112 protein-coding genes, 1 tRNA gene and 1 pseudogene (2 of these 114 only partly in view) are annotated in these 113,060 nt (G+C 57.9%); 48 read left to right on the forward strand and 66 right to left on the reverse strand.

Features of this window, described 5'->3' with window-relative positions; all coding sequences use genetic code 11:
- Positions 1-131: the start of a DUF3422 domain-containing protein gene (locus tag HUO12_RS08815; RefSeq protein ID WP_176273206.1), read on the reverse strand. 1,144 nt of this gene lie to the left of the window's left edge; the window shows 131 of its 1,275 coding nt (coding positions 1-131); the start codon lies at positions 129-131; its stop codon lies off the left edge, out of view.
- Positions 132-295: 164 nt separating this feature from the next.
- On the opposite strand from HUO12_RS08815, the gene HUO12_RS08820 reads away from it, so the two are divergent.
- Positions 296-832: a flavin reductase family protein gene (locus HUO12_RS08820; RefSeq protein ID WP_176273207.1), complete on the forward strand. Its 537-nt coding sequence runs from the start codon at positions 296-298 to the stop codon at positions 830-832.
- 62 nt (positions 833-894) lie between these two features.
- On the opposite strand, the gene HUO12_RS08825 is transcribed toward HUO12_RS08820, so the two are convergent.
- The 5 genes from HUO12_RS08825 to HUO12_RS08845 form a co-directional block, all read right to left on the reverse strand.
- Positions 895-1,986 carry an acyl-CoA dehydrogenase family protein gene (locus HUO12_RS08825; protein WP_176273208.1) on the reverse strand — a complete coding sequence of 364 codons (1,092 nt, stop codon included), beginning with the start codon at positions 1,984-1,986 and terminating at the stop codon, positions 895-897.
- A gap of 28 nt (positions 1,987-2,014) precedes the next feature.
- A complete protein-coding gene (locus tag HUO12_RS08830) occupies positions 2,015-3,208 on the reverse strand; it encodes an acyl-CoA dehydrogenase family protein (protein WP_176273209.1) in 1,194 nt (397 codons plus the stop codon).
- Between the two features lie 151 nt (positions 3,209-3,359).
- Positions 3,360-4,217, reverse strand: a complete 858-nt coding sequence (locus tag HUO12_RS08835) for an acyl-CoA dehydrogenase family protein (protein ID WP_232367352.1) — start codon at positions 4,215-4,217, stop codon at positions 3,360-3,362.
- The gene (locus tag HUO12_RS08840) at positions 4,214-5,365 is read right to left on the reverse strand and encodes an acyl-CoA dehydrogenase family protein (protein WP_176273210.1); all 1,152 of its coding nucleotides are present in this window, start codon (positions 5,363-5,365) and stop codon (positions 4,214-4,216) included. Before HUO12_RS08840 ends, HUO12_RS08835 begins: the two co-directional genes overlap by 4 nt.
- 7 nt (positions 5,366-5,372) lie before the next feature.
- The gene (locus HUO12_RS08845; RefSeq protein WP_176274377.1) at positions 5,373-6,530 is read right to left on the reverse strand and encodes an acyl-CoA dehydrogenase family protein; all 1,158 of its coding nucleotides are present in this window, start codon (positions 6,528-6,530) and stop codon (positions 5,373-5,375) included.
- Positions 6,531-6,663: 133 nt separating this feature from the next.
- Between HUO12_RS08845 and HUO12_RS08850 the strand changes: the two genes are divergently transcribed.
- The 3 genes from HUO12_RS08850 to HUO12_RS08860 are packed head-to-tail and all read left to right on the forward strand — an operon-like array spanning position 6,664 to position 9,323.
- The gene (locus HUO12_RS08850; RefSeq protein WP_176273211.1) at positions 6,664-7,449 is read left to right on the forward strand and encodes an enoyl-CoA hydratase-related protein; all 786 of its coding nucleotides are present in this window, start codon (positions 6,664-6,666) and stop codon (positions 7,447-7,449) included.
- 33 nt (positions 7,450-7,482) lie between these two features.
- Positions 7,483-8,673, forward strand: a complete 1,191-nt coding sequence (locus tag HUO12_RS08855) for an FAD-dependent oxidoreductase (RefSeq protein WP_176273212.1) — start codon at positions 7,483-7,485, stop codon at positions 8,671-8,673.
- Positions 8,670-9,323, forward strand: coding sequence for a maleate cis-trans isomerase family protein (locus HUO12_RS08860; RefSeq protein ID WP_176273213.1), 654 nt, complete (start codon positions 8,670-8,672; stop codon positions 9,321-9,323). The genes HUO12_RS08855 and HUO12_RS08860 overlap by 4 nt, the downstream gene beginning before the upstream one ends.
- On the opposite strand, the gene HUO12_RS08865 is transcribed toward HUO12_RS08860, so the two are convergent.
- The 4 genes from HUO12_RS08865 to HUO12_RS08880 all read right to left on the reverse strand — a co-directional run bounded on the left by HUO12_RS08865 (position 9,320) and on the right by HUO12_RS08880 (position 13,965).
- The gene (locus HUO12_RS08865) at positions 9,320-10,123 is read right to left on the reverse strand and encodes an alpha/beta fold hydrolase (protein ID WP_176273214.1); all 804 of its coding nucleotides are present in this window, start codon (positions 10,121-10,123) and stop codon (positions 9,320-9,322) included. The genes HUO12_RS08860 and HUO12_RS08865 overlap by 4 nt on opposite strands.
- Positions 10,120-10,740 carry a hypothetical protein gene (locus HUO12_RS08870; RefSeq protein WP_176273215.1) on the reverse strand — a complete coding sequence of 207 codons (621 nt, stop codon included), beginning with the start codon at positions 10,738-10,740 and terminating at the stop codon, positions 10,120-10,122. Before HUO12_RS08870 ends, HUO12_RS08865 begins: the two co-directional genes overlap by 4 nt.
- Positions 10,741-10,837: 97 nt before the next feature.
- Positions 10,838-11,869, reverse strand: a complete 1,032-nt coding sequence (locus tag HUO12_RS08875) for an ACP S-malonyltransferase (protein ID WP_217905183.1) — start codon at positions 11,867-11,869, stop codon at positions 10,838-10,840.
- Positions 11,866-13,965, reverse strand: a complete 2,100-nt coding sequence (locus HUO12_RS08880; protein WP_232367353.1) for a thiamine pyrophosphate-dependent enzyme — start codon at positions 13,963-13,965, stop codon at positions 11,866-11,868. Before HUO12_RS08880 ends, HUO12_RS08875 begins: the two co-directional genes overlap by 4 nt.
- 315 nt (positions 13,966-14,280) lie before the next feature.
- Between HUO12_RS08880 and HUO12_RS08885 the strand changes: the two genes are divergently transcribed.
- Positions 14,281-14,787 (forward strand): c-type cytochrome, encoded by a 507-nt coding sequence (locus HUO12_RS08885; protein ID WP_176273217.1) that lies wholly within the window; start codon positions 14,281-14,283, stop codon positions 14,785-14,787.
- Between the two features lie 33 nt (positions 14,788-14,820).
- The gene (locus tag HUO12_RS08890) at positions 14,821-15,483 is read left to right on the forward strand and encodes a cytochrome b/b6 domain-containing protein (protein ID WP_176273218.1); all 663 of its coding nucleotides are present in this window, start codon (positions 14,821-14,823) and stop codon (positions 15,481-15,483) included.
- On the opposite strand, the gene HUO12_RS14670 is transcribed toward HUO12_RS08890, so the two are convergent.
- The gene (locus HUO12_RS14670) at positions 15,459-16,343 is read right to left on the reverse strand and encodes an XdhC family protein (protein WP_176273219.1); all 885 of its coding nucleotides are present in this window, start codon (positions 16,341-16,343) and stop codon (positions 15,459-15,461) included. The two genes, HUO12_RS08890 and HUO12_RS14670, sit on opposite strands and share 25 nt — an antisense overlap.
- A 12-nt stretch (positions 16,344-16,355) precedes the next feature.
- Here HUO12_RS14670 and HUO12_RS08900 point away from each other — a divergent pair, with 12 nt between their 5' ends.
- On the forward strand, positions 16,356-17,084 hold the full coding sequence (locus HUO12_RS08900) for a nucleotidyltransferase family protein (protein ID WP_176273220.1): 729 nt from the start codon (positions 16,356-16,358) through the stop codon (positions 17,082-17,084).
- Between the two features lie 30 nt (positions 17,085-17,114).
- On the opposite strand, the gene HUO12_RS08905 is transcribed toward HUO12_RS08900, so the two are convergent.
- Positions 17,115-17,201, reverse strand: a tRNA-Leu gene (locus HUO12_RS08905).
- A 182-nt stretch (positions 17,202-17,383) separates the two neighbouring features.
- Between HUO12_RS08905 and HUO12_RS08910 the strand changes: the two genes are divergently transcribed.
- Complete coding sequence (locus tag HUO12_RS08910) at positions 17,384-18,337, forward strand: complex I NDUFA9 subunit family protein (RefSeq protein ID WP_176273221.1); 954 nt, start codon at positions 17,384-17,386, stop codon at positions 18,335-18,337.
- Positions 18,338-18,346: 9 nt separating this feature from the next.
- On the opposite strand, the gene HUO12_RS08915 is transcribed toward HUO12_RS08910, so the two are convergent.
- The 3 genes from HUO12_RS08915 to HUO12_RS08925 form a co-directional block, all read right to left on the reverse strand.
- Positions 18,347-18,871, reverse strand: a complete 525-nt coding sequence (locus HUO12_RS08915; protein ID WP_176273222.1) for an NfeD family protein — start codon at positions 18,869-18,871, stop codon at positions 18,347-18,349.
- Positions 18,871-19,866: an SPFH domain-containing protein gene (locus tag HUO12_RS08920; protein ID WP_176273223.1), complete on the reverse strand. Its 996-nt coding sequence runs from the start codon at positions 19,864-19,866 to the stop codon at positions 18,871-18,873. The genes HUO12_RS08915 and HUO12_RS08920 overlap by 1 nt, the downstream gene beginning before the upstream one ends.
- A gap of 280 nt (positions 19,867-20,146) precedes the next feature.
- Entirely contained in the window at positions 20,147-21,073 is a 927-nt protein-coding gene (locus tag HUO12_RS08925; protein ID WP_232367354.1) for a dienelactone hydrolase family protein, read from the reverse strand.
- A 55-nt stretch (positions 21,074-21,128) separates the two neighbouring features.
- Between HUO12_RS08925 and HUO12_RS08930 the strand changes: the two genes are divergently transcribed.
- Positions 21,129-23,255 carry a PQQ-dependent dehydrogenase, methanol/ethanol family gene (locus HUO12_RS08930; RefSeq protein WP_408609456.1) on the forward strand — a complete coding sequence of 709 codons (2,127 nt, stop codon included), beginning with the start codon at positions 21,129-21,131 and terminating at the stop codon, positions 23,253-23,255.
- An 18-nt stretch (positions 23,256-23,273) separates the two neighbouring features.
- On the opposite strand, the gene purU is transcribed toward HUO12_RS08930, so the two are convergent.
- From purU to HUO12_RS08950, 4 genes are all read right to left on the reverse strand, one after another.
- Positions 23,274-24,128, reverse strand: coding sequence for a formyltetrahydrofolate deformylase (gene purU, locus HUO12_RS08935; protein ID WP_176273224.1), 855 nt, complete (start codon positions 24,126-24,128; stop codon positions 23,274-23,276).
- Positions 24,128-25,138, reverse strand: coding sequence for an NAD(P)H-dependent flavin oxidoreductase (locus HUO12_RS08940; protein ID WP_176273225.1), 1,011 nt, complete (start codon positions 25,136-25,138; stop codon positions 24,128-24,130). Before HUO12_RS08940 ends, purU begins: the two co-directional genes overlap by 1 nt.
- 61 nt (positions 25,139-25,199) lie before the next feature.
- Positions 25,200-26,126, reverse strand: a complete 927-nt coding sequence (locus HUO12_RS08945) for a GGDEF domain-containing protein (protein ID WP_176273226.1) — start codon at positions 26,124-26,126, stop codon at positions 25,200-25,202.
- A gap of 299 nt (positions 26,127-26,425) precedes the next feature.
- A complete protein-coding gene (locus HUO12_RS08950; protein WP_176273227.1) occupies positions 26,426-27,088 on the reverse strand; it encodes a helix-turn-helix domain-containing protein in 663 nt (220 codons plus the stop codon).
- A gap of 238 nt (positions 27,089-27,326) precedes the next feature.
- Here HUO12_RS08950 and HUO12_RS08955 point away from each other — a divergent pair, with 238 nt between their 5' ends.
- Positions 27,327-27,920, forward strand: coding sequence for a peroxiredoxin family protein (locus HUO12_RS08955; protein WP_176273228.1), 594 nt, complete (start codon positions 27,327-27,329; stop codon positions 27,918-27,920).
- A 25-nt stretch (positions 27,921-27,945) separates the two neighbouring features.
- On the opposite strand, the gene HUO12_RS08960 is transcribed toward HUO12_RS08955, so the two are convergent.
- Positions 27,946-29,226 carry an aspartate kinase gene (locus tag HUO12_RS08960; RefSeq protein WP_232367355.1) on the reverse strand — a complete coding sequence of 427 codons (1,281 nt, stop codon included), beginning with the start codon at positions 29,224-29,226 and terminating at the stop codon, positions 27,946-27,948.
- Positions 29,227-29,279: 53 nt separating this feature from the next.
- Here HUO12_RS08960 and ubiG point away from each other — a divergent pair, with 53 nt between their 5' ends.
- The gene (ubiG, locus tag HUO12_RS08965; protein ID WP_176273229.1) at positions 29,280-30,017 is read left to right on the forward strand and encodes a bifunctional 2-polyprenyl-6-hydroxyphenol methylase/3-demethylubiquinol 3-O-methyltransferase UbiG; all 738 of its coding nucleotides are present in this window, start codon (positions 29,280-29,282) and stop codon (positions 30,015-30,017) included.
- Positions 30,018-30,101: 84 nt separating this feature from the next.
- Entirely contained in the window at positions 30,102-31,421 is a 1,320-nt protein-coding gene (locus HUO12_RS08970; protein WP_176273230.1) for an MFS transporter, read from the forward strand.
- Positions 31,422-31,431: 10 nt separating this feature from the next.
- Here HUO12_RS08970 and HUO12_RS08975 read toward each other — a convergent pair whose 3' ends face one another.
- Positions 31,432-32,412, reverse strand: a complete 981-nt coding sequence (locus HUO12_RS08975) for a glycerophosphodiester phosphodiesterase family protein (protein ID WP_408609457.1) — start codon at positions 32,410-32,412, stop codon at positions 31,432-31,434.
- 97 nt (positions 32,413-32,509) lie between these two features.
- Here HUO12_RS08975 and HUO12_RS08980 point away from each other — a divergent pair, with 97 nt between their 5' ends.
- Positions 32,510-32,674, forward strand: a complete 165-nt coding sequence (locus tag HUO12_RS08980; RefSeq protein ID WP_176273231.1) for a hypothetical protein — start codon at positions 32,510-32,512, stop codon at positions 32,672-32,674.
- 38 nt (positions 32,675-32,712) lie between these two features.
- Here HUO12_RS08980 and HUO12_RS08985 read toward each other — a convergent pair whose 3' ends face one another.
- The 4 genes from HUO12_RS08985 to HUO12_RS09000 form a co-directional block, all read right to left on the reverse strand.
- On the reverse strand, positions 32,713-33,057 hold the full coding sequence (locus HUO12_RS08985; RefSeq protein ID WP_176273232.1) for an ArsC family reductase: 345 nt from the start codon (positions 33,055-33,057) through the stop codon (positions 32,713-32,715).
- An 86-nt stretch (positions 33,058-33,143) separates the two neighbouring features.
- Positions 33,144-33,617 carry a hypothetical protein gene (locus HUO12_RS08990; protein WP_176273233.1) on the reverse strand — a complete coding sequence of 158 codons (474 nt, stop codon included), beginning with the start codon at positions 33,615-33,617 and terminating at the stop codon, positions 33,144-33,146.
- 104 nt (positions 33,618-33,721) lie between these two features.
- Positions 33,722-34,189, reverse strand: coding sequence for a crossover junction endodeoxyribonuclease RuvC (gene ruvC, locus HUO12_RS08995; RefSeq protein WP_176273234.1), 468 nt, complete (start codon positions 34,187-34,189; stop codon positions 33,722-33,724).
- 92 nt (positions 34,190-34,281) lie between these two features.
- The gene (locus tag HUO12_RS09000) at positions 34,282-35,028 is read right to left on the reverse strand and encodes a YebC/PmpR family DNA-binding transcriptional regulator (protein WP_176273235.1); all 747 of its coding nucleotides are present in this window, start codon (positions 35,026-35,028) and stop codon (positions 34,282-34,284) included.
- A gap of 61 nt (positions 35,029-35,089) precedes the next feature.
- Between HUO12_RS09000 and HUO12_RS09005 the strand changes: the two genes are divergently transcribed.
- On the forward strand, positions 35,090-35,833 hold the full coding sequence (locus HUO12_RS09005) for a CPBP family glutamic-type intramembrane protease (protein WP_176273236.1): 744 nt from the start codon (positions 35,090-35,092) through the stop codon (positions 35,831-35,833).
- Positions 35,834-35,838: 5 nt separating this feature from the next.
- Here the strand turns inward: HUO12_RS09005 and HUO12_RS09010 are convergent, their stop codons facing one another.
- The 4 genes from HUO12_RS09010 to HUO12_RS09025 form a co-directional block, all read right to left on the reverse strand.
- Complete coding sequence (locus HUO12_RS09010; protein WP_332310428.1) at positions 35,839-36,156, reverse strand: heavy metal-binding domain-containing protein; 318 nt, start codon at positions 36,154-36,156, stop codon at positions 35,839-35,841.
- 113 nt (positions 36,157-36,269) lie between these two features.
- Entirely contained in the window at positions 36,270-36,764 is a 495-nt protein-coding gene (locus tag HUO12_RS09015) for a GNAT family N-acetyltransferase (RefSeq protein WP_176273238.1), read from the reverse strand.
- Between the two features lie 18 nt (positions 36,765-36,782).
- On the reverse strand, positions 36,783-37,019 hold the full coding sequence (locus HUO12_RS09020; RefSeq protein ID WP_067601806.1) for a DUF2312 domain-containing protein: 237 nt from the start codon (positions 37,017-37,019) through the stop codon (positions 36,783-36,785).
- A gap of 82 nt (positions 37,020-37,101) precedes the next feature.
- Positions 37,102-37,437 (reverse strand): DUF1244 domain-containing protein, encoded by a 336-nt coding sequence (locus HUO12_RS09025; protein WP_176273239.1) that lies wholly within the window; start codon positions 37,435-37,437, stop codon positions 37,102-37,104.
- A gap of 48 nt (positions 37,438-37,485) precedes the next feature.
- On the opposite strand from HUO12_RS09025, the gene pyk reads away from it, so the two are divergent.
- Together pyk and HUO12_RS09035 are read left to right on the forward strand one after the other, a co-directional pair.
- On the forward strand, positions 37,486-38,970 hold the full coding sequence (gene pyk, locus HUO12_RS09030; protein WP_176273240.1) for a pyruvate kinase: 1,485 nt from the start codon (positions 37,486-37,488) through the stop codon (positions 38,968-38,970).
- Between the two features lie 61 nt (positions 38,971-39,031).
- A complete protein-coding gene (locus tag HUO12_RS09035) occupies positions 39,032-40,165 on the forward strand; it encodes a glycosyl hydrolase 53 family protein (protein ID WP_176273241.1) in 1,134 nt (377 codons plus the stop codon).
- Between the two features lie 16 nt (positions 40,166-40,181).
- Here HUO12_RS09035 and HUO12_RS09040 read toward each other — a convergent pair whose 3' ends face one another.
- The 7 genes and pseudogenes from HUO12_RS09040 to rpoB all read right to left on the reverse strand — a co-directional run bounded on the left by HUO12_RS09040 (position 40,182) and on the right by rpoB (position 51,921).
- On the reverse strand, positions 40,182-40,469 hold the full coding sequence (locus HUO12_RS09040; RefSeq protein WP_176273242.1) for a PilZ domain-containing protein: 288 nt from the start codon (positions 40,467-40,469) through the stop codon (positions 40,182-40,184).
- A gap of 169 nt (positions 40,470-40,638) precedes the next feature.
- Positions 40,639-40,974, reverse strand: coding sequence for a hypothetical protein (locus HUO12_RS09045; RefSeq protein WP_176273243.1), 336 nt, complete (start codon positions 40,972-40,974; stop codon positions 40,639-40,641).
- Between the two features lies 1 nt (position 40,975).
- The gene (gene gltX, locus HUO12_RS09050) at positions 40,976-42,304 is read right to left on the reverse strand and encodes a glutamate--tRNA ligase (protein ID WP_176273244.1); all 1,329 of its coding nucleotides are present in this window, start codon (positions 42,302-42,304) and stop codon (positions 40,976-40,978) included.
- Between the two features lie 74 nt (positions 42,305-42,378).
- Positions 42,379-42,702, reverse strand: coding sequence for a DNA-directed RNA polymerase subunit beta' (locus HUO12_RS09055; RefSeq protein WP_176273245.1), 324 nt, complete (start codon positions 42,700-42,702; stop codon positions 42,379-42,381).
- Positions 42,703-43,113: 411 nt separating this feature from the next.
- Positions 43,114-47,272 (reverse strand): annotated as a pseudogene (gene rpoC, locus HUO12_RS09060) (DNA-directed RNA polymerase subunit beta'); the annotation flags it as partial.
- Between the two features lie 69 nt (positions 47,273-47,341).
- Positions 47,342-47,737: a hypothetical protein gene (locus tag HUO12_RS09065; RefSeq protein ID WP_176273247.1), complete on the reverse strand. Its 396-nt coding sequence runs from the start codon at positions 47,735-47,737 to the stop codon at positions 47,342-47,344.
- Complete coding sequence (rpoB, locus tag HUO12_RS09070) at positions 47,734-51,921, reverse strand: DNA-directed RNA polymerase subunit beta (RefSeq protein ID WP_176273248.1); 4,188 nt, start codon at positions 51,919-51,921, stop codon at positions 47,734-47,736. The genes HUO12_RS09065 and rpoB overlap by 4 nt, the downstream gene beginning before the upstream one ends.
- 396 nt (positions 51,922-52,317) lie before the next feature.
- Here rpoB and HUO12_RS09075 point away from each other — a divergent pair, with 396 nt between their 5' ends.
- The 7 genes from HUO12_RS09075 (at position 52,318) to rplL (ending at position 56,459) form a co-directional block, all read left to right on the forward strand.
- A complete protein-coding gene (locus tag HUO12_RS09075) occupies positions 52,318-53,355 on the forward strand; it encodes a 50S ribosomal protein L11 methyltransferase (protein ID WP_176273249.1) in 1,038 nt (345 codons plus the stop codon).
- 246 nt (positions 53,356-53,601) lie between these two features.
- The gene (locus HUO12_RS14610) at positions 53,602-53,736 is read left to right on the forward strand and encodes a hypothetical protein (RefSeq protein WP_269748042.1); all 135 of its coding nucleotides are present in this window, start codon (positions 53,602-53,604) and stop codon (positions 53,734-53,736) included.
- A 20-nt stretch (positions 53,737-53,756) separates the two neighbouring features.
- Positions 53,757-54,293, forward strand: coding sequence for a DUF2975 domain-containing protein (locus HUO12_RS09080; RefSeq protein WP_176273250.1), 537 nt, complete (start codon positions 53,757-53,759; stop codon positions 54,291-54,293).
- Positions 54,293-54,526: a helix-turn-helix domain-containing protein gene (locus HUO12_RS09085; protein ID WP_176273251.1), complete on the forward strand. Its 234-nt coding sequence runs from the start codon at positions 54,293-54,295 to the stop codon at positions 54,524-54,526. The genes HUO12_RS09080 and HUO12_RS09085 overlap by 1 nt, the downstream gene beginning before the upstream one ends.
- A gap of 4 nt (positions 54,527-54,530) precedes the next feature.
- The gene (locus tag HUO12_RS09090) at positions 54,531-55,151 is read left to right on the forward strand and encodes a CPBP family intramembrane glutamic endopeptidase (RefSeq protein WP_176273252.1); all 621 of its coding nucleotides are present in this window, start codon (positions 54,531-54,533) and stop codon (positions 55,149-55,151) included.
- A 308-nt stretch (positions 55,152-55,459) separates the two neighbouring features.
- Positions 55,460-55,975, forward strand: coding sequence for a 50S ribosomal protein L10 (rplJ, locus tag HUO12_RS09095; RefSeq protein ID WP_176273253.1), 516 nt, complete (start codon positions 55,460-55,462; stop codon positions 55,973-55,975).
- 103 nt (positions 55,976-56,078) lie between these two features.
- Complete coding sequence (gene rplL, locus HUO12_RS09100; protein ID WP_176273254.1) at positions 56,079-56,459, forward strand: 50S ribosomal protein L7/L12; 381 nt, start codon at positions 56,079-56,081, stop codon at positions 56,457-56,459.
- A 144-nt stretch (positions 56,460-56,603) separates the two neighbouring features.
- Here rplL and HUO12_RS09105 read toward each other — a convergent pair whose 3' ends face one another.
- The gene (locus HUO12_RS09105) at positions 56,604-57,143 is read right to left on the reverse strand and encodes an acyloxyacyl hydrolase (RefSeq protein ID WP_176273255.1); all 540 of its coding nucleotides are present in this window, start codon (positions 57,141-57,143) and stop codon (positions 56,604-56,606) included.
- A 148-nt stretch (positions 57,144-57,291) separates the two neighbouring features.
- On the opposite strand from HUO12_RS09105, the gene HUO12_RS09110 reads away from it, so the two are divergent.
- From HUO12_RS09110 to HUO12_RS09130, 5 genes are all read left to right on the forward strand, one after another.
- Entirely contained in the window at positions 57,292-59,574 is a 2,283-nt protein-coding gene (locus HUO12_RS09110; protein ID WP_176273256.1) for a DUF305 domain-containing protein, read from the forward strand.
- Positions 59,575-59,724: 150 nt separating this feature from the next.
- Complete coding sequence (locus tag HUO12_RS09115; RefSeq protein ID WP_176273257.1) at positions 59,725-61,128, forward strand: MATE family efflux transporter; 1,404 nt, start codon at positions 59,725-59,727, stop codon at positions 61,126-61,128.
- Between the two features lie 141 nt (positions 61,129-61,269).
- Complete coding sequence (gene groES, locus HUO12_RS09120; RefSeq protein WP_176273258.1) at positions 61,270-61,557, forward strand: co-chaperone GroES; 288 nt, start codon at positions 61,270-61,272, stop codon at positions 61,555-61,557.
- Positions 61,558-61,612: 55 nt separating this feature from the next.
- Positions 61,613-63,265, forward strand: coding sequence for a chaperonin GroEL (gene groL / locus HUO12_RS09125; protein ID WP_176273259.1), 1,653 nt, complete (start codon positions 61,613-61,615; stop codon positions 63,263-63,265).
- Between the two features lie 317 nt (positions 63,266-63,582).
- On the forward strand, positions 63,583-64,611 hold the full coding sequence (locus HUO12_RS09130) for a serine hydrolase (RefSeq protein WP_176273260.1): 1,029 nt from the start codon (positions 63,583-63,585) through the stop codon (positions 64,609-64,611).
- Between the two features lie 103 nt (positions 64,612-64,714).
- Here the strand turns inward: HUO12_RS09130 and HUO12_RS09135 are convergent, their stop codons facing one another.
- The gene (locus HUO12_RS09135) at positions 64,715-64,966 is read right to left on the reverse strand and encodes a hypothetical protein (protein ID WP_176273261.1); all 252 of its coding nucleotides are present in this window, start codon (positions 64,964-64,966) and stop codon (positions 64,715-64,717) included.
- A 296-nt stretch (positions 64,967-65,262) separates the two neighbouring features.
- On the opposite strand from HUO12_RS09135, the gene polA reads away from it, so the two are divergent.
- Together polA and HUO12_RS09145 are read left to right on the forward strand one after the other, a co-directional pair.
- Positions 65,263-68,112, forward strand: a complete 2,850-nt coding sequence (gene polA, locus HUO12_RS09140) for a DNA polymerase I (RefSeq protein ID WP_176273262.1) — start codon at positions 65,263-65,265, stop codon at positions 68,110-68,112.
- 81 nt (positions 68,113-68,193) lie between these two features.
- A complete protein-coding gene (locus tag HUO12_RS09145; protein WP_176273263.1) occupies positions 68,194-69,279 on the forward strand; it encodes a mechanosensitive ion channel family protein in 1,086 nt (361 codons plus the stop codon).
- A gap of 10 nt (positions 69,280-69,289) precedes the next feature.
- On the opposite strand, the gene HUO12_RS09150 is transcribed toward HUO12_RS09145, so the two are convergent.
- Both HUO12_RS09150 and HUO12_RS09155 read right to left on the reverse strand, forming a co-directional pair.
- A complete protein-coding gene (locus tag HUO12_RS09150) occupies positions 69,290-71,602 on the reverse strand; it encodes a CDC48 family AAA ATPase (RefSeq protein WP_176273264.1) in 2,313 nt (770 codons plus the stop codon).
- A 280-nt stretch (positions 71,603-71,882) separates the two neighbouring features.
- A complete protein-coding gene (locus HUO12_RS09155) occupies positions 71,883-72,623 on the reverse strand; it encodes a methyltransferase domain-containing protein (RefSeq protein WP_176273265.1) in 741 nt (246 codons plus the stop codon).
- Positions 72,624-72,822: 199 nt separating this feature from the next.
- On the opposite strand from HUO12_RS09155, the gene HUO12_RS09160 reads away from it, so the two are divergent.
- The 5 genes from HUO12_RS09160 to HUO12_RS09180 all read left to right on the forward strand — a co-directional run bounded on the left by HUO12_RS09160 (position 72,823) and on the right by HUO12_RS09180 (position 75,849).
- Positions 72,823-73,545: a CoA transferase subunit A gene (locus tag HUO12_RS09160; RefSeq protein WP_176274383.1), complete on the forward strand. Its 723-nt coding sequence runs from the start codon at positions 72,823-72,825 to the stop codon at positions 73,543-73,545.
- The gene (locus HUO12_RS09165) at positions 73,545-74,201 is read left to right on the forward strand and encodes a CoA transferase subunit B (RefSeq protein ID WP_176273266.1); all 657 of its coding nucleotides are present in this window, start codon (positions 73,545-73,547) and stop codon (positions 74,199-74,201) included. Before HUO12_RS09160 ends, HUO12_RS09165 begins: the two co-directional genes overlap by 1 nt.
- Before the next feature lie 120 nt (positions 74,202-74,321).
- Complete coding sequence (locus tag HUO12_RS09170; RefSeq protein ID WP_176273267.1) at positions 74,322-74,867, forward strand: GbsR/MarR family transcriptional regulator; 546 nt, start codon at positions 74,322-74,324, stop codon at positions 74,865-74,867.
- A gap of 25 nt (positions 74,868-74,892) precedes the next feature.
- Positions 74,893-75,423: a hypothetical protein gene (locus HUO12_RS09175; protein WP_176273268.1), complete on the forward strand. Its 531-nt coding sequence runs from the start codon at positions 74,893-74,895 to the stop codon at positions 75,421-75,423.
- Between the two features lie 27 nt (positions 75,424-75,450).
- Positions 75,451-75,849, forward strand: a complete 399-nt coding sequence (locus HUO12_RS09180) for a hypothetical protein (RefSeq protein WP_176273269.1) — start codon at positions 75,451-75,453, stop codon at positions 75,847-75,849.
- A 98-nt stretch (positions 75,850-75,947) separates the two neighbouring features.
- On the opposite strand, the gene metK is transcribed toward HUO12_RS09180, so the two are convergent.
- The 6 genes from metK to hisS all read right to left on the reverse strand — a co-directional run bounded on the left by metK (position 75,948) and on the right by hisS (position 83,087).
- A complete protein-coding gene (gene metK / locus HUO12_RS09185) occupies positions 75,948-77,189 on the reverse strand; it encodes a methionine adenosyltransferase (protein WP_176273270.1) in 1,242 nt (413 codons plus the stop codon).
- 73 nt (positions 77,190-77,262) lie between these two features.
- The gene (gene lnt, locus HUO12_RS09190; RefSeq protein WP_332310395.1) at positions 77,263-78,879 is read right to left on the reverse strand and encodes an apolipoprotein N-acyltransferase; all 1,617 of its coding nucleotides are present in this window, start codon (positions 78,877-78,879) and stop codon (positions 77,263-77,265) included.
- Between the two features lie 79 nt (positions 78,880-78,958).
- Positions 78,959-79,609: a DUF4167 domain-containing protein gene (locus HUO12_RS09195; RefSeq protein ID WP_176273271.1), complete on the reverse strand. Its 651-nt coding sequence runs from the start codon at positions 79,607-79,609 to the stop codon at positions 78,959-78,961.
- A gap of 267 nt (positions 79,610-79,876) precedes the next feature.
- Positions 79,877-80,704 (reverse strand): peptide chain release factor N(5)-glutamine methyltransferase, encoded by an 828-nt coding sequence (prmC, locus tag HUO12_RS09200; protein ID WP_176273272.1) that lies wholly within the window; start codon positions 80,702-80,704, stop codon positions 79,877-79,879.
- Positions 80,701-81,768 carry a peptide chain release factor 1 gene (prfA, locus tag HUO12_RS09205; protein WP_176273273.1) on the reverse strand — a complete coding sequence of 356 codons (1,068 nt, stop codon included), beginning with the start codon at positions 81,766-81,768 and terminating at the stop codon, positions 80,701-80,703. The genes prmC and prfA overlap by 4 nt, the downstream gene beginning before the upstream one ends.
- Positions 81,768-83,087 carry a histidine--tRNA ligase gene (hisS, locus tag HUO12_RS09210; RefSeq protein WP_176273274.1) on the reverse strand — a complete coding sequence of 440 codons (1,320 nt, stop codon included), beginning with the start codon at positions 83,085-83,087 and terminating at the stop codon, positions 81,768-81,770. Before hisS ends, prfA begins: the two co-directional genes overlap by 1 nt.
- Positions 83,088-83,210: 123 nt before the next feature.
- On the opposite strand from hisS, the gene ppa reads away from it, so the two are divergent.
- Positions 83,211-83,738 (forward strand): inorganic diphosphatase, encoded by a 528-nt coding sequence (gene ppa, locus HUO12_RS09215; protein ID WP_176273275.1) that lies wholly within the window; start codon positions 83,211-83,213, stop codon positions 83,736-83,738.
- Positions 83,739-83,741: 3 nt separating this feature from the next.
- Here the strand turns inward: ppa and HUO12_RS09220 are convergent, their stop codons facing one another.
- Both HUO12_RS09220 and HUO12_RS09225 read right to left on the reverse strand, forming a co-directional pair.
- Positions 83,742-85,085, reverse strand: a complete 1,344-nt coding sequence (locus HUO12_RS09220; RefSeq protein WP_176273276.1) for a mechanosensitive ion channel family protein — start codon at positions 85,083-85,085, stop codon at positions 83,742-83,744.
- Between the two features lie 153 nt (positions 85,086-85,238).
- Positions 85,239-85,625: a hypothetical protein gene (locus tag HUO12_RS09225; protein WP_332310396.1), complete on the reverse strand. Its 387-nt coding sequence runs from the start codon at positions 85,623-85,625 to the stop codon at positions 85,239-85,241.
- A gap of 178 nt (positions 85,626-85,803) precedes the next feature.
- Here HUO12_RS09225 and lptB point away from each other — a divergent pair, with 178 nt between their 5' ends.
- From lptB to HUO12_RS09245, 4 genes are all read left to right on the forward strand, one after another.
- A complete protein-coding gene (lptB, locus tag HUO12_RS09230; RefSeq protein WP_176274386.1) occupies positions 85,804-86,583 on the forward strand; it encodes an LPS export ABC transporter ATP-binding protein in 780 nt (259 codons plus the stop codon).
- A gap of 11 nt (positions 86,584-86,594) precedes the next feature.
- The gene (gene rpoN / locus HUO12_RS09235; protein WP_176273277.1) at positions 86,595-88,103 is read left to right on the forward strand and encodes an RNA polymerase factor sigma-54; all 1,509 of its coding nucleotides are present in this window, start codon (positions 86,595-86,597) and stop codon (positions 88,101-88,103) included.
- 179 nt (positions 88,104-88,282) lie between these two features.
- Entirely contained in the window at positions 88,283-88,978 is a 696-nt protein-coding gene (ctrA, locus tag HUO12_RS09240) for a response regulator transcription factor CtrA (RefSeq protein ID WP_176273278.1), read from the forward strand.
- 144 nt (positions 88,979-89,122) lie between these two features.
- On the forward strand, positions 89,123-89,956 hold the full coding sequence (locus HUO12_RS09245) for a class I SAM-dependent methyltransferase (RefSeq protein WP_176273279.1): 834 nt from the start codon (positions 89,123-89,125) through the stop codon (positions 89,954-89,956).
- Positions 89,957-89,977: 21 nt separating this feature from the next.
- On the opposite strand, the gene HUO12_RS09250 is transcribed toward HUO12_RS09245, so the two are convergent.
- Positions 89,978-91,189 carry a mechanosensitive ion channel family protein gene (locus tag HUO12_RS09250; RefSeq protein WP_176273280.1) on the reverse strand — a complete coding sequence of 404 codons (1,212 nt, stop codon included), beginning with the start codon at positions 91,187-91,189 and terminating at the stop codon, positions 89,978-89,980.
- Between the two features lie 130 nt (positions 91,190-91,319).
- On the opposite strand from HUO12_RS09250, the gene trmB reads away from it, so the two are divergent.
- The gene (gene trmB, locus HUO12_RS09255) at positions 91,320-92,021 is read left to right on the forward strand and encodes a tRNA (guanine(46)-N(7))-methyltransferase TrmB (protein ID WP_176273281.1); all 702 of its coding nucleotides are present in this window, start codon (positions 91,320-91,322) and stop codon (positions 92,019-92,021) included.
- Positions 92,022-92,050: 29 nt separating this feature from the next.
- The gene (locus tag HUO12_RS09260) at positions 92,051-92,761 is read left to right on the forward strand and encodes a DUF3592 domain-containing protein (RefSeq protein WP_176273282.1); all 711 of its coding nucleotides are present in this window, start codon (positions 92,051-92,053) and stop codon (positions 92,759-92,761) included.
- A gap of 12 nt (positions 92,762-92,773) precedes the next feature.
- Here HUO12_RS09260 and HUO12_RS09265 read toward each other — a convergent pair whose 3' ends face one another.
- The 5 genes from HUO12_RS09265 to HUO12_RS09285 form a co-directional block, all read right to left on the reverse strand.
- Complete coding sequence (locus HUO12_RS09265; RefSeq protein WP_176273283.1) at positions 92,774-93,787, reverse strand: zinc-binding alcohol dehydrogenase family protein; 1,014 nt, start codon at positions 93,785-93,787, stop codon at positions 92,774-92,776.
- A 105-nt stretch (positions 93,788-93,892) separates the two neighbouring features.
- Positions 93,893-95,005 carry a DUF1501 domain-containing protein gene (locus tag HUO12_RS09270; protein WP_176273284.1) on the reverse strand — a complete coding sequence of 371 codons (1,113 nt, stop codon included), beginning with the start codon at positions 95,003-95,005 and terminating at the stop codon, positions 93,893-93,895.
- Positions 95,006-95,009: 4 nt separating this feature from the next.
- Entirely contained in the window at positions 95,010-96,497 is a 1,488-nt protein-coding gene (locus HUO12_RS09275) for a DUF1800 domain-containing protein (RefSeq protein ID WP_176273285.1), read from the reverse strand.
- Positions 96,498-96,627: 130 nt separating this feature from the next.
- Positions 96,628-97,155, reverse strand: a complete 528-nt coding sequence (locus HUO12_RS09280; protein ID WP_176273286.1) for a glycine cleavage system protein R — start codon at positions 97,153-97,155, stop codon at positions 96,628-96,630.
- Between the two features lie 3 nt (positions 97,156-97,158).
- A complete protein-coding gene (locus HUO12_RS09285) occupies positions 97,159-99,429 on the reverse strand; it encodes an NADP-dependent malic enzyme (RefSeq protein WP_232367356.1) in 2,271 nt (756 codons plus the stop codon).
- Positions 99,430-99,544: 115 nt separating this feature from the next.
- Between HUO12_RS09285 and mutS the strand changes: the two genes are divergently transcribed.
- Genes mutS through HUO12_RS09300 form a run of 3 tightly spaced genes read left to right on the forward strand, consistent with a single transcriptional unit; the run spans position 99,545 to position 103,019 of the window.
- Positions 99,545-102,190, forward strand: coding sequence for a DNA mismatch repair protein MutS (mutS, locus tag HUO12_RS09290; protein ID WP_456298149.1), 2,646 nt, complete (start codon positions 99,545-99,547; stop codon positions 102,188-102,190).
- Between the two features lie 24 nt (positions 102,191-102,214).
- Complete coding sequence (locus HUO12_RS09295) at positions 102,215-102,640, forward strand: hypothetical protein (protein ID WP_176273288.1); 426 nt, start codon at positions 102,215-102,217, stop codon at positions 102,638-102,640.
- Positions 102,618-103,019, forward strand: a complete 402-nt coding sequence (locus HUO12_RS09300; RefSeq protein ID WP_176273289.1) for a YidH family protein — start codon at positions 102,618-102,620, stop codon at positions 103,017-103,019. Before HUO12_RS09295 ends, HUO12_RS09300 begins: the two co-directional genes overlap by 23 nt.
- A gap of 9 nt (positions 103,020-103,028) precedes the next feature.
- On the opposite strand, the gene HUO12_RS09305 is transcribed toward HUO12_RS09300, so the two are convergent.
- From HUO12_RS09305 to gluQRS, 4 genes are all read right to left on the reverse strand, one after another.
- Positions 103,029-103,898, reverse strand: a complete 870-nt coding sequence (locus HUO12_RS09305) for a 3-hydroxyacyl-CoA dehydrogenase NAD-binding domain-containing protein (protein WP_176273290.1) — start codon at positions 103,896-103,898, stop codon at positions 103,029-103,031.
- Between the two features lie 99 nt (positions 103,899-103,997).
- Positions 103,998-104,573, reverse strand: a complete 576-nt coding sequence (locus tag HUO12_RS09310) for a cob(I)yrinic acid a,c-diamide adenosyltransferase (RefSeq protein ID WP_176273291.1) — start codon at positions 104,571-104,573, stop codon at positions 103,998-104,000.
- A gap of 17 nt (positions 104,574-104,590) precedes the next feature.
- Positions 104,591-104,821 (reverse strand): HIG1 domain-containing protein, encoded by a 231-nt coding sequence (locus tag HUO12_RS09315; RefSeq protein ID WP_176273292.1) that lies wholly within the window; start codon positions 104,819-104,821, stop codon positions 104,591-104,593.
- A 9-nt stretch (positions 104,822-104,830) separates the two neighbouring features.
- On the reverse strand, positions 104,831-105,661 hold the full coding sequence (gene gluQRS, locus HUO12_RS09320; protein ID WP_176274388.1) for a tRNA glutamyl-Q(34) synthetase GluQRS: 831 nt from the start codon (positions 105,659-105,661) through the stop codon (positions 104,831-104,833).
- 139 nt (positions 105,662-105,800) lie between these two features.
- Between gluQRS and HUO12_RS09325 the strand changes: the two genes are divergently transcribed.
- Both HUO12_RS09325 and HUO12_RS09330 read left to right on the forward strand, forming a co-directional pair.
- Entirely contained in the window at positions 105,801-106,409 is a 609-nt protein-coding gene (locus HUO12_RS09325) for an HNH endonuclease (RefSeq protein ID WP_176273293.1), read from the forward strand.
- 103 nt (positions 106,410-106,512) lie between these two features.
- The gene (locus HUO12_RS09330; protein WP_176273294.1) at positions 106,513-106,974 is read left to right on the forward strand and encodes a hemerythrin domain-containing protein; all 462 of its coding nucleotides are present in this window, start codon (positions 106,513-106,515) and stop codon (positions 106,972-106,974) included.
- An 11-nt stretch (positions 106,975-106,985) separates the two neighbouring features.
- On the opposite strand, the gene HUO12_RS09335 is transcribed toward HUO12_RS09330, so the two are convergent.
- From HUO12_RS09335 to dksA, 4 genes are all read right to left on the reverse strand, one after another.
- Positions 106,986-107,393, reverse strand: coding sequence for a DUF4112 domain-containing protein (locus HUO12_RS09335; RefSeq protein ID WP_176274389.1), 408 nt, complete (start codon positions 107,391-107,393; stop codon positions 106,986-106,988).
- A gap of 27 nt (positions 107,394-107,420) precedes the next feature.
- On the reverse strand, positions 107,421-108,905 hold the full coding sequence (locus tag HUO12_RS09340; protein ID WP_176273295.1) for an ABC transporter substrate-binding protein: 1,485 nt from the start codon (positions 108,903-108,905) through the stop codon (positions 107,421-107,423).
- A gap of 94 nt (positions 108,906-108,999) precedes the next feature.
- Positions 109,000-109,362 carry a PilZ domain-containing protein gene (locus tag HUO12_RS09345; protein ID WP_176273296.1) on the reverse strand — a complete coding sequence of 121 codons (363 nt, stop codon included), beginning with the start codon at positions 109,360-109,362 and terminating at the stop codon, positions 109,000-109,002.
- 136 nt (positions 109,363-109,498) lie between these two features.
- A complete protein-coding gene (dksA, locus tag HUO12_RS09350) occupies positions 109,499-109,954 on the reverse strand; it encodes an RNA polymerase-binding protein DksA (RefSeq protein ID WP_176273297.1) in 456 nt (151 codons plus the stop codon).
- Between the two features lie 311 nt (positions 109,955-110,265).
- Here dksA and HUO12_RS09355 point away from each other — a divergent pair, with 311 nt between their 5' ends.
- Entirely contained in the window at positions 110,266-110,589 is a 324-nt protein-coding gene (locus HUO12_RS09355) for a sel1 repeat family protein (protein WP_176273298.1), read from the forward strand.
- A 36-nt stretch (positions 110,590-110,625) separates the two neighbouring features.
- Here the strand turns inward: HUO12_RS09355 and HUO12_RS09360 are convergent, their stop codons facing one another.
- The 4 genes in view from HUO12_RS09360 to HUO12_RS09375 are tightly spaced (at most 6 nt apart) and all read right to left on the reverse strand, a layout consistent with a single transcriptional unit that may run on beyond the window.
- Complete coding sequence (locus tag HUO12_RS09360; RefSeq protein ID WP_176273299.1) at positions 110,626-111,777, reverse strand: GNAT family N-acetyltransferase; 1,152 nt, start codon at positions 111,775-111,777, stop codon at positions 110,626-110,628.
- Positions 111,774-112,517: a glycerophosphodiester phosphodiesterase family protein gene (locus HUO12_RS09365; RefSeq protein WP_176273300.1), complete on the reverse strand. Its 744-nt coding sequence runs from the start codon at positions 112,515-112,517 to the stop codon at positions 111,774-111,776. The genes HUO12_RS09360 and HUO12_RS09365 overlap by 4 nt, the downstream gene beginning before the upstream one ends.
- A gap of 6 nt (positions 112,518-112,523) precedes the next feature.
- Entirely contained in the window at positions 112,524-112,985 is a 462-nt protein-coding gene (locus HUO12_RS09370) for a RidA family protein (RefSeq protein ID WP_176273301.1), read from the reverse strand.
- On the reverse strand, positions 112,982-113,060 hold the end of the coding sequence (locus HUO12_RS09375; protein WP_176273302.1) for an HAD family hydrolase. 551 nt of this gene lie beyond the right edge of the window; 79 of the gene's 630 nt are visible here — the last part of the coding sequence; its start codon lies off the right edge, out of view; it ends in the stop codon at positions 112,982-112,984. Before HUO12_RS09375 ends, HUO12_RS09370 begins: the two co-directional genes overlap by 4 nt.

A 113,060-nucleotide genomic window follows, 5' to 3' on the forward strand; every position in this document is an offset into this window, starting at 1 on the left:
AGCTCTTCTTCGCGCTCGCTATCCTCGACTTTCAGCACCCATTGAATGACCTGCGAGGGGACGCGCAGACGTGGCCAACGACGCAAATGCATCTCGCCGACAGCCTGTCGTCTTTGCTCGTAATCGCGCATGCCGTTTCCCCTGTTTCAGAGCGGTCAAGCAAGCGACTTCTCGCCCACCAGACAGCGCTGGGTTGCTCAATCAATGCCTCAACGCCTGATTGGTTGCCGCGCGCCTGTGACACCTGCAACGCAGCGATTGAGTTGGCAGGCGTTTGCCCCTACGAGGCTCGGCAATGAGTAAGAGTTTGAACGCGCGGGCCTTCAGAGAGGCTTTGGGGGGCTTTGCCACAGGTGTCACCATCATCACAACGCGCGATGAGGCAGGCGATCCGATTGGCGTAACCGCCAGCAGTTTTAACTCTGTCAGCCTCGATCCGCCGCTGGTCCTATGGTCGCTAGCCAAGGACAGCAGGTCGCTCCCAGCGTTCCGCGCAAAAGGCGAATTTGCGGTCCATGTGCTCGCCAACGGGCAAGAACATCTCGCTGACACTTTCGCGCGTTCAGGCGAAGACAAGTTCAAAGGTCAAGAATGGCATGAGAGCGCCACTGGCGTCCCCTTGTTCGAGCTATTTGTCGCGCGTTTTGAATGCCGTACCGCGCACGAATATGATGGCGGCGACCATGTCATTCTCGTCGGTGAAGTAACCGAATTTGAAGCGCAGGACCTGCCGCCGCTGATCTATCAAGGCGGCGCCTACGGCCAATATCGCAGGCTCGAAACCAAAGCTGAAGACTTGGGCGAGCCCCCACTCACCGGCCCTAACAGCTGAGCGCCCATACAAAAGGAGCGGCACAATGGCCGCTCCTTCTTCCTTATCAGTTCAACCTGAAATCAGGCCGCTTGGCTAAGCGCGATATAGCGCGCCAGATGCTCGTCTTCATCGCCCAGCACCTGACCCAGCATGGTAAGCCGCTTGGCAAAGTGTGAAAGCGGCAGCTCCCAGGTCATGCCGATCCCGCCATGCATCTGGATCGCTTCTTCCGCAGTCAACCGGCCAACATTGCCACATGTATATTTTGCAGCAGCGCCAAACCGGTCGCGCGTTGTTGCATCCTCGTCAAAGCGCGCCGCTGCATTGATTGCAGCAGAACGCGCCTGCTCGATTTCTAGCGCGACTGTCGCCATCCGGTGCTGGAGCGCCTGGAACTTCCCGATAGGAATGCCGAACTGCTTGCGAGTGCGCAGATAATCGAGCGTCGTGTCTTTCAGTACATCCATCACGGCCACCGCTTCCCAGCACGTGCCGACAACACCGAAAGCGCGCGCCTTGTCGATCGCGTCTTCGTTGATCCGATCGAGCCGCTTGGCTTCAGCGCTTTCCAGGACGAGCTCTCCTGCAGCGCCGCCATCGACGAGCGAATAATCGCGAACTTCGACGCCGCCCATCTTGGTATCCAGCAGGAACGCCGCTTCGCCTTCAGCTACCTTCGCCGTCACGACCACAAGGTCTGCAACGCCGAGATATTCGACCACGCCTTTGCTGCCGGTGAGCAACCAGTCATCGCCTGCTTTGGCCGCCTGCATGGCAGGCGCAGGATTGCCATCGGCTTGAACCGCTGGATTGTCCGCAAAAGTGAGGATCGCTTCGCCGCCGATGACGCTCGCAAGCATGTCTTCATCGCCTGCCGCTTCCAGCACTTTGCCTGCCATCAAAGTGCCGAGAAACGGCCCTAAGGCCAGCCCGCGGCCGACTTCGGCGAGCACAACACCTGCATCAAAGGCAGAGCCGCCAAAGCCGCCCACTTCTTCGCCGAACAGCGCGCCAAGCACGCCCAGCTCCGCAAGGCCTGCCCATACGTCGCGGTCAAAGCCTTCATCGCTTGCGAGTGCTTTCTCGCGCACATCCCATGGGAACTTGTCTGCGAGATAACGCGACAATGTATCGACCAGCATTTGCCGGTCTTCGCCGATAGAGAAATCCATCTGTCCTAACCTTTTTCCTCTGCAGCGATCAGAGCTGCAGAATTGCTTTCGTGATGATCTCGCGCTGCACTTCGTTAGAGCCGCCGAAGATCGAAAGTTTGCGATTGTTGAAATATTGCGAGGCGACTGGGCCTGCCCATTCGGGCCCCACCGGCTCACCGTTGAAGCCTTCTTCCAGCGATTCCGACACGAATGGCTGCGCATAGCGGCCAGCCGCACGAACCATCAGATCGTTGATTTCCTGCCGGATTTCCGTGCCGCGAATTTTCAACATGGAGCTTTCCGCTGTCGGAACGCCGCGACCTGCCGCATCGAGCACACGAAGATTGGTCGTCTTCATGTTCTCCATGTCAATCTCGAGCTTGGCGAGACGCGCTGCAAAGAATGGGTCTTCGCCGATCGGCTTGCCATTGCGCTGCGCAGTCTTGGCAACTTGCTTCAACCGCTCAAGCGCAGCCATCGACATGCCGACACCTGCAATACCTGTACGCTCATATGTCAGGAGGTATTTCGCGTAGGTCCAGCCCTTGTTCTCCTCACCAACGAGATTGCTCACCGGAACTTTCACGTCCGTGAAGAACACTTCGTTCACTTCATGATCGCCATCAAGCAGCTTGATCGGGCGCACTTCGATGCCCGGCGTCTTCATGTCGATCAGCAGGAAGGATATGCCTTCCTGACGCTTGCCTTCATTGCTGGTGCGCACGAGACAGAAAATCCAATCCGCGTGCTGACCGAGCGTCGTCCAGGTCTTCTGACCGTTGACGATATAGTAATCGCCTTCGCGCACAGCCTGTGTCTTGAGGCTCGCCAAGTCCGATCCGGCGCCGGGCTCGGAATAGCCCTGACACCACCAGTCCGTGCCATCGAGAATGCGCGGGAGGTAATGCTCGCATTGCTCTTTCGAGCCATACTTGATGAGTACCGGCGCGAGCATGGAGGTCCCGAAAGGAACAACACGCGGGGCATGGGCCAGCGCGGTTTCCGTCTCGAAGATGAACTTCTGCATGACCGTCCAGTTGGTCCCGCCATATTCGACCGGCCAGTGCGGTGCGAGCCAGCCGCGTTCATTGAGGATCGCGTGCCACTCTTCCATATCTGCTTTGGTCAGGCGCTGGCCCTTGCGGACTTTGTCCGACAAACGCGCGGGCAGTTTCTCAGCGAGAAATGTGCGGACTTCCTCGCGGAAGGCCTCTTCTTCAGGGGTAAAATCGAGATTCATTGTGTCCTCTCTTTGGCCAGGTCGCTGATGGTGATTCGCAAGTGACCTTGCGGAATCCTTGTGTTTTGCGACCTTCGGTCTCTTCTCCGGTTCTCACCATATCAAAGAATCGGCAGAATTGTGCGGGTTTGCGGCAAAATTTTTGCACGCTTCAGCTGTGCAGATTGAATCGCATCCAATCGAGCGCGCTTGCCTGGTTTGCCAAGACTGCGCGGCCGATTTGTTCGTCCCAATGCGCCTCCGCGCCTTGAGCGAGCCGCCAGGCCTGAAGCCGCTTCGTGTAGAGCTGCAAATCATATTCCGCGCTGATGCCGATCGCGCCATGCACTGCGTGTGCAATGGCAGCGATGCTGGCAGCGTATCGGCTCGCGATGGTTTTGGCGGACGCGGCGCTGAGAAAGTCCGGAGCTGACCCGCCTCCTACCGCATTCTCGACAGCCAAACGGACAGCCACTGCCTCTTCCGCCATGACCGCCAGCTGTTGCTGAACGGCTTGCTGGCGACCGATAGGCTTCCCGAACTGCTCACGCTCATTGGCATAAGCGACACTCATATCGAGCACGCGGCTCGCAGCACCGGCAATCTGCGCGGCGTACAGAAATGCGAGCTGAGCGGTGATATCCTCGCCTTCGCATGAGACCGGCGTGCCCGGCGCGCCGGAGTTGCGATGCGCGGCAAGCGAACCAGAAGGAGCCTCTGCGATCAACGGTCCATCAGGACAGGTCTTATTGGCGTCTTGTAAATATGCCCGCAGCACCATGGTCTCGCCAATCGGGAGTGGTTTCGCCGCTCGACCCAGAGCCTGGAACAGCGCTGAGGCTGTCTTCCAATCCAGGCCGAAACCCTCTTGGCTTTCAGGCGCCAGCGCATCGAGAAAACCGGAAGCTTCGACCTTGGTCCATGCTGATTGCCAATCGCCGCCCGCTTCGATCGCGCGGATTATTTCCGAAGTGAAGGCCTCTGCAAGCATTCGCTCGAACGGTTCAAGGATTTCGCTATGCGCCATCATCTGAGCCCCAGCCCGCGCGCGATAATGCCGCGCAGGATTTCACGAGTCCCGCCGCGCAAGGAAAAGCTTGGCGCGATATGCGCAGTGTAAGTCAGCGTGCGGAAAAGCTCTTCGGAAACCGGCTCGTCCGGATGCGCTGCGAGATCATCACCGACGAGGCGCGGGACATCCTGTTCGAATGCCGTACCCAGGTCTTTGACAAGGCTCGCTTCGACCACCGGACTTTCGCCTGCCGCGAGCTGCGCTGTGCAAGCAATCGACATCGCTCTGAGCGCGCTCATTCTAGCGACCATCTCGCCAATCAGTGCGCATGTCTGCGCATCATCTCGCTTCATCTCGCGCACATGAGAGAGCCATGCCTCGAGCAAAACCATGCTGGAATAAATTCGCTCCGGTCCGCTGCGTTCGAAGGCAAGTTCGGCGGTGCATTGCTCCCAGCCCAGCCCTTCCGCACCGATCAAAGCCTCGTCTGGCAGCTCGACATTGTCAAAGAAAACCTCGGCAAAATGCGCATCACCGGAGAGGTCTTCGATCGGTTTGACGGTTACACCGGGGGAACTCAAGTCTATGATAAGTTGTGACAATCCGCGATGACGATCCTCGCTTGTGCCAGATGTGCGCACCAGCGCGATCATATAGTCGGAATGCGCTGCACCGCTGGTCCAGATCTTCTGCCCATTAACGCGCCAGCCGTTGTCCGTCTTGTCCGCTCTTGTCCGAACACTCGCCAAATCGCTGCCTGAACCCGACTCGCTCATCCCGATGCAAAACAGCATTTCTCCGCGACAAATCGCGGGAATGTGTGTTGAGCGCTGCGCCTCGTTCCCATAGTTCAGAATGAGGGGCGCGCTCTGCCGATCAGCAATCCAATGCGCCGCCACAGGGGCACCGGCGGCAAGCATCTCCTCGACCACGACAAAGCGAGCGAACGGTCCGCGGCCCTGACCGCCAAGCTCTTTCGGGATCGTCAGACCGAGTAGCCCTGCCTCACCCATTTTCCGGCTGAACTCAGGATCATAGCCTTGCCAACTGCGCGCGCGCTGATCGAGCGTCATGCTCGCGACCGCCTCTTGAGCTAGCGCACGCGCGGTCTCGCGCAGAGCCTCATCCTCTTGCGGGATCTGAGCGAGCTGGAGGCTTTCAAACATGGCCGCGTCAGAAGCTCTTCGGCATGCCCAGCGCATGCGTCGCGACATGGCTGAGGATCAAGTTCGTGCTGATGGGCGCGACTTGATAGAGTCGCGTCTCGCGAAACTTGCGCTCGATGTCATATTCCTCCGCAAAGCCAAAGCCGCCATGCGTCTGGATGCACATGTCAGCGGCCGCCCAGCTCGCTTCGGAAGCGAGCATCTTCGCCATATTGGCCTCAGTCCCGCCGGGGTGCCCTTCGTCGAAAAGGCGTGCGGCCTTGTCGACCATTTCGGAAGCTGCCGCGACTTGCACATAGGCACGCGCGATCGGGAATTGCACGCCCTGGTTTTCGCCAATCGCACGGCCAAAGACATTGCGCTCTCTCGCATAGTCGCTCGCTTTGTCGATGAAGAACCGGCCATCGCCAATACATTCGGCTGCGATCAAAACGCGCTCGGCATTCATTCCTGACAGTATGTATTTGAAGCCCTTGCCCTCTTCGCCGATTAGGTTCTCCGCTGGCACATTGAGTTCGTCAAAGAACAGCTCGGTGGTCGCGTGATTGAGCATGGTGCGGATCGGGCGGATGGTGAGGCCATTACCGACTGCTTCACGCATATCAACTAGCAGCACGCTCATACCGTCTGATGGCTTGGCCGCATCCTCGCGCTTGGTCGTACGGCAGAGCAGCACCATGAGATCGGAATGTTCGGCCCGGCTGATCCAGATTTTCTGGCCGGAGACGACATAATGATCGCCCTCGTGCCGCGCGAAAGTACTGATGCGGGTTGTGTCTGTGCCCGCCCCCGGCTCGGTCACTCCAAAGGCCTGAAGTCGCAGCTCCCCGCTGGCGATGGCTGGCAGATAGCGCTGCTTCTGTTCGTCCGAGCCGTGCTTCAAGAGGGTGCCCATCGTGTACATTTGCGCATGACACGCGCCGCCATTGCAGCCAGAGCGATGGATCTCTTCGAGCACTGCACAGGCCGCCTGAAGGCCCAGGCCCGACCCGCCGAACTCTTCAGGAATCAGGACGGAGAGGAAGCCAGCCTCGGTCAGCGCTTTCACGAACTCGGTTGGATAAGCGCGCTCGCGATCAAGCTTTTGCCAATATTCGCCCGGAAAATCCGCGCACAAACGACGCACGGATTCGCGAATTTCGGGAAAGGATTCCTGGACTTCCATTGGTGCAAAAACGCCTGTTGATTTCTTCTCTCTCATGGACCTTTCTAAAAAGGCGGTTGCAAAACACAACCGATTGCTTGCAGGAGAGTGCGCGAAACACAGATAATGCCGCGCAAGGCACAAGGGAGAGACCATGAGCGCATTCGAGACCATTACGCTGGACGTGGCTGATGAAGTCGCAACGTTGACGCTAAACCGCCCCGAGCGATTGAATGCCTGCCCGCCGCAAATGGCAGACGAAGTCTTCTCGGCGACCCGTCAATTGGGCGATGCGCGCGCGCTGCTCATAAAAGGCGAAGGCCGCGCGTTTTGCTCTGGCGCAGATTTGGCCGCTAGCAGTGAAAGCGCGATTACCGGAGGCGACCGCTCCTATCTCTCGCTTTCGAAGAATTACAATCCGATGATCAAGGCGATCGCGACGCTGCCGATGCCGGTGGTCTCCGCAGTCAATGGCCCGGCGGCAGGCGTCGGCTGCTCGCTCGCGCTGGCTGCAGACTTCGTTATTGCAGGGAAGGGCGGCTATTTCCTCCAGGCCTTCGTCAATATCGGCCTTGTGCCCGACGGCGGCTCTAGCTGGATGCTGCCGCGACTTGTTGGCCTCGCTCACGCCAATCGCATGATGATGCTGGGCGAACGTATCTATGGCGAGGAAGCCGAGCGGATCGGCCTCATCTACAAATGCGTTGAAGACGAGGAAGTCATGACAGAAGCTAGCGCGCTTGCGACCAAGCTAGCCAAGGGGCCGACCGTCGCGCTGGGCCGGATGAAACACAATATCCGTGCCGGGCTGGACTCCGATTTCAGCACGACCTTGCATATCGAAGCGGAAGGGCAGAAGATTGCTGGGGACAGTGCAGACGCCCATGAAGGGATGAGCGCATTTCTCGAAAAGCGCACCGCCGCTTTCAAAGGGCAGTAGCAGCCCGCACACCCAAAGGAGGGCTCAGCCCGCATGCCAAACTCCGACACAGCAGTAGCAATTGTCGGAGCAGGGCCGGTTGGGTTGAGCGCTGCATTGCGCTTGGCCGAACGCGGCATTGAAAGTGTCATTCTGGAAGCGCAGGAAGATCGCGCTCGCGATCTGCGCGCCTCCACATTCCATCCTCCTACGCTGGAAATGCTGGACACGCTTGAGTTGGCTCAGCCACTTTTCGAGCACGGTCTCGTCACGCCGCATTGGCAAATCCGGATGCATGAGACAGGCGAGCGCGCATTATTCGACCTTCAGCATATTGCGCAGGACACAGCCTTTCCTTTTCGCTTGCAATGCGAACAGACCGTGCTTTGCGAGCTGGCCGAAGCGCTGGTCCATTCACACGCGCTCATCGAGATCAAGCGCGGCTGGAAACTCGCAAAGATCGTTCAGCACGAGGATGAAGTCGAGCTAGAGAACGAATCCGCTGAGAGACTGCGTGCACGTTATGTGATTGGCGCAGACGGCGCGCGCAGCACGGTGCGCGAAGCGTGTAACTTCACCTTTGAAGGATTCACATACCCTGAGACCACCATCCTCGCCACAACCACCTTCCCCTTTCATGAGCATCTGGAAGGGCTGTCCAACGTCAATTATTGCTGGTCAGAACACGGGACCTTCAGCCTGCTTCGTCTGCCTGACGTATGGCGCTGCAGCCTCTATTCCGATGCTGACGAGAGCCTGGGCGATGCGCTTGATCCGCAATCGATCGAGACCAAGCTGCAACGCATTTTCCCGCGCGATGACCCCTATCCGGTCACAGAGATCAGGCCCTATCGCATCCATCAGCGGATCGTGGAGCATTATCGCAAGGGGCGCATCGCGCTCGCAGGCGACGCAGCGCATTTGAACTCGCCCTCTGGGGGCATGGGCATGAATGGCGGCATCCATGACGCGTTCGCTTTAGCCGATACGCTCGCAGAAATCCTCCGCGGCGCAGACGAAACCTTGCTCGATCGCTATTCGCAGCGGCGCAAAGCTGTCGCCGAAGAGCAAATCCTAAAGCAAGCACACCGCAACCGGACGCGGATGCAGGAACGCGATGATGCGAAACGGCGCGAGGAGCTCACGCGGCTGCAAGCCATCGCGGACAATCCTGAAAAAGCACGCGAACATTTGCTCGCAACATCGATGATCGCCGGCTTGCGCCAAGCGGAGACGATGGAATGAACGCGCCCATCGCAGTCCTTACGCCGATGGCGAATCCGACTGTGGAGCGGGAGTTTCGCGCGCTACTGCCACCACAATGCGACTATGTGGTGGGCCGCCTGGTTAGCCAGCACAAGGACAGTGAGGCGCGGCTTCGAGCCTATGCTGAAGAATTGCCGCATATGCTCGAGCAGTTCGGCGGGCTTGCGCTTTCAGGTGTGGCTTTCGCCTGCACAGCCTCGAGCTATCTTTTGGGAAGAGCGCGCGAGGACGCGATTGCCCGCGAACTCGACCTGCCTTTGCTGTGGGCTGCCGGAGCGGTTCGCGAGACTCTGGAAGGGCTTTCGGCAAGGAAGATCGCGGTCATCTCTCCATATCCTGAAAGTATTCATGCAGCAGGCCTCGAATACTGGCGCGATTCGGGCATCAAAGTGGCTTTTGAGGCGCGGCTGGAGATCGGATCCGACGATACGCGCGCGATCTACAACCTCGACGGTAGCGAATCGAAGGGCGCAATCAGCAAGGCACGCGAATGTCAGCCGGACGCAATCCTGTTGTCCGGCACGGGCATGCCGACGCTCGCCAATATCGACCCAAGCGGTGCGCCGCCCATCATTTCGTCCAATTTGTGTCTTGCGGGAGCAATGCTTGGATTGACAGAACAGGGCTAGGCTTTGTCGAGAAATGCGAGCACTTCGCTTGCCGTCTCAGCAGCAGCCTCATCAAGCACGGAGCGCGTGATATCGAGCCGTTCCACCAATTCCGATTCCGATAGAGCAGCGGCCGCGCGGCGGGTCGCGTCAAGCAACATGGACTGTGTCGCGATCACACGGCTCGGCATGTGGAACCCTCTAAACCGCGCTTCCCATGGATAGGAAAACGCTGCGGCAAAGGCTGCATTGGCTTTGCGTCCAGCGCGCAGTCGCTCAGCAAACATGGCAAGCGATTGGTCTGCGCTTTGCGAAGCCAGCCGCTTTACGAAGGTGCTGTTCCAGACCGGTTCTAGCGACGCGATGTCTTCGTTCAACACCACATCCTCTTGGTGGTCGTCAGCAAGCTTCGCAGCAGTTTCAGCTTCCATCGCAGGCACATCGATCAGGCAAGCCTTGCGAACAGGCACTTCTTGTCGAAGCGCCATTTCCACCGCGACAAAGCACCCCGAGTGGAAGCCCAGCAGATCAATCGGATGATCGCCTGTCAGCTCTTTGACCAAGGACGCTATGCTCGCCGTATAATCTGCAATTGTCGGCCATTCAGCTGCAAGCGGATCCGACCCGCCATAGCCGGGATAGTCAGGCGCAATGACGCGCCCATCCTGAGCCAGCAGGGGTGCAATATTGGCGAAGGCTAACCCGCTGAAAGGAGCGGGATGAAGGCAATAGAGATCAGGCGCGCTCGGTTCATCAGGCGACCACATGCGCCAGTGAATCTGGCCGCCCTCGAACGCGCTGTAGCCCTTCTGAGCGATCACTGCGTTTGCGCAGCCCCGGCGTCCTCAAACTTCGCCGCGAGCGCTTCGACCTGGCCGCGCGATGCTTCAACAGTGATCGTTTGCTGCGCGAGCTGCATCGCTCTTTCGAGCTCGGCCCGCTCGGGCGCGTCTTTGCAAGGCTGAAACGTGCCATCGAGCGATGCGCTGACGAGGTAATAGCCTGACCATGGGTGATCCAAGGCAACGCCGCGACGGATACGCGCCAAGCCCTTGCAGGCATCGGAGACCGGGCTTGCGCCGGTTATGTCGATGAAGCCGAGGACGAAGATCGCTTGGCGATAGCCCACTTGCTCAGCCTGCAGCAGATACGGCACCGCTTCAGCCGCTTTGCCTTGATAGAAGAGCACGCGGCCCAGCTGGTAAGCGCTGCGGGCATGGTCGGGGCGTTCAGCGAGGACTTGCTGGCAGGCCGCAACCGCTGCTTCCAGATCAATGGCTTCACGCGCAAGGCCCGTGGTGACGCGATCGGGATCAGCCGGGTGAGCTGCAGCCATGTCGCACGCTGTTGGCGCAGGCGTTGCAGCCAGGGTCGGTGTGCTGATGGAAAAAAGTGCTGCTGAAATCGCTGCCAATAGGAAGGCTCTGGCGTGCTTCATCGATCTGTCTCCGCTTGTGTGCGAGGCCCCGTCCGATGCGTTTGTCCGGACAAGTTGCCGCTGCGTCAAGCACAATCAGTTAGGTGCAGCCTGCTGCTCAGGTGACCATGCCGCGTTGAGCCTCAAGCCCCATGGAGGCAAGGATGGGCTCCGCGCTCTCTTGCCGCTCTACAAAAGCAGCTTTGCTTTCGAGCCCGGTCCAGTCCGCCATGATGAGCGATTGCGCCACCGCGCCGCCCAGCGTGTTGCCGGGTCCTGCTACGATGAACAGGTCTGGCGCAAACTCGCGCGCGGCGATCCGCACGGCATGCGTGAAATCATACGTCTCGATGACTTGCGTGCGCAGCGTGTAGTCGCGCAGCTCTTCCATTGCGCAGGCATGCGGCCACCAGATGTGTCCGCGCCCGTCGATCATCGGAAGCGACGGATTCTGGAACAGGCTGGTTGGCAACGCTTCAAGACCAAGTTCGGAGACATGCTCGACCAGCGGCGTATGAAACGCAGCATGATTGCCAAGCCGCATCGGAAAGCGATCCTGAACTGGCTCAACCGCTTGCTCAAAAGCTTTGAGGCCTGCCCCATCACCAGCGAGGACCAACATCCCCCCGAGCTCGATGGATGTCATCAATTGCGCGTAAGGTCGCGCATTGATCTCGTGAATTAGAGCGTCGATCTCAGCCCGTCTCGCGTCATCTACCAGCCAATTCTCATCGATAAACGGATAAACTGTCTGTCCGCCGGTCAAATTGTCCTGCATCAGCGTGCCCATGGTGTTGGCAATGCGGAAGCCGTCTGCAGCGCTCGTCGCGCCTGCACAAGCGAGCGTTGTGTACCAGCCCATCGAATTGCCGGTAACGGCGACGATCTCGACTTTCTCATTGTTCATGCTGAGAAAATCACCGAGCGATGATGCAAAAATCAAAGCCGAGGCATTGTCGCCGCGCGTGTGTTTCGCGAGCGAAAATCGCTCTGTACTATCAAGCGCGCTAACGGTTTCCTGGCCCATTGCTTCCCGCTGTGCATCAAAGCCGCTCAGCATTTGACCGTCCGGGAAGTGCCGCGCCAGATATCCCAGCTCCGCCTTGTTGTACGTCCCGCGTCCGGGGCAAATGACAACCGCGCGCTTCACGATTTCTGTCCTGATATCAGGTCTTTGGCAGCCTCAAAAATGCTCTCCGCAGACGGCATTGTCGCGCCATAGGCAGGGCCAGTTGCGATGAAGCTATCCTCCGCGGTCAAACGAGCGATCGAGCGCATTCCATCCTCTGCGAGCAACGCCATCAGCGCTTCTGCAAGCCCGCCGGTTCTGCGGGTCTCATCAACCACGAGGACATTCGAACAATCAGAAACTGCATCGATGATAGCTTGTTCAGGTAGCGGCGACAGCCAGCGCAAATCGATGATGCGTGTCGCAATTCCGTTCTCTTCCAGTCGCTTATGGGCCTGCCGCGACAGGTAAGTACCATTGCCGAAAGTGAGGATCGCCAACTCCTTACCTGTCCCGTGCACACCGACTTCGCCAAAGCAAATTCGCTCCGACACATCAGGATAAGTGTGCATCCAGAGCCCGTCGCCTGCCTCGTGCAGATCGCGCATGGGGTAGAGAGCAATAGGCTCCAGAAAGACCACAAGCCGCTGCTCTTCGCGCGCGAGCCGCACGCATTCACGCAGCATCCTGACAGCGTCAGCGCCATTGGAAGGACACGCAAGGATCAGTCCCGGGATGTCGCGCAGCACGGCAACGGAATTGTCATTGTGAAAGTGACCTCCGAAGCCCTTCTGATAACCAAGCCCAGCAATTCGAACGACCATGGGATTGGTGAATTGTCCGTTGGAGAAAAATGGCAGGGTCGCCGCTTCCCCGCGCAGCTGGTCTTCCGCATTGTGCAGATAGGCAAGGAACTGAATCTCCGGCATCGGCAAAAAGCCGTTTTGCGCGAGGCCTATGCCCAGCCCCAGGATCGACTGCTCGTCCAGCAGAGTGTCGATCACGCGCGCGCGGCCAAAGCGTTTGGAGAGCTTCTGCGTGACGCCGTAGACCCCGCCCTTGCGCCCGACATCTTCTCCCATCAGCACGATTTCTTCATGCTCAAGCATCAGATCAGCGAGCGCAAAGTTGATCAGCCGCGACATGATTTGCGGGCTTTCCATCGCTTTCACGTCGTCAGCGAACAACGCTTTGCGCGCATTCCCATCGGGACCATTGCTCGGCGCGCATTCCCGCTTGGGCGGAATGATCGACTGCATCACTTGCGCTGCAGTTTCCAATCTCGCGCGCCTCTCGGCCTCAGCCGCAACACGCTCCACTCGTGCTTCAGTCTCGCGGTAGATTTGCAACGCTTCGAGAGGTTCAAGCGTGCCGGCCTCATCAAGCAGTCGTACCATATGCAGCAGCGGGTCATTTGCTTCCTCTGCCTCGACTTCCGCGCGAGGCAAGTAGCTTGTCGCCAAGTCAGCGCCAGCATGGCCATAAAGGCGAACCATGCTGAGATGCAAAAATGCAGGCTTACGCCTTTTTCGGACATAATCCGCTGCCTCGATAGCCGCACGGAAGGTGCCGTAGATGTCGAGCCCGTTGGCGGAAAAGTATTTAAGACCCGGACGATTTTCAAAATTTGCTGCAATCCAGCCCGGCGGGGTCTTGGTCGAAATTCCGATACCATTGTCTTCGCACACGAACAGCAGCGGCAAAGGGGACGACTGATAGGAAGTCCAGCCAGCTGTGTTGAACGCGCCTTGTGCAGTCGAATGGTTAGCTGATGCATCGCCGAAACTGCACATCACAATCGCATCATCTTCGAGCGCGCAATGCTCTGGCCGGTGCCGTTTTGCGAGGCCAAGCGAATAGGCAACACCCACAGCTTTCGGCAGATGACTTGCAATAGTCGAGGTCTGAGGCGGAATGTTCAGCGCTTTCGAGCCCAGAACCTTGTGCCTTCCGCCAGAAATCGGGTCGTCGCTTGAGCAGGCAAAGCTCAACAGCATATCCCAAGTGATCGATTGCCCGGGCACCTGGCGGGATCGCTCAATCTGAAACGCGGCATCGCGGTAATGCAGGAATGCCATGTCCTTGGGCGAGAGCGCAGCAGCAACGGCCGCCATCGCTTCATGGCCTGAGGATCCAATCGTGTAATAGCCAGTTCCACGCGACTGCATCGCCCGGCTCACCCGGTCGAGCGCTCGCGAAAGACAGGCAGAACGGTAGATTGACACCGCTTGCGCCATGCTCAGCGGTTCACGAGGAGCCTCTCCCTGCGGAAAGTCCCCGGCCTCAACGCGTCTCAGGAAATTCTCATGGACGATCGATACCCGGTCCATCTGTACCCCACTCTGCCGTCCTAGACGCGCCTCTTATCGCTTCGTTACAATTGAAACAACCTTGTGCGCAGTGGACGAAGCAAGACAAACGCCATATCATCCGTAGTGTTCTTCGGAACAAGTCACGTCTGTGCGCGCTCTTTTGAGCAAGGCATGGTCTTCTCGAGGCTGTGGCGGGTCGCGCAAAATGTCCACCCCTGCTCGGTGAAAGGAAGCAAGCCGATGAAACGTAAGCCGATTATCACAGGTCTTGTAAGTGCCACTCTCGTCCTTGGCTTGGCCGCGTGCGGCGATAGCGAAGAACCTACGGCTCCCACCGAAGAAACGAGCGGCGAGGCAAGCCCGGACAATGTAATCGAGCTGCGTCAGGCCAATTTTGAAGCCATGGGCGACGCCTTCAAAGCCATTCGAGGCCAGCTTGAAGGCGATGCGCCCGACTTCGCGGTTATCGAAGAAAGCGCGCAAGCCATTGGCGCTCGCATCACAGCGAACAAGGACCTGTTTCCTGAAGGCACTGGTATCGATTCAGGTGCTGAGACCGAAGCGCTCGAAGTGATCTGGGAGAAGCCCGACGATTTCGTTGCGTCGGCTGACAAGCTTATCACCGCGAGCGAGGCGCTGGCAGCAGCGGCGGCTTCGCAGGATCTTGGCCAGGTGCAGGAAGCAGTGAAGAACCTGGGTGGGTCATGCAAGGCATGCCATGATGTTTTCCGTCTGGACACTGACTGAGCGATCCGCGCCAGTTACCTTTAGCAGGCCAACGTGACTGAAAGCGCGATCCGCGTGTGGGACTGGCCCGTGCGGCTCTGCCATTGGAGCATGGCACTGGCGATCCTCGCACTTTGGTGGACAGCAGAGAATGGCGAGATGGGCTGGCACATGCGGGTCGGCGTGTTCCTGCTTTTCGTGCTGGCCTTTCGCATCGTGTGGGGCCTTCTGGGTACACGCACCGCGCGCTTCGCAAGCTTCGTCAAGGGACCGATCGGTATCTGGCGCTATGTCACTGGCCGAACGGGTCATGATGGCGTCGGACACAATCCGCTGGGCGCGCTCAGTGTCATTGCGTTGCTCGGAATCTTATTGACCCAAGTCACGCTGGGCCTGTTTGCAGGCGATCCCTTTGACGGCGCAACCGGGCCACTCAATGACAAAGTTGGCGTGATGACTGCGGACTGGATGACCGACTGGCATGAGACGCTGTTCGACGGGATCCAGGCTCTTGTCACGCTGCACATCGCAGCCATCGCCTATTTTTGGATCGCAAAACGCAACAACCTCGTGTCCCCGATGCTGACAGGAAATCGAGAGTTGCCCAACGAGCAAGCGGAGGGGATTGAAAGCGCCTCGCTGCTAAATCTGGTCATATGTCTAGGGCTGGCGTGCGGGCTTGCAACTTGGGTTCAGCTCGGCGCTCCGCTGCCCTGAGCAACAAGGGCATTATACCTCTCGACCACTTGAGCGAAGATCGAAATTGCAAGCGTTTCCGGATCGCGCGATGAAGGAATGGAGCCAATCGGCGCTGCGATTCTCGCGATCGCAGTCGCAGACACACCGCGTTTTACAAGCGCTTCACACCTGGCATTATGTGTCTTTAGGCTGCCCATCGCACCGACATAGAACGACGGTGCGCTCAACGCCTGCTCGATGAGCTCAGTTTCCCAGTCATGGTCATGGAACAGGAAGGTGCACGCAGTATGACTGTCTGGCTCAACAGGCAATGGATCGGACAAACGCTCCAGCAAGAATGGCAGCGCGCTTGGAGCATTTGACAAGCGCCGCACGATGTCCTGATCCGGCGTTGCAACCTCGCAATAGACATCCATTGCACCAGCAAGTCGCACCAGCGCTTCGACAGAGGCTCCATGGCCTGCGATCATGAGTTTGAGCGGCGGGGCGTGCCTCACGACGTAGTCATCACCCTGCCAACCAGGGGACCTTGTGTCGGTCACTTCGATTGGGCCTTCATCGCTTGGCAGAGAAAGCGACCACGGCTTACGCTTCGTCGCAAGTTCCATCATCTGAGCAACAAGCCGTTCGTCGTTGATCGGATTCAGCAGCAGATCGACCCGCCCACCGCATGGCAAGCGGATATCGATGAAAGGACTGCCAGCGCCATAGGCCACCTGACGGGGACGATCGTCTTCAATCGCTTGCAGCGCCTCTTGAACAACCGCTTTTTCGATACAACCGCCAGAGAGCGAACCCGTGAAATCGCCATTCAAGCTTACCGCCATATGCGCGCCGGGGTTACGAACCGATGCTCCGGTGACCTTAGTTACTGTCACGAGGCATCCCTTTTGTCTGGCAGCAAGGCTGTCGGCAAGGCTGTCGGCAAGGAACTGAAAGATGCGGTGAGTATCGAACACTACAATTCGTCCGATAATCCCGATGACAGCTTTGCGCCAGAGGGACGGGTATCGCGTCCTCTTCCATCGCGCTCCGCAGCGTGGCAGGAGACAGCCATGATTGCACTCGAAGACACCGCCTGCATTCTGCTCGCTGCGGGGCAATCGCGGCGCTTTGGAGCCGCAAACAAACTGCGCGCTGAGCTTCACGGCAAGCCGCTCGCGTCGCATGCCGCTGATACACTTGGCGCGATGCCGTTCGGAGAGCATATTGCCGTGGTAAGCTCGGAAACGTCAGATTTGTTCGATTTGCCGTTCAAGACAGTGCTCAACACTGCTCAAGAGCAAGGGATGTCTCACTCCATTGCTCTTGGAATTGAGGCAATCAACGAGGGCGAAGTGAAAGCTGTATTGATCGCTCTCGCTGATATGCCTTTCGTACCGACCGGCCATTACAAAGCACTTCTTGAAGCGGTCGAAGAGACAGGAGAGCCGCAAATTGCAGCCACGCAGAATAGTGGCCGCGCGCAAGTACCGGCGGTGTTCTCTCTCCGAAAGGCGCATACTCTACTCACGCTTGAAGGCGATCAGGGCGCTCGCGATCTTCTGCAATCAGCGAAGACTGTGGCTTGCGATTCCCGACTGCTGACTGACTTCGACCGCGCAGAAGACTTCATCTAACGAATGTAGAGGGAGTAGGAAACTCAGCTTTGGTGCCCAGAAGAGGACTCGAACCTCCACGGGGTTGCCCCCACCGCCACCTGAAGACGGCGCGTCTACCAATTCCGCCATCTGGGCACAGGATGCTGCGGCGACATGCCCTGCAGCAAACAAGCGAGGCGCGCGGTTAGCCCCCTCACCCGCTATTTGTCAAACACAATGTGCAGCGCCGCGCCTTCGCCCTCGCGACACGCTTGCAGTGCGTGCGCGCATGCGGCAAGGCGCGTCCACAAAGTCCATTCGATCAAGGCCAGAGAATCATGTCGATCCCGTCCCCGCTCAACGAGAAGCTCGTCACTGTCTTCGGCGGCAGCGGCTTCCTTGGCACCTATGTCGCGCAAGCGCTGCTGGAGCGTGGAGCGCGGCTGCGGATCGCAAGCCGCAATCCAGAGAAGAGCTTTAGCCTGAAGCCGCTTGCAAACCTTGGTCAGCTCCAGTTTGCGCGCTGCGATATCACGAACGAAACCAGCCTTGCGGCCGCCATTGACGGCGCGGATGTGGTCATCAATCTCGTCGGCGCATTCGATGGCAATCTCAAGCGCGTAATGGGCGAAGCGCCGGGTCAGATGGCTGCACTTGCCAAGAGCCAAGGGGCGAGCGCGTTTGTGCATGTCAGCGCCATCGGAGCGGACGCCAGCTCTCCGACCGCGTACGCCAGCAGCAAAGCGCTCGGCGAAGAGAAAGTCAGCGAGGCCTTCCCCAAGGCGACGATCATCCGCCCTTCGATCGTATTCGGCAAGGACGATAACTTCCTCAACATGTTCGGCCAGATGATTTCCATGGCACCTGCTCTGCCGGTGTTCGGGCCGGATGCCGAGTTGCAACTGGTCTATGTCGACGACGTCGCCGAAGCGATCGTTCGCGCCGCTGAAGACCCTAAGAAGCACGGCGGCAAAACGTTTGAACTCGGCGGGCCGGAAGTCCTCACCATGATGGATATCAATGAGCGCATCGCCGAAGCGCAAGGTCGCAAGCGCGCCTTCATTGCCATGCCGGATACAGCAACCTCGATCTTTGCAGCCTTGCCGCTTACTCCGATGAGCACCGACCAGTGGACCCTGCTTAAAGCAGGCAGCGTTGCCTCACCTGACATGCCCGGCTTCAAGCAGTTGGGGATCGAGCCCAAGCCGCTCGGCCTGTTCCTCGACAAATGGATGGTTCGCTATCGCAAGCAAGGCCGTTTTGGCGCAATGGACGAGAAGATGAAGCGCTAAGAGCGTTGGTCAGGCGGTCTCGCTTCCTGACCCCTCACCCTCGCTCGCCTGTGTCTTGGGCGCTGCCTCTTTCGCGGTGCCTTCGATCAGATTCACCGGCTCCACCACCAGCACAGCCCCTTCGCTGCCCGTAATCCGTACCCGCGTACCAACATCGAGATCGGGTCCGCGCGCCAGCCACTCGCTATCGCCATGACGGATGCGCCCGCTGCCATTGTCAAACGCCTGCGCCACCACCGCTGTCTGCCCGATCATCCGGCCACCGCGCTGGTTGAGCAGCGGGTCAGAGCTTTCAATCGGAGAATCGCGCAGGAACCGCTTGGCGCTGAACGCGGCGATCAGCGAAAGCGAGACAAACACCACGATCTGCATCGGCAGACCGAGCCCAATCCCCAGCGTCAGCAGCCCTGTCGCAATCGCAGCAAGCGCGAGCCAGATCAGGTAGACACCCGGCACGATCATCTCAAGCGTCCCGAGCACGAGCCCGAGCGTAATCCAGATCCAATGCGCTTCGAAGCCGCCGAATGAATCCATCAGCTATCTCCGGAACGCGGAACGCTCGTGCGTGCACGGCTCTGCGGCAAAGGCTGGCCTGAACGGCCGCCCGTTGTCACATCGCCAGCGGTCGGCTGGATCGCATCGCGCACCAGCTCGCCAATGCCGCCCAACGAACCGATTAGATTGGTCGCTTCGACAGGGAACAGGATTGTCTTCGCATTCGGGCTATCCGCAAACTTCGCAACGGCTTTAGTGTATTCCTGCGCAACGAAGTAGTTGATTGCCTGACTGCCCGAGGCTGCAATCGCGTCAGACACCATCTGCGTGGCCTTCGCTTCTGCCTCTGCCGCACGTTCACGCGCTTCTGCATCGCGGAACGCCGCTTCGCGCTTACCTTCAGCTTCGAGAATGGCAGACTGCTTGGAGCCTTCTGAACGCAGGATAGCGCTGGTCTTATCGCCTTCTGCTTCGAGGATTTCAGCACGCTTCAGACGCTCTGCTTTCATCTGACGGGCCATCGCTTCAGAAATGTCATGCGGCGGCCGGATGTCCTTGATCTCAACCCGGGTGATCTTCACACCCCACGGCGAGGTGGCATGGTCGACCACGGCGAGCAGGCGCGCATTGATTTCATCGCGCTTGGACAGTGTCTCATCCAAGTCCATCGAACCCATCACGGTCCTCAGGTTGGTGGTCGTCAGCGCCATGATCGCTGCGTAGAGGTTTGCCACTTCATACGCCGCTTTGCCCGCATCGAGCACCTGGAAGAAAACCACCGCATCCACGCCGACCATGGCGTTATCCTTGGTAATGATTTCCTGGCCCGGAATGTCGAGCACTTGCTCCATCATATTCACCTTCTGACCGATCCGGTCGATGAACGGAGTAATGATGTGCAAGCCGGGATCAGCAGCCTTCGTGAACTTTCCGAAGCGTTCAATCGTGTAGACGAAGCCCTGCTTCACCACGCGCACCGCCATCAGCAGGAACACAATCAGCAAAAACACCAACGCGATCAGTACGAATTCCATGAGCCAAAGCTCCCCTAAAAGACCATTGGGAACAAGCTTACCGCGTGGCGCGCCGCGTTCCAAGCGAAACCGGATTCGCAGCGATTGGCGCCCCATGTTGGATACACATGTTACACAGTCCAGGGAGAAAAACTCCCGCAACGGTTTCCGTGTGTAAATATCTGTAGAATCGAGGGAATTCGGGAGAAACGCGCGCATTCCCCCGGCTTAGGTCTGGAACGGGCTGTAGGAAATAGTCCGGACTGTGCTTCCGGCCTCACCCGATCCGGATTCAAGGCTGCTAAAGCCCCGTCCGGTAGAGCTTGAGCTTCTCCGCGTAAGCGCGTTCTGCCTCTTCTTTCGCATAAGCCGGACTGTCCAGAACCGTCCAACCGTGATCGCCTGCGAAGACGTCAATCACAGCAGGCCTTCCAGCTCCGTCTGCCGCTTCACGAAACGCGGTCTTGTCGTCAGGCGCCTTCGCATCGTCGTCCTGCGCAATCGCAATGAGATAGTGCGCATTGGTGTCTGCAATCAGCTTGTGCGGGCTTTCTTCATCGTCGCGAACCAGGCCCCCGCCATGGAAGCTCGCAGCTGCGGTGACGCGGCCAGGCATTTCTGCGGCTGAGTAAACGGTAAACGGCCCGCCCATGCAGTATCCCTCTGCACCGATCCCTCGATCCGTATCGAGTTGAGGTTGCGCATCGAGCCAGCCGACAATTGCGCGCGCATCGCGGCGGACCGCAAAAGATGAGAGGTTCGCGCGATACTGACTGGCTGTGTCCCAGCCGCCATCGGCGAAATCGGCAAAGCTCTCCCAGATCTGGCCTGCCACATCGCGGTAGTAGGGATTGACGAGCAGCACAGCGAAGCCCTCTGCCGCTGTCCGACGCGCCATCTCTATATGGGCCGGCCGGATGCCGGCAATGTCCGGCCAGTGGATCACGCCGGGATGCTCGCCTTCTTCGGGATGGATGAAGATCGCATCCATCGTCCCGTCTTCCGTCACAAAGCTGACTTCGCTTTGAACGAGGCCGGGCGCAAGAGCCTCCCCTTTAGAACCCGAAGCCTCACCGCCTGTGCAAGCCGTCAGTGCAGCAGCCCCGCCCATCACGCCGAATTCCCGCCGCGACAATTCGCCTTTGGCCCAGCGTTTCAGATTGGCTTGATCGCACATGCAGTCTTTCTCCTTCAATGATCCGAATCTCAACGTAGCTGCAATCGCCATATGGACAAGCGCGGTTTCTCACGGCACGATGCGCGCAAAGGGGAGATAAGAGACCATGAAGAACATGGGATGGGTGCTGGCTGCAGCACTTGCTGTTAGCGCATGCGGCGAACAAGCGTCGGAAAACGCGATCACATCTGGGCGCTTGCTTGCAGCGGGCGGGGATGACGCGAACTGGATCACCCATGGGCGGACTTATTCAGAGCAGCGCTTCAGCCCGCTCGATAAAGTCAACGCGAGCAATGTCGGCGAGCTTGGCCTTGCCTGGTTTGCGGACATGGACACAGCGCGCGGTCAGGAAGCAACGCCGCTGGTGATGGATGGCAAGCTCTACCTCACGACCGCATGGAGCAAGGTGAAGGCCTTCGATGCGGCGACTGGCGAACCCTTGTGGGAATATGACCCTGAAGTACCGGGAGAGACTGCAGTCAAGGCGTGCTGCGATGTCGTCAATCGCGGTCTTGCGACATGGGGCGACAGCCTGTTCCTTGGCACGCTTGATGGCCGATTGGTCGCGCTCGACCGCGACACCGGCGCAGTCCAATGGGAAAAGGTCACGGTCGACCAAGACCAAAGCTACACAATCACCGGTGCGCCGCGCGTGATCGATGGCAAAGTCATCATCGGCAATGGCGGGGCCGAGTTCGGCGTTCGCGGCTATATCGCAGCGTATGACGCGGCTGACGGGGACGAGCTTTGGCGCTTCTACACCGTGCCGGAAGGAACCGAGGACGATAGCTCTCCGGAATATCTCCAAGCAGCGGCGGAAACCTGGAACACCGAGGTGCTGGCAAGCTCCGATGCGATCGGCGGCGGCGGCACCGTGTGGGACTCCATGGCTTACGACCCTGAGCTTGATTTGCTCTATTTCGGGGTCGGTAACGGATCGCCCTGGAACCGCGCCTACCGCTCGCCTGGCGAAGACGGCAAAGGCGAAGGCGATAACCTTTATCTCTCCAGCATTGTTGCGGTGAAGCCCGATACCGGCGAATATGTCTGGCACTATCAGACAACGCCGGGCGAGACTTGGGACTACACTGCAACCCAGCACATCGTGCTCGCTGACATGGAAGTCGATGGCGAGACGCGCCGGGTGCTGATGCAAGCGCCGAAGAACGGGTTTTTCTATGTGATTGACCGCGCGACCGGCGAACTGATCTCTGCTGAGCCTTATGTCGGCGTCAATTGGGCGGAGGGTATCGATGAGAACGGCCGTCCGATCGAGAACCCGGAAACGCGGATCGATCAGACAGGCAAGCCTGCGATTGTCCTGCCCGGCCCGCTTGGCGGGCATAACTGGCACCCGATGGCTTACCATCCGAGCGAGAACTTGGTGTACATTCCTGCCTTCGAAGCAGCGATGATCTATGAGCCGGAAGCGGACTGGAAGCCGGACCGTGCGCGTGGCTTCAATGTCGGCTTCAACCTTGGTGCAGGCGATTTGCCGGCTGACATGGGCTTCCGCCGCCAGGTCTACGAGACGGTCAAAGGCAAGCTTATCGCATGGGATCCCGTAGCGCAGGAAGCGCGCTGGACTGTTGAACATCCCGGCCCGTGGAATGGCGGCTTGCTCGCAACCGGCGGAGGTCTCGTTTTCCAAGGCAATTCCGGCAGCGAGTTCAGCGCCTATGATGCGGCCTCCGGTGACAAGCTGTGGACCTTCCCGGCCCAGACAGGCATCGTTGCCCCGCCAGTCACATACACTGTCGATGGCGAACAATATGTCGCGGTCCTCGCCGGTTGGGGCGGCGCCTATGCGATCACCGCCGATGGCGACCTCGTGAACAGCCAGGCCCCGGTCCAGAACATCAGCCGATTGTTGGTGTTCAAGCTGGGCGCTGATGGCGCGCTGCCCGACATGCCGGAACTGGCCGCCTTGCCGCTTGATCCACCAGCCAGCCGCGCGAGCGCGGACACAATCAAGCTCGGCGGTGAAAAATACGCGCGCTATTGCGCAGTATGCCATGGCCCGGGCGCCGTCGGATCAACCGTGCTGCCTGACCTGCGCCGCTCAGCCACGCTCGGCGACAAGCGAACATGGCTCGCCGTGGTCAATGAAGGGATCCTCAAGGACCAGGGCATGGTGAGCTTTGCGAATTCGCTTTCCGAAGAGGAAATGGACGCGGTGCGAGCTTACGTCATCCACCGCGCGAATGAGGATAAGGCTGGCGGAGTGAATTAGCGGGCTCAGCCTCGGGGACTAACCCCTGAACACAACCGTACGCGCGCCGTTCAGCAGAACGCGCTCTTCCAGATGCAAGCGTACCGCTTCAGCGAGCACGCGGCGCTCGATATCGCGTCCCTTGCGCACCAGCTCCTCCGGCAAATCGGCGTGAGTGATCGGCTCGACATCCTGGTGGATGATCGGTCCTTCATCCAGATCAGTCGTCACATAATGCGCGGTTGCACCGATCATTTTCACCCCGCGCGCATGCGCCTGATGATAGGGCTTGGCGCCTTTGAAACCGGGCAGGAAACTGTGATGAATGTTGATACAGCGCCCCGCGAAATAGGCTGCCTGCTCGTCTGACAGGATCTGCATGTAGCGCGCGAGCACGACAAGCTCTGCTCGGGTTTCCTCTGCAATGGCGCGAACCTGCGCTTCTTGATCGGGCTTGGTCTCTTTCGTGACCGGTAAGTGATGGAAAGGAATGCCAGCGAAATCCAGATGCGCGTAAGTCTCGCACGGATGGTTGGAAATGACCGCCACCGGCTCCATCGGCAATTCGCCAATTCGCCAGCGATAGAGAAGATCCGCAAGGCAATGATCGAACTTGCTCACCATCAGGATGACACGGCGCGGCCGGTCACGTGAAGCGAGCTTGAAATCCATGGCGAATTCGTTGGCGAGACTGCCAAAGCGTGTCCGCAATACCTGCCGAGATGCGGCATCCGCGTCGAATTCCACCCGCATAAAGAAGCGGTCAGTGTCCCGGTCATTGAACTGCTGCGCTTCGAGCACATTGCCGCCGTTCTCGTACAGGAAGCTCGTCACGCGCGCGGTAATGCCCGGCCTGTCAGGACATGACAGCGTAAGGATCAGCGGATCAGGCATCAGCGCTTGGTGAGCGCCGCTTCGCTCTCTGCCATCAGAGTCGCAATGATATCCGCGACCGGCTCTTCTTCCTTGACCATGCCAACCGACTGCCCCGCCATGAGAGAGCCGCCTTCGACATCACCATCAATCACTGCGCGGCGCAATGCGCCTGCCCAGAAATGCTCGATCTGGAGCTGCGCTTCGCCCATATCGACTTCATCGCGGTCGAGCATGCCGGCAACTTCAATCTGCTTGCGAGTGAATTCTTCCGTGCCTTTGTTCTTCAAGGCGCGGACTGGAATCACCGGCAATCGCGGATCGACTTGCACACTGGTTTCCGCATCGCGGGCCTTCGCGCGGAAGAAGGCTTTTTTGAAGTCGGGATGCGCAATGCTTTCGCTAGCGCAGGCAAAGCGTGTGCCCAGCTGGACCCCACTCGCGCCCATTTCGAGATAGCCTGCAATCGCTTCGCCGCGGCCAATCCCGCCAGCAACGAACACGACATGATCCTCCGCCAATTCAGGCAAGAATTCCTGCGCGAGTACGCTGGTTGAGACGGGTCCGATATGACCGCCAGCTTCCATGCCTTCGATAACGAGCGCATCGCCGCCAGAGCGCAGCAGCTTCTTCGCAAGCGCAAGCGTGGGTGCGAACACAATGACTTTCGCGCCGAATTTCTTAATCGCTTCCACGCTGCCCTTGGGCGGAATGCCGCCTGCGAGCACGACATGGCTAATACCATGTTTGCCGCAAACGCCGATCAAATCGAACAGCTGCGGGTGCATGGTGATGAGATTCACGCCAAAGGGCTTGTCTGTGCGCGCCTTTGTTTCAGCGATTTCGGTATCGAGCAACTCCGGCGTCATCGCTCCGCAAGCGATCACGCCAAACCCGCCAGCATTGGAGATAGCCGAGACGAGGTTGCGCTCGGACACCCAGCTCATTGCACCGCACAGTATAGCATGGTCACAGCCGAGAAACTCAGCGCCGCGCTGCATCAAGGCAGCCGTTTTGGGATACGCAGTCATAGAAAATCGCGTTAGTGCGCTGCGCCAGGCAGAGCAAGAGCGTCTCGATGATCGTGCTGCGTTACGCGGTCTTGCGTGACCGCCAGCTATCGCGGATTGCATCGCCGCATTCGACACGGAATCCGCCTGCGGATCGCGCCAGCGTTAGGGCGACTTCGCCGCGCATCAGGGTTTCATCCAGGCATTCGCCAAGCTGGCAAACGGACGCGCTCGCAGTGAGGCGCATCTCTTCGAGCTCTGCATCGCGGGAGATCTCTGCGAAGGTCGAAACGATCTCGCTTGCACAATCAATCGCTTCGCGCTGATCCACACCGGGAAGCATGACTGCGAACCGGTTGTCTTCAATCCGCGCAAGGATGTGAGTCTCATCGAGCATATTGGCAAGGAATCCGGCAAAGGCTTCGATCACGCTGTCGCTCGCTTGCTGGCCAAAGCGCAATCCAATCGCGCGGAAACGGTCAATCTCAAATAGAGCGACTGCCCCGCTTTGCCCCATGAGCATCAATCGGTTGACGTTAGCGAAAAAGGCATGGCGATTGGCAATGCCTGTAAGTGGGTCGGTTTTGGCGCTTGCGAACAGGCGCGATTGCAAAGCACGCTCTTGTTCCACGCACCGCATCACTGCGATAGCTCCAACCGGGCCACCTTCTTTTTCCGCATGAGCGGGAAGCGGCCGCAGGGTGAGCGCATACCACTGCGGCTCTAGGCCTTCTGCACACAAAGGTATCTCGATAGCTTGCGGTGCTTCACCTGTTTGCATAGCGAGCTCATAGGTCTCGCGCACGAGACCCGCATGCAAGGCGTCCGTCAGGTCTGCCAGATGTGGTGCAATGAGTTGCTGAGACAGGTCGAAACCCGCTTCACTCAAGCCATGAGAGGCCTGCTCGATAAATCCAAAGCGGTCACTCTTGATGACGATGTCACCCCCAAGATCCGCTAATATTCCGTACAAGACTCCCCCGTCCTGCACATCCAATCCAGTAGTCATGGCCGATTTGCCCCCGGCGTTGACGCGTTACCCCTTTGCCAAGTCCAAGACAGCCTAGAATAAAAGTAAACTAAACAATTTGGCGACCTAAGCGTTGTTTTTGTTTTATCCGACTTAGGAACCAGTAAACTGCGTTAGTTGCGTAATATTACTTGACTAACTTTCGAATCGGCTACTGATTCCGTTTACCATAATATCAGCACGTGTCACCGCTTCTACCTAGGGATTGCCCCTAGGTAGGCACCTGTAATTGTGGTTTTTGAGTAACGGTTAGGTGATGCTCAATGAAGGTCGCAGACCTATAGTTCGATCATCACGCGGATCTTGTCGGATGTAACTCCAAACGCATCTGCGATCATTGCACGCGCTTCTTCCAAGGCTTCCTGACCGCCGCTCGGGCTGGCCATGCCCAGCAGTTCGTCCTGCTCGATACCGAGGACGCGCGCCAGGGCCGGGAAACGATCCTCAATCGGCTTTGCCTTGCCTTTTTCCCACGCCCATACGGTGGGCTTCGAAACCCCGAGGCGTTCAGCCACATCGGACAAAGTCATGCTGCGCGCTTTACGCAGTTGCTCCAGCCGCTTGCCGAACGCAACGCCGCCTAGCTTCGATTGCGTGGCGCCAAGACCGAGTGGAGCCAGCGGATCACCGCGCAATTGCGAGGCTGCCAATGATCCAGCGGAAATGGCTTGCGCAAATTTGCAGCCGAACAGACGGTCGCTGGACCAAACGACCTCAGCACTCACTTCGCCGGCTTCAGGCAAATGCACCAGCAGTTGTTCGCCAACGCGCAGTTCCTCGGCAGTTTCGATCAGCATTCCCGAAGTCGAGATATTGTGCACGCTGAGATTGGCTTGAACGCCGCTTTCCAGCTTTCCACGCGCCTCCAATTGCAGTTCGCGGCGCTCGGCACCGCGTGCGTCCATCGGACCACGATTCTCAAGATGACCTTTAGCCGGCATCGCTGCATTCCTTCTCAGCCCTGCAGCAGAGGGGGCGCTGCTGCTGAACTGAAGGTTCGGATAGCGAAGTTAAGGATTGGTTAGTTTCCGGCTCAACTCATCCCGAAAACCCGCGAATTCTGCAAGAGAACGCTATCAAATGACCGCAGATGTAACCTTAGCGGAGCGGCTTACGAACCGGATTGCTGGGATGCTGCCGGAAGGCTAGGCAGCACATATAGCGAATTCGGAGAGAATAATGCTGAAGAAGCTGGGTTTGGGTGTTGGCGCGATTCTAGTGCTGTTGTTAGTCGCAGCCGCATGGTTCTTGGGGCCAGCGCTGTTCCCGCCAACGAACATGCAAGCGGGCGAGACGCTGGGCGAACGTGTGCCGGTCGATATGGAACTGCGTAATGAAAACGGAAATGTCGCTTCCATCAGCGATGTAGCAGGCGAGAATGGTACAGTCCTTGTCATGGTTCGCTCGGCTGACTGGTGCCCGTTTTGCGTCGCGCAGCTAAAGGACCACGCGGCGATTGCGGAAGACATCGCTTCGCAAGGCTATCGTCTGGTCGGCCTGTCCTATGATGAGCCGGAGCTGCTGGCAGATTTCGCTACCGAGCAAGAGATACCCTACGCGCTCCTCAGTGATACAGAGAGCCGCTTTATCGACGCTGTGGGCCTACGCGATCCGCAATATGGCGAAGGCCATATGGCTGAAGGCGTGCCGCGCGCTAGCGTGCTGGTGATTGCGCCGGACGGTACGCTAAAGGCAAAATTCGTCAGCGAAGACTACCGCCAGCGCCCCAGCAACGAGCAAGTGCTCGAACTGATCGCCAGCGCGACCAGCTAAGTCGCCCGGTCAGGCCGCCGCCCGGTCAGGCAGCTTCCTCTTTCGCATCGAGCCCATAAGCAGTGTGCAGCACTCGCACTGCCAACTCGGTCTCGTCTTCATCAATCAGCACGCTGACCTTGATTTCCGAAGTCGAGATCGCCTGGATATTGATCCCGCGATCGGACAGCGCGCGGAACATATTGCTTGCAACGCCGGCATGGCTCTTCATTCCTACGCCCACGACACTGATCTTCGCGATCTTGCTGTCCGTGATTATCCGGTTGAAGCCGATATCTTCGCGTTTGTCTTCAAGCAGTGCTTGCGCGCGTGCGAGGTCAGCTTGCGGCACTGTGAAAGTCACATCGGTCTCGCCTTTGTCGCGGCCAACGTTCTGAATGATCATGTCTACATTTATCGAAGCATCAGCGAGCGGTTCGAAGATATGCGCCACCGCGCCCGGCTTGTCCGGCACCCGCGTGAGGATGATCTTCGCTTCGTTTTTGTCGTGCGCAATGCCGGTTACAAGCTGGCGTTCCATATCGCCGTTCTCCACTAAAGCATTCATTTCTTCATCCGATACGATCATCGTGCCGGGCAGTTCATCTGCAGGGATGGCGTCATCGCCAAGGAAGCTGGAAAGCACTTGCAAGCGCACGCCCTCTTTCATGGCGAGGCCGACAGAGCGGGTTTGCAAGACCTTTGCACCGACCGAGGCTAGCTCCAGCATTTCCTCGTAAGTGACGGCTTTCTGCTTTTTCGCTTTCGCAACGATGCGCGGGTCGGTCGTGTAGACCCCGTCCACATCGGTGTAGATGTCGCAACGATCCGCCTTGATCGCCGCTGCGACCGCTACAGCAGAGGTATCAGAACCGCCGCGGCCCATGGTGGTAATCCGCCCGTCTTCGCTCACGCCTTGGAAGCCCGGGATAACTGCGATCTCTCCGCGCGCGAGGCTTTCCAGAAGCTCTGGCGAGTCAATGGTTTCAACGCGCGCTTTCGAGTGCGCTTCAACTGTCTTCACCGGCAATTGCCATCCAAGCCAGCTGCGCGCCTTGCATCCGAGTGACTGCAAGGTCAGCGCCAGCAAGCCGCTGGTGACTTGTTCACCGCTGGCCACTACCACATCATACTCTGCCGGATCATACAGCGCATTGGCTTCGCGGCAGAAATTGACCAAGCGATCAGTTTCGCCTGCCATGGCTGAAACAACCACTGCGACTTCATGACCCGCAGCCTGCTGTTTGCGCACAATCTGCGCCACACGCCGGATGCGTTCCGTCCCCGCCATGGAGGTACCGCCAAATTTCATAACGATGCGGGCCAATTTCGTGCTCGCTCCTGCTGGTTTCGTCGCCTGCGCGCTGTTAGGGATGCATTATGGATAAGGCAAATGTCTCAAATGTAACTATCCGGCCAGAGGAAGCCGCTCACTTTTCGTCGCTTGCGCGTGAGTGGTGGAATCCCAAAGGGCCGATGGCGTCGCTCCACCAGGTGAACCCTGTGCGTCTGCGCTTCATAAGGGAAGCAATCGACACGCATTGGGGCGGCGATATTCGTTCAGCGAAACCGTTGGACGGCAAGACGGCGCTTGATGTCGGATGCGGTGCAGGCCTGGTGTGCGAGCCGCTCTCCCGGCTAGGCGCGCAGGTCACCGGCGTTGATGCTTCATCCGAGAATGTGGGCGTTGCAAGCGCGCATGCCGATGCAGCAGGGCTCGACATCCGTTACATGACTGGCGAGCTCGCCAGCCTCGATATCGGACAGTTTGATCTCGTCACATGTCTTGAAGTGATCGAGCATGTCGCAGACAAACCGGCCTTCCTGCGCGATCTCGCAGCCCGTCTAGCGCCGGGCGGTTTGATGGTGCTTTCGACACCCAATCGTACCGTTGCAAGCCGCACGCTGCTGGTCGGCGCGGCTGAAGCAGTTGGCTATGTCCCGCGCGGCACGCATGACTGGAATGACTTTGTGACGCCGGATGAGCTGCAAGACCTGCTGGCTGAAGCAGGCCTCGCCATGGGAACCCCTCGCGGCATCACCTGGCGTCCGGGCAAAGGCATGCATTTGAGCAATGACCTTTCATTGAACTACATTGTCGAAACGCGACAATTGTAAGCTTCTCTCCCATTTCAGGTGGCATTCAGGGCCAATCGCACTAACGTGCGTGCTTTGAGGGACTGACCACATGGGGGAATTCAATTGACGCAAGCTGGCGCGGAGCGCGGTCTTATTCTGTCTGAGAACAAGATCGTCAGGCTGTTTTCGTTTTTCTTCCTCTATTTTGGCCAGGGTCTGCCGGTTGGGATAACCGTTATCGCCTTGCCTGCATGGCTGGCTGCGAATGGAGCGCCGGATGCTGACGTCGCGGCGGTTGTTGCGATGGCTTACTTGCCGTGGAGCTTCAAATGGATCCCGGCTGCGATCTTTGACCGCTATGCTTATCTTGCGATGGGACGACGGCGCGCTTGGCTGATCTTCTCGCAAGGCCTCATGATCGCAGGGTTCGTCATTGCAGCGGTGCTCGCGCCTGGTGTCGATGATATCGATACAATCCTGGTGGCGACATTTCTCATCATGGGAGGCGCGGCATCACAGGACGTGGCTGTAGACGGCCTTGCCGTCGACATCCTTCCAGAGAAGGACCAAGGCACAGCCAGCTCTTTCATGTTTGGCGGCCAGACTGTGGCGCGTGCTGTAGCTGGGGCTGCATCCGGTTTCGGGCTGCAATATTATGGGAGCCAAGCGACCTTCCTCGCCTTCATTCCGGTCATTCTCATTATCACCGCCTATGCATGCCTGATCAAAGAGCGGCCGGGTGAAAAGCGTTTCCCGTGGAACGATGGCGAAGCGCATCCGGTCAACCTTCAGCGCAATGTCGGGGCATGGTGGCCCATCTTCAAAGTGACTGTCTTGTCGCTGCTGAAGCGCGACAGCCTCGTCCTTATCACCGCTTCCAGCCTTGGACGGACGGCAGGGGGCATGCTCATTCCCCTTGTTCCCATTCTGGCCGTGAATTATGCAGGTTACGATACTGCGAGCTATTCCGGCATGATCTCGACCGTCGATCTTGCGATGGCGATCGTAGCGATCGGAGTAGGCAGCTTCCTTACGATCCGTTTTGGTCCGAAGTTCTCTTATGCGGGTGTCGAACTACTGCTAGGCGCGGCGGCGATCTATATCCTGGTCGCACAGGGCCTTTGGGTGACACCAATTGGCTTCATCGCGCTGGCCTGCGTCTATTCGCTATTGGTCACACTTTCCAGCATCACGTCCAACCCGCTACGTATGCAACTGTCGGATGAGCGTGTCGCGGCAACGCAGTTCACGATCTACAATTCGCTTTCCAATCTGCCGGTCTCGCTAGGCGCGACGATCTTTGCATGGCTTGGCGGCGCAGACGAGCTGGCGATGGTGCTGGGGACGACTGCTGCACTGTATGCAGCTGCGGTCGTGTTCATTCTGCTACTGCGGGTCGGAGGACGACCTGTGGAAGCCGAACCCGAACCTGTGATGAACTAAGTTCGCAGGCTCAGTCCGCGCGCGCTTTCACACCCAGTGCGGGCGCATCGTGGAAGATGCCGTCAACGCCAGCCGCTTCGAGCATGTCGATCAGTGCCATGGCATTGCCATGCGCTGCATCGCCGCCGATTGCACGCAAAGGTTCTGGCAGGAAGGCATTTTCCGGCCGCAACGTCCAGGCGTGGACCACCAGCCCCTCGGCTTTAGCATCCGCGACCAGCGCAGTAGGCGAGCCGTCGGTGTTAAGGATTTTCGAGAAATGCGCGCCCAGCCCATCGGCATAAGTCGCGATATCCGCCAAGCCTGATGGCGAAGTCATCTCGTCATAGCGGATCGATGGCTCGTCAGCGGGGCCGCCTTCGGGTTTCACCAGCTGCACCAGTTTGAAGTCGCTGCGCTGATTCAAGCGCTGCAATGCGCCGATCTCGAAGCTTTGCAGAATAACTTTGTCGCTGGCTTCCAGGCCTTGCTCGCGCAGTTCTTTCAGTACGAGATCGACCATGTCGATGCCGGCTTCCTCCAGCATGAAGGTTGGGTGCTTGAGCTCGGGATAGAGGCCGATTTTGCGGCCTGTCTCGGCTTCCTTTGCGCGCACCAGTTTCACGACATCGGCAAAGGTCGGAACCTGATAAAGCCCATTGAAGCGCGTGTTGGCAGGCCGCACGGCAGGCAGGCGTTCCTTTGCACGCAGAGTGCGGATTTCCTCCAGTGTAAAGTCTTCAGCGAACCAGCCTGCAACGCGCTGCCCATCAATCGTTTTCTCGCGCCGGCGGCTTTCAAACTCCTCGCGATTTGCAACGTCTGTCGTATCCGACAGCTCGTTCTCATGGCGGGAGATCAGCACCAGATCTTTCGTCACCACCAGATCGGGTTCGATATAGTCCGCGCCCTGATCGATCGCGCGTTCATAGGCCGCAAGCGTGTGTTCCGGCCGCTCTGCACTTGCGCCGCGATGCGCGATAACCAGCATGTCGTCTCCTGTTGCTGCCAACACTGAAACGGGCGTCACACAGCCTACAATTGTAAGGAATCCGGCCAAAAACAGGCTTAACCCTTTATTGGCCCAGCCTCGGGTAAAATGCGCAGCTATGATCAAGAAGCTTCTCCTGTTGACCGTTGTCGCTGTGTTCGGCCTATGGCTTGCGGGTTACGATATGGCGACGATCAGTGCGATGATTTCCGGCGCGGCGGACAGCTCTGCCGGACAGATGAGCGGTCGCAACACGCTGGAAGATGGCGGCTGGGGCGGTTGAGCCCAAGTTGCATGGATATGCGCTGAATAAAGCCACGGTCATCCGAGCGCCGCGCCCCATTCCTCGGATTTGAACCCGACCAGCAATCCGCCTGAGTGTTCGACGACAGGGCGTTTGATCATGCTTGGATTTTCGCTCATCAATCGCACCGCTTTCGCCTGATCAATGTCGGCTTTGTCTTCGTCAGCCAGCTTGCGAAACGTTGTGCCGCGCTTGTTCAAAAGCACTTCCCAACCGACCTCATCCGCCCACGCGCTGAGTTTTGCCGGATCAGCGCCTTCCTTTTTGTAATCGTGAAAGGTGTAATCGCGGCCCTGCTCAGCGAGCCACGTCCGCGCCTTCTTGACGGTGTCGCAATTGGGGATGCCGTAGAAATGGATCACTGAAAACTCCGCAAGCTGGATCAAAAAACGGTCGCCGATCCATGACCGACGACCGCTCTTTTGTCACGCGGAGTTAGGCTGGCGCGTCAGTTTGTGTACCATTGCCCGGTGCCTGTCGCACTGGTGTCGCTGTACCAATACATCGTCGCGCTACCGTTTACATAGGCGCCTTCGTCATCCTTGCCCTGGATGCCAGCAACGCAGCCTAGCGGCGTTTCAGGGCCGGGCTCGCCCACATAATTACAGCCATAGGCGATCTGCGCCGTCCCGCCGTCCGATGCTGTGGCCGTGCAGGCGATATGAATAGCGAAGATGCCGCCATCGGGTTGGCCTGTGCCCGCGCACTTCATGGTGCCGGTCGATGTTGAGCCGTCTGCAAAGGTGGTCACGTATGTTCCGTCGACCGAGCCCCCGCGATATTGCATTCCGTCAGGGCCCATCAGCCCCCCATACGATTCAACCGGTTCCCAAGTAACTTCGTAAGTGAAGCTTTGCGCATGCGCGGTTCCACTCGCCAACGCCAATGCGCCGGCTACGATTGTTAGTCCAAGCTTTTTCAAGGTGTCGTCTCCCCATGTTAGGCGACCCAACATGCCTGCGACGCATGCGTTAGCTTACAACACGCCCTAGGGCGGCTTGATTGGACGGAATCGACGGGAGCGCTTCAGCTCAGATGCGCGTCAGCAATCGCAACAGCGAGCGCATCTGCCGCATCTGCCCCAGTGAATTGCGCGCTGGGCAGCAAGATCTTGAGCATCGCCTGGACTTGGCTCTTGTCTGCGCCGCCTGTTCCGACAACGGACTTCTTGACCAGCCGCGCCGCGTGCTCGTTTACGTGAAGGCCACCAGCTGCGCAGGCTGCAAGCACAACCCCGCGCGCTTGTGCAAGCTTCAGCGTTGATTGCGGGTTTTTGTTGACGAAGATTTCCTCTGCCGCCGCGCGATCTGGCTGATGCGTCTCGACAATTGCGCGGATGGCATCGTGCAAGTGGTGCAACCGCTCTGCCATCGGCGCTTTCGCATCGGTCTTGACCTGCCCATTCGCGATATGGCTGAGCTTCGAGCCTTCGCTGCGGATCACGCCCCAGCCGGTGCAACTGAGCGAAGGGTCAAGGCCGAGGATAATGGGCATCGTCTAAAGTCCAATTCGCCAGCCCAATCGCCACGCAGTTGCGATCAGGAATGCGAGGCCAAGAACCAACGCAAGTGCCCATTCGTAAGGCTTCACGCGTCGAGCTTAGACATCACTTCGTCGGAGATCTCGTAATTCCCCCAAACGGTTTGCACATCGTCATCGTCGTCCAGGACATCGATCAGCTTCAAGAGCGTGCTCGCGCCTTTCTCGTCCATCTCAACAGTGATGTTGGGCTTCCAGGCGAGCTTGACTTCTTTCGCTTCACCCAAAGCCTTCTCCAGGCTGCTTGCGACTTCATGAAGGTCTTCCGCAGCGGTCCAGATCTCATGGGTTTCATCGGATGACTGGATGTCTTCTGCGCCTGCTTCAAGTGCGGCTTCCAGCACAGTCTCTTCATCTCCCGCTTCGATGCCATATTCGATATAGCCCACGCGCTCGAAACCATGCGCGACCGAGCCTTCTGTGCCGAGATTGCCGCCATTCTTGGAAAACGCTGTGCGCACAGCCGTAGCCGTGCGGTTACGGTTATCCGTCAGCGCTTCGACAATGATCGCGCTGCCGCCCGGGCCATAGCCTTCGTAGCGGACCTCTTCGTAATTCTCGCCATCCGCTGCGTTCGCCTTGTCGATTGCGCGCTGGATGTTGTCCTTCGGCATGGACTGCGCTTTGGCGGTATTGACCGCAAGCCGCAGACGCGGGTTCATGTCGGGATCGGGCGTCCCCATCTTGGCCGCCACGGTAATCTCGCGGCTAAGCTTGGAAAAGAGGTTGGAGCGCTTCTTGTCCTGTGCACCCTTGCGGTGCATGATGTTCTTGAATTTGGAATGGCCTGCCATGGTGTGTCCTTGGGGAACTCTTTGTGAATCTTCTACCTGATGTGCGAAGCCCAATAGCCGCATGACCAGCACTACCACAAGCCTTGCGCATGCAAGTTCGATCACAGGCGAATGGCGGAATTTTGGCGGCTTTATCCGGCACCCATCCCTCCCCAACAAAGCAACCGGCTTTAGCGTGGAAGCCCTGGTCGCGGTTCTTCGGCTTTACGCGCTCGATCTGGCTTTGATGGGAGCACTCATTGGGGCGCTCCTGATCGCGATGGCAATGGGTTTCGAGATGCCCGCCAACTCGCTGAACGATCTGGAGCTTACGCTTTACTGGGTCGCAATCATCGTGCTGGGCGCACCGCTATTGGAAGAAATCGCATTCCGCAGCTGGCTGTCAGGCAGGCCGGGGCATATCCTCTCCGGACTTCTGGCCGCCGGCGCTGTGCTCACTATCCCGTTCATGAGGGATGCCGGCAGCAACGGGATCATCATGGGCGCAGCAGGTCTGTTCGCGCTGGTCGGGTTGATCGGAGCGATCAATCATGCCGGGCGCAATCGCGGGCCCTTCGGCTGGTTCAACTGGGCGTTTCCCGGCATTTTCTGGGTGATCACGCTTGGCTTCGGCGCGGTGCATCTTTCGAATTACGAAGAAGGCACTGGCCTCACCATGTTACCGCTCGTGCTGCCACAAGTGATTGCTGGAGCCTTGTTCGGTTTTGCTCGAGTGCGCTACGGATTATGGGCAGCGATCCTGCTGCACGCACTTCATAACGCTACCTTTCTCGGCGTTTTTGCGATCGGGAAAAGCGTCGGCTGAGACTGCTAGATTTTGACTGCGGTGCCGCTCGCAGAGACCATCAGCATGGAGCCGGTGTCACCGATCACTTCATAGTCGAGATCGATCCCGACGACAGCGTTTCCACCGCGTGCGGCGCATTCGGCTTGAAGCTCTGATATCGCCTGCTCGCGTGCATCAGCAAGAATACGTTCGTAGCTGCCCGAGCGGCCGCCCACGATGTCGCGGATATTGGCAAACAGATCACGAAACAGGTTTGCGCCAACGATCACCTCGCCCGTCACAATACCGAGATATTCCTGGATCGGACGCCCTTCGATCGTGGGTGTTGTGGTTACGATAATACCGCGCGCATCTTTCCAGGGACTGGCCATGTGTGCTCCTCAATTTGCTGTATTATCAACATAATACAGAATGAGAAAAATTCAAGGCTGTTTCAAAGCTACGCGCGGAGCGATCACAGCAGCTTCTGCCACCAGCAAACGTCCCGCCATCCGCCCAATTTCCATCCGACTTCGCGGTATACCCCGATCGAAGTGAAACCCATCGCTTCGTGCAAGCCGATGCTCGCGTCATTCGGCAGCGCGATTCCCGCAAACGCGCTGTGATATCTGCCTGACAGGTCTGCCAGCAGTGCCGCGTAGAGCTTCCTGCCAATGCCCCGGCGGGCATATTGCGGGTCGACATAGATCGCGACATCGCAGGAGGATGCATAGGCGGGCCGGGTGCGATGCTGGCTGCCATAGGCATAGCCCGCGACCTCCCCCGCAGTCTCCGCTACGTACCAGGCATGACTTGCGCTGCAATCCGTAATGCGCTGCTGCATCTCGAGCTCGTCTGGTGCGTCTAATTCGAAACTGGTCCAGCTTTCCTCGACGAAGGGACGATAAATCGCGGCGCAGCGAAGTGCGTCGGCTCTTGCATCCGCCCTACGAACAAGGACTTCGCGCATGACCCCTCCAATCGCCGGTCACCCCAGCCCAAGCGCTGCCTTGTAGGTTTCCAGCACGGTTTCCATTTCCGCGCGGTCGTCGGGCTTCATCTTACGCAGGCGGACGATCTGGCGCATGATCTTGGTGTCATACCCGACCGCTTTCGCCTCGGCATAAACATCGCGAATGTCGTCGGCGATGCCTTTCTTCTCTTCTTCCAGGCGCTCAATGCGCTCGATCAACAGGCGCAGGCGGTCATCGGTGGCTTCAGCCATCTGTGTGTCTCCAAAGATTATATGTGAATCAGTTGAGCTCTCGATAGCCAGCTGAAAGCTCCGATTGAACCCAGACAGCGAATTATTCCTGTTGGTTTTTCGCAACGCTCGCTTGCATAGCTTCGATCTGCTCTGCGGTGGCTTCGCTTTGGCGGGTCGCTTTCCATTCTTCCATCGGCATGCCGTGGATGATTTCGCGTGCGGCGGCCTTGTCTCCGTCAAAGCCTGCATCCCGAATCCAGTCCGCCAGGCAATTACGGCAAAAGCCCGCCAGCCCCATCAATTCGATGTTCTGCGCATCGTGGCGATGCTGCAAATGCCGCGCGAGCCGGCGGAAGGCCGCAGCAGCCACTGCATCATCAAGACTGTCGAGAGCATCCGCCGCATCGAATTGAGGGCTTGGCGCATTCGTATCCATTGATACAATTCCTTGAGTTGCCACAAAGAGCTGCCATAGCACAATTCCATGACAAAGCCCGCTTTGAACCATTCCGGGGATCTCAAGTTCGATCCGCGTGGCCGCAAGGTCAAGATTCTTGCGACCGTTGGCCCGGCGAGCTCCTCGCCCGATATGCTGCGGCGGCTCTTCAAGGCGGGCGCGGATGCGTTCCGCGTCAATATGAGCCATGGCGAGCACGACGTGCACGCCAAAACGATTCTGGCGATCCGCGCGCTGGAGAAAGAATTTCACCGGCCCATCGCTATTCTCGCTGACCTGCAAGGCCCCAAGCTGCGCGTGGGCACGTTCAAGAACGGGCAGGCGGTGATCCGCCATTCGGGCCATTTCACGCTCGATCAAAATTCTGAGCCCGGCGACGAGACGCGCGTGCAATTGCCGCATCCCGAACTGTTCGGCCTGCTGGAAAAAGGCCAGCGGCTGCTGATCAATGACGGCAAGATCAAGCTGAAAGTTATCAAGGCTGAAGCCGACAGCATATTGTGCTCAGCCGAGGTTGGCGGCGTTATCTCCGATCGTAAGGGCGTGAATGTGCCCGATGCTGAAGTCCCCATCCCTGCGCTCACAGAAAAAGACCGCAAGGATCTTGCTTTTGCGGTTCAGCAGGGCGTGGACTGGATCGGCCTCAGCTTTGTGCAGCGACCGGAAGATTTGGCTGAAGCGCGCAAGCTGATGGGCGGGTACGGCGCGCTGTGCGCGAAGATCGAAAAGCCCATGGCAGTGCGCCGCTTGGACGAGATCATGGAAGCAGCCGACGGCATCATGGTCGCGCGCGGTGATCTGGGCGTGGAACTGGAACCGCAAGAAGTGCCGCCGCTCCAGAAGAAGATCGTCAATGCCGCGCGCACTGCGGGCAAGCCGGTGATCGTCGCTACGCAAATGCTCGAAAGCATGATCGAAAGCCCGACACCGACGCGAGCAGAGGTCTCTGACGTCGCCAATGCGGTCTATGACGGCGCGGATGCGGTCATGCTCTCGGCCGAGAGCGCGGCGGGTGACTGGCCGGAAGAATCGGTCACCATGATGGACAAGATCGCAAGCCAGGTGGAGCGTGACGAAGGCTATCGCGCGCGGGTGCGGTTTCTCGATACGCCGCCGGATGCGACAACTTCCGACGCGCTTGCCCATGCGTGCATGACCATCGCTGACACAGTCCCGATCAGCGCGATCACCGTTTTCACCTCGTCGGGCTCAACCGCGCGACGTGTCGCACGCGAGCGGCCGGACACGCCTATGCTGGTATTGACGCCCAGCATGCGCACTGCGCGGCGGGTAGCGCTGCTGTGGGGCGCGCATGCCGTCGCCACCAAGGACATTGGCAGCTTTGAGGAGATGATCGCCAAAGGCAAGCGCATGGCGCTCAGGCATGGCATGGGCAAAGCCGGCAGCAAGCTGATCGCGCTGGCCGGTGTCCCTTTCGGAACGCCTGGCGCCACTAACCTGCTGCACGTCGTTACGCTCACCGGAGATGAACTGGAGCGACACAAAAGTTAAGCGCCCCTTCAGGTGATGAAGCGCTGTTTGCTGCATCTCACGTGCTTGATGGAGGCGCACCGTGCGGAAAATCAGTCAGCTATGCGTGGCAGCACTCGCTGCTCTGGCGCTCACCGCTTGCGATGAAGATGACAGACCGTCCCAGCCGCTCCCGGTCGCAGCGCCTGACACGCATCAAACCGCCATGGGTTTCACCCCCTGGCCCGCTGATCTCACGGCAGACGGAGTGGATCGAGCCTACGAATTTCTAAGCCAGAATGGCAATCTCATCGCGCACCACTTCGATGGTGGAATCCCGTGGGATGAAGCACTTACGGGCGATCCGTTCCCGCAGCATTTGCGTAATGATTGGCAGAACCGCCAAACCCGCACACCCAATGGCTTCAAGACTCTGGTCGCGATCACGCCGCTCAATTTTGACCGCGATAATCTCGCATCCGCGTGGACCAATAAAGGCGAAAACCAGACCTTGCCGCGACGCTGGGCATCGCGCTCACTGGATGATGCATCGGTCAAGAAGGCCTATCTCAATTATGCTGAGCGCGTAGTGGAAGTCTTCGATCCGGATTTCTTCGCAATCGGGATCGAAGCGAACATCATGATCTCGAAATCGCCTGAAAAATGGCAGGAGTATCTCGCTTTGAACGCCCATGTCTATCGCGGCATCAAGCGGAAATACCCTGATCTTCCGGTGTTCACGAGCGTGCAGTACGAGCACCTGCGCGGGATTGAAGACGAAGCGAAGCCGAACCTCGCTAAGCAAGCCCCGGCGGTTCGCGAGCTCATGCGGCATAGCGATCTGATGGCGCTTAGCACTTATCGATTTGGCGATTTGCACCCGAACCCCATGACAGCGGACTATTTTGATGTTGCAGAAAGCTTCGGCAAGCCGATTGCGATCGCGGAATCAGGCGCAATGTCCAAGCCAGTCAGAATATTCGGGATCAGGCTTCCGGCGAATGAGCGCGGGCAGGCCGCGTTTGTTGGCGGCCTTCTCGATCACGCCGCAGAGAAGGACTTTCCGTTTGTCGTCAATTGGGTGGCTGTCGATTTCGACCCGATGATCCCCAAACTGCCTTCGCCGCTGGACGAAATAGCCAAGGCTTGGGTTCACACAGGGCTTCAAAACGCTGACGGCGATGACAAACAAGCGCTCAGCGTGTGGCGCAGCTATCTCGACGAGTATGAGGATTAAGTGAGGCTAGGGCCGCTTAAGCAGCCAGACGGCTCAAATGCTCCAGCGTCGGCTCGTAGAGCGGTTCTTCAAACGCGATCCCTGCGCGCTCGTCCTCATTCCAGACAACTTCAGCAGGCTGATAATTGAGACCGGGAAGCTTGATCGAAATCGTCTCGCCGGGGCGGATCGACCATGCTCGCGCATCGACCATGCAGCCACCAAGGCTGATATCGAGCACCGGCAATTGCAGTTTGCGACCGGAATGATAGCGCACTTCAGCATCGTAGGCTGCGGTGAACCGGTCGTCTTTTCTGCGCTCCATTCTCTTCGCTCCTGAATCGTTCACGCTTACTGCAGGTGCGAGAGTGGTCGAACCGTGCTTGCTGTGAAGTAACGCATTAGGCTTGCCAGACCTGTTACGAGCATGGCGAGCAAATGGTTTGCGAACGTGGTTTCGCGCTGGTTAAAGCGAGGCTCCGGTTTGAGATTGTTCAGTTACCGAGTGCGATAATCGTGGCATATGCGAGTAGGCTCCAAGGCGATGATACTTCCCCTAATCCGCCAAGATAATCGCTAATCTCCGGATCTGAGAGATATTTAGCCAGCCTTTTTATGTATTGTGTCGCTTCCACATCGGGACCGATCTCGAAGTGCAAAGCTCGCTCTGTATTGTCTGCAAGGAATGACAAGAGTTCCGTGTAGTCTTCGAATGACTGTACATCCAAGCATAGCTCGTCCGGCAGATGGTGCGTATGGTGATCGAAGCCCTCTGCCCACGGAAGCCCAGCCAAATGCTCGTCGAGTTTCGTTCGGAACTGGCTTTTCATTTCATGAAGCCGCCGCTTTTTCCAGCCGCTTGCGAGCCTCGTCTTCGCCAATCAGCGGAAGCAGCTCGCCCATGTCGGGACCGTGATTCATGCCCGTAAGCGCCTGGCGCAGCGGCAGGAACAGCTGCTTACCTTTGCGACCAGTGCTCTCTTTCAAAGCGGAGGTCAGCGCGCCCCACGGATCATCGCTCCATACGAGCGTTGACGCAGCTTCGCTCAGATAAGCGCGGTCTTCATGCTCAAATGCAGGTTGCTCGATTGGGCCAGTGACCAGTCGCCACCATTCGCTCACTTCGCCAATGGTCGAGATATTCGGCCGAACGGCATGCCAGCCTGCTTCGTCCATACCCTCAGGTAAGCGGCCAGCAACATCGGTAAATTCTGTTTGATGGACAATCGCGGTGTTCACGCGCTCCAACTCCGCATCGTCAAACTTTGCAGGCGCACGGCCGAAGGTTGAAAGGTCGAAGGTCTCAAGCAGAGCGTGGATGTCTGCTATCGGCTCAACGGGAAGCGAGGTTCCAAGCCGCGCAAGCAGCGCGATAATCGCTTCTGGCTCAACGCCTTTATCCCGGAAAGCATCGCAGCCGAGTGAGCCCAAGCGCTTGGAGAGCTTACCTTCGCGCCCAACCAGCAGAGCTTCATGCGCAAAACTGGGCGGCGCGCTGCCCAGCGCTTCGAACATCTGGATCTGGACTGCGGTGTTGGAGACATGGTCTTCACCGCGCAGCACGCTTGTCACGCCCATCTCTATATCATCGACCGCGCTCGGCAGCATATAGAGCCAGCTGCCGTCAGCGCGACGGATCACCGGATCGGAAAGCTGTGCCGGATCGAATTTCTGCGCGCCCCGCACACCGTCTTCCCATGTAATCGGCGCGTCATGGTCAAGCTTGAAGCGCCAGTGCGGCTGGACGCCTTCCGCTTCTTTCGCCGCACGTTCTTCATCGGCCAGCTGCAACGCCCCGCGATCATAAATCGGCGGAAGCCCGCGCCCGAGCAGGACCTTGCGTTTGAGCTCGAGTTCCTGCGCAGTTTCATAAGCGGGATAGACTCGCCCTGCGGCTTTCAGTTTTTCAAACGCCGCATCATACAACGCAAGCCGCTGCGACTGGCGCTCCTCAGCGTCTGGCGTGATGCCCAGCCAGCTCAAATCCTCGCGGATCGCATGGACATATTCTTCCTTGCTGCGCTCCGCATCAGTGTCGTCAATACGCAGGAGAAAGCGTCCGTCCGCCTTCTTTGCGAGCATCCAGTTGTGGAGCGCAGTGCGGATATTGCCGACATGCAAATGGCCTGTGGGTGAAGGAGCAAAACGAGTGGTTGTCATAGTGCGCGCGGATAGCGGCGCTTTGTGACGGCGGCAAGCAGAACGGCCCGCCAGAACGATTTCGGCAAGGCCAGCTAACCCGCCGCGAACTCAGCAGCGACGAAGGTCATCGCTTGCTCCCATAGCAGATCAACGCGGCCAGCTTTCATGAGACCGTCGAGTTGGTGAACAAAGGCTTCGCGGTCGCGGGCTGATACCGCTTGAACGGCCCGCCCCATCGTGGCTTCATCCAGAGTAAGGGCGCGACAACACGCTCGCCCCACCTGGATCGGTTCAGGCCAAACCGACGTAAGCGTTTCAACCAGATCGAGCGCTGCAATAGCTGATGTAACATTGCCCAGTCTCGCCGCAAGCTCCGGCACAGGATCGCGTTTGGCACGCCGATGGATTGCAATCAATCGAAGCGAGAAAACGAACCTGACCGCAAGAGTATCGAGCTCATCGACGTGAGGTCGCTCCTGCAATTTTTCGATCCATGAAGCGGCGCTTGTCGGTTCGGATTGTCGCACAAAAGCACTCCCACGATTCTGAAACCTGCAAGCGGAGTATCTTAAATGCGAACGCTTCGCAATATCATTTAGGCTGCGTGACGTCATCTCGACGCAGTCTTTGCACAGAAAACCCCGCCGAAGCGTCAGCTCCAGCGGGGTCTTGTGTGCGTTTGAGCGCGTGAGTGCTTAGCGATTATTCAGCAGCGTCTCCGCCACCGCCCATAGCAGCTTTCATCGCGTCTTCAGAAGGAACTGCGTCCGCTTCCGGTTCTGGCTCACTTTCGTTAGCCACTGCCAAAGCTTCCTGCTGCTTCTTCCACTGCGCACGAAGCGCGGCGTCACGGCTCGATGCTGTCACACGCATGCGGTTCATGCCAGCGCCCGTGCCTGCCGGGATCAAGCGGCCCACGATCACGTTCTCTTTCAGACCGATCAGTGTGTCCTGCTTGCCTTCAACCGCGGCCTGCGTGAGCACGCGCGTGGTTTCCTGGAACGAAGCAGCCGAGATGAACGAACGCGTCTGCAGCGAGGCCTTTGTGATGCCGAGCAGGATCGGCGTGCCTTCAGCAGGCTTCTTGCTCTTCGTCAGCTTGGCATTCACTTCGAGCATTTCAGCGAGGTCAATCTGTTCACCCGGCAGCAGCGTGGTGTCTCCGCCATCGGTGATTTCGACCTTCTGCAGCATCTGGCGAACAATCACTTCGATGTGCTTGTCGTTGATCTTCACGCCCTGCAATCGGTAGACTTCCTGGATCTCGTTGACGAGGTACTCAGCCAAAGCTTCAATCCCCAAAACTTCCAGGATGTCATGCGGGTTGGGCGAGCCGGAAATCAACGTGTCGCCCTTCTTCACGAAGTCGCCTTCCTGAACGTCGATGACCTTGGTCTTCGGGATCAGATACTCGACGCGATCTCCCTCCTCCGGAACGATGGCGATCTTGCGCTTCGCCTTGTATTCACGGACGAACTCGATCTTGCCCGAGATTTTCGCGATCACCGACACATCCTTCGGCATGCGGGCTTCGAACAGCTCCGCAACACGCGGCAGACCGCCGGTGATGTCGCGCGTTTTTGCCGCTTCACGCGAAGCACGGGCAAGAATGTCACCCGCCTGTACCTCCTGACCATCGTCGACCGAGAGCGTCGTACCCGGAGCCAGCATGTAACGCTGCGCTTCGGTTTCTTCGCCTTTCTTACCAGTCGACTCTTCGCCCATCAGCGTAAGCCGCGGACGCAAATCATCGTTCTTCTTGCGGCCTGTTGCACGGTTTTCCGTGACAACGCGCTGCGCAATACCGGTCGCTTCGTCCGAACGCTCTTCCAGCGTCGTGCCTTCGACGAGGTCTTGATACTTCACAACGCCCGATTGCTCGGTAATGATCGGCAAAGTGAACGGATCCCACTCAGCAAGACGGTCGCCTTCCTTCACTTTCGCGCCATCCTTGAACATTAGCACGGTACCGTAAGGCACCTTGTGCATTTCACGCTCGCGGCCTTCCTTGTCGATCACAGCGATCTCGCCGTTACGAGCAAGCGAAAGGATGCGGCCCTTCTTGTCGGTGATGGTCGGCATGTCGCGATATTCGATCTTGCCGTCCGAAATCGACTCAAGGTGCGAGGTTTCGTTGAGCTGCGCTGCACCGCCGATGTGGAAGGTCCGCATCGTCAGCTGCGTGCCCGGCTCACCGATGGACTGAGCAGCGATAACGCCAACAGCTTCACCGATGTTCACAGGCGTACCGCGAGCCAGGTCACGGCCATAGCACGTCGCACACACGCCTTGCTCTGCTTCGCAGACCAGCGGCGAGCGGATTTTCGCGCTTTGCACTTCAGCTTCTTCGATCAGCTTGACCATCGGTTCGTCGATCAGCGTTCCCGCTTTCACGATAACTTCGTCGGTCTTCGCATTGATGAGATCTTCTGCAACCGTACGGCCAAGAATACGCTCACCCAGCGAAGCGATGACAGAACCACCCTGAACGATGGCACGCATTTCCAGCGCGTTATCGGTTTTGCAGTCCTCTTCAACGATCACGCAGTCTTGCGAGACGTCAACCAGACGGCGGGTCAGGTAACCCGAGTTCGCCGTCTTGAGCGCGGTATCGGCAAGGCCCTTACGAGCGCCGTGGGTCGAGTTGAAGTATTCAAGAACGGTCAGACCTTCCTTGAAGTTCGAGATGATCGGTGTTTCGATGATCTCGCCTGAAGGCTTGGCCATCAGACCGCGCATACCGGCAAGCTGCTTCATCTGCGCTGGCGAACCACGCGCACCGGAGTGGCTCATCATGTAGATTGAGTTGATCTCAGCCTGCTTACCGTCCTTGTCGATCGGCTGGGCTTTAATCTCGTCCATCATGGCGTCCGCCACCTGGTCACCGCAACGGCTCCAGGCGTCGATCACCTTGTTGTACTTCTCTTGCTGGGTGATGAGGCCGTCCTGATACTGCTGCTCGTAGTCAGCAACCAGCTTCTTGGTCTCTTCAACCATGCCATCCTTCGAGTCCGGAATGATCATGTCATCCTTACCGAAGGAGATGCCGGCCTTGAACGCGTGACGGAAGCCCAGCACCATGATCGCGTCAGCGAACAGCACTGTGTCCTTCTGACCCGTGTGGCGATACACTTCATCGATCACATCACCGATATCCTTCTTGGTCAGAAGGCGGTTGACGATGTCGAACGGAACCTTGTGGTTCTTCGGCAGACATTCGCCGATCAGCATACGGCCTGGCGTCGTGACAAAGCGCTGCATGCTGACTTTGCCCTTTTCATCAGCCTGCGGGACGCGCGCGATGATCTTGGTGTGCAGCGTAACAGACTTCGTCTCAAGCGCGTGGTGCACTTCCGCCATGTCGGCAAAGCGCGGCAGCTTCTCGACCTTATCGCCGCCCTTCTCTTCGATATATTCCGGCGCCTTCTCCTGCCGCTCCATAGAGAGGTAGTAGAGACCCAGAACCATATCCTGCGAAGGAACGATGATCGGCTTGCCGTTGGCAGGCGAGAGGATGTTGTTGGTCGACATCATCAGCACGCGTGCTTCAAGCTGCGCTTCAAGCGAGAGCGGCACGTGGACCGCCATCTGGTCACCGTCAAAGTCAGCGTTGAAGGCTGCGCAGACCAGCGGGTGAAGCTGGATCGCCTTACCTTCGATCAGCACAGGTTCGAACGCCTGAATGCCAAGACGGTGAAGCGTTGGCGCACGGTTCAGCAGAACCGGGTGCTCACGGATCACTTCGTCAAGGATGTCCCAGACTTCCTTGCGCTCTTTCTCGACCCACTTCTTCGCTTGCTTCAAGGTCATCGACAGACCCTTCGCATCAAGACGGGCATAGATGAACGGCTTGAACAGCTCCAAAGCCATCTTCTTCGGAAGACCGCACTGGTGCAGCTTCAGTTCCGGACCGGTCACGATGACCGAACGGCCTGAATAGTCGACGCGCTTACCCAGAAGGTTCTGACGGAAGCGGCCTTGCTTGCCCTTGAGCATGTCGGAAAGCGACTTCAGCGGACGCTTGTTCGCGCCCGTGATGACGCGGCCGCGACGGCCATTGTCGAACAAAGCGTCAACCGCCTCTTGCAGCATGCGCTTCTCGTTACGGACAATGATGTCCGGCGCGCGAAGCTCGATCAGACGCTTCAAACGGTTGTTACGGTTGATCACGCGGCGATACAGATCGTTGAGATCAGACGTCGCGAAACGGCCACCATCCAGCGGCACCAGCGGGCGCAGCTCTGGCGGGATCACAGGGATCACTTCAAGGATCATCCACTCCGGACGGTTGCCCGATTCGATGAAGCTCTCAACGACCTTCAGCCGCTTGATGATCTTCTTCGGCTTCAATGCAGACTTGGTCGTCGCAAGCTCTTCCAGCAGGTCTTCCTTTTCCTGCTCGAGATCGAGATCCATCAGCATGATCTTGACCGCTTCCGCACCGATGCCAGCAGAGAAAGCGTCTTCGCCATACTCATCCTGTGCTTCGAGCAGCTCGTCTTCCGTCAGCAGCTGGTACTTCTCCAGCGGCGTCAGGCCGGGCTCGATCACGATGTAGCTCTCGAAATAGAGCACACGCTCAAGCTGCTTCAGCTGCATGTCGAGCAGCAGGCCGATGCGCGAAGGCAGCGACTTCAGGAACCAGATATGCGCAACCGGCGCGGCCAGTTCGATGTGGCCCATGCGCTCACGGCGAACCTTGGTGACAGTGACTTCAACGCCGCACTTTTCGCAGACGACGCCTTTGTACTTCATGCGCTTGTACTTGCCGCAGAGGCACTCATAGTCCTTTACCGGACCGAAGATGCGCGCGCAGAACAGGCCGTCACGCTCAGGCTTGAACGTACGATAGTTGATCGTTTCCGGCTTCTTGATTTCGCCGAAAGACCAGCTGCGGATACGCTCTGGCGAAGCGAGGCCGATCTGGATCTGGTCAAAGGTTTCCGGCTTGGCCAGCTGGTTGGTGAATTTTGTCAGTTCGTTCATGACTTAGTTCCCTTAAGGGGATGAATTCTTTCGAGGCGGAATATGGAATAAGCGCTCGCGCGCCTCTCCTTATGCTTCCGCCTCCTGAATGGCTTTGGCGCAAGAAACTGCCGTACGGGCATAATCGATGCTCGCCCGCTCATTTTCGAGAATCTTGCGGGCTACTCCCAACATCGCGATCGCGTATTCGGTCTTCACCCGCAAAGCATCCTTGCCGATTTTCGATCCCAGCCACCGGGCAGTGTTCGCATAGGAGGCCTCCACAGCTTCTGACTGAGCGACGAGGTCGAGTTCCTCCTGGCTTGGCTCGTCAGATCTCGGGAGACCTTGCACAACCTTGCCAGCAACGCGGCATTCCATCGCCTCGACATAAAGCGCTTCGATTGGAGATTCTTCAGCCTGAGCGCCGGTTGCCGCAAGCAAGACAGCTGCCGGGATCAAAGCTAAGCTTATCCGTCCGATCATTCCGCTGCCTCCGGCCATTCGTCCTCGTCGCTCTCATCGGTCAAAGACTTCAGTTCGACATTGAGACCCAGCGAGCGCATTTCCTTGACGAGAACGTTAAAGCTCTCCGGAATGCCCGCTTCGAAGGTATCGTCGCCCTTGACGATCGCTTCGTAGACCTTGGTCCGGCCGATCACGTCATCCGACTTGACGGTGAGCATTTCCTGCAAGGTGTAGGCTGCGCCGTATGCTTGCAGTGCCCAGACTTCCATCTCACCGAAGCGCTGACCACCGAACTGCGCTTTACCACCCAGCGGTTGCTGCGTGACGAGCGAGTACGGACCGATCGAGCGAGCGTGGATCTTGTCGTCGACCAGGTGGTGCAGCTTCAGCATGTAGATGATGCCGACTGTGACCTTGCGGTCGAAAGCTTCACCGGTGCGTCCGTCAAACAGCACGGACTGGCCCGAGCTGTCGACACCGGCCTGCACCAGCATGTCGGTCACATCGCCTTCGCGGGCGCCGTCAAACACCGGAGTACCCATCGGGACACCTGCAGTCAGGTTGCTGGCCAGATCGATGATCTGCTCAGCGGAACGGCTGTCAATATCATCGTGGTACTGCTCGCCATAGACGTCCTTCAGACGCTCAACGACTGCTTCGGGCGGCTTCGCTTTCTTGAAGTCTTCCGCCGCATTCGGGTTAGCAAGCTTCCACTCTTCGAGCTGCTCCTTGATCTGCATGCCGAGGCCGCGCGCTGCGAAGCCGAGATGCGTTTCAAAGATCTGACCCACGTTCATGCGCGAAGGCACGCCCAGCGGGTTGAGCACGATGTCGACCGGCGTGCCGTCTTCAAGGAAAGGCATGTCTTCGACCGGAAGGATCCGGCTGATGACACCCTTGTTCCCGTGACGGCCAGCCATCTTGTCGCCCGGCTGCAGCTTGCGCTTCACCGCGACGAAGACCTTAACCATCTTTAGGACGCCCGGTGCGAGTTCGTCACCGCGCTCCAACTTCTCCTTACGGTCTTCGAACTTGTCGTCGATGCCCTTGGCAGCTTCGTCGTACTGGCTCTTCACCGCTTCGAGCTGCGCCTGACGCTTGTCGTCAGCCACTGCGAACTTGAACCATTCGTGCTTGTCGATGCCTTCAAGCAGCTCAGCGTCGATCTTCGTGCCTTTCTTCACGCCCTTAGGCGCTGCAGAAGCGGTCTGACCGACAAGCATATCGCGCAGGCGGTTATAAGTCGCACGGTTGAGGATCGCGCGTTCGTCCTGGCTGTCCTTGCGCAGGCGCTCGATCTCTTCGTTCTGGATCGCGCGCGTACGGTCATCGATCTCGATACCGTGGCGGTTGAAGACGCGGACTTCCACGACTGTTCCGGCAACACCCGGAGGCAGGCGCAGGGAGGTATCGCGCACGTCAGAAGCCTTCTCACCGAAGATCGCGCGCAGAAGCTTTTCTTCCGGCGTCATCGGGCTTTCGCCCTTTGGCGTAATCTTGCCGACAAGGATGTCGCCCGGATGCACCTCTGCACCGATGTAAACGATGCCCGCTTCGTCCAGGTTGCGCAGCGCTTCTTCGCCAACGTTTGGAATGTCGCGGGTGATGTCTTCTGGCCCAAGCTTGGTGTCGCGAGCCATCACTTCGAATTCCTCGATATGGATCGAAGTGAACACGTCGTCCTTCACGATGCGCTCAGAGATCAGGATCGAATCTTCGTAGTTGTAGCCGTTCCACGGCATGAACGCGACGAGCGAGTTCTTGCCAAGCGCGAGTTCGCCGAGGTCGGTCGAAGGACCGTCAGCGATGATATCGCCTGCTTCAATCGTCTCACCCACCTTCACCAGCGGACGCTGGTTGATGCAGGTATTCTGGTTCGAGCGCTGGAATTTCTGCAGCGTGTAGATGTCCACACCGGACTGACCCGGCTCGACATCACCGATCGCACGGATCACGATACGCGTCGCATCAACCTGGTCGACGATGCCGCCGCGGGTTGCTGCAATCGCAGCGCCGGAATCGCGGGCCACAGTCTCTTCCATGCCGGTACCGACCCAAGGCGCTTCCGCCTTGACCAGCGGCACAGCCTGTCGTTGCATGTTCGAGCCCATCAGCGCGCGGTTCGCGTCATCGTTCTCAAGGAACGGGATCAGCGAGGCCGCAACAGAAACGAGCTGCTTGGGTGAAACGTCCATCAGCGTGATCTGCTCACGCGGCGCCATGAAATAATCGCCGTTCTGACGTGCAGAGACGAGCTCTTCTTCAAAGCTGCCGTCTTTTTTCAGCTCAGCCGAAGCCTGCGCCACGGTGTGCTTCTGCTCTTCCATTGCGGAGAGATAGACGACTTCGCTGGTGACCTTGTTGTCTTCGACGCGGCGGTATGGCGTTTCAATGAAGCCATACTTGTTGACGCGGCTGAACGAAGCCAGCGAGTTGATCAGGCCAATGTTCGGGCCTTCCGGCGTCTCAATCGGGCAGATACGGCCATAATGCGTCGGGTGAACGTCGCGGACTTCAAAGCCTGCACGCTCACGCGTCAAACCGCCCGGGCCAAGCGCCGAGACGCGGCGTTTGTGCGTGACTTCGGACAGCGGGTTGGTCTGGTCCATGAACTGCGAAAGCTGCGAAGAACCGAAGAACTCACGCACAGCTGCCACAGCAGGCTTCGCGTTGATGAGGTCGTTCGGCATCACAGTGCTGACATCGACAGAGCTCATCCGCTCCTTGACTGCACGCTCCATGCGCAACAGGCCAACGCGGTACTGGTTTTCCAGCAGCTCACCGACGGAGCGAACGCGGCGGTTGCCGAGGTTGTCGATGTCATCGACATCGCCCTTGCCGTCCTTGAGGCCGACCAGTTCCTTGACGACAGCAAGGATGTCTTCCTTTCGCAGCGTTGTCACAGTGTCTTCAGCATCAAGGCCCAAACGCATGTTGAGCTTTACGCGGCCAACAGCCGACAGGTCATAGCGCTCCCCATCGAAGAACAGACCTTCGAACAGAGCTTCCGCGGTCTCCTTCGTCGGTGGTTCGCCCGGACGCATGACCTTGTAGATCGCTTCCAGGCCTTCATCGCGATTTTCCGCCTTGTCGACTTGCAGCGTGTTGCGGATCCATGGACCCGTGTTGACTTCGTCAATGTCGAGCAGTTCAAGCTTGTCGATACCGGCAGCGTCGAGCTTCTCGAGATTGTCCGGAGACACTTCTTCGCCCGCTTCGATATAGATGCGGCCGGTCTTCTCATCGATCAGGTCGTTTGCAGCATAGCGGCCGAAGATTTCTTCAGTCGGCAGCAGCAGGTCCTTAAGACCGTCCTTGGCAGCCTTGTTAGCCGCGCGCGGACTGATCTTCTGGCCAGCCGGGAAGACTTCTTCGCCGGTCTTCGCATCAACCAGAGCGAAGGCAGGCTTCTGACCACGCCATGCTTCTGCGACGAATGGAATCTTCCAGCCATCCTTAGCGCGCGCCCAGGAAACGGTGTCGTAGAAGTGATGCAGGATTTCTTCGCTGTCCAAGCCCAGCGCATAAAGCAGCGCCGTCACCGGCAGCTTACGCTTACGGTCGATCCGGACATTGACGATGTCCTTCGCGTCAAACTCGAAATCGAGCCATGAACCGCGATACGGGATCACGCGTGCAGCAAACAGCAGCTTGCCTGAGCTGTGCGTCTTGCCGCGGTCGTGGTCAAACAGCACACCAGGCGAACGGTGCATTTGTGAAACGATAACGCGCTCTGTGCCATTGATGATGAAGGTGCCGTTGTCCGTCATGAGCGGCATATCGCCCATGTAAACGTCCTGCTCCTTGATATCCAAAACCGAGCGGGTTTCGGTTTCCTGATCGACTTCGAACACGATCAGGCGCAGCGTCACCTTCATCGGAGCGGCATAAGTGATGCCGCGCTGGCGGCATTCGGTTGTGTCGTATTTCGGCGGCTCAAGCTCGTAATGAACGAAGTCCAGTTCAGCGGTACCTGCAAAGTCGCGGATCGGGAAAACGCTGCGCAGCGTTTTCTCAAGGCCGGAGACATAGCCGGTTTCCTTGTCCGAGCGCAGGAATTGCTCGTAGCTTTCGCGCTGAACCTCGATCAGGTTCGGCATCTGCACTGCTTCGTGGATGTCCCCGAAGATCTTGCGGATGCGGCGCTTGGCTGTGCCCTGAGGGGCAGCGGCCTTCTTGGTCGATTTCGCTTTAGTCGCCATGGAAGAGATATGCCTCTTTATAAGTATGCCTGCTTGCGTGTCCGCTTGCAGGCTTCAGTCTTGATTGCGTCTGCGTCACGCGAAATTGGCTTCGTTTCGGACGCGAAAAGGCCGCAGCGTATGGCGCACCTATCCGGTCCGCTTGCTGCAGCTCATTTAAAGCGTCGCGATTTTGAAGCCCGCTGCTTCCATCCTTAAAGCCGATCCCCGCGCATGAATCAGCCTTGCTCGAAGCTCGCGGTTGACAGCCATGTAGGAAGGCGAGGATGCCTTGTCAATCAGCCCTTGCCTTCAAGTGCTGGCCCTCGGCATTTGGGTTGCGTCCGCCATCGAATTAAGCTTTGTCATAGATGCGGTCTTTGAGACCGCGCACGATCGTTCAGAGGGCAGGTTTTTATGGCCGAGGCCGCTTCAAACGACCCACTTGGCAATCCGGCCGCCTTCCTGCTGATGGTGCGCGGCTTGTCGGAGGCTGGGCGTACAGGCATGGTCTCATCTCTGATCGACAAAGCAAACGCGCTTTATGCAGGCGATCCTTTTTGGGAAGCGGCGATCCGCCAATCGGTCGTCCATCTCATCCCGGGCTTTCACGACTCCATGCTGCGCGACACCGCACGCAACCGTGTCTATCGCGAAGCTCTCGAAGGACATGCAGCAGGCCGAAGAGTGTTGGACATCGGAACAGGCTCCGGCCTCCTCTCCATGATGGCAGCGCGCGCTGGCGCAACGCATGTCTATGCTTGTGAGGCGAATGCTCTTCTTGCCAGGGCGGCCAATAAAGTGATCGAAGCGAACGGGTTAGCTGATCGGATCACTGTGCTGACCAAGCCGTCGATTGAGCTCGATCCTGAAGCGGATCTCGGCAGCAGGGTGGATTTGATCGTGTCTGAGATAATCTCTGACGACATGTATGGTGAAGCTTTGCTCCCATCGCTGAACGATGCCAGCCGGCGACTTATCAAGGATGACGGGATATTTCTGCCAAGCATGACTTCGGTGCAAGTTGCGCTCGTCGACTTTGGTGGGATGCCGGAGTTCACCTCTGATGTAGAAGGCTTTGACCTATCCGCCTCCACTCAGCTGCTGTCACGTAACATAGCTGTACGCGCCAGTCGCGCGGATTTGGAACTACAGTCTTCTTCCGCCTCGCTATTCATGTTCCATCATGCGCCGGGATTGACGCAAAGCGTCGTCGACAGCGAAATAGCGAATGTCACGACGCGCAAGGGCCGGGCCAATGCAATTGCGCAATGGATCAAATTTGAGTGCGGTGAGGGCCATCAGTATGCGAATGCGCCCGGTGGCCCTGCCAATCTGCACTGGCGGATACAGCTGACGCCGATTGAGCCGCTGGAGCTTTCCGAAGGCGAGGTCGCCGCCATCGAAGCGCACCGCGATCAGCTGGGTATGGTTCTGCACGCTCGAGCTGCCTGATCAGGCAACCCAAGCGGCGATTCACATCACTAGTCATACTGATTCTCTCTCAGATCGCTTGCGGCCAGGCCGCTTGCCTATGGCTCGATCTCCATTCTCGCGCGCAAAATCGCGAAAAATTCCCCTGAAAAATCAACAGTAATCACGAAATTCGATATGTATTATATCGTTTTTCAATATTATTGCTTGACGATAAACAATGTCAGGCATATTGATAATCAATATTGAACATCAAGGAGATCGATAATGTCTACATTCAAACAACAATCCGTCGCCGCAGTCATGGCTGTCCTTATCTCAGTCATTTCGCTGCAAGCTATCGTGACGGTTCCGCCCGCACAGGCGCATGCCTCGACCAGCCAGCTGGTTGAACTGGCCTGAGGCATCACTGGAGTATTCGCATGTCAAACCCACTCGCCAATGATGCATTGCTCAAGTTCGGGCGCATCCTCACCTATATCTTCCAAGTCTTTCTCGGCCTTGGCGCGATTGCGCTGACCTTCGCAATACCTGTGGTACTGCTCAGTCAGGATCATATCGCCAAGGAGCTGACGGCAGATTCCACTCTATCGCTCGGGGCTACAGTCGGAGCGATTGTCGCAGTCCTGCTTCTTGCACTTGTTATCGTCGCAATGGCTTTCGTCTTCTTCCGCAATCTTCGCCAGATCATAGAGACGGTAGGCGCAGGCGACCCCTTTGTGCCAGAAAATGCAGACCGCCTTGGTGTGATGGGCTGGATCACTCTTGCCATTCAGGTCATCGCACTGCCACTTGCAGGCATTGGCCTGCTGGCCGCCAACGCATTCGAGGAACAGAATTTCACTGTCGATGCAGGCCTCGACCCCGGTGCAGTCATACTCGCTGTCGTACTGTTCATCCTCGCACGTGTGTTCCGCAAGGGCACTGAGATGCGCGACGATCTGGAAGGAACGGTCTGATGCCCCCAGCAACCCCAGAAGAAGGAGCACGGATTGTGGTCAAGCTCGACGATATCCTGCACGAAAAACGCATGACGCTAACCGAACTCGCTGAGCGGGTCGGCCTGACACTTGCGAACCTCTCGATCCTCAAGACCGGCAAGGCCAAGGCCATCCGCTTCTCAACCCTCGAAGCGATCTGCCGCGAGCTTGAATGCCAGCCGGGCGACCTGCTCGGCTACGAGACCGAATAGTCCGATGCTGCTTCAAGAGCTTGTCGATACAACGGTCCAGCTCGCGGTTGGGTTTGTCCTCGCCGCCGCGATCTGGGCCGTTTTCGGACGCAAGCGTGCGCCCTTCACCCAATGGGTCGGACTGACGCGGCCGAGCGATGGATGGCTCCTGCCATCTGCTGTCATCTTGCTTGGCCTTGGTGCGCTGTCAGCTGTCTTCATCGCGCTTGGCCCGCTGGGCGATCTTGCAACCGGCCCCGGAACTGTCGGAGGCAAATTGCAGGAGCAAGGCTTTACGCCAGCAATGATCGGCGTGATTGCTCTCGGCGCGTTGATCAAGACAGGCTTTACCGAAGAGCTGATTTTTCGCGGGCTCATCGCTAAGCGGCTGATCAACTGGCTGGGCTTCAAAACCGGCAATGCGATCCAGGCCATTCTGTTTGGCGCCGTGCATCTCGTGATCTTCGCGGTGCCGGGTGCGCCAGAACCACATGTCCTGACAATCGCAACATTGTTCGGCCTGCCAGCACTCGCCGGATGGTGCATGGGATACGCGAATGAAAAGTTCGGTGGCGGCTCGATCGTGCCGGGATGGCTGATCCACGCCGGCGGCAATTTCGCCAGCTATCTGCACTTCGCGCTCTGAACCCGGCGTGCGCTGAATGAGCAAGAATGCTTGACTCGTTGGGATACACCGCTATTTGCGCCCCCGACCGCTTTCGAGTGGTCATCCGTCCGAGACAGTTGGTGAAGACATTCCGGTCTTCTTAATTTCCAGCCTAGACGGGGAAACGAGATTTCCGGCTCTGCTGAAACGCATGGCCATTCGATGCCGCAAGCGGCGTCCTCCTTCCCTAGTCAAACGGACCTTTGGTTATGCCGGTAAGCGGCATGATCAGATTTGAGCCGGTCGCGTGGGCCTTGGTCCGCGCGATCATAATGAAGGAGTATGGCATGGATCGTTCGCAGAAAGCCGAAGCGGTCGCTGAGCTTAACTCAGTCTTCAACGAGGTTGGTGTTGTCGTTGTGACCCGCAATCTCGGCCTGACAGTGGAGCAATCCACTGAGCTGCGCGGGAAGATGCGGGAAGCGGGTGCGTCCTACAAGGTTGCGAAGAACCGTCTCGCCAAGCTCGCTCTGAAAGACACTGACTATACGGGTATCGATGAGTTTCTCACCGGCCCGACTGCACTGGCCTGGTCTTCCGACCCGGTCGCAGCCGCCAAGGCTGCTGTCGATTTCGCCAAGTCGAACGACAAGCTGGAGATCGTTGGTGGCTCGATGGGCAGCCAAGTGCTCGACGAAGCTGGGGTCAAGGCACTCGCCTCGATGCCAAGCCTCGATGAGCTGCGCGGCAAGATTGTTGGCCTCGTCAACGCACCTGCAACCAAGGTTGCTCAGGTCGTTAACGCACCGGCTGCCAAGCTTGCACGTGTCTTCGGTGCTTATGGCGCCAAGGACGCTGCGTAAGGGACGCAAGGTTCGCAAACGCGATTTTTTCCGGGGTTCACTAACGAAAGCCGAACCCCAGCCGGCCCCACATTACGGGGCATGTATTTTGGAGTGAAACATCATGGCTGATATTGCCAAGCTTGTTGAAGAACTGTCGAAACTGACTGTCCTCGAGGCAGCTGAACTTGCAACCGCTCTTGAAGAAGAGTGGGGCGTTAGCGCTGCTGCCGCAGTTGCTGTTGCTGGTGCCCCTGCGGGCGGTGGCGACGCTGGTGCCGCTGCTGAAGAGAAAGACGAATTCGACGTCATTCTCACCGGCGACGGTGGCAAGAAGATCCAGGTGATCAAGGAAGTCCGCGCCATCACCGGTCTCGGCCTTACCGAAGCCAAGGGTCTTGTCGAAGGCGCGCCAAAGCCGCTTAAGGAAGGCGTTGCCAAGGCAGAAGCCGAAGAGATCAAGGGCAAGATCGAAGCAGCTGGTGGTACTGTAGAACTCAAGTAATTGAGTTCGCGTCATCAGTCGCATCGATCAGCTTCAAGCTGATCAAACAAGGGGCAGTGCCAGCGATGGCGCTGCCCTTCTTGCATGCCTGACCCGATCACGGCTGCTCGAGCAGATACTCAATGGTTGCCCACGCGAAAGTGGCTAAATCTGGAAGTTCAGCCGCACCCCGAACATGTCCACACCGGGATTCTGCTCGCTATCGAACAGCCGGGCATGGCTCAGATGCACCCAGCTTGCTTCAATGGAAACTTGCTCCGAAATCTGCGCGCCTATGGCGATCTCAGGTTCAAAGAGGACCTGACTGCCAAGGTCTGTGCGACGCAGTGTTTCTGGATCGAATTCTACACCGGATTGTTCTTGCACAACCAGCCCAACACCCGGCCGCAGATAGACCCCGCCCAGGTCGAACTTGCGGCTGATCCCAATGCCAATGAAGCTCGCATCACCTGCGGTATTCACTGATGCAATCACATAAGGCTCGATGTCTAGCACCTGCTCAACCGGATCGAACCGATAACCCAGTTGTACACTCGCTGCGTCCTGATCGGCGACTTCCAAACTGAACGGTGTGTCGACGCCGTGGACATACGCGCCCGTAAAAATCTCGTCAGCATGAGCGGGCGACGCCAACCCTACTAATGCGAGCACGCCCACAACAATTCCCAATACTCGGCTATGCATCTGTGCATTCCTTTGGTCGTTCAGACTAACCTTCTGGCCGCAGACTAGCTTCGTACTGGCAGAACCACAAACACCCCTTGGCAAGGCGGAAACTTTCCTTATGACCTAGCGTTACATCATCACTTCGCGAAATTCTTGGGGACTGACTATGCGTGGTCGCACTACACTTCTTGCTTCTGTTGCTCTTGCCTCCGTTGCCCTGGCCGCGCCCGGCCAGGCTTCTGAGGCGCCGATCATCCAGCCAGGCGCGCCGGGCGATGCGCCGCAAGTGATCTCGGCTGAGCAAGCGACCAAGCTCGCTAACACCAGCTATTCGGCGTACGATGTAGCGTTCATGCAGGACATGATAATGCACCACCGCCAAGCGGTGGAAATGGCCGAGCTCGTGAAAGGCCGGACCAATCAGGAAGACGTGGTCGCCATCGCTGACCGTATTGAAGCGAGCCAGGCTGACGAAATCCGCTTCATGACCGAGTGGCTCCAGGAACGTGGCCAGCCGCTCAGTTCTTCCGGAATGATGGACCATTCCAAGATGGACCATTCGAAAATGGACCACGGCGAAGATCATTCCGGTCATCATTCGAGCCATCAAGGTCACCACTTGATGCAAGGCATGCTGACACCTGAACAAATGGCAGCGATGGCCGCTGCGACGGGCACAGAATTTGACCGCTTGTTCCTCTCCGGCATGATCGAGCACCACCAGGGTGCGATCGCGATGGTCAATGATCTTCACGATCAGCGCGGCTCTGCTGCTGATCCGGTGATGTTCAATTTCACCAACGATATCGTCAGCGACCAGAATCAGGAAATCGACCGGATGAACGGCGTTCTGGCGAGCCTGTCCACCGACCCACGTGTCGGCTTGAAAGCCGGCTTCGCTGATGCAGGCGAAGCAATCTCCAACCTGCGGCTTGTTGCAGCGCTGCCAAAGCCTGCCGGTTTTGTCGATCCGGAAAACCCGGCTGAGCTTCGCCCTGAGATTCCCAGTGGCGATGAAGACGAGGACGGTGAAAGCACCGAAGAAGCGACTGCGGAAATCGAAGGCGAGGAAGAAGAGCGCGAGCCGCAATTCGCACGCCGCGGCGCATTGCTGACTTTTGCAAATACCGACATGGCATTCAGCGGCGACATTCTGGTTGCCGGCAACTATCACGGCTTCAACGCCTATCGCCTGGGCGAAGACGGCATGCCGAACCTTGTCAGCTCGACTGTATGTCCGGGCGGCCAGGGCGACGTTTCTATCGTTGGCGATATCCTAATCATGAGCGTTCAAGATGCCCGTGCAAGGGTCGATTGCGGCTTGCAGGGCGTCGATGACCGCGTGAGCGAAGAGCGCTTCCGGGGCATTCGTATCTTTGACATCTCCGATATCACGCGTCCGCGTCAGGTCGGTCAGGTCCAGACCTGCCGCGGCAGCCATACACACTCGATCGTGACCGCAGATGACGACACCATCGTCGTTTACAATTCCGGTACGTCCTACATCCGCCCCGAAGAGGAAATGGCAGGCTGTTTCGATGTCCCGGGCGATGATCGCACCGCTCTCTTCAGCATCGACGTGATCGAGATCCCGGTCGACAACCCGGCTGCATCACGCATTGTTGACAGCCCGCGCATCTTTGCAAGCGACGGCCAGATCGCTGGTCTGTGGCGCGGTGGTGACCACGGCGAAGGCACGCAGGAAACGCGCATCACCGACCACTGCCACGATATCACGGTCTTCCCGGCCCTGAAGCTCGCAGCAGGCGCATGCTCGGGCAATGGCGTTATCCTCGATATCTCTGACCCGATGGCACCGAAGCGGATCGACGATGTGACGGACAAAGGCTTTGCCTATTGGCACTCGGCCACCTTCAACAATGACGGCACCAAAGTGCTGTTCACCGACGAATGGGGCGGAGGCTCGCGTCCGCGCTGTCAGGCAGGCGATCCGCTGAGCTGGGGCGCGAACGGTTTCTACGACATCGTCGATGGCAAGCTTGAATTCCGCAGCCTGTACAAGATCCCTGCGCCGCAGACGAATATGGAAAACTGCGTTGCACATAATGGCTCGATCATTCCTGTGCCGGGTCGCGATATCTTCGTGCAGGCCTGGTATCAGGGCGGCATCAGCGTGATCGACTTTACAGACAGCGCGAACCCGGTCGAGATTGCCTATTTCGACCGCGGCCCGGTCGATGAAGATCAGCTTGTGACGGGAGGCTACTGGTCAGCCTATTGGTACAATGGCCGGATCTATGCGACGGAAATCACTCGTGGTCTCGACGTGTTCGCATTGGAGCCAAGCGAGTTTCTAAGCGCCGAGGAAATCGCTGCCGCTGAAGCCGCTCAGTATGAGGGTGGGCTCTTCAATCCGCAGACGCAAACGCAGGTTACCTGGCCTGACGAAATCGTCTCGCGCGTCGAGGAATCGCGCAAAGGCGGCTAAGCCAACACCGCTCAAACACCTGTTGCGAGATAGCCGCACTGCTTGATCCAAGCGGTGCGGCTCTTCGTATCAGCCTTTCCAAAACGTACGGCTGCACCTATTCGGCGCGGCTGGTCTCGCGACATATCTGCGCTGGCTAGCGGAAAAGCTATGCGTGAGACTGCACCCTTATCGACGCCGACCTGGGGCGAGGAAATCCGGGCGACATTCAAGCTCGCCTGGCCCATGGCGCTCGCCAATCTTCTGCAGATGCTCACTTACGCTATCGACGTGATGTTCATCGCACGATTGGGTGATGAAGAGCTTGCGGCAAGTTCGCTCGCGGTTTCTTGGTTCGGTCTGCTGCTTTGGGCGCTCATGTCTATGTGCGGAGCTGTTGCTGCGGTCATAGCCGCTGAAATCGGCGAAAATCCGAAAGCGGTCAGGCCGATCCGGCGCGCGGCCCGCATGGCATTGTGGCTTGCGATCATAACAGGCGCGATTGCCATGGCACTGGCCGCAGGACTGCTAGGTCCTATCATGCGCTTGACCGGCCAGCAGGCAGAGATCGCCGAGCTCGCTGATGGCTACATGATAGTTCTAATCTGGTCGATGATCCCGATGATGATCGCAAGCGTGCTGCGTAATTACGTATCCGCGCTTGGCCGTCCTTATGTCGCAACCGCGATCACCGGGCTCGGCATCGTCGTGAACGGCATCGCCAATTACGCCTTCGTTTTCGGCAATTTCGGCATGCCGCGACTGGAGCTGGTCGGCGCAGCGATTGCGACAATTATCACGTCGATCATCGTGCTGCTCGCTTATGTGGCGCTCATTCGCTGGGACAAGTTGCTGCACCGCTACCGGATCTTCGCGGCCTGGTGGCGCGCGGACTGGCAAGTGTTCTGGAAGATCACACGGATCGGAACGCCCATCGCCTTTACAGTGACGGCAGAGGCGGGCATCTTTGGTGCTGCAGCCTTTATGATGGGCAGGTTCGGCGCGGCAGAGCTTGCCGGGCATACAGTCGCGTTGCAACTGGCGGCGCTAGCCTTTCAGGTTCCCCATGGTGTTGGCCAAGCAACCACTATTCGCGTCGGTTATTTCTATGGCGCACGCGACCCGCAAGGTATCAAGCAGGCTGGATGGGTTGCGATTGCTATGGGCGCAGGCTTCATGAGCTTTACTGCACTCCTGATGCTGTTTGCCCCCGAGTTATTGCTTTCGATTTATGTCGATGTCGAAGCGGCGCGCAACGCAGCTTTAGTCAGCTTCGCCTTGCAATATCTCGTGCTGGCAGCTGTGTTCCAGCTTGCTGACGGAGTTCAGGCCGTGGCTGCCGGAGCCTTGCGCGGATTGCAGGATACGCGCGTACCGATGTGGATAGCGATTTTCAGCTATTGGGTCCCCGGCATGGGGCTAGCGATCGGCCTGGGCTTCTTCACGTCGATGGCTGGAGTGGGTGTATGGATCGGCCTTGCAGCAGGGCTATTCAGCGCAGCCGTTCTGCTGACCTGGCGCTGGTTGCTGCGCGAGCGGTTGCGCCTTACGCGCCGGCCCGAAAAACGCGCTTGATCGACCAGCGAACGCAAAGCCAAATTTTTTCCTGAACAGTTGTTGACTCTCAATCGGGCCAACCCCATCTGCGCCCAGCTGGCACTCTTCATGTGAGAGTGCTAATCGTGATTTGTTCAACCAAACAGAAAGGTCATTACCATGGCATTTCGTCCGCTCCACGACCGCGTCGTGGTCCGTCGTATCGAAGCCGACCAGAAAACCGCTGGCGGCATTATCATCCCAGACAGCGCGCAAGAAAAGCCAAGCGAAGGCGAAATCGTCTCCGTCGGCGAAGGCGCATATGACGATTCAGGCAAGCGCGTTGCTCTGGACGTCAAAGCTGGCGACCGCGTGCTGTTCGGCAAGTGGTCCGGCACTGAAGTCAAGATCGACGGCGAAGACCTGTTGATCATGAAAGAAAGCGACATCATGGGCGTGCTCGGCTGAGCCTGACCCACTTTCGCTTCTCAAACCGAATTTCTGAAATCCAGGAGAAACACCAATGGCAGCCAAGGACGTAAAGTTCGGCCGTGATGCCCGCGAAGGCATCCTCAAAGGCGTAGATACGCTCGCAAACGCAGTGAAAGTCACGCTCGGCCCGAAGGGTCGCAATGTAGTGATCGACAAGAGCTTCGGCGCACCGCGCATCACTAAGGACGGCGTGACCGTCGCCAAGGAAATCGAGCTTAAGGACAAGTTCGAAAACATGGGCGCACAAATGCTGCGCGAAGTCGCGAGCAAGGCAAACGACGCGGCTGGCGACGGAACGACCACTGCAACCGTTCTCGCTCAGGCCATCGTTCGCGAAGGCATGAAGTCGGTTGCTGCGGGCATGAACCCGATGGACCTTAAGCGCGGTATCGACTTGGCGGTCGACAAGATCGTCGAGAACCTCAAAGGCCGTTCAAAGGACGTTGCCGGTTCTGAGGAAATCGCACAGGTCGGCATCATCTCTGCAAACGGCGACAAGGAAGTCGGCGAGAAGATCGCAGAAGCGATGGAGAAAGTCGGTAAAGAAGGCGTGATCACCGTTGAAGAAGCCAAAGGCCTCGAGTTTGAACTCGACGTTGTTGAAGGCATGCAGTTCGACCGTGGTTATCTCTCACCGTACTTCATTACCAACCCGGACAAGATGACGGTTGAGCTCGAAAACCCGTACATCCTCATCCACGAAAAGAAGCTTTCGAACCTACAGTCCATGCTGCCAGTTCTCGAAGCTGCCGTTCAGAGCGGTCGTCCGCTGCTGATCATCGCGGAAGATATTGAAGGCGAAGCACTCGCAACGCTCGTCGTCAACAAGCTGCGCGGCGGCCTGAAGGTTGCAGCGGTCAAGGCCCCCGGCTTCGGCGATCGTCGCAAAGCGATGCTGCAGGACATTTCGATCCTTACTAAGGGCGAAATGGTCAGCGAAGATCTCGGCATCAAGCTTGAGAATGTCACGCTCGGCATGCTGGGTGAAGCCAAGCGCGTTACCATCGACAAGGACAACACGACTATCGTCGACGGCGCCGGTTCGCAAGAAGACATCAAGGCCCGAGTTGGCGAAATCCGCGCTCAGATCGAAGCAACTACCAGCGACTATGACCGTGAGAAGCTGCAAGAGCGTCTCGCAAAGCTCGCAGGCGGAGTTGCTGTGATCAAGGTTGGCGGTGCGACTGAAGTCGAAGTGAAAGAGCGCAAGGACCGCGTTGACGACGCGCTTCACGCAACCCGCGCAGCCGTTGAAGAAGGCATTGTCCCAGGCGGCGGTACTGCTCTGCTCTACGCCACCAAGCAGCTTGACGGCTTGGAAGGCGCTAACGACGATCAGACACGCGGTGTCGACATCGTCCGTCGCGCTCTGCAAGCACCTGTTCGCCAGATCGCATCCAACGCAGGCCATGACGGCGCCGTTGTCGCTGGCAAGCTGATGGACGCGAATGACGAAGGTCTCGGCTTCAACGCCGCGACCGACGTTTACGAAGACCTGGTGAAAGCCGGCGTTATCGACCCGACCAAGGTTGTCCGTACCGCGCTGCAGGACGCAGCATCTGTTGCTGGCCTGCTCATCACCACGGAAGCGGCCATCGTGGACGCTCCGGAAGACAAGTCTGCGGCCCCTGCAATGCCTGATATGGGCGGCATGGGCGGCATGGGCGGCGGCATGGGCTTCTAAGCCTGGTCCTGAGCCTGTCGAAGGGCTCGGGGCGCCGTTCATTCGAATACATAATAGGGCCCGGCGGAGCGATCTGCCGGGCCTTTTTTTGTGGGCAATGCGCTGCGCCTTCAGCAGTTTTGCGAGGGTCCGCATTGCATTTGTGGAAACCGTAATCGCGCAGACTCGTTAGAGCCGGGCAGGTTATATGGCGGAATCTGATGTGTTCAGTCGCTTGCGCGCAACATTTTGTCGCAGTGGCGAAACTTAGCGCTTGCCGAGTGGAATCCACCGCCGTTAAGCCTGTGCAAACCTAAACCACTTTATACGCGGGGCACATGAGGAAGCTTTTACAACAGTTCGGACTTGGCCTTGCTGCAAGCGCACTTGTGCTCAGCGCCCCTGCGATTGCGCAATCCAATCAGCTCGAAGCCTCTTTTGACAGCGCTTTCGGCACAGAGGTGCGCGAGCCGCAAAGCTTCAAGGCGATATACGATAATGACTTCGAGCAACGCATCGCGCGCATCGCCGATGGCCGCAAGGGTCGCATCGGTGTCGCAGCCATTGATCTGTCAACCGGCGAGTCCATAGACATCCTTGGCGACCAGCTGTTTCCGATGGCTTCCACTAGCAAGATCGCTGTAGCGGCGACCTATCTGGAGATGGTCGAGCAAGGCAAATACTCGCTCACCAGCGAATTTCCTCTGCTGATCCCGATCCGGTCAGCTAAGTTTTCGAGCCGCGCTGCGCCTGTGCGCGAAGGCGAGTACATGTCTGCGATCGATCTCATCGAGATAATGATCACCCGCTCCAGCAATCCTGCGACAGACTCGCTGATCAAGGCAGTAGGCGGCACCAACAAAGTCAATGACTGGATGCGCCGTCAGGGTATCGAAGAATTCAGCATCGACCGCGATATCGCGACACTTGTGCGCGATGACGGCGAGTTTGATCCCGTCTCTTACATCGATGAGCGCGATGCAGCCACGCCCAAGGCGATGCTGGAACTGCTGGTCGGGCTGTACCAAGGCAAGTTTCTCGAGCCGGAAAGCCGTCGGGTGATTCTCGATGCAATGAGCCGGACCCGCACGGGCAAGCGCCGTATCAAAGGCCGGATGCCGGAGACTGCTCGAGTCAGCCACAAGACGGGCTCGCTCAATAATACGTCATCCGATGTTGGCTTTATCCAGTCACCCGACGGTCGGACGATTGCTGTTGCGATTTATGTGACCGGACAGGGCTCTCGCGGAAATCGTGAAGCACGTATCGCTGAGATTGCTCGAGCGCTCTATGACGGGTTCGCTTCGCGGGCACGCAAGCCGCAGAACTGGACCAACGCCACCAACGCCCAGCGTACAGGCGGCTGAGCAGCGGACGGGTCCATCTAGACTTTCATAAGGACGAAAAGAAAGGGCGGCGCCAATCGGCACCGCCCCTCTTCAAATTCGCAATTGAATTTGGCCGCGAGGATTACTCAGCAGCTTCTTCCATTGCGCCTTCAGCTTCAGCAACAGCTTCGTCAGCAGCAGCTTCAACGTCTGCAGCAGCGTCTTCCATTGCTTCGCCAGCGTCTTCCATGGCGCCTTCAGCTTCAGCGGTTGCTTCTTCAGCAACTGCTTCAGCGTCAGCCATTGTGTCTTCAGCAGCGGTTTCAGCTTCTGCGCATGCAGCCAGGCCAAGAGCCGAAGCAGAGATAGCGGCAGCAAGAACGATCTTACGCATAGAAAAAATTCCTTAGATCAGCGAGTTAGTATCCGCTCGGTGGTCCCCCCTCGAACGGACAAAACAAACCTCAATCGGGCTCGTCTTGTGTTGCCTAAATAATGGCAGCTTTGTGGCAGTGCAAGCGGATTCGTCACATTTTGCCATTTTCCCGCCTCAATTGGCCGCGTCGCAGAAACCGTCCAACTGGCCTTTTACGGAGGAGGAAACATCTCAATTCCCCCCGTGGAAAACCCGTGCGGAAAATGTGGTACCAACGCCTTACCAGCAAGCGAGGCCAGTGCTAGCACCGGTGAATGGCGGACAAGAATCACCTCTATCTGGTCGACGGATCATCCTACATCTTCAGAGCCTATCACCGGCTCCCTCCTTTAACTGATCCGGAAGGAACGCCGGTTGGTGCAGTCTATGGCTACACCACCATGCTCTGGAAGCTTGCAGATGATCTCGATCAAGCTGAAGGGCCAACGCATATGGCGGTGATCCTCGACAAGGATTCGAAGAGCTTCCGCAACGATATCTACCCCGAATACAAGGCGAACCGCCCGCCTCCGCCTGAAGATCTGGTGCCGCAATTCCCGCTCATCCGAGATGCGACGCGCGCGTTCAGCCTGCCTTGCATTGAAGAGCAAGGCCTTGAAGCAGACGACTTGATTGCGAGCTATGCCCGCGCTGCCCAGCGCGAAGGCTGGGATGTAACCATCGTCTCATCCGACAAGGATTTAATGCAGCTGGTCGGCGAAGAGAACGGTGCGCGGATCGACATGCTCGACACCATGAAGAGCCAGCGCATTTACCTCGAAGAGGTCGAAGAGAAGTTCGGCGTGAAGCCGGAGCTGGTCGGAGATGTCCTCGCGCTGATGGGCGACAGTGTCGACAATATTCCTGGCATTTATGGCATTGGTCCCAAGACGGCGAGCAAGCTGATCGCTGAGCATGGCTCACTAATCGCGGCGCTTGATCAAGCGCCGGACATGAAGAAGTCCAAGCTGAAAGAGCGGCTGATCGAAGGGCGCGAGGATGCAGAACTCAGCCGTGTGCTGGTAACGCTAAAGGAAGATTGCGATCTTCCTGAGCCGCTGGAAGACTTCAAGCTCGATGGCGTTCCGCCTGAGCCACTGGCTGCGTTTCTGGAGAAACACGGGTTTACATCGCTCTTGCGTCGGCTCGGTGCGGGTGCTGGCAGCCCGGACCGCGCGAACGATCTCAACCCTGCAAAGCCGCAAACCAAGGGCGATGCAGGCACAGCAGAAGGCAGTAGCCAGCCTTTGCCGGACATGCCTGCGATTGACCGCAGCGCCTATGAGACCTTGCAAACGATGGAGCGGCTCGAGCAGTGGATCGAGCGCGGATTTGCCGCGCGGCAGATTGCTGTCGACACCGAGACTTCGTCGCTCGATGCCATGCAGGCTGAGCTTGTCGGGATCAGTCTCGCGGTTGGACCGAACGAGGCGTGCTATATCCCGCTCGCGCATTTGAACGAAGGCGGCGGCGGAAGCGACATGTTCTCGCAAGCGCCTGAACAGATTGATCGCGATGAAGCGCTCGCTGCGCTGCGCCCGCTGTTAAACGCGGACAGCGTCGTCAAGATCTTCCAGAACGGGAAATACGACCTCAATGTTTTGGCGCGCTACGATGTCGAAGTCAGTCCAATCGAGGACACGATGGTGATCAGCTTCGCGCTTGATGCAGGACGCGGCGAAAGCGGCATTGGCGGCGGTCACGGCATGGATGAACTGTCCGAACGGCACCTAGGCCACACGCCCATGGCGTTCAAGGATGTGTGCGGCACCGGCAAGAAGCAGATTCCGTTTGGCGAAGTTCCACTAGACAAAGCGACAGAGTATGCTGCCGAAGACGCCGACGTCACGTGGCGGCTCTACCAGCATTTGAAGCCGCGCTTGGCGGTTGAAGGCGGCTCGCGGGTCTATGAGCGAGTCGACAAACCGCTTATCCCCGTGGTCGCGCAAATGGAGCGGCACGGGATCAAGGTTGATCGCGCCCGGCTTGCCAAACTGTCGGAAGAATTCGCGCAAGAGACCAAGCGGCTCGAAGGCGAAATCCACGAGATCGTTGGCGAAGAGTTTACTGTCGGCAGCCCCAAGCAGCTCGGCGATATCCTGTTCGACAAACTCGGCTATAAAGGCGGCAAGAAGGGCAAAAGCGGGCAATATTCAACTGATCAAAGCGTGCTTGAGCGCTTGGCAGGCGAAGGCGCTGATATTGCCAAAAAGGTGCTGGAATGGCGCCAACTGACCAAGTTGAAGTCGACCTATACCGACGCACTGCAAGCGGCGATCAACCCGGGTACAGGCCGTGTGCACACAAGCTATTCGCTGGTCGGCGCACAAACCGGACGCCTCTCTTCAACCGATCCAAACCTGCAAAATATCCCGATCCGCACTGCCATCGGGCGGCAGATCCGCGAAGCCTTTGTGCCGGAAGATGGCAATGTCCTGCTCGCAGCGGACTACAGCCAGATCGAATTGCGGCTCGCTGCTCACATGGCCGATGTCGAAACTCTGAAAGATGCTTTTGCCAATGGTGAAGACATCCACGCACGCACTGCGACCGAGATGTTCGGCGAAGTCACGCGCGACACACGTGCGCGGGCCAAAACGATCAACTTCGCGATCCTTTATGGCATTTCGCGCTGGGGTCTTGCCGGACGACTGGAAGTTGAACCGGACGAAGCACAGGCCATGATCGACACATACTTCCAGCGCTTCCCCGGCATCCAGCGATACATCATGGAGACGCTGGAGACCGTGCGCGAGCGCGGCTATTCCGAAACGCTGTTTGGCCGCAAAACATGGTTCCCGCGCATCAATTCGAAGAATCAAGCTGAGCGGCAGGGTTCTGAACGCGCCGCCATCAATGCTCCGATCCAGGGGACAAGCGCTGACATCATCAAGCGCGCCATGGTCCGCATGACGCCCGCATTGCAAGCCGAAGGCCTCGATCAGGTCCGCATGCTGCTGCAAGTACACGATGAATTGGTGTTTGAACTGCCCAAAGGCGACGTGGAGGCAGCAAAGCCAATCATCGAACGCGTGATGGCGGAAGCAGCCGGCCCGTCAATCTCGATCGATGTGCCGCTTGGTGTCGATATCGGAACCGGCGCGAGCTGGGATGCGGCGCACTGATCGCTACAGGCTGGCAGAGTTATCCAGCGCACTCGCTGCACCCCTTGAACGGGATCGTCAGCGCTCGTAACTGAGATCCCGATGTTGGATCGCTATAACCCCGCCACATGGTCGATAGACTGGGATGCTGTGCTGGTCGCAGGGATTGCGGTGGCGATTGCAGTCGCTATCGCATACGTCGTTTATCGCGCTATCTTTGCCGTCGCATCGCGGCTCGCCAACCTCTCAGACACGAAGGCGGACGAGCTTGTCATTTCCCGCATTCGGCGGCCGGTAAAGTGGTCAATTCTCGCGCTCGGCATCACTCTCATGGCGCAGTCCAATCCGGATTTGCGGGTCGCTTGGGAGCCTTTGGCAAAGTTTGTGCGCCCCGCTCTATTGGGCTGGATAGCCTACACGTTGGTGAAGGCGTTCACCGCCACGATGGAATATCGGCTGGAAGCGTCAGATGATCCCGTTGCTATGCGCAGCAGGCGCACGCGGATTGCGGTCCTCTCGCGCACAGCGACATTTGCGATCATCTTTATCACTGTCGGGCTCATGCTGTTCAGCATTCCGTCGGTGCAGTCCATCGGCACAACATTGCTCGCATCAGCAGGTCTTGCGGCATTGGCCGTTGGCGCAGCGGCACAGCCGGCGCTCAAGTCGCTTATCGGCGGCTTGCAGATTGCCGTCACCGAGCCATTCCGGATTGGCGACCTCGTGAAAGTCGGCGAAGATGCTGGCCGCGTGGAGGAAATCCGCATGAGCTTCGTCACGGTGCGAACCTGGGATGAGCGGCTGCTGATCATCCCGACTTGCCGCTTTATTGATGAAAGCTTCGAAAACTGGTCGCGCAATAATGAGCAGTTGAGTGGTCCCGTCATGCTTCATCTCGATCCGATCGCCGATGTCACACCGCTTCGTGCGGAGTTCGAGCGCTATCTCAGCGAACATGAGCTGTTCGATGGGCGCACACAGAGTTGCCTTATGACGGAAGCTTATCCGGAGAGCGTCGAAGTACGCTTGGCAATGAGTGCGAAAACGATTGGCGAGCTGTTCCAATTGCGCTGCGATGTGCGCGAGCACATGCTCGCTTGGCTGCGCGATCATCAGGAAGATGCATTGATCCGCCATCGGCTTGAAGTGCCGGGCGGTCATCCCAAAGGACCGGAGCCCGCCGTCTAAACCTACTCGATCAGTCGTGCTTCTTTGCGCGCGTCGACTCAATCATTCCTTCGTGGATGAACCCAATCGGATTGACTTCTGCGGCCCGCTTTTTGAGCTCCCCGCGCATCTTGCGGTATTCCGCTTCCATCTTGGACGTGACCGTCGCACGCGAATCCTTAAGCGCTTCCTCGAAGTCGATCTTCGCCACTTCGCTAACTTCGCCGCCGACACGACGCAGGGCATTGAGGCCCGCACGGCGCACGACATCTTCAAGGTCTGCGCCGGTGAAGCGATCCGTCTTTTCCGCCACACCTGCAAGATCGACATCCTTGGCGAGCGGCATTCCGCCGGTGTGGATCTCCAGAATGTGGACGCGGCCCTTCTTGTCGGGCGTGCCGACATAGACGAGCTCGTCAAAGCGGCCGGGGCGTAGCAGCGCCGGATCGACTAGCGCCGGCCGGTTAGTGGCACCGATGACCACGATGGATTGCAAATCCTCCATGCCGTCCATTTCCGCGAGCACAGTATTAACCACGCGGCCAGTGACTTGCGGTTCGCCCTGCCCGCTGCCGCGTGCGGGCACGAGGCTATCGATCTCGTCGATAAAAACAACACAGGGCGCAACCGCGCGCGCGCGCTGGAACATGCGGCTGATCTGCTGCTCGCTTTCGCCATACCATTTGGACAGCAAGTCGCTCGATTTCATGGAGATGAAATTGGCTTCGGCTTCCTTCGCAACAGCCTTGGCGAGCAAGGTCTTCCCCGTGCCAGGAGGGCCATAGAGCAGGAAGCCTTTGGCAGGCCGGATACCTAAACGCCGGAAAGCATCAGGGTTCTTCAGTGGAAGCTCGATGCCTTCCTTCAGCTTGTCGATAGCATCGCCAATGCCGCCAATATCATCCCATCCGACATTGGGCATTTGCACCATGACTTCGCGCATCGCGCTCGGCTGAATACGTTTGAGCGCCTGCAGGAAGTCATCGCGCTCAACGCAGAGCTCTTCCAGCACTTCAGGCGGTATCGTGCGCTCGTCGAGATCAAGCTTAGGCATGATCCGGCGAACCGCATCAATCGCCGCTTCGCGGGCGAGCGCAGCGATATCGGCACCGACAAATCCGTGCGTCACGCGTGCCAGCTCGTCGAGCTTCACTTCATCGCCCAATGGCATGCCGCGGGTGTGAATGGCGAGGATCTCGCGCCGCCCGCTTTGGTCTGGCACGCCGATCACGATCTCGCGATCGAAACGGCCCGGACGGCGCAGTGCTTCGTCGATCGCATCGGGGCGATTGGTCGCAGCGATCACGACAAGATTTGCGCGCGCTTCAATGCCGTCCATCAAAGTGAGCAGCTGCGCAACGAGGCGCTTCTCTGCTTCGCCCGGCACCTGACTGCGCTTGGGCGCGATTGAATCGATCTCGTCGATAAAAATTATCGCTGGCGAGGAAGACGCTGCCTCTTCGAACACTTCGCGCAGGCGTTTCTCGCTCTCGCCATAGCCCGAGCCCATGATTTCCGGTCCGTTGATGGAGAGGAAATGCGCATCCGATTCGTTCGCGACGGCTTGCGCGAGCCGCGTCTTCCCTGTGCCGGGAGGGCCATGCAGCAACACGCCCTTGGGGGGATCGACACCGAGGCGGGTAAACAACTCGGGATAGCGCAGCGGCAGCTCAACCATTTCGCGCAATTGCTGGATGGTCTCATCCATGCCGCCGACATCATCGTAATTGACGACCGCACGGGCATCGCGTGCTTCTTCAAATTCCGCACGCAGCTCGACTTCGGTGTTCTCGTCGATATGGACAATGCCCTTTGGCGTCGTCGAGACGACCGACAGACGGATTTGAGTAAGCGCATAGGCGGGTGCACGCAGCAATTGCCGGACGTCGGCTGGCATGTTCTGCACCGGCTGCTGACCAGTTGTCGCGACGAGATCGCCAGCGACCAGTGGCCGCCGGAAGAAGTTGCGCTTCAACGCTTGCGATGGACCCTGCAGGCGCATTTCACGCTGAGCGGGGGCAAACACAACGCGCTTGGCGGCTCGAGTCTCAGCCCGCGTGATCGTGACATGTTCGCCGGAGGCCGCTTCCGAGTTACCACGTTGCAAACCATCGAGGCGGACGATTTCCAGCGCGTCATCTTCAGGATAGGCCGCCATAGCGATCGCGGGACTGCTGCGCTTGCCTGTGACTTCGACGATATCGCCTTCGGTAATGCCGAGCGCCTGAAACGCGGTTCGCGGCATGCGCGCGATCCCTTGACCCGATTCCTCCTGTCGCGCTGGCGCCACTTGAAGCCGAACTGTTGTCTCGGATGTCTCAGTCTCAGCGTCGGCTTTAGCCATGCGGAGCGTCTCCCTGCGGTCTTCATGTTTGAGTGATCACGCCCGAGCGCAATCTCATGGCCACAACGAAGCGCAACCACGTGCTGGACCGATCTGTGGCCAGAGCGGCTCTAACGCAAGGGTTTTGGCTAAGAAAAATGCCCGGCTGGAAAACCAACCGGGCATGAAAGTCTTGGGAGAGGATGCCTATAAGGCAGCTTCTTACTGCACCTGCGAACAAAATTGTGCAAGTGCGAAAAGAACATGGAAAGGTGCATTTCTTGCAACTCCTTCTCGCCACTTACTTCTTGCGGAATTTCAGCATGAAGCGGCTCGTTTTCCCGCGCACCGCAGGATCGAAGACAGACTTCTCCAGATCGTCGGTTTCGTTGAGCAGCGCTTCGCTCTGCTCGACCAAAGCGAATCCAGCCTCTTCCATAGTGGCAATCGCGGCTGCGCGATCGATGCGGTGAAACTGCTCTACCACTTCACGTGTGTCGCCTTCCGGGCCCATGTGATCGACGATGATCACTTCCCCGCCTGGCTTCAGTGCGGCGCGCCAGTTCGCAAGCACTGTGGGCACATCCAGCCGCGGGAAGTTGAACTGCTCTGATTCCCAGAAGAGATCATGAAATGTCATGTGAGTGAAGATCACGTCCATGCTCGCAGGCGCGAGCTGTTGATGCGTGGTCGCTGCGACAAGCGGCCGTAAATTGCTGCGCCGCTTCATCAGCTCCGCCCATTTCTCCGCATCATGAAAGCCCGGCGGGTTCAGCGCATAGACGCGGCCATCACGGCCAACCACTTCGGCGATCATTTCCGCAAAATAAGCATTGCCGGAAAGGAAGTCCGCGACGGTATCGCCTTCTTCAAAATCCACGAAGTCGAGAATGGTCGCAGGCTGGCGCGCTTCATCAAGCGCTTTGTTCTCGTCCAACCGCAATTCGCTATCGATGACTTCCGCAAAATCTTCAGGCGCAGCCCAGGCCGGCGTTGCAGCCACCAGCGCAGCTGCACTCGCCAGTTTCAACCATTGCTTCATGATAAAATCCCCTTTGTAATCCCGTGCCCGGTGCACAGTTGAAGCATTGAGCGAAACGCATGGCAACGCTGCTATCGACGAGGGGCTTGGCAAGTCGGCAGACAGCATAACCAGCCCGGCGTTCCGATTGCGCAAAATCGCATGCCGAATGCGTCGATCAGTCGTGACTCCGATAAAGAGCGCGGCTAAAGCGGCGCCCATGAAGAAGCTCTATCCCAATGCCGCGGCGGCCCTTGATGGCCTGCTTCACGACAACATGCTGATTGCAAGCGGAGGCTTTGGCCTTTGCGGTATTCCCGAGCGCCTTTTGGAAGCGATCCGGGAGAGCGGCGTTAAGGGCCTGACGTTTGCCAGCAACAATGCAGGCATCGACAATGAAGGCATCGGCATGCTGCTGCGCACGCAGCAAGTTGCAAAGATGATCAGCAGCTATGTTGGCGAGAACAAGGAGTTCGAGCGCCAGTTCCTTTCAGGTGAGCTTGAAGTCGAGTTCTGCCCGCAAGGAACTTTGGCAGAGCGCATGCGCGCAGGCGGGGCCGGTATTCCCGGCTTCTACACCAAGACAGGCGTCGGAACGCAAGTTGCCGAGGGCAAGGAGCACAAGGAATTTCCTGATCGGGACGGCGTGATGTCGACCTACATCATGGAGCGCGGTATCTTTGCCGACCTCTCCATCGTGAAAGCATGGAAAGCGGACGAGACCGGCAACACCATGTTCCGCAAAACTGCACGCAACTTCAACGTGCCGGCCGCGACCTGCGGCAAGGTCTGCATCGTCGAAGTCGAAGAGATCATGCCAACTGGCTCGCTCGATCCCGACGCGATCCATTTGCCAGGCGTGTTCGTCAATCGCATGATCGTTGGCGCACCGTACGACAAGAAGATCGAGTTCCGCACAGTGCGTGAAAAGGAGACTGCGTGATGTCTGACGCACCTGCAGGCTGGACCCGCGATGAAATGGCCGCGCGCGCCGCGCGTGAACTCCAGGACGGCTATTACGTTAATCTCGGCATTGGCATCCCGACACTGGTCGCAAACCATATCCCTGAAGGCATGCATGTCACGCTGCAAAGCGAAAACGGCATGCTCGGCATTGGCCCCTTCCCTTACGAAGGCGAGGAAGATCCTGACCTCATCAATGCCGGCAAGCAGACCATCAGCGAGCTGGTGCACTCCGCCTATTTCGACAGCGCGACGAGTTTCTCCATGATCCGCGGCGGACATATCGATTTGACAGTCCTCGGCGCGATGGAAGTCGCGGAAAACGGCGACATTGCGAACTGGATGATTCCGGGCAAGATGATCAAAGGCATGGGCGGCGCGATGGATCTCGTCGCGGGCGTCAAGAAGATTATTGTCGTGATGGATCATGCGAGCAAAGCTGGTGATCCCAAGTTCATTCCTCAATGCACACTGCCGCTGACTGGCCAGAACGTGGTCGACATGATCATAACCAATCTAGGCGTGTTCCACCGCGTGGATCATGACAGCCCGTTCCGCCTGATCGAAATGGCACCAGGCGTAACGCAAGAGCAGATCGCTGCGAGCACGACGGCGAAATACGAGGTCGCGCTTTAAGTAAGCGCCTCATTTTTGAACCCTCAGTTCGATCAACAATCTGCCGCAATTCATTACTCTGCTTGCACTATCCATCAATTTCTGTAATTACAGAAATGACGAACAGAAAGGCGAGTCGCCATGAGCATCATGGACATTCCGGAAGTGAAATCCTTCATCCTCCATTGGGGGGAGATGGGCACGGAATGGGGCGTCAATCGCTCAGTCGCGCAGATGCATGCGCTGCTTTACCTGTCGGACCGTCCACTGCATGCAGAAGAAATCTGCGAGAAGCTGGGGCTGGCACGCTCCAACGTATCGAACGGTCTTAAAGAGCTGCAATCCTACCAGATTGTCCGGCGCGTCCATGTCGAAGGCGATCGCCGCGATCATTTCACTGCTGATTCCGATCTGTGGGACATGCTCATGAAGATCACTGCGGAGCGCAAGCGGCGCGAGATCGATCCGACCATCCAGTTGCTAGGCGAACTCGCTGAAAGCCTGGAAGGACGCAAGGATGTGCCGAGCCATGTGCGTGAGCGCATCGGGCGGATGCATGACTTCATCGGCAGCTTGGCCGGATGGTATGCCGATGTGCGCCGCTTGCCGAAGTCTACGCTCGTCACGCTGATGAAGCTCGGCAGCAAAGTCGCCCGGCTCCTGCCCGGCAGCAAATCCGCCAACTAATCCCTGACTGAAAGGAGCTCATACCATGGCACCCGAAGCACAAGAACAGATTTCTGCAATTACAGAAATGTCTGACTTCAATGCAAGAGATTGGGGCCGCCCTCTGGCAGCGGCGATTGGTTGGGGCGCGGCGGCAGGCTCGCTCGCTCTGATGGCAGTCTTCGCCTTCTTGGAAGGTGGAGAGATCGCGCTCGACGAACTGCTCGGCGGACTGGCCTTCTTTGCTTTGTTCGCGGGAATTTTCAGCTTGGCGGGAATGGCCTTCGTCGGACTGCCAATGACGCTGCTCCTGCGCTCGATCAAGCAAGAACATGCATGGCTCTACTCTCTCAGCGGAGCCGTCGCGGGCTTTCTAATCCTAGCGATCTTCTTCGGGCTTCCGCGAAACCTTGCGCCCGATTTGCTCATCTTTGCCGGGCCGGGCGGCCTTGCCGGCCTTGCTTGCGCCTATCGCTGGGGACGCTGGCGCGAGCTGGTCGCGAAGGCTCACGAGGCCGAACGCGCAAACCTCGCAGCGCAAAGACGCGCCAACCCCATTCACGATCTCATTCACTAAGGCTCCAACACGAAGAAGGAGGAAGTCATGTACGAAGTCCCATCCTATATCGCCTATCTCGCGATCAGCATTGGCCTGACCATCTGGGTCGCGAGAACCCTTTCCAAGAACGGCGAAGTGTTCCTCATCGACTGCTTCGGGCACGACAAGGTTCTCGCGCAATCCACCAACCATCTGCTGGTTGTCGGGTTCTATCTCGTCAATCTGGGCTTTATCTTGCTGGCCCTTCGGTTCGGTGAACCACCTGCAAACCTCGCGGACGCAGTGCGGTTCCTAAGCACCAAGGTCGGTTTTGCTGTGCTGGTGTTGGGAGGCATGCACTTCTTTAATATGAATGCCATCGCCAAGTTCGGTCGCAAGGTCGGCCACTGGTACCGCGAAGGCCAATGGGCAGAACCTGCAGTGCCGGCAGGACCAGCCAGCTAATCCTACAAGTTCCTACATGTAGGATAGAAAAAGCGGCGTCTCGGCCTGCACCGGGACGCCGCTCTGCGTATGTACTTACTGGCTTAAGGCGGGCTCGATCAGGCGAGAGCTGCCTTCAGATCATCGACCAGATCGGTGCGCTCCCACGGGAAGAGATCACCTTCCGGTGTGCGTCCGAAGTGACCGTAAGCCGCGCTCTTGCGGTAAATCGGCTTGTTAAGCCCCAAATGCATGCGAATGCCGCGCGGGGTGAGACCACCAAGCTTGGCAATGCTAGCAATCGCCTGCTCCAGCTTGTCATCACCGACAGCTCCCGTGCCGTGCGTATCGACATAGAGCGAGAGCGGCTCGCTGACGCCAATCGCGTAAGCAATCTGGATAGTGCAGCGCTTGGCGAGACCCGCGGCCACCACGTTCTTGGCAAGATAACGCGTAATGTAGGCGGCTGAACGATCGACCTTGGTCGGGTCCTTGCCGCTAAACGCGCCGCCGCCGTGCGGGCTTGCGCCGCCATAGGTGTCGACGATGATCTTGCGACCCGTGAGGCCCGCATCACCATCCGGGCCGCCGATCTCGAACGCGCCGGTCGGGTTGATATGCCAAACCGTCTCATCCGTCAGAAGCCCAGCAGGCAGAACATCGCTGACGGCCTTCTTCACGTACGCTTTAAGCTCGGCTTCTTTCTCGCCCTCATGATAGCCCGGCGCATGCTGCGTCGAAACAACAAGCGCCGTGCAAGAAACCGGAACGCCATCCTTGTAGCGCAATGTCACCTGGCTCTTCGCATCCGGCTCCAGGAATGGCGCCGCGCCGGAATGACGGTCCGCAGCAAGGCGTTCCAGGATTTTATGACTGTAATCGAGCGTTGCCGGCATCAAGTCCGGCGTTTCATCGCAGGCAAAGCCGAACATGATGCCCTGGTCGCCTGCGCCCTCATCCTTGTTCGAACCATCTTCACCGGCATCCACGCCCATGGCAATCTCAGAGGATTGTCCGTGCAAGTGGTTCTCGAACGTCAACGTTTTCCAGTGAAAGCCGTCTTGCTCGTAACCAATGTCGCGCACGGTTGAGCGAACCGCTTGCTCGATCTCTTCCTTGGCGCCGGGCGCCCAACCGCCATTGACCGCCCACGCTTCATTCGCTTCATCATACATCGGTGCGCAGCGAATTTCGCCGGATAGAATCACGCGCTGCGTTGTCGTCATCGTCTCGCAGGCAACGCGTGCCTCAGGGTCCTTCGACAGCATGAGATCGACAATAGCGTCGGAAATCTGGTCAGAAACCTTGTCTGGATGACCTTCGGACACGCTTTCAGACGTAAACAGATATTCAGAGCGCATAGGACCTCAGCGAAGAAAAAGGATGGAATACATGAAGACCATATAAGGACTTCTTTATGTGTGGAAACACGTTCTAGACGGAGCGTCTGTACATGACAACCAAGGATAGCGCGGCAATCAAAAATGCCCAGAAAAGGGGCAGAATATTGCCCAACTGCCCGAACCAGGTCGGCTTGGCTGCAGGCGGTATGTAGCCATCAATCCGGTCTGCCTGGTCCTGTCCGATATGGCCGCGCACCACACCACGTGCATCCACGACTGCGCTTATGCCCGTCGTAGTCGCGCGCAACACAGGCAAGCCCTCTTCCAGAGCGCGCATTCGCGCTTGCGCCAAATGCTGAGGCGGGCCCCAAGCACCGAACCAGCCATCATTGGACGGATTGAAAATATAGTCGGGCCGGTTTTCAGGATCGACGACATCACCGGAGAATACAATCTCATAGCAGATTTGCAGGCCCGCTTTGCCAAACTGCCCGAGGTCCAGCGTTTGCGGACCGGGCCCTTCGACATAGTCGATTGTGCCTGGAACAAGCCGCGAGAGGCCAAGCGGCTCCAGAATATCGCGCATCGGCAGATATTCGCCGTAAGGGACGAGATGCGCTTTCACGTAAGTCTGTTCGATCTCGCCCGCCGGGTTGATCACACTCACAGCATTGCGCGCGCTGATCGCGGTGCGCCTCCCGCCTCTCTCGCCTAAGTCGAGATGGACAAGACCTGTCAGCAAAAGACTGTTTTGCCCCACCAATTGCCCCAAACGGCGCCGGGCAAAGGAAGGATCAGCTCCGGCAGTCATTTGCACATAGTAACGCTGCGGATAGCCATCCTCGAGATAGTCAGGGACAGCACTTTCAGGCCAAAAGACCAGCCTTTCGTCGTCACCACCCGGCGCAGTCAGTTCGGAAATGCGCTTGAAATGCTCTTCGAACTTACGAGGATCATCCATCTCTTCCTGAGGGATGTAAGGCTGCACCAAGGCAAAGCGCACATCACCCGTCTGCAGCTCCTGCCATGGCGGCATGAGCATCCCTGCAGCGATAATCGCGCTTAATGCGGCGGTCAGCGCCCAATGCCGGTAGACCACGAAGGCCGCAAACAAACCGCCGAGCAAGATGACAAAGCCGGACAGCGCATAAGTCCCGATCCATGGCAGCAGCAAAGCCAATCCGGGGCGCGTGAATTCGCCGAGCAAAGCAAGGCCAAGCGGCGGCCAAGGGTAGCCGGTAAACACCCAACCCCGCATCCATTCCGTAACGATCCAGAATGCCGCAAACAGGCCTGCAAAGCTCACCAGACCCGGCGGGTTCATCTGGAAGCGGCGCATCATCGCGCCGATCACTGCGTGGGTGGCGACTGCTGCCAATGCAGGATAGATTGCGAGATAAATGCACAAGAGCGGCACAGCGAGCCAGCCAAGTGCGGGGGGCATCTCCGCCTGAAAGGTGAATGCTGTCGCGATCCAGTTATTCGCAAGGCTCAGATGGCTCCACCCGAAGAGCCAGCCCCACCACGCAGCTTGACGCAGGCTCTGCGCGCCTTGCAGCAAGGTGATGAAAGCCGCCACAGCGAGCAGAGTGAGCGGCCATAGGCCAAGCGGTGGAAAGCCGGTCGCAGCGACAAGGCCCAAGACCAACGAGGAAATCGCCGGCCTGTCGACCATCAAATAGTATGCCCGCGAAAGAAGGACTGACACTGCGGCGCCCCTTAATGCATCACTGTACAGCGTTGTAAGGGCCCGCTTTCAAGAAGCAAGTTATGCAGACCGGCTCCAATCAGCCGACAGCCTGCATATCGCCTTCGCCATCCTCATCCGCAGCTTTGCGGCGGCGGCGCGGTTTCGGCGCGCTCGCCTCTTCCCCGTCATCATCCGAACCGGCGGAGATGGCTGGCGGTAGAACGCCTGCATCAATCTCGTCCGAAGCGCTGTCAGCTGCTTCTTGCTCGCGAGGCTTACGACGACTGCCACGACCCTCACCACGCGTACGGCGAGGCTTAGGCGCATCTTCTTCGTCATCCGAACCCGGCGTACCTTCTACGCCGCGCTCGCCTTCGTCCTGTTGCTGTTCGCGATCATCGCGGCGACCGCGAGAGCGACGATTATTGCGGCGGCGATCATCGCCATCGGAATCATCATCGTCATCATCGCCGGACTGGCCGCGCTCTTCCTGACGTTTGGCGCGCGCTTCGTCCTGACGCGCTTTATTGTCAGCGATCACACGGAAATAGTGGTCAGCAAACTGCAGATAGTACTCGGCCTGCACCCGGTCGCCATTATGCTGCGCGTCCTGAGCAAGCTTCTTGTACTTGTCGAGCAGCTGAGGCGCATTGCCCCGTGCCCGGCTGTCAATGCGATTGGCTGAGTTGCCACCGGTCTGATTGCGATTACCGCGACCGCGGCGACGATTATTACGGTTATTGTTCAAGGAAATCTCATCCTTACGTGTCGGCCATGTTTTGGAACGATTTTGGCAATTGCGAGCAAATGCCAATCAGCAACCCTCTGACCAGAAAATCCGTCGGCAAGCCGGGCGGCGCACGTGAAAGCGCTCTACTCCGCAAACTTCGGCAAGCTTAACCGCTGTGCCCCATTCGATTGTGTTGCGGAACTGAGCGCATCGGTGAGCTGCAAGGCGTTGACCGATGGGCTTGATTCGGAGGTAGCTTGCTGAAACCCCTTTGCCAAGCCCCGTTTACAATTGCCTGAGGATGAGTGCTCTGTCGCGCCCTGCCAGATCAGTGCGAATTTCCGCTGAAAACCCTGATTTCGCGGCAATTTCTGACACTGACTCCGCCTGATCATGTCCGATTTCGAGAATTATCACCGCATCAGGTGTGGTTAATTCGCACAGCTGCGGGATGAGTATTGCGTAGTCGTCGAGACCCTCTGGTCCCGCGAAGAGCGCGTCAGACGGCTCGAAATCGCGCACATCAGGAGCAAGCTCTGCGTTGTTTGCGACATAGGGCGGGTTGGCGATGATGCAGTCGAAGCGTCCCAGATCATCCGCCCATCCCGCTTCATTCCAGTCAGCTTTGACGATCCGCGCGCGGGCCTGAACGCCGAGCCGCGCCGCGTTCTCTGCCGCGATCTGCACCGCATCAAAGCTCGCATCGACCCCGACCCCTTCAAGACCTTCTCGCTCTGCAATTATTGTGAGAAGCAATGCACCAGAGCCTGTTCCAAGATCGAGAACCCGCCCCGTTTCCGGCGCGACCTCAAGCGCTGCGTCCACTACGGTCTCGCTGTCAGGCCGCGGGATCAACACACCGGGCGCGACGAGAAAATCGCGGCCAAAGAAATCGGCTTGTCCGGTGATGTAAGCGACAGGCTCATGCCGCGCGCGGCGCTCGGCCAATGCAGCAAAGCTTTGTGGGACCGGGTCCGCCATACTGCGCAGCAACATGGACGAGCGGTCCGTCCCCAGCGCATGCGCCATCAGCAATTCCGCATCGAGCCGCGCTGTATCGGACGTTTCAGCGAGGCGCTCTGCCGCTTGGCGGATGGCCTCGGACACTGTCATTCGGTCATCGCGGCGAGGCGCTTCGCCTCGTCCTCTGCGGTCAGCGCATCGACAAGTTCCCCAAGACCCGGCCCGGCGATGATCTCGTCAAGCTTGTGCAGTGTGAGGCCAATTCGGTGATCCGTCACGCGGCCTTGCGGGAAATTATAGGTGCGGATGCGTTCGGACCGGTCGCCGGAGCCAACCATCGCCTTACGCGCTTCGGCTTCCGCGCCTTGGGTTTGCTCACGAAAATGATCATAGATCCGTGTGCGCAGAACTTGCATCGCCTTGGCGCGGTTCTTGATCTGGCTGCGCTCGTCCTGCTGCTGAACTACAATCCCGGTCGGCAAGTGCGTGATCCGCACCGCGCTATCGGTCGTGTTGACGTGCTGACCGCCCGCACCCGAGGCGCGATAGGTGTCGATCTTCAAGTCCTGGTCATTGATCTGGACATCGACTTCATCGGGTTCCGGCAGCACAGCAACAGTCGCAGCCGAGGTATGAATGCGCCCGCCGCTTTCCGTCACAGGCACGCGCTGGACGCGGTGCACGCCGCTTTCAAATTTGAGCTTGGCGAACACGCCTGTCCCGCGCACATTGGCGACGATTTCCTTGAAGCCGCCAACTTCCGAAGCGTTCATGCTGACAGGCTCGACCTTCCAGCCCTGTTCGGACGCAAACCGCTCATACATGCGGTAAAGATCGCCAGCGAACAGCCCCGCTTCATCGCCGCCGGTCCCTGCGCGGATCTCCAGCATGGCAGGCTTGTTGTCCGCGCTGTCCTTGGGCAGCATCGCGACCGCAAGTTTGCGCTCAAGGTCAGGCAGAGCTTCGCGAATATTCGCGAGTTCCTCTTCTGCCATGGCTTTCATCTCAGGATCGGCGAGCATCTCTTCGAGGCCTGCGATCTCTTCGCGCGCTGCCTTCACTTCGCCGGCAATCTTCGCGACGGGTTCCAACTCGGCATAGTCGCGGCTTGCCCGCACGAACTCATCGCCTTCAAGCGTGCCCGAAGCCATGCGCGCTTCCAGCTCCGCAAAGCGATGCGCGATTTGATCAAGGCGTTCGGCGGGTATTTGCATTAATCGGCCTGATCTAGCCAGCCACGCATCTTCGCCGCAGTCTTAGTATCAAACTGGGCCTCATGGAGTACGTCAATATCGGAATATCCTGACCCATCTTCACGCTGCGCCAGCACTCTCATTATCAGGCCTTCGTAGTCCTTGTGCTGCAAGAGAAGCATTAGCTTCGGCTCCGCTCTTGCCGCCTTTTCAAACCTCTTGGAGCGTTTACCCGAAGCAACAATACTTGCGCCGAAGCAATTTTTCCTAAGCTGGGATACGATTTTGATCGGCCAATCGACAGCGCGTTCATTGGATAGCCTATCATCATCAATCAGGATGGCATCTGCTTTCGGCTCTTCCTTCTCCCCAACCAGCATCGCCAGCCGCTCGATTCCAGCGGCCCAGCCGACCGCTGGCGTAGCCGAACCGCCCAGGCTCTCCATCAGCCCGTCATAGCGGCCACCGCCGAGGATCGTGCTTTGCGAGCCGAGCTTGCTGGCGGCTTCCGAGCCTTCGTCCGGAATAAACTCAAACGCGGTGTGCCGATAATAGTCGAGCCCGCGCACAAGGCTTTCCGCGCGGCTCCATTTCACATCCGCCGCATCCAAGCCCGACGTCACCGCCTCAAAAAAAGCTTTCGCTTCATCGGTCAAGAAATCATCGATCTTCGGCGCTTCGGCGACAAACTTGCGGTCGCGCGGGTCCTTGGAATCCAGAATCCGTAGCGGGTTCTTCTCGAGCCGTTCCTGAGAATCTTCGGACAGCTCGCCTTTCACTGCGCGGAAGTATTCCACCAATTCCGCACGCCAGTTCTCCCGGCTGTCCGCATCGCCGAGCGTATTGAGGTGCAGCGTCACACCTTCAATCCCGAGCTCTTTCAAGAGCTGGTCGGCAAAGGCGAGCAACTCGACATCGGCTTGCGGCTCGCCTGCGCCAATGATCTCCGCATCGATCTGGTGGAACTGGCGATACCGCCCCTTTTGCGGGCGCTCGTAGCGGAACAGAGGCCCGTGCGTCGCGACCTTCAAGGGCGCGTGCTGCTGCCAGCCGCGCTCGAGGTAAGCGCGCGCAATCCCGGCAGTAAATTCAGGCCGCAAGGTCAGGCTCTCGCCGCCGCGATCCTCGAACGAATACATTTCTTTCGAGACAACGTCTGTCGTCTCGCCAATAGCGCGACTGAAGACTTCGGTCTTTTCAAACACCGGCATTTCAACCCGCCGGAAGCGGTAGAGCTTACGCACGCGCTCAAACGTCTCGACCACAAAGGCGAAGGCCTCTGCGTCAGCGCCGAAGATATCTTGTGTCCCGCGAATGGACTGAGGTGAATTCTTAGCCATGGGCGCGCGATTACGACCAAGGAAGGGGTTTCGCAATGCCGCATGCGCGGCTAAGGCGCGCTCCAACACAACCAAGTGCTCGCTTTGGGGAGAGGGAGCGGCACGCAAAGCAAGGCAAAACGCATGCGTATCGACAAGATCCCCACCGGCGCAAATCCGCCTGAAGACCTCAACGTCATCATCGAAGTGCCGACCGGCGGTGAGCCTGTAAAATACGAGTTCGACAAGGATTCGGGCGCTCTGTTTGTCGATCGCATCTTGCACACGCCGATGCGCTATCCGGCCAATTACGGCTTTATCCCGCACACACTCTCGCCCGATGGCGACCCGCTGGATGCACTGGTTATTGCACGTAGCCCGTTCATCGCCGGTTGTGTCGTACGCTCGCGACCGATCGGCGTGCTGAACCTGGAAGACGAGCATGGCGGCGATGAAAAGCTCATCTGCGTGCCAGTCGACACGACTTTTCCGTATTATTCCGATGTGGGCGAGACGAAGGATTTGCCGTCAATCATCTTCCAGCAGATCGAGCACTTCTTCACCCACTACAAGGATCTCGAAGCGGAAAAATGGGTGCGCGTCGGCAATTGGGGCGATGCGCAAGAAGCGCGCAAGATAGTGCTCGAAGCTATCGAGCGCGCGAAAGGTTAAGGCTCACTCAACCGGGCGATTTGCATCGAGCAAGTCTTTAGCCTGCCCGGCTTCGCTGAGGCGTTCCTTCTCAACCATTTCGGTGATTTCGCTCTCCGGCCGGACGTCCTGCTCGACAACCCCCGAAGCAACGGGAGATACAGGTTCAGGCGGCTTATCGTGCGCTGCCAGCATACCACGTCCAAGTGGTAGTGCTTCACTGCGCGCATCCACACGCAAGCGATAGATTGGTTCAGGCAAGGCATATCCTGCCTGTTCGAGGGCGTCTTTGACTGCCGCAATCGCAAGGCTGCGCGACTTGTACCAGTCAGCCTGGTCTTGGTTGATCCAAGCCAGAAAGCGAATGCTGATGTTTGAGTCCCCAACATCCTCGATGCGAGCAACGGCTTCGGGCTCCTTGAGAACAAACGGCAGAGCAGCAAGCGCTTCTGCCCCGATCTGCATTGCGCCGCGCGGGTCATCGTCCGCATCGACGCCCAATACAAAATCGAAGCGGCGCTGCGGATTTCGAGTGTAATTAAGGATTACCGCTTTGAAGACTTGACCATTCGGGATGCGCAGATGGTTTCCGTCTAATGTCATCAGGATCGTGGCGCGGCTGGTGAGTCGGATAACGCGACCTTCATAAGTATCAATCAGGACCCAGTCATTCGCACGGAATGGCTGGCGAATGCTCAGCATGAGCGAAGCGATGTAGTTCTCAATCGTATCGCGCATGGCAAAGCTCAGCGCGATCCCGATCACACCCGCGCCGCCAAGCACTGCGCCCATTAATGCGCCCGCACCGAGCATGTCCAACGCAATGACCAGTCCGCCGATCACGAACAAGAACCGGATCGCACTTCGAATAAGTTCGGCGAGGAACGCATTCGGCGCGATGCGGTCCCACAGTCCGGAGAAGCCGGCGATGAGATAGCCAAGGCCGCCAACCACCGCAGCGACGATCCCGGCAACTACAAGCAGCGGGAGCAAGCTAAGGAAGGCCGAGCTGATCTCAGATAATCGTCCCAGGACAGAGAGATTCTCTTGAACAGACAGGTCGCGCTCAATCGCGTTCTCGACCGTTACAACTCCGGTTACCCGTCCCGCGATGTTTGCAGCACGCTGGATAGCCTCAGGGTCTGCTACACTGCCGGAAAGCGAGACGACCCCTTCGTTCACTTCAATCGACACATTCTGAAAAGCTGGCAACTCGGCAAAAATGCCGCGGATCCGTTCCGCTATAAGCTCATCATCACCTTCATCAGGCAGCGTCTCGATTACTTGCTCAACTGCAGGTTCGCCTTGCGGTGGAGCCGCTTCAGAAACAACAGGGACGAGAGCATGCGCGGGAAGGCTTGGCATCATCAGCGCCAGCACAACGATGAACGCGAAACAAGGGCATAAAAATCGTGTCAGACGATGGGCCAAAACCACGCTCTCCCTTACTTTCGCAAGGCTAGCGCAAGGCGCTTAGCGAGCCAAGCGATGCGATATCGGGAAAAAAGTTGTGAAGCGCGATCAGCCCGCGCTGAAGATCAGCTTGAAAACGCCGGTCAGAACGAGCGGCAGCATGATTGCCATCACCCAAAGCCAGGTGATGTCGCGCCGGAATGCCGGGCGCATCGCTTCGTCGGCTGCTTCGGCATCGGATAGGCCCATCCAGCGACGCTCGAACCAGCGGCACGCCGGAATGATGCCCGCAACGAGCACAACCAGAGCGATGTAAGGAAGGATGGAAGAGAAGCCGTCTTTCAAGGCCTGGACAGTCACGAAAATCTGAAGCGCTGTATAAACGAGCAAGGCGTAAGCGACATGATCGCTCATCGATTTGCGCCAGTCGAGGCCACGTGGCGTCGCCGTTTGCACCTGCGCCTTTGCGCGCGATGAATATTGGTTCTTTGTCACACAGCCTCTCCGCTGCTTGTTCTTCCCGATTCGGAGTATCCCAGAGGATAGCGAATGTTGCAAGTTTGCTAACCATAGCGGCGCGCCAGCTGCTCCCCAGCTGCTTACATGCATAAATCCTGCCAAATGAGAGCAAATGGGGGTTTTCTGCGCGAGAATGGCTGCTACACCGCTGCTCATGAGCGAAAGCGACACTCTGGAAGCTGCTACAATCGATGCGACTGCTCCGCTGCCCAATGGCGGCCTGGAAGTCATTTCGATCGCCAAGAGTTACGACAAGCGGTCGATCCTAACGGACATCTCTCTCACTGTTGGCAAGGGCGAAGTCCTCGGGCTACTCGGGCCAAACGGTGCAGGCAAAACGACGTGCTTCTATTCCATCATGGGTCTCGTGAAGCCCGATGCAGGCCGCATCCTGATGGATGGCGAGGATGTGACGCATCTGCCGATGTATCGCCGCGCGATCCTGGGGCTTGGCTATCTGCCGCAGGAAACCAGTATTTTTCGCGGAATGACGGTCGAGCAGAACATCAATTGCGTGCTCGAAATGGTCGAGCCCGATGCAGAAACCCGTGCCGCCGAGCTGGAGCGGCTGCTTGAAGAGTTTCACATAGAGCATTTGCGTGATAGCCCTGCGATGGCGCTGTCGGGCGGCGAGCGGCGCCGCTGCGAGATCGCTCGGGCGCTGGCAGCCAAGCCCTCGATCATGCTGCTGGATGAACCTTTCGCTGGCATCGACCCGCTCTCGATCAGCGATATTCGCGACCTGGTGAAGGACCTCAAGGAACGCGGCATCGGCGTGCTTATCACCGACCACAATGTGCGCGAGACCCTCGATATCGTAGACCGCGCTTGCATTATATATGGCGGCCAGGTGCTGTTCGCGGGCACGCCGCAAGATCTGGTTGCGGATGAGAATGTGAAGCGGCTGTATCTGGGAGAGAGCTTCACGCTCTGACGGTTTTTCCCATGGCGCTTGGACCAAGACTGGATCTCCGCCAATCGCAGAGCTTGGTGATGACGCCGCAGCTGCAGCAGGCGATCAAGCTGCTGGCAGCCTCCAATCTGGAAATCGAAGCCTTTATCGGAGAAGCGTTGGAAGCGAACCCGCTCCTCGAAGCGGGCGAAGTTGCACGCGAAGCCACGCCAACCGAAGGCGAGCCTGACGATGTGCCGCGCGAGGAGTTCACTGCAGACCAGCTGATCGCGCAAGGTCAGGGCGAAGCCGAGGCTCCGCTCGATATCGATAGCGACGCGATCGATCGCGACGTTGACACCGGCGATGCCGGCACAGGCTTTGATGAAAGCGGCGATTGGGCGGCGTCGGGCGCGAGTTATTCGCTCGATGATGATCTTTCGCCGCTCGACCGGGCGACCAGCGAGCTGTCCCTGGCGGACCATCTTGAAGCGCAAATCGGTGCAGTCACTCAAAGCGCCGCAGAGCTGTTCATTGCGCGCCATCTTATCGGATTGCTCGACGAAGCCGGATATCTGGCGTTTGATCTGCGCGATATCGCCGCTGATCTCGGGGTCGACAGGCAGGATGTCAAAGCAGCATTGAAGCGCGTCCAGTCGCTTGACCCAAGCGGCGTCGGGGCGCGCACTCTTTCCGAATGCCTGGAAATCCAGGCACGCGAAGCGGACCGCTATGACCCGTGCATGCAGAAGCTCATCGCTAACCTCGATTTGCTGGCGCGCGGAGATATCGCTCGATTGAAACGCATGTGCCAGGTCGATGATGAAGACTTTGCTGATATGCTGAGCGAATTGCGCGGCTATGATCCCAAGCCTGGCCTTGCCCTTGGTTCATCCACCGTCGGCTCGGTGGTGCCTGACGTGCTTGTCAAATCGAACGCTGCGGGAAGCTGGGACATTTCGCTCAACGAAGCGACCTTGCCGCGCCTCATCGTCAACCGAACATATTATGTAGAGCTTCGCGACGGTTCGCCCGACAAGGACGCGCATAACTGGCTGCGCGAAAAACTCTCGGATGCAAACTGGCTGATCAAGGCATTGGACCAGCGCCAGAAGACAATCCTCAAGACTGCGTCAGAAATCGTCAAACGTCAGGACGGTTTCTTTCGCAAAGGCGTATCCGAACTCAAACCGCTTACCTTGCGTGAAGTCGCAGATAGCATCGACATGCATGAATCGACCGTTAGCCGCGTCACCAGCAACAAATATCTCGATTGCGAGCGCGGCTGCTTTGAACTGAAATACTTCTTTACAAGCGGTGTCGCGCGGATCGGCGGTTCAGGCGATGGCGAAGGCGCATCAAGCGAAGCAATCAAGTCCCGCATTAAGGCGTTGATCGATGGAGAGGACCCTAAAAAAGTCCTGTCGGATGCCAAACTGGTCGAACTTCTTAACGAAGAAGGGTTCGATCTGGCACGGCGCACAGTGGCCAAATACCGCGAGGCTATAAGCATAGGCTCAAGCGCGCAGCGCCGCCGGCAGAAGAAGCTCGCCGCGCTTTAGTCTCCGTAGCCTCGCGTATTGTCAGGCTTTACGTGGTGTTGCCAAAAAGACTCGCAGTTAAATCGGCTTAACCTTTCACGGGTTGTTAACCTTTTCCGTTCAGACCTCGTGTGGTTAATACAGGTCAATCTCTCTTGACGAGGGGTTACCGCGAACAGGGGCTAAAGGGGGACCAACCCATGCGCGTGCTGCTTATTGAAGACGAACCAACAACAGCAAAAGCTATCGAGCTGATGCTGACCACGGAAGGGTTCAATGTCTACTCTACCGATCTGGGCGAAGAAGGCCTGGATCTCGGTAAGCTGTATGATTACGATATTATTCTGCTCGATCTCAACCTGCCGGACATGCACGGCTATGACGTGCTGAAGAAGCTGCGTGTTGCCAAGGTGCAGACGCCGGTTCTGATCCTTTCAGGCATTGCCGAAATGGACAGCAAGATCCGCAGCTTCGGCTTCGGCGCTGATGATTACGTGACCAAGCCATTCCACCGCGAAGAGCTGGTCGCACGCATCCACGCAGTTGTGCGTCGTTCGAAAGGCCACAGCCAGTCGATCATCCGCACCGGCAAGCTTGCCGTGAACCTTGATGCCAAGACCGTTGAAGTCGATGGTGCCCGCGTTCACTTGACCGGCAAGGAATATGCGATGCTTGAGCTGCTGAGCCTGCGCAAAGGCACGACGCTCACCAAGGAAATGTTCCTCAACCACCTCTACGGCGGTATGGACGAGCCTGAACTCAAGATCATCGACGTCTTTATCTGCAAGCTGCGCAAGAAATTGAGCCATGCCTGCGATGGCGAAAACTACATCGAAACGGTCTGGGGCCGCGGATATGTTCTTCGCGACGCAGACGAAGCTGCAGAAGCCGCTTGATCCGCTAAAACCAAGTTCAATCTTGGATGGGAATTGGAACGCCCGGGGTGGAAACACTCCGGGCGTTTTCTGTGCGGAGAATGGTTGTCTGGACCTCAAGGCTGCTTGATGAGATACTGCGCCCGATCCCGGAGTATTTTTCTCATGCCGCTCGTACCGGAATTCCTCGCCGGAAGGACGCCCCCAGACCTTTATGGTCAATACCTTGAACCTGCTTTCGAGCCTTGGGTCGAGGCTCTACTTGATTATGCAGGCCCGCATGGTCGGGTGATAGACATCGCCTGCGGCACCGGCATCGTTAGCCGTTTCTTGGCGCGGCTTGACCAAGTGGAACAGATTGACGCAATCGACGTCGCTCCCGCCATGATCGCCAAAGCCCGCTCAATGTCGAGCAATTCTTCTCCCAAGATCTCATTTATCGAAGCCAGTGCGCTAAGCTTGCCATTTGCGGACGACACATTTGATGCGGCCTTGTGCCAGCAGGGCCTCCAGTTCTTCCCCGACAAGTTGGCCGGCCTGCGTGAAGCGCGCCGCGTATTGAAACCCGGAGCCCGTGCCGCTTTCTCGATCTGGTGCAATGCTCGTGACGGCTTACCGGTATTCGATGCCTTCGAAAGAGCGATTTCCGACGCCCTTGGTAGCGATCTCGTCCCGTTTGGGCCCTTTTCATTCGGGGATCGCGACGAAATCAGCAGTCTGGCCGAAGCGGCTGGCTTCAAATCCACTTCAATCGAGGTGCAAAGCCGATTGTCGCCGCTGCCTGACATTCGCACCTTCGTGCTTTTCGATATCGCATTTCTCGGTCGTCCAGCCCCGGACGGCACCCTCCAACCGATCATGGATTTCGCGAACCCGGCGAGCGACGACGTGATCCTTGCGCTGATAGATCGGATGGAAAAGGACTGCGCTGCTTACTGCGAACCGGACGGTTCCTTGCTCGCCCCGATGCGTGCGCACATACTGATTGCCGAAGCCTAGATCACGCCGCTCTTGCGCAGGCTAGCTTGCCGCTCCAAGCTGGCGCATATCCAGACCGCTCGGCTCCTGGAAAATCCGCAAATCGAATTCAGGCAGGATCGCGAGCAAGTGATCGAAGACATCAGCCTGGATGCCTTCATACTCGCCCCAATTGGTGGTCGTGGTGAAGCAGTAGACTTCGATCGGCAGACCCTCGGGGCCGGGGGGCAATTGCCGGACCAACAGCGTGAAGCCTTGGTCGTTGATCTTGGGATGGCTCTTAAGATAGCCGATAATGTAAGCACGAAGCGTCCCGATATTGGTGATGCGCCGCGCATTGATCGCATCTTCGCCGGCCAGTTCTGACGCGTTCCATTCGGCGATTTCCTGCTTCTTGGCCGCGAGATAATCTTTCAGCACTCGGAAGCGCTTGAGGCCAGTCACTTCATCATCACTCATGAAGCGAACCGAATTCTGATCGATCATCAGCGCGCGCTTGATCCGGCGTCCGCCGCTCTCCGACATTCCGCGCCAGTTGCGATAGGAATCGGACACCAACCGATGCGTGGGAATATAGGCAATTGTCTTGTCGAAGTTCTGCACTTTGACTGTGTGAAGCGAGATATCGATCACATCGCCATCAGCATTCATGCTCGGCATTTCAATCCAGTCGCCAACGCGCAGCATGTCATTGGTCGTAAGCTGGACGCTCGCAACCAAAGACAGGATCGTATCCTTGAAGACCAGCAAGAGAACTGCGGTGACAGCGCCAAGACCGGACAGCAGGAGCAGCGGTGACTCATCGATCAGGACAGAGATCATGATGATTGCCGCGCCGCAAAGGACAGCGATCTTCACAACTTGGATAAACCCTTTGATCGGCCGGTTCTTGGAGCGCGGATGCCGCTCATAAAGCTCGTTCAGATAGGTGAGCCCCTTCACCATCCCCATGGCGATCGAAATCGCGATCAGTGCTTGGGCGACATTGACGACAACGGTCGTCACGGCCTCGTTAAGGTTCGGCACGAAAACAATGCCGCGCGAAATCATGAGCAGCGGTATGACGGTGGCGAGCCAGGCTGCCGCTTTATCGGACGTGTTGGTTTGCTCATCGAGCAGAGGTGCCGCGGCGCGCAGGATCACACGCTTCAAGATGTAGTTCACCAGCAACGCAGCTGCCGCGAGCGCGATGAGGCCAGCCAAGGATTGGACCCAAACGGGCTGGCTATCGAAGAGTTCGGTCAGGTAATTCATTGCGCGCGCGACCTATGCATTTAAAGGCGCGATTCAAGCTTTATCTCCACCCATCTCGGGGTCATCTAGGTATCATCTCCAATCATCTACCGCTGGACAAAGGCTATCTGATCGCTCTAGCGCGCTCGCCATGTCAGCATTCAAGGAAGGCGATCCGACGACTCTGAGCAGGCTGTATGGCCGCAGTCAGGGCAAGCCGCTGCGCCCTCGCCAACAAGGTCTAGTCGAAAATCTTTTGCCGCAAATTGCTGTTCCGGATGAAGGTCCGGTCACAGCGGAAGGGCTGTTTGGAGAGGACTGCCCGCTCCATTTCGAGATCGGTTTTGGTGGTGGTGAGCATCTCGCTTACCGCGCAGATTTGCTGCCAAATCATGGGTTTATCGGCGCAGAGCCGTTCCTGAACGGCGTCGCGCAAGCGCTCGGCCACATGGATGAAAAGCGACTTGCGAACATTCGTTTGTTCCATGGCGATGCGATCAATGTGTTGAAGCGCATCCCCGATGGAGCGCTCACCATGATCTACCTACTTCACCCCGACCCATGGCCCAAGAACAAGCACGCCAAGCGCCGGATGATGAATGACGGGCCGGTCCAATTGTTCGCAGACAAGCTCAAACCCGGCGGTGAACTGCGTTTTGGTACCGACCACCCGATTTATGTCCGGCATGCACTCATGGTCATGCAGCGCTTTACCGAGCAATTTGAATGGGTTGTGAAGGATCGGACGAGCTGGGATACGCGACCCTCGGGCTGGCCGGAAACCAGATATGAACACAAAGCGCGTACCGTCTACAATCATGAGGTATGGTATTTCCGCTATCGCAAACGATAGCTGCTAGCGATTGTAGGGAGGGCGCCGTGATGTCGAAAAGTCTTGCGAAATTTGGCCTGTTCTTCGCTGCATTCGGGATGGTCTTTGTCAGCATCGCAGGCTTCTTTGTGTTCCGCGATTATCAAGTCGCAACCAATGGCTTGCGCGCCCAAGGCGAAGTGATCGCGCTGGAGCGAAGCTATGACAGCGATGGCGATGCAACTTACGCACCCGTCTTCACATTCACTGATGTCAGGGGCACGCGCCACGAAGTGACTGGCTCAGTTAAAAGCTCGCCTGCGGCTTTCTCCCGCGGTGAGCAGGTGGAAGTGATCTACGACCCTGCTAAGCCCGGCAAAGCGATCATTGATAGCTTCAGCCAGCGTTATCTTTTCCCTTTGGTTTTCGGGGGTATAGGAGGGGTTTTCGCATTGATCGGCGGATGGTTTGTGATCGGTTATCAGCGCCGGAAGGCAACAATCGAGAGCCTCAAACAACGCGGCATGCGGATCGAAGCAAAGGTCAAGCGGTGTTATCGCGATACATCCGTCACGATCAATGGGCGCAGTCCATATAAGGTAACTGCACAAGCAACCCATCCCGCGACCGGCAAGCTCGCGAGCTTTACCAGCGACGCTATCTGGGTCGATTTATCTGATCAGCTCCAAGGCGGCACCGTGCCTGTGTTAGTCGATCCCGCGAAGCCCAGAGTGCACTGGATCGACCTTACCGAATGGGTACACGAAACCGAGCGAGCGTAGGCGGCGCCGCCGTTAGAAGCCCTCTAGTACCAGCTTACCGCGCACTGATTTGCTTTCCAGCATTTCGTGCGCCTTGCGCAGGTTCTCGACTGATAGCGGCCCCAAGTTCTCTGTCGCTGTCGACCGGGTTTGCCCTGCATCCACCAGCCCTGCCACTTCATCAAGGATCTGGCCTTGCCGCGCGATATCCGGCGTACCGAACAGCGAGCGGGTATACATGAACTCCCAATGGGTTGAGATCGACTTCTGCTTGAATAAGCGAATGTCCAATCCATCTGGATCATCGATCAGTCCGAACCGCCCCTGAGGTGCGATCAGCTCTGCAATGGATTCAAGATATTGGTGCGTATGCGTCGTCGAGAAAACAAAGCCCGGCGCACCAAGGCCAAGACCTTCAACTTGCTCAGCGAGTGGAATTGAGTGATCGATTACATGATGCGCGCCGAGTTCTTTCACCCATGCGCGGGTCTCGTCCCGCGAAGCGGTAGCGATGACATGAAGATCGGTCTTGGCCCTGAGTAGTTGTATCGCAATCGATCCCACGCCGCCGGCTCCGCCGATGATCAAGACCGCAGGCGCTGCGCCCGGCACCGGATCATGCACCCGCAAGCGATCGAACAGCATTTCATAGGCGGTCAGAGTAGTCAGCGGCAGCGCTGCTGCTTCGGTAGCGCTAATCGACTGCGGTGCGCGGCCAGCAATGCGCGCATCGACCACGTGATACTCGGCATTAGTCCCATCGCGATCAATTGCACCGGCATACCAGACTATATCGCCGATATTGAAGCGCGTGACTTTTTCGCCAATCTCGACAACTTCGCCAACCGCATCCCACCCTAGAATAGCGGGAGTATCACCCGAAGGATCGCGGTTCGTGCGGATCTTGCAGTCAACCGGATTGACAGAGACCGCTTGCACACGGACGAGGACATCGTGGCCTAGTGCGCTTGGCCGCTCTGCTTCGAACGCGATCAGCGCATCCTCGCGGTCCAATGATCCGGCTTTGCGGTATCCTATGGCTTTCATGTCTTGCCCCCCTTGGCATGCCCTCAACGCGATTGTCAGTGGCTCAACGCATAGAGTGCGCAGTCGGTTGCAAGATCAATGCTGGATATCTTGGTCGCCAGTCAGTTACGCAAAGACGCCGCTTAGGCGAGCGCGATCCATTTGATAATGCCGTGCGAGCTCGCGCGTGACGATGTCGGCAAAGCTCGCTGTCGGTTTCAGGTCGCGGCCCTGGAACAAGGCATCTTGCGAGAGGCCTGGCCAATCAGCTTCCACCATCGGACCACTACCAAGGCTTCCACCCAGCATCAGCATAGCTGAGGCAGTGCCGTGGTCGGTTCCTTGCGTGCCATTGACCGCAGCCGTCCGTCCGAATTCCGTTGCGACGATGATCAGTGTGTTCGCCCATGCACCGCCCAGCCCATTCCTTAGGCCCAAGAGAAGCTGATCCAATCCGCGCAATTGTCCGTTTAATCGACCGCGCTGATTGGAGTGTGTATCCCAGCCGCCAGTCTCGATCATCATCATGCGCGCGCCATCTTCAGGGGCCATCAAACGCGCTGCGAGCTCGCCCAATTGCGCGCCATTGCGGCCATTATTGCCTGCAAGATCGCCTGCAAGATCCTTGGTTTTCATCGCCTCGGACCATAGCGGAGCGAGCAAAGCATCTTCGTTATAAAGCGTCGACAGACGCAGCAGCAGATCCTCGCTCGCATTTGGCAACCGGTTTGGCACAAAAGTCGCCACGGGCTGCTTGCCTCGCATTGCAAGCGGAACAGAGGCCGCAATTGCAAGCGCCTGGCCTGATGGGTCAGGCAAAGCGTCGCGCATTCGTCCAATCCAGCCTGTTGGTTCTGCGTAAGGCCGCGTTGCGCCGCTCTCCAACACGTTTTGCCCGTCAAAGTGAGACCGATCGCGGTAATTCGTGGCAACAGCATGTGCCGCACGCGCTTGGCCGCTTGCGAAAAGCTCTCGCGTTTCCTGCAAAGCCGGATGCAGCCCGAAAATGCCATCAAGCGGCGCTGCACCATCATCCATGAAGGAGCCACGCAAACGCTGCAGGTCAGGATCACCCAGTGGCGGAACCAGCGCAAGTCCGTCAGCCGCGCCTCGTTGAATGATGAATACCAGCCGCTGGTCGGTAGGGGCTGCGGCAAAGGCAAGGTTCGGGAAAGCTGAGATAGCACCCGCGAGCCCTGCACCTTTCAGCAAATGGCGACGCTTGAGGGAAATAGTCATCAGATCATCTCCGCAGGAATTCGGGACTGGCAAAAAGCAATGCCATGCCGGTTGAAGGTTGTTCAGCACGTGCAATTGCGAGCGTTGTCGCTTCGCTGAGACCATCAGGCATGGCGCGTTCAGCGACATTTCTCGGATCGAGCGAATTGCCGATGCGATTGGCGACTTGCTGCGCGACTTCGACCCGCATCATCAAAGCGCCGGGGCCTGCCCAGGTTGCGGTCGTATCGCCCCAACCCGCGGGGCTGCCGGGTAGCCAGACACCTTGGCCGAGCTGCTGGAAAACAGGGACGAGACCGCGGCGTCCGGGCAAGCGGTCGATACCCGCCGCGCGCAGCATGCCGATGGTCCAGTCCCACGGACTGCGGAACTTCGGCGTGCTCGCATCCCAAGCCTCGGGCGAATTCACTAGCGCCTGATAAACCGTCGACAAATCGCCGTCTGATGAAAGATAGGCCTCTTCAAGCCGCGCAATCATCGCCTCGGGCGGTTCATCGGCGGCAAAGTGCCTCGCCAGCTTCGTCGCCAGATGTCGGGCGGTCTTCGGCGAACGCGCCAGGTCTGTCAGCACAGCCATCGCTTGCTCGCCGCCGCTTTCGGAATAACGTTTGCCGAGTATAGTGCGTGAGCCCGGTTCATGGATCGCTTCAACAAAGCGTGTTTCGCCGGGTTCGCCCGGGACAAGCCGAGCAAATCGCCCTCGCGCCAGGCCTGCAACTGTCCAGCCTGTCAGCGCTCGAGCCAACTCCGTGACATCGCTTTGGCTATAGCCGGTACGCACGCCTAGCGTGTGCAGCTCCAGCACTTCACGCGCCAGATTCTCATTCAGGCCGAGCTGCCGTCCGTTCTCGCGCCGACGCCGCGCAGTGCGCTGTCCGACCATTGAATTTGGACCTATGGACTGTGCTTGGTCCAGGTACAGCATCATCGCCGGATGCGTGACAGCGGCAAACAGCAGATCGCGGAAATTGCCCAAGATGTTCGGACGGATCGCAGTGAATTCGTAATTGCCTGCAAGTGGAACGACCGGCTGCTTGTCTGCCGACACAGCGAAATGGTTCGACCAGAAATGCACCATCCGTTCGGCAAATGGTGTCTCAGTTGTGATGGCCGACATAGTCCTCGCATTGGCAGCCTTGATAAATTCCAGCCTTAAGGCATTAGGTCCATTGCCGCGCCGGTTTCGCCGTCTTTGATCTGCGGCGGCGGCGTCGGGCTGCTGCGCCATTGCGGCTCCAGCGATATCCATCGAAGGACTATCTTGCCGAGCGTTGCGCTCACGCCTCACCATTGCGCGATAGTCGGCAAATGCCGTCATAAGTTCGCCGCGCGAAGGCAATTCGGTCAATGCCTCTGGCGCAGGCTCAAATCGTTGAAGCTGATCAAGCGCCCAGCCACGCGGATCATCGCCGACATACTCACCAGGGCGCGCACCAAGACCAAAGCGATGCAAAGCGAGCGTTTGAGCGCCGAACTGAACGGGCGATTGCATATGCGCCACCTCCTTAGAGCACCGATAATAGCGCGGCTTTCATCGAGCAGGTGTCGCAGATTGTATCAAAAGGTTGCTGAATGCAGCGTAACCAAGGACTTCGCAGACCTGATTGGCGCGTCCACGCAGCTTAGCCAAAATCCTTCTGAAAGCTGAAATCGACCATGATCTCGCTGGAAATTTCTTCAAGCGCCGCTTGGCCCTGCTCAGGTGTCACACCATCGGGCAGGATCGCGAGGACTTCTGCACGGAACAGATGTTCGCCGCCCCATGCGCCCATTTCTTCACCACTCGAAAGGCTTTCGATGTTGGCGCCAAGACCCGCCAGCACTGAACTGACTTGCTTGATTATGCCGGGTCGATCCTGCCCCACAAGCTCAAACAGGAGCAGGCTGCCCGAAGTGTCTGCATCGCTTTCAGCCGGGAATATGCGCACCTCCAGCCCGCCATCAATTGCAGCAATGGCTTGCTCGAGATTGCTCTTCTGCTCGGGCTCGATCTCCACCAGAACCGACCCGACATAGAGCCCGCCCAAGCGGCTGAGATGGCCTTCCTTCCAATTGCCTTGAGCAGCGAGGACTGCTTCGGACAATTCAGATGTCAGTCCAGGCCGGTCGCTGCCGGTTACTGTCAGAACGTATCGTGCAGTATCACTCATGTTTTAGCCCACCACTCCAGCGCTCGCGAGCACCGCCAATGTCAGAACATCAGGCGCGATCGCTGTCATAGGTACGATCTGCACGGGCTTCTCCATACCGATCAACATAGGGCCAATGGTCGCGTTGCCAGCAAGTTCTCGCAGCAATTTAGCAGACAGGTTCGCGGATTGAAGGCCGGGCATGACGAGGACATTGGCAGGCCCTGACAGGCGGCTGAACGGGTAGTATTTCATCACACCGGGATTGAGCGCAGCGTCCGGCGCCATCTCACCTTCATATTCGAAGCCGGGCTTTTCTTCATCGAGGATGGAAACCGCTTCACGAATGCTGTCCAGCCAACGCCCCGGAGGATTGCCAAAAGTCGAATAAGAAAGGAACGCGACGCGCGGTTCGTGCCCCATGCGGCGCGCCACCGCTGCTGTTTCCTTGGCGATATGCGCAAGCTGCTCTGCGCTCGGGCGCTCATTGATCGTAGTGTCGGCCAAAAACGTCGTATGGTTCTTGCCGATCATCATGTGGATACCGAAAGGCAATGCTCCGGGCTTGGGATCAAGCACGCGATTTACTTCGCGCGCGCTCTGCGCAAAGGTCCGCGTAAGACCGGTAATCATCGCATCGCCATGACCGAGCGCGACCAGCAGCGATGCAAACGTGTTCCGCTCCTGATTGACCATCCGGCGCACGTCGCGCTCAGTGTAACCTTTGCGCTGCAAGCGGTTGTAGAGATAGTCGACCATTGCCGGCACATGCTCGGACGTCGCTGAATTCTGGATTTCGAAGCTGCCAGGATCAGCGACAGATAGCTGGTGCAGCTTGTCGACTACAGCTTTGGTCCGGCCAACAAGGATCGGGGTGCCATAACCAAAGTCGCGATACTGGATCGCAGCACGAAGAACGACTTCCTCTTCGGCTTCTGCAAACACCACCCGCTTGGGATTGGCCTTCGCATCTTCGTAGACCCGAGTAAGCGCGCTCGTCGTCGGGTTGAGCCTCGCTTTCAGCTCGTGACGATATGCGTCCAGATCCTCGATCGGAGCCAGCGCAACACCTGAATCCATCGCGGCTTTCGCAACCGCTGATGAAACGACTTCGATCAGGCGCGGATCAAAGGGTGCCGGGATGATGTAATCGACGCCGAATTTCTGGTTTGAACCATAGGCAGCTGCGACCTCTTCCGGCACGCGTTCCCGAGCAAGCTCAGCAATCGCCGTGGCCGCAGCCATCTTCATCTCTTCATTGATCGTTGTTGCTTGCACATCAAGCGCGCCGCGGAAGATGAAGGGAAAGCCAAGGACGTTATTGACCTGGTTGGGGAAGTCACTCCGACCGGTCGCGATAATTGCATCCGGGCGAACTTTCTTGGCTTCATCCGGCATGATTTCCGGCGTGGGGTTCGCCATTGCGAAGATGATCGGCTGCTTCGCCATCTTCGCGACCCATTCGGGTTTAAGCGCCCCTGCAGCGGAAAGGCCGAGGAAGATATCAGCGCCTTCCAGCGCTTCTTCCAGGCTGCGGGCATCTGTCGCAACAGCATGCGCGCTCTTCCATTGATCGACATTCTCTCGGCCCGGATAGATCGGCCCAGAACGGTCACAGACGATCACATTTTCATGCCGGACACCTAACGACTTGATGAGCGCTGTACAGGCAAGCGCTGAAGCTCCGGCGCCATTCACCACCATCTTGCAGTCTTTAAGCTCGCGTCCTGTCAGATGTGCTGCATTGATAAGGCCAGCCGCAGAGATAATCGCGGTACCATGCTGGTCATCATGCATGACCGGGATGTTCATCCGCTCGCGTAGAGCCTGCTCAATGATGAAGCATTCCGGCGCTGCGATGTCTTCCAGATTGATCCCGCCGAAGCTCGGCTCCATCAACGCAACCGCTTCGATGAACTTCTCAGGGTCTTCGGTTGCAAGCTCGATGTCGATGGAATCGACATCAGCAAAGCGTTTGAACAGGACCGCCTTGCCTTCCATCACAGGCTTGGATGCAAGTGCTCCCAGATTGCCGAGCCCGAGAATGGCTGTGCCGTTAGAGATCACCGCGACAAGGTTCGAGCGGCCTGTGTAACGCGCAGCTGTGCTTGGGTCCTCGGCAATCGCTTCAACGGGCGCTGCGACACCCGGCGAGTAAGCCAGGCTTAGATCGCGCTGCGTCGCCATGGGTTTGGACGCAATGATCTCGATCTTACCGGGACGAATAGTCTCGTGGTAAAACAAGGCTTCACGGGTAGTGAAACTGACCGGGTCTTGCTCGTTCTCGTCCGCCAAGCGGGGTCTCCTGTTCGCTGTCATCAGCCCTCTAAACCGATGCGCCAGCAAACGATAGGGGAAAGGCGTCGGGTTTCGACTCCCGAATCGCACGCATCGTGAGTAGTCCGGTTGCATGACCGCGAAGACCGCGACCAAACCCACGCCGATGATGCAGCAATTCCTTGGCCTCAAGGAAGAGGCAGAGGATTGCCTGCTGTTCTATCGCATGGGCGATTTTTTCGAGTTGTTCTTTGACGATGCAAAGAAAGCGTCTGCAGTCCTCGACATCGCTTTGACGACGCGCGGTGAACATGGCGGAGAGCCCGTGCCGATGTGCGGTGTTCCGGTGCATTCGGCTGAAGGCTATCTGGCGCGGCTTATCAAGGCCGGTTGCAGGGTTGCCATCGCAGAACAGGTTGAGACGCCCGAGGAAGCAAAAGCGCGCGCCAAACGCGAAGGCACACCGTCTTCCAAAGCTCTGGTCAAAAGAGATATCGTCCGCTTTGTTACCGCCGGGACGCTGACAGAAGACGCGCTGCTTGAACCGCGCCGCGCAAATGTTCTGGCGGCGCTTGCAGAAGTTCGCGGTACCATTGGCATTGCAAGCTGTGACATTTCGACCGGTGCGATGATGCTGGAGGCATGCGCGCCTGATGGCCTATCCGCGGCTTTGGCAAGGCTAAGTGCTAGCGAAGTCGTTGTTCCAGAAGGCTGGAGCATTGAACCCGATGAACGAATCGAACGCGACCCTTCTGATTTCTCCAGCGATCAGGGGCGCGCGCGCCTTCAGAAAATCCACGAAGTCGCGACGCTTGATGGCTTTGGCGATTTCTCACGCGCTATGCTGGCAGCGGCCGGTGGGCTCATCGCTTACATGGAGCATGTGGGGCGCGGAAATTTGCCGCTGCTTCTGCCGCCCAAACTGCGCAGCTCCGCTCAGATCATGGCGATGGATGAAGCGACCCGCAGCAGTTTGGAAATCCTCGCCAGCCAATCGGGCGGCCGCGAGCACAGCCTAATTGCGGCTATTGATCGATGCTCTACTGGCGCAGGGGCAAGACTGCTCGCAGAGGATCTGACTGCGCCTTTGCTGGACCGCTCAGCCATTGAAGCACGCCTCGCGCTCGTCCAATGGCTCCATGACGATCCGATCGCGCGTGCTGAGCTGCGCGAGAAACTGCGCGCTCAGCCTGATTTCGCGCGTGCTCTGGGCCGGATCGCAGCAGGACGCGGCAGTCCACGCGATCTCGGACAAATCCGCGATGGACTGTCAGGGGCGCAGCAAATCCATGAGTTCCTCCAAGTCAAAAGTGATCAACCCAAGCTTCTCGGAAGCCTCTTGCCGGAATTGACGGGGCATGGCGCATTGGTTGACGAGCTGGCGCGAGCGCTTGTTCCATCCCCGCCGACTGAGCGCTCGAATGGTGGCTATATTGCGGAGGGCTACGATGCATCGCTCGACGAACTGCGCAGCATTTCAGGCAATGCGCGCCGCGCGATTGCTGCAATGGAAGCACGCTACCGCGAGGAAACCGAAATTGCTTCGCTGAAAATCAAGCACAATGGCGTGCTCGGATTTTTCATCGAAGTGCCCAGCCGTCACGCAGACGCTCTGATGGCGCAGGACAGCGGCTTCACACACCGCCAGACGATGAAAGGCGCAGTGCGCTTCAATTCAGTCGCGCTGCACGAAGAAGCCACACGGATTGCAGAGGCTGCCGGGCTAGCGCTTGCTTCAGAAGACGCACATTTCGACGACTTGGTGGCGCTTGTTCTTCGCACGCGCGAAGCCATCGCACAGTCCGCAGCTGCGATTGCGCGTATTGATGTTAGCGCGGGGCAGGCAGAGCGCGCGGCAGAAAGTGGCTGGTGCAGACCCAAGATCGCAGATGAAGCAGTGCTCGACATTCGCGAAGGCAAACATCCCGTGGTCGAAGCAGCGCTCGTCAAGAGCGGTGAGCGCTTTGTCGCCAATGATTGTGGCCTATCATCAACTGACAGATTCTGGCTCATTGGCGGCCCCAATATGGGGGGTAAGTCGACATTCCTGCGGCAGAACGCTTTGATTGTCCTGCTTGCGCAGGCTGGAGGGTTTGTCCCGGCAAGCAGCGCGCGGATTGGTCTCGTCGACCGCCTGTTCAGCCGCGTCGGCGCGTCTGACAATCTGGCGCGTGGACGTTCTACCTTTATGGTCGAGATGGTGGAGACCGCCGCTATTCTCGCGCAGGCAAGCGAGCGCAGTTTTGTAATCTTGGATGAAGTCGGGCGCGGTACGTCGACTTATGACGGCTTGGCGCTGGCATGGGCGGTTGCTGAGGCGATGCACTCGCAAATCCGGTGCCGCTGCCTGTTTGCCACTCATTATCACGAGCTGGCACGCCTGTCTGACAGTTGCGAAGCGCTTTCACTGCACCACGTTCGCGCGAGGGAATATAAGGGCGACCTGATTTTGCTTCATGAAGTCACTGGTGGCGCGGCGGATCAGTCCTTTGGGCTGGCTGTGGCGCGGCTTGCAGGGGTGCCCGATCGCGTGGTCAAGCGCGCCAGGCAAGTGCTGGCAAAGCTTGAGGAAAACCGCAAGGAAACCGGGGGTTTAGCCGCTGGATTGGGAGGCCTGCCTCTATTTGATGCGATCGAGCATGTGAGCGAAGATAGTGAAGATCCGGCACTCGCCCTGCTCGATGAAATTGCTGACCTTGACGTCGATTCCATGTCGCCTCGCGAGGCGCTAGAACAACTATACGCACTGGCGAATAGAGCGCGGTCCACTAAGCATTAACTTTCTCGTTTTATCCTCCGCCAAATGGCGGCAGGAATCTTCAAGGGCCCTAAAGGCGCGCTCATTTTCATGGGCGCAACTATGGCAAGCGTCGTGCTGCTAGTCGGCACGGAAGAGGATGGTGGCGCCTTGGTGGCTGCCACCGATGAGATTTCTCGTAACACCTCTGGCGATCAGATCCCGGCACGTGATGTCGGGCGCTTGCCGCAGCCTGCAGCACGGCCTGCGCGGCAGCCGTCAGAACCTGTATTCGGCGACAATACGTTCTTCACTGATGAAGAAGAATTGATCGACGATACAACAGGCTTTGACCCCACACCTGACGATCCGCAGCCATTCGACACCCAACCCTCCGATGCTCAAGTCTTTGAGCAGCAGACGTTTGACTCTCAGCCACCTTCCGGCGATGTGACTGTCGTCGAAAGTTATGGCCAAACAGAAATCCGATAATTCCAACGATCTTGCTGAAGAGCGTACCGATCTGGCCGAAGACCGCACCATCATGGCGATGGAGCGTACCTTTGCAGGCTGGATGCGTACAGCCTTTGCCGCCATCGGCATAGGATTGGCTTTTCGCGCTGTATTCGGCGAATTCGATCCGCCCTGGCTCGCTCGTGCAATCGCAACCGCATTTATTCTTCTTGGCGCAGTCGTCGCTTACACTGCAGAGCGTCGAGCGACCGCAACATTCAAGCGATTGTCCCCACATGAGGTCGATACGCCCGGCAGGCCGGGCATTCGCTGGATCGGATGGGGGGTATCAGGAGGCGCAGTTCTTCTTGCTATCGCGCTTTGGGTACTGCACGAGAACGGCCCTCTTGGTGGCTAGCAATGGCGACTAGCGCGTCGGCACCGGCGCTTCGCCGGTATAATCGTAGAAGCCGCGTCCTGTCTTACGGCCAAGCCAGCCCGCCTCGACATATTTCACAAGCAATGGCGCAGGTCGATACTTGCTGTCGCGGGTCGTCTTGTAGAGGACCTTGATGATATCGAGGCAGGTGTCGAGGCCGACGAAGTCAGCCAGCTCCAACGGACCCATCGGATGGTTGAGGCCTAGGCGACACCCTTTATCGATATCGACAATTCCCGCAGTTGACTGGCCGAGCACAAAGATGGCTTCATTAATCATCGGCAGAAGAATGCGATTGACGACAAATCCAGGCTCATCCTGACTGAGGACGACCTGCTTACCTAAGCCTTCGGCAAAAGCCGTGATGCGATCGGTGGTTTCTTGTGCAGTCGCAAGGCCAGGGATGACCTCAATCAGCCCCATGACTGGCACCGGATTGAAAAAGTGCAATCCTATGAAGCGCTGGGGATCGGGCGAATAGTTTGCCATCCGTGTGATCGGGATAGAACTTGTATTGGACGCCATCACAGCATCATCAGCAAGCATCTTGCCAACAGCTTCGAATATGCTCTGCTTGATCTCTTCGCGTTCTGTCGCGGCCTCGATGATGAGGCTAGCATCGCTCATCGGCGCATAATCAGCCACTGGAGTAACGCGAGCAAGTATAGCCTCAGCCTGGTCCGCTTCGAGCTTCCCGCGACCAACCAGCTTGGTCAAAGCCTTGTCGATCTTGCTCTTGCCAGCTTCAGCATGCGCAAGATCAAGATCGGAGAGCAGCACCTTCATACCGTGCTGTGCCACCGTTTGCGCAATGCCCGTTCCCATCTGGCCTGCGCCAATTACGCCAACTGTCTGCATAGTACCCGTCCTTATCCCGATGCTGCATTTCGCAAGTGCAGCATGACTGTTGGCGCGCCTGTTAGCGAGCGTAGAGAGGTCTGGCTAGTGGCTTGGGGGCTAGCGGTTGGCGCCGGGCACCCACTTGACATCAGCAGCGCCATTATCGTTGAACACCCGTGCAAGCACAAAGAGGTAATCAGAGAGACGATTGATGTAGGCAAGCGCTGCAGGGTTGGTCGGCTCCGCAGCTGCGAGAGCCGTCATCGCGCGCTCAGCTGCTCGCGCGCTTGCACGTGCAACATGGGTAAGGGCGGCCGCTTCACTTCCGCCGGGCAATACAAAACTGCTCAGCGGCTCTAATGCCTCGTTCGCCGCGTCAATTGCGTTTTCCAGCCAGTCGACTTGAGGCTGCACGACGCGCAGCACCATCTCACCGGGCGCGAAGTCACCATCTTCAGCCGGCGTTGCAATATCGGCGCCGAGATCGAAAAGATCATTCTGAACCCGGAGAAGGTTCTGAGCGTGCTCTCCATCGTCGAGGGCCGCTGCCGCGAGCCCAATCGCGGAGTTCGCTTCGTCGACCTTGCCGATAGCTTCGATCCGTAGACTTGCCTTCGCCACGCGAGAGCCATCCACGAGACCTGTTGTCCCGTCATCACCAGTGCGCGTATAGATCTTGTTGAGCTTGACCATAGTCTGGAGCGGTATGCTCAGCGCGAGACTGCAAGAATAATCGCGACGACCACGATCGCCAGCGCCTGATACTTGATGCGGGCGAACATCGCCTTGTTTTGCATCAGCTGCATTTCCGTGACGGTTTCGCCTTCTCCGCTTTCGAGGTCGACCTTAGTCGTCTTCAGAAATGCGACGATCCCGCGAACGAGCGACACAACCACCAAGATGCAGAGGATAATGAGAATGGGTACGAGAATGTAATTCATGGCAGTTATCTAGGCCTTCTCAAACGAAATGCCAGTCGGCAAAATATGCGACCGGAGTTGCTTTGCAAGCAACGGTCCGTCTTCTCCTGCGTTCCTCAAATCAGCCAGAGAAGCCGATCCGCGGCGCTTTGCGAGCTTCTTGCCTGTCTCGTCCAACAGCAGCGGATGGTGATGCCAGCGTGGAACGGGAAGACCCAACAAAGCTTGCAACAACCGATGAATATGAGTGGCTTGAAACAGGTCTGCGCCCCGTGTCACCAAAGTGATGCCATCAGCTGCATCGTCAAGCGTCGCGGCCAAATGATAGCTCGCGGGCAGAGCTTTCCTCACGAGGATAACATCCCCGAACACACTGGGATCGGCCTTTTGCGACCCTGCAACTTCATCTTCCCATTCAAGGGCGCCAATCCGTTCTGCGGCACGCTCTACATCCAGCCTCCAGGCTACAGGCGCATCTTTATCGATCTCGATGCATTTGCAGGTGCCTGGATAGATCGGGCCCTCAGGCCCCTGCTTCGCCGCTTGCTCTGCGATCTGTGCACGGCTGCATTGGCACGGATAGAGCAATTCCATCTCGGCCAAACGGTTCGCGGCCTCTCGATACGTGTCAATCCGCGTGGATTGCGCGGGAACCTCTTCCCATTCCAGCCCTAGCCATTCCAAGTCGCGGCGAAACTCATCCGCCAATTCAGGTTTGCTGCGCTCGCCATCAATGTCCTCGATCCGCATCAAAAAACGCCCTCCCTCGGCACGCGCAAGATCATGCGCTACGATAGAAGAATAGGCATGCCCGAGATGGAGGTGGCCGTTCGGGCTAGGGGCGAAACGCGTGACTATCATGGGTCCGAACATCCTATGGCATAGTGTCTTACTCCTCGCGAGCACACAATTGTGCTGTGGAAAGCGGCATTGTCATGGGTTTGACTCCAAATCCTGTCACGGCATGTTCCATTCATCAGCCGAGTAAGGAGCGCGAAACGTGTTCAAAGCCGAACTGATTGAAAGAGCAGCGCGATTCCGCAGTGCGGAGGAGGATCCGACGCGCAATCCAGAGGCGTGCCCGTCGCTGGTACTCAATGCTGATTACACGCCATTATCTTACTACCCCCTCAGCCTTTGGCCGTGGCAGACCGCAATCAAGGCCGTGTTTCTTGACCGGGTAGACATTGTCGCAAGCTATGACCGCGAAGTGCATTCGCCTTCGTTGGATATGAAAATCCCCAGCGTCATTGCACTCCGGCAATATGTGAAGCCTAGCGAGTTTCCTGCGTTTACGCGCTTCAATCTGTTTCTGCGCGACCGCTTCCAATGCCAATATTGCGGCAGTGGCCATAATCTGACGTTCGACCATGTGATCCCGCGTCGAATGGGCGGCAAGACCACGTGGGAGAACATCGTCACCGCTTGCGCGCCGTGCAATATGAAGAAAGGCGGGCGCACCCCGAAAGATGCGCATATGGGCCTTTTCTCGAAGCCTATCCGGCCGACAAGCTGGCAATTGCAGCAATATGGCAAGGCCTTTCCGCCAAACTATCTGCACGAGACTTGGCGCGATTACCTTTATTGGGACATCGAACTTGAAGAGTAAGATCAGCTCGTAAGATCTAGGCGCAATTACCTAGCATTGCCGCAAGAGGCTCGCGGGTTTTATCGCGTAGTTATTTCTCATTATCCCAACGAGAAAACAAACGATGTCGCAAACCCGAACATTTCGCAGGCAACATGCCGCGCTTGAAAAGCTCGCAACCGAATTGTCAGAAGCTATGTCTCGAATTGACGCCGATCCGGATGCCGAGCGTTGCGCCCACATCATCGCCAAAATGACAGGCATCCTGATTCTGCATCTAGCAGCGGAAGACCGTTCGCTCTACCCTCGTATGATTGCATCGTCTGACCCGGCGGTTTCGAAAACCGCCTCCGAGTTTGCTGAAGAGATGGGCAATCTTGCTCCGGCCTATTCGGAATTCGAGGCCAAATGGCGTTCGGCTGATGCCATTTGCGACGATCCTCAAGGCTTTCGTCAGGAAGCTCAAGCGATCCTTCAAGCGCTCAGTACGCGCATACACCGTGAGAATACGGTGCTTTATCCAATCGCAGAAAGCATGCAGTCTCGCAAAATGTCGGTTGAACATCCGATGATGGCGTGCCGCTAAGCTGAAGAAGGTCAGCCTTCGATGACGCGCGACTCCGGATGATGTTTATCAAGATGCTTCTTGATGATGCGCAGATTGCGGGTGTTTGAGCGAAACAGAAAGTCTGCTGCATCGCCGACAACCGGCACTGCACCAATCGCAGTGTCGACAGCAACGTTGGCGCCCATCCTCCAGAGTTTCCACTTGGGAAGACCCAAATTGCGCGCTTCCCACACGAGATAAGCCCCCATCGCCGTTGTGACGATATCGCCCAGCACAGGTATCAGCCCGACAATAGCGTCAAGCCCAATCGGGACATTCACACCGGGAATACGAAAACTGCGTTCCAGCAGCATTTCCATGGCTTCAACACGTTGACGGATCGACTGAACGTCCGTTCCGGTTGGCAAAGATAAGCCGACGATTTGCGGCTCATTCATGTCGCGCATGCGGCTCTCCTTCACCCACTAAATGGGGTTGAGTGCGAGAGGAAACAAGGCGTGGAGGCCCCATTGGTTCTCTTCATAGCCTGAAACACCGGCTCTAACGAGCGACCAGCGCACCGGTTGGCCGAGCGGTATGAACACTTCTTGCGCGATCAATGCGGCTTGAGCTTCCGCATAAATCTCCTGCTTTGCCACCAGATCACGGACTTCAAGCGCCTCTTCAACCAATGCATCCGCTTTTGCAGAGCAAAGCCCCTCATCTAACCCACAGTGGAACTGATTGAGGTACCAGCGCGGGGAATAATAACGCGCCAGAGCGTCGAAGATGCGTAAATCGGCATCGCTCTCGTCTTCAGCTCGAATGGCTTCCACGCCAATTCCCGACAGGTCTTCGCGAAGCTGTTCGAACAGCAAATCGCTCCCTGGTCCATCCGGCATGAAGATCTTAAGGCGTGCAAGGCCCCCGAACTCCGCCGCAGCGGCACTGGTTTTCCAGCCGGATACTCGGCGTGCGGCAGTGGCGCGGCGTTCGTCAATTGTCTGGCCCTCCCAGCGTTCTTGCTGAGCGGAGTTCTCACCCGCCAATGACCCCGGGTAGATCAGAGTGGATGCCTGCCAGCCGCCGAAGTTAAACGGTTGCATCAAATCGGAACGATCAATCGCCATGGAAATAGCTTCTCGCAAAGGCGCATCTGCGAGGAGGCCTTCGGGCCGCACGATCTTAAGGCCAAGCAAGCCCAACGGGGCATCGAGGCGCACTGTGCCGGCAGACAAGGGGCCAGTATCGGCCAACGGCAAGTGAGCAATCGTGCCGCCGAGCACCAAATCAATTTCGCCATCTGCAAACTGGCTAACCGCGCGTTCCGCCGGTAGCGTTCTCACGAATAGAGAACGGGTTAGCTCGCTCCAGTTCTGTCGCGCTGGCAAACCTCTAGCTTCGGGCGGCAATGCTGCAAGTTCAATAAGGCTGCTGTTTTCCTGGGATTGCTCTGCCATAGGGCCGGTTCCCAGCCCTGCACGCTCAAAACCCATTTCAGGTTGAGCGAGCAAGCGCATGAAATCGGGCATTGGGCTCTTCAACTGGATTTCGACGACACGACCGGTCATCGCCCGGATTTGATCAATCTTTGCGAGGTCGTACGCGAGTGCGCTACCGCTAAGCGTCACGATATTGTCCTGCAGGGCATCACGAATGTCTTCGGCAGTGATTGGCTCGCCGTCTGGCCAATCTGAATCACGCAAGCGGAAAATATAGCTCATTCCATCATCGGTTACGATCCAGCGCTCTGCGATGGCAGGCAAAATTTCGCCAGACGGATCAAGCGCAACCAAACCCTCTTTCGTGGCTGCGCGCAAATGGGCACTGGCTATAGTGAGGGCGGTGAGGTCCTCTTGCTCAGCATCTGCCACAGCGCCGATCACAGCAATGTCTAATGGACCGCCCGCGTCCGAGCGATTGCAAGCCGCCAGCAAAGCCAGACTGAAAAGAATTGCCCCGATCCGCATGCGCAGCCTTGTAACAGAGCACGGCTGTCTCGTCAGTCAGCAGTTTGAATATTTTGATTAGCCTTGTGCCAGCAGCAGCGCTGGCTGCAGAATGCTATTCAGAGTCTTTGCTAAGGGCGCCAAGATCGATCTCGTGCTCAAAGGCAACCCCAAATCGATTTTGCTGAACCCATGCGACTGTGCCGTTTGCTTCGCCTATGCCCGGAAGATTGACTGTTATCCGATGCCCACGAACAACAGGGACCTGGCCATCACCCATCATTCCGCCAGCCGAAAGGTTGCGCACCTTGATGCGGTGCGCATCCGACTCACTTTCAATCCGAAGATCGGCCAGTAGAAAAAGGTTTTCGCGCGCAAGGTTGCGAGCATCTGTCGTCACCATCGCTATCATCCTTTTCTTTCGCGCCGCTTCGGCGCAATGCTGCCGGCAGGCACAATTCCAGTTTGCGAATGTCAAACCTCTATCTCGCGGAGACTAAAGAAGCATTAACCTCTACAACGCGCAATAAGCCTGAAAATGCGAGTCAGCGGAACGAAACGCGTCGAGTTATCAAGTGCAGTCAGGTGAGCGCCTCGCGGCTCTCTGTTATCGCTCAATCGTCGCGCGAGATCTTCTCTTTGCGCTCGTGGGCTTCTTGCGCTTCGACTGTCATGGTCGCAACCGGACGAGCAATCAGCCGGCGCAGTCCAATCGGATCACCTGTGACTTCGCAATAGCCATATTCGCCAGCATCAATCCGGCGCAAAGCAGCATCGATTTTGGAGATCAGCTTGCGTTGACGATCACGGGTCCGCAGCTCAATCCCCCAATCGGTCTCGCTCGACGCACGATCATTCAGATCGGGTTCGCGGATCGGTCCGTCCTGCAATGACTGGAGCGTCTGCCCAGCCGCATCATGGATAGATTGCTTCCATTCAAGCAGCAGCATCCGGAAATAGTTTTCCTGCTGCTCGTTCATGTAAGGCTCGTCCTCGCTCGGTACGTAATCCGGAGCGAGATCGCTTTTCACCTTTTCGAGAACTTTATTATCTGTTGCCGCAGTGGCCATATGGTCCTCTTAAAAACTTCCCCGACAGACCGTCCTGTTGCCTGACATCCCGATTTTTCGGTGATGCAGCCCCTCTGCTGAGCGGGCCTATAAGCGTGAGTTACAGCGCGCACAAGGAGGATTTACAGCGCCTCGTATAGCGGCTGTGCATTAACAGGCTGCGAACGAATGACTTGGCAAAGAAACCAGTTCGTTAGGCGCAGCAAACAAAAAAGGTGAACACGTTAACTATTTGGTGACCATGTTTGAGCGACACCTTGGTCAAGCGATGCGGAAGGGGAACCGGATCGCCAGAATACTAGGGGGCCAAAATGCAATTGAAGAGCATTACAGGAACAACAAACGAAGCTGACATTCAGGCGGAGAATCTGTTCATCGCCAATGCGCTTGCCGCAGCTGCACAAGGTGACCTGAGCGCCTATTTCGATCTCGGCGTCGCTTATTCAACCGGAAGCCAGGGCGCGCAATGCGACCTCGTTGAAGCACACAAATGGTTCAATCTTGCTGCATCCAAAGGGCATGAAGAAGCAAGTTGGTGTCGTGCTGATATATCTGACGAAATGACCGCTCGTGAAATCGCAGAAGCGCAGCGCCGTGCACGTCAATGGATGGTGCAAGAACGCAAGGTAGCTTGATCGCTAGGAGGGCAAGCCGAGTATACGCTTGCCAATTTATCCCTTTTTAAAAGGGGTTCTTTGATCAAGGAACATCTGGTCGGTCGCGATACCCTCACGCTCGCGATCAAGGAAATCAGTGACCGCGCGGCGAAACCCGAGATCACCAATCCAATGCGCTGACCACGTCTGCTCTGGCTCATAGCCACGGACAAGTTTGTGCCCGCCCTGTGCACCTGCTTCGACATGCTTGAGCCCGCGCTCAATGGCGATGTCGATGGCTTGGTAATAGCACAGCTCGAAATGCAGGAACTTGATGTGCCTACTACAGCCCCAATAACGGCCGTAGATTGTCTCGGGGCCAACAAAGTTGAGCGCACCAGCCACCCATTCACCGTCTTGCTCTGCCATGACGAGCACAATGCTTTCAGCCATGGTCTGGCCAAACAGAGTGAAGGCATCGCGCGTCAGATAGGGCGTGCCCCATTTTCTGAGTCCGGTGTCCTGATAAAACACCCAAAACGCATCCCAGTGCTCTTGCTTGATGTCATCGCCTGACAGCTGAACGATCCGCACATCGCGCTGTGCAGCCGCCCGTTCCTTCCGCAATGCACGGCGTTTTCGCGAGGCCAGCGCACCAAGGAAATCATCAAAGCTGGCATAGTCGCGATTGTGCCAATGGAACTGGATATCACTGCGCGTTAGCCAGCCGCCACATTCAAACAATGGCAGTTGCGCGCGATCGACAAAGGTCGCGTGCGCGGTCGCGATCTCGCTGCGTTCGCACAGCGTTTCAACCGCTTCCAGCAAATGCGGAGCAAGCGTTTCATCGCGCAGCAAAAGTCGCGGCCCGCTGGCAGGTGTGAATGGCACTGCGATCTGGAGCTTGGGATAGTATTGACCGCCGGCGCGCTCCCACGCATTCGCCCAAGCGTGATCGAAGACATACTCGCCTTGGCTATGGTGCTTCACATAGCTCGGCGTGGCCGCCGCGAGCTTCCCTTCCACATCAGTGATTATGACCGGGACCGGCTCCCAGCCGGTGCCGGGACCGACCGAGCCTGAATCCTCCATCGCGCTCAAAAACTCATGGCTCATGAACGGGTTGCTGGTGGAGTTGAGCACGTTCCACTGGTCACGATCAAGGCCGCTAATGCCATGCGCGATCTGAACCGTGTAAGCGGAGCTTTCCGACGAGGAATCGCTCATGCGCTCACCTCAGAAGAGAGGCCCTCTGCTTCGCTAATAAGCGCATCGGTATGCTCCAGCGCGCAAGCGCGTGTGCCACTTGAATTCACCGTCCAAGTCAGGATCGGCAGGCCTTTGCGTCGAAGCTTCGCAACCCAAGGGTTCGGTAGCGCTGCAATATGGTAAGCAAGAAAGTCCGGTCTCGCGATTTTGAACGCCATCCGCCTTTGCCAAGCTTGCTGAGTGTAACCATACTCATCCTCGCGCATCACCAACCCGGCACAAGTCTTGGGTGCATTACGGCGAAACCACCGTGCAACGCGCGGGTCAAAGCTCATGACGGCATATTCGCCAGTGTAGTGTTCAACTTCGCTGGAAACTATTTCGCAACTGCGCTCGACATCATATCCGCGCTTGGACTTGATCTCGATCAGGATTGGAACTCTGCCAGCGACCTCTTTGAGAAGGTCGGCGAGAGACGGTGGAGACTGGTCACTCCCCTTAAGCTTGAGCTGCCCGATTTCGGCAGCGCTCACGCGATCTGTGTCTCTTTCGTCTCCCGTTAATCGCTCCAGATCCCAATCATGAAAGACCATCGGGATGTCGTCCGCGCTTCGCTGAATATCGCACTCGATACCCATACCTCGTTTGATCGCCAAACGAGCGCCTTCAAGCGAATTCTCCGGAACGCCTGCTCCATGCAAACCGCGGTGGGCGTATTCCCACTGCGTCAGCCAGTCTGGAGCAATGCGCTTAGGCAAGGCGGCTTACTCTCCCGCCAGCGCGATAATGGCGTCGACTTCCACCGCTGCCCCGATGGGAAGTGAAGGAACGCCTACAGCCGCTCTGGCGTGGCGACCGGCTTCGCCGAAAACGTCGAACATCAGCTCAGAAGCACCGTTCGCTACTCTGGGCTGGTCAGTAAAATCGGAAGTGGAATTTACAAATGCACCGAGCTTTACGATGCGCTCCACTCTGTCGAGCGGAACCAACGCCGCCTTCAATTGTGCCAGAATCATTAATCCGCAAGCTCTGGCCGCGGCGGTGCCGTCTTCAATACTCACATCATCGCCCAGTCGTCCCGTTACGAGCTCACCATTCACAAACGGCAATTGCCCCGAGACATGCGCAAAGCCGTTCTGAACAACGACTGGCACATAGCTAGCGACCGGGGCAGCGGCCTCAGGCAAGATGATGCCGAGTTCCTGCAAGCGTGCTTCAATGCTCATGCCTTTTCTCTCTCCAATTGTTGGAGCAGCCACGGCAGGGCCTCGCTCCATTGATCAATTCGTGCATGGGCATGA

The sequence above is a fragment of the Altererythrobacter lutimaris genome, assembly GCF_013371495.1.
Taxonomy (GTDB): domain Bacteria; phylum Pseudomonadota; class Alphaproteobacteria; order Sphingomonadales; family Sphingomonadaceae; genus Erythrobacter; species Erythrobacter lutimaris_A.

Coding starts and splice junctions, on each gene's coding strand:
- HUO12_RS08820 (WP_176273207.1), top strand. CDS start 296: ATGAGTAAGAGTTTGAACGCGCGGGCCTTCAGAGAGGCTTTGGGGGGC.
- HUO12_RS08825 (WP_176273208.1), bottom strand. CDS start 1,986: ATGGATTTCTCTATCGGCGAAGACCGGCAAATGCTGGTCGATACATTG.
- HUO12_RS08830 (WP_176273209.1), bottom strand. CDS start 3,208: ATGAATCTCGATTTTACCCCTGAAGAAGAGGCCTTCCGCGAGGAAGTC.
- HUO12_RS08835 (WP_232367352.1), bottom strand. CDS start 4,217: ATGATGGCGCATAGCGAAATCCTTGAACCGTTCGAGCGAATGCTTGCA.
- HUO12_RS08840 (WP_176273210.1), bottom strand. CDS start 5,365: ATGTTTGAAAGCCTCCAGCTCGCTCAGATCCCGCAAGAGGATGAGGCT.
- HUO12_RS08845 (WP_176274377.1), bottom strand. CDS start 6,530: ATGGAAGTCCAGGAATCCTTTCCCGAAATTCGCGAATCCGTGCGTCGT.
- HUO12_RS08850 (WP_176273211.1), top strand. CDS start 6,664: ATGAGCGCATTCGAGACCATTACGCTGGACGTGGCTGATGAAGTCGCA.
- HUO12_RS08855 (WP_176273212.1), top strand. CDS start 7,483: ATGCCAAACTCCGACACAGCAGTAGCAATTGTCGGAGCAGGGCCGGTT.
- HUO12_RS08860 (WP_176273213.1), top strand. CDS start 8,670: ATGAACGCGCCCATCGCAGTCCTTACGCCGATGGCGAATCCGACTGTG.
- HUO12_RS08870 (WP_176273215.1), bottom strand. CDS start 10,740: ATGAAGCACGCCAGAGCCTTCCTATTGGCAGCGATTTCAGCAGCACTT.
- HUO12_RS08880 (WP_232367353.1), bottom strand. CDS start 13,965: ATGGCGCAAGCGGTGTCAATCTACCGTTCTGCCTGTCTTTCGCGAGCG.
- HUO12_RS08885 (WP_176273217.1), top strand. CDS start 14,281: ATGAAACGTAAGCCGATTATCACAGGTCTTGTAAGTGCCACTCTCGTC.
- HUO12_RS08910 (WP_176273221.1), top strand. CDS start 17,384: ATGTCGATCCCGTCCCCGCTCAACGAGAAGCTCGTCACTGTCTTCGGC.
- HUO12_RS08915 (WP_176273222.1), bottom strand. CDS start 18,871: ATGGATTCATTCGGCGGCTTCGAAGCGCATTGGATCTGGATTACGCTC.
- HUO12_RS08920 (WP_176273223.1), bottom strand. CDS start 19,866: ATGGAATTCGTACTGATCGCGTTGGTGTTTTTGCTGATTGTGTTCCTG.
- HUO12_RS08925 (WP_232367354.1), bottom strand. CDS start 21,073: ATGGCGATTGCAGCTACGTTGAGATTCGGATCATTGAAGGAGAAAGAC.
- HUO12_RS08930 (WP_408609456.1), top strand. CDS start 21,129: ATGAAGAACATGGGATGGGTGCTGGCTGCAGCACTTGCTGTTAGCGCA.
- purU (WP_176273224.1), bottom strand. CDS start 24,128: ATGCCTGATCCGCTGATCCTTACGCTGTCATGTCCTGACAGGCCGGGC.
- HUO12_RS08940 (WP_176273225.1), bottom strand. CDS start 25,138: ATGACTGCGTATCCCAAAACGGCTGCCTTGATGCAGCGCGGCGCTGAG.
- HUO12_RS08945 (WP_176273226.1), bottom strand. CDS start 26,126: ATGACTACTGGATTGGATGTGCAGGACGGGGGAGTCTTGTACGGAATA.
- HUO12_RS08950 (WP_176273227.1), bottom strand. CDS start 27,088: ATGCCGGCTAAAGGTCATCTTGAGAATCGTGGTCCGATGGACGCACGC.
- HUO12_RS08955 (WP_176273228.1), top strand. CDS start 27,327: ATGCTGAAGAAGCTGGGTTTGGGTGTTGGCGCGATTCTAGTGCTGTTG.
- ubiG (WP_176273229.1), top strand. CDS start 29,280: ATGGATAAGGCAAATGTCTCAAATGTAACTATCCGGCCAGAGGAAGCC.
- HUO12_RS08980 (WP_176273231.1), top strand. CDS start 32,510: ATGATCAAGAAGCTTCTCCTGTTGACCGTTGTCGCTGTGTTCGGCCTA.
- ruvC (WP_176273234.1), bottom strand. CDS start 34,189: ATGCCCATTATCCTCGGCCTTGACCCTTCGCTCAGTTGCACCGGCTGG.
- HUO12_RS09000 (WP_176273235.1), bottom strand. CDS start 35,028: ATGGCAGGCCATTCCAAATTCAAGAACATCATGCACCGCAAGGGTGCA.
- HUO12_RS09005 (WP_176273236.1), top strand. CDS start 35,090: ATGACCAGCACTACCACAAGCCTTGCGCATGCAAGTTCGATCACAGGC.
- HUO12_RS09015 (WP_176273238.1), bottom strand. CDS start 36,764: ATGCGCGAAGTCCTTGTTCGTAGGGCGGATGCAAGAGCCGACGCACTT.
- HUO12_RS09020 (WP_067601806.1), bottom strand. CDS start 37,019: ATGGCTGAAGCCACCGATGACCGCCTGCGCCTGTTGATCGAGCGCATT.
- HUO12_RS09025 (WP_176273239.1), bottom strand. CDS start 37,437: ATGGATACGAATGCGCCAAGCCCTCAATTCGATGCGGCGGATGCTCTC.
- pyk (WP_176273240.1), top strand. CDS start 37,486: ATGACAAAGCCCGCTTTGAACCATTCCGGGGATCTCAAGTTCGATCCG.
- HUO12_RS09040 (WP_176273242.1), bottom strand. CDS start 40,469: ATGGAGCGCAGAAAAGACGACCGGTTCACCGCAGCCTACGATGCTGAA.
- HUO12_RS09045 (WP_176273243.1), bottom strand. CDS start 40,974: ATGAAAAGCCAGTTCCGAACGAAACTCGACGAGCATTTGGCTGGGCTT.
- gltX (WP_176273244.1), bottom strand. CDS start 42,304: ATGACAACCACTCGTTTTGCTCCTTCACCCACAGGCCATTTGCATGTC.
- HUO12_RS09065 (WP_176273247.1), bottom strand. CDS start 47,737: ATGATCGGACGGATAAGCTTAGCTTTGATCCCGGCAGCTGTCTTGCTT.
- rpoB (WP_176273248.1), bottom strand. CDS start 51,921: ATGGCGACTAAAGCGAAATCGACCAAGAAGGCCGCTGCCCCTCAGGGC.
- HUO12_RS09075 (WP_176273249.1), top strand. CDS start 52,318: ATGGCCGAGGCCGCTTCAAACGACCCACTTGGCAATCCGGCCGCCTTC.
- HUO12_RS14610 (WP_269748042.1), top strand. CDS start 53,602: ATGTCTACATTCAAACAACAATCCGTCGCCGCAGTCATGGCTGTCCTT.
- HUO12_RS09080 (WP_176273250.1), top strand. CDS start 53,757: ATGTCAAACCCACTCGCCAATGATGCATTGCTCAAGTTCGGGCGCATC.
- HUO12_RS09085 (WP_176273251.1), top strand. CDS start 54,293: ATGCCCCCAGCAACCCCAGAAGAAGGAGCACGGATTGTGGTCAAGCTC.
- HUO12_RS09090 (WP_176273252.1), top strand. CDS start 54,531: ATGCTGCTTCAAGAGCTTGTCGATACAACGGTCCAGCTCGCGGTTGGG.
- rplJ (WP_176273253.1), top strand. CDS start 55,460: ATGGATCGTTCGCAGAAAGCCGAAGCGGTCGCTGAGCTTAACTCAGTC.
- rplL (WP_176273254.1), top strand. CDS start 56,079: ATGGCTGATATTGCCAAGCTTGTTGAAGAACTGTCGAAACTGACTGTC.
- HUO12_RS09105 (WP_176273255.1), bottom strand. CDS start 57,143: ATGCATAGCCGAGTATTGGGAATTGTTGTGGGCGTGCTCGCATTAGTA.
- HUO12_RS09110 (WP_176273256.1), top strand. CDS start 57,292: ATGCGTGGTCGCACTACACTTCTTGCTTCTGTTGCTCTTGCCTCCGTT.
- HUO12_RS09115 (WP_176273257.1), top strand. CDS start 59,725: ATGCGTGAGACTGCACCCTTATCGACGCCGACCTGGGGCGAGGAAATC.
- groES (WP_176273258.1), top strand. CDS start 61,270: ATGGCATTTCGTCCGCTCCACGACCGCGTCGTGGTCCGTCGTATCGAA.
- groL (WP_176273259.1), top strand. CDS start 61,613: ATGGCAGCCAAGGACGTAAAGTTCGGCCGTGATGCCCGCGAAGGCATC.
- HUO12_RS09130 (WP_176273260.1), top strand. CDS start 63,583: ATGAGGAAGCTTTTACAACAGTTCGGACTTGGCCTTGCTGCAAGCGCA.
- HUO12_RS09135 (WP_176273261.1), bottom strand. CDS start 64,966: ATGCGTAAGATCGTTCTTGCTGCCGCTATCTCTGCTTCGGCTCTTGGC.
- polA (WP_176273262.1), top strand. CDS start 65,263: ATGGCGGACAAGAATCACCTCTATCTGGTCGACGGATCATCCTACATC.
- HUO12_RS09145 (WP_176273263.1), top strand. CDS start 68,194: ATGTTGGATCGCTATAACCCCGCCACATGGTCGATAGACTGGGATGCT.
- HUO12_RS09150 (WP_176273264.1), bottom strand. CDS start 71,602: ATGGCTAAAGCCGACGCTGAGACTGAGACATCCGAGACAACAGTTCGG.
- HUO12_RS09155 (WP_176273265.1), bottom strand. CDS start 72,623: ATGAAGCAATGGTTGAAACTGGCGAGTGCAGCTGCGCTGGTGGCTGCA.
- HUO12_RS09160 (WP_176274383.1), top strand. CDS start 72,823: ATGAAGAAGCTCTATCCCAATGCCGCGGCGGCCCTTGATGGCCTGCTT.
- HUO12_RS09165 (WP_176273266.1), top strand. CDS start 73,545: ATGTCTGACGCACCTGCAGGCTGGACCCGCGATGAAATGGCCGCGCGC.
- HUO12_RS09170 (WP_176273267.1), top strand. CDS start 74,322: ATGAGCATCATGGACATTCCGGAAGTGAAATCCTTCATCCTCCATTGG.
- HUO12_RS09175 (WP_176273268.1), top strand. CDS start 74,893: ATGGCACCCGAAGCACAAGAACAGATTTCTGCAATTACAGAAATGTCT.
- HUO12_RS09180 (WP_176273269.1), top strand. CDS start 75,451: ATGTACGAAGTCCCATCCTATATCGCCTATCTCGCGATCAGCATTGGC.
- metK (WP_176273270.1), bottom strand. CDS start 77,189: ATGCGCTCTGAATATCTGTTTACGTCTGAAAGCGTGTCCGAAGGTCAT.
- prmC (WP_176273272.1), bottom strand. CDS start 80,704: ATGACAGTGTCCGAGGCCATCCGCCAAGCGGCAGAGCGCCTCGCTGAA.
- prfA (WP_176273273.1), bottom strand. CDS start 81,768: ATGCAAATACCCGCCGAACGCCTTGATCAAATCGCGCATCGCTTTGCG.
- hisS (WP_176273274.1), bottom strand. CDS start 83,087: ATGGCTAAGAATTCACCTCAGTCCATTCGCGGGACACAAGATATCTTC.
- ppa (WP_176273275.1), top strand. CDS start 83,211: ATGCGTATCGACAAGATCCCCACCGGCGCAAATCCGCCTGAAGACCTC.
- HUO12_RS09220 (WP_176273276.1), bottom strand. CDS start 85,085: ATGATGCCAAGCCTTCCCGCGCATGCTCTCGTCCCTGTTGTTTCTGAA.
- lptB (WP_176274386.1), top strand. CDS start 85,804: ATGAGCGAAAGCGACACTCTGGAAGCTGCTACAATCGATGCGACTGCT.
- rpoN (WP_176273277.1), top strand. CDS start 86,595: ATGGCGCTTGGACCAAGACTGGATCTCCGCCAATCGCAGAGCTTGGTG.
- ctrA (WP_176273278.1), top strand. CDS start 88,283: ATGCGCGTGCTGCTTATTGAAGACGAACCAACAACAGCAAAAGCTATC.
- HUO12_RS09245 (WP_176273279.1), top strand. CDS start 89,123: ATGCCGCTCGTACCGGAATTCCTCGCCGGAAGGACGCCCCCAGACCTT.
- HUO12_RS09250 (WP_176273280.1), bottom strand. CDS start 91,189: ATGAATTACCTGACCGAACTCTTCGATAGCCAGCCCGTTTGGGTCCAA.
- trmB (WP_176273281.1), top strand. CDS start 91,320: ATGTCAGCATTCAAGGAAGGCGATCCGACGACTCTGAGCAGGCTGTAT.
- HUO12_RS09260 (WP_176273282.1), top strand. CDS start 92,051: ATGTCGAAAAGTCTTGCGAAATTTGGCCTGTTCTTCGCTGCATTCGGG.
- HUO12_RS09265 (WP_176273283.1), bottom strand. CDS start 93,787: ATGAAAGCCATAGGATACCGCAAAGCCGGATCATTGGACCGCGAGGAT.
- HUO12_RS09270 (WP_176273284.1), bottom strand. CDS start 95,005: ATGACTATTTCCCTCAAGCGTCGCCATTTGCTGAAAGGTGCAGGGCTC.
- HUO12_RS09275 (WP_176273285.1), bottom strand. CDS start 96,497: ATGCAATCGCCCGTTCAGTTCGGCGCTCAAACGCTCGCTTTGCATCGC.
- HUO12_RS09280 (WP_176273286.1), bottom strand. CDS start 97,155: ATGAGTGATACTGCACGATACGTTCTGACAGTAACCGGCAGCGACCGG.
- mutS (WP_456298149.1), top strand. CDS start 99,545: ATGACCGCGAAGACCGCGACCAAACCCACGCCGATGATGCAGCAATTC.
- HUO12_RS09295 (WP_176273288.1), top strand. CDS start 102,215: ATGGCGGCAGGAATCTTCAAGGGCCCTAAAGGCGCGCTCATTTTCATG.
- HUO12_RS09300 (WP_176273289.1), top strand. CDS start 102,618: ATGGCCAAACAGAAATCCGATAATTCCAACGATCTTGCTGAAGAGCGT.
- HUO12_RS09305 (WP_176273290.1), bottom strand. CDS start 103,898: ATGCAGACAGTTGGCGTAATTGGCGCAGGCCAGATGGGAACGGGCATT.
- HUO12_RS09310 (WP_176273291.1), bottom strand. CDS start 104,573: ATGGTCAAGCTCAACAAGATCTATACGCGCACTGGTGATGACGGGACA.
- HUO12_RS09315 (WP_176273292.1), bottom strand. CDS start 104,821: ATGAATTACATTCTCGTACCCATTCTCATTATCCTCTGCATCTTGGTG.
- gluQRS (WP_176274388.1), bottom strand. CDS start 105,661: ATGATAGTCACGCGTTTCGCCCCTAGCCCGAACGGCCACCTCCATCTC.
- HUO12_RS09330 (WP_176273294.1), top strand. CDS start 106,513: ATGTCGCAAACCCGAACATTTCGCAGGCAACATGCCGCGCTTGAAAAG.
- HUO12_RS09335 (WP_176274389.1), bottom strand. CDS start 107,393: ATGAATGAGCCGCAAATCGTCGGCTTATCTTTGCCAACCGGAACGGAC.
- HUO12_RS09340 (WP_176273295.1), bottom strand. CDS start 108,905: ATGCGGATCGGGGCAATTCTTTTCAGTCTGGCTTTGCTGGCGGCTTGC.
- dksA (WP_176273297.1), bottom strand. CDS start 109,954: ATGGCCACTGCGGCAACAGATAATAAAGTTCTCGAAAAGGTGAAAAGC.
- HUO12_RS09355 (WP_176273298.1), top strand. CDS start 110,266: ATGCAATTGAAGAGCATTACAGGAACAACAAACGAAGCTGACATTCAG.
- HUO12_RS09360 (WP_176273299.1), bottom strand. CDS start 111,777: ATGAGCGATTCCTCGTCGGAAAGCTCCGCTTACACGGTTCAGATCGCG.
- HUO12_RS09370 (WP_176273301.1), bottom strand. CDS start 112,985: ATGAGCATTGAAGCACGCTTGCAGGAACTCGGCATCATCTTGCCTGAG.